At 47.7% G+C, this 115,343-nt stretch carries 79 protein-coding genes and 3 tRNA genes (1 of these 82 running past the window's edge); 54 read left to right on the forward strand and 28 right to left on the reverse strand.

All coding sequences use genetic code 11. The annotated features are described in order from the left end of the window. Positions 1 to 246 precede the first annotated feature (246 nt). Positions 247 to 2,013, reverse strand: coding sequence for a S41 family peptidase (locus CSD97_RS04170; RefSeq protein ID WP_005830610.1), 1,767 nt, complete (start codon positions 2,011 to 2,013; stop codon positions 247 to 249). 108 nt (positions 2,014 to 2,121) lie between these two features. After that, positions 2,122 to 3,105 (reverse strand): adenosine kinase, encoded by a 984-nt coding sequence (locus tag CSD97_RS04175; protein WP_022402172.1) that lies wholly within the window; start codon positions 3,103 to 3,105, stop codon positions 2,122 to 2,124. 81 nt (positions 3,106 to 3,186) lie between these two features. Between CSD97_RS04175 and CSD97_RS04180 the strand changes: the two genes are divergently transcribed. The 3 genes from CSD97_RS04180 to CSD97_RS04190 all read left to right on the forward strand — a co-directional run bounded on the left by CSD97_RS04180 (position 3,187) and on the right by CSD97_RS04190 (position 4,147). Then, positions 3,187 to 3,260, forward strand: a tRNA-Asn gene (locus CSD97_RS04180). Between the two features lie 21 nt (positions 3,261 to 3,281). Further along, positions 3,282 to 3,355 (forward strand) — tRNA-Asn (locus tag CSD97_RS04185). Positions 3,356 to 3,541: 186 nt separating this feature from the next. Beyond that, positions 3,542 to 4,147: an outer membrane beta-barrel protein gene (locus tag CSD97_RS04190; protein ID WP_005830614.1), complete on the forward strand. Its 606-nt coding sequence runs from the start codon at positions 3,542 to 3,544 to the stop codon at positions 4,145 to 4,147. Position 4,148: 1 nt separating this feature from the next. Here the strand turns inward: CSD97_RS04190 and CSD97_RS04195 are convergent, their stop codons facing one another. The 4 genes from CSD97_RS04195 to CSD97_RS04210 form a co-directional block, all read right to left on the reverse strand. Continuing rightward, entirely contained in the window at positions 4,149 to 4,853 is a 705-nt protein-coding gene (locus CSD97_RS04195) for a phosphoribosyltransferase family protein (RefSeq protein ID WP_005830616.1), read from the reverse strand. 31 nt (positions 4,854 to 4,884) lie between these two features. Continuing rightward, on the reverse strand, positions 4,885 to 5,682 hold the full coding sequence (locus tag CSD97_RS04200; protein ID WP_016272410.1) for an inositol monophosphatase family protein: 798 nt from the start codon (positions 5,680 to 5,682) through the stop codon (positions 4,885 to 4,887). Between the two features lie 9 nt (positions 5,683 to 5,691). Beyond that, on the reverse strand, positions 5,692 to 6,159 hold the full coding sequence (locus CSD97_RS04205; protein WP_016272409.1) for a hypothetical protein: 468 nt from the start codon (positions 6,157 to 6,159) through the stop codon (positions 5,692 to 5,694). A 241-nt stretch (positions 6,160 to 6,400) separates the two neighbouring features. Beyond that, positions 6,401 to 7,003 (reverse strand): DsbA family protein, encoded by a 603-nt coding sequence (locus CSD97_RS04210; protein ID WP_016272408.1) that lies wholly within the window; start codon positions 7,001 to 7,003, stop codon positions 6,401 to 6,403. Positions 7,004 to 7,307: 304 nt separating this feature from the next. On the opposite strand from CSD97_RS04210, the gene CSD97_RS04215 reads away from it, so the two are divergent. The 3 genes from CSD97_RS04215 to CSD97_RS04225 all read left to right on the forward strand — a co-directional run bounded on the left by CSD97_RS04215 (position 7,308) and on the right by CSD97_RS04225 (position 11,199). Next, a complete protein-coding gene (locus tag CSD97_RS04215; RefSeq protein WP_080707087.1) occupies positions 7,308 to 8,420 on the forward strand; it encodes a CHAT domain-containing protein in 1,113 nt (370 codons plus the stop codon). Positions 8,421 to 8,430: 10 nt separating this feature from the next. After that, positions 8,431 to 10,500 carry a tetratricopeptide repeat protein gene (locus CSD97_RS04220; RefSeq protein ID WP_098032001.1) on the forward strand — a complete coding sequence of 690 codons (2,070 nt, stop codon included), beginning with the start codon at positions 8,431 to 8,433 and terminating at the stop codon, positions 10,498 to 10,500. 219 nt (positions 10,501 to 10,719) lie between these two features. Then, positions 10,720 to 11,199, forward strand: coding sequence for a DsbA family protein (locus tag CSD97_RS04225; protein ID WP_005830632.1), 480 nt, complete (start codon positions 10,720 to 10,722; stop codon positions 11,197 to 11,199). Positions 11,200 to 11,270: 71 nt separating this feature from the next. On the opposite strand, the gene CSD97_RS04230 is transcribed toward CSD97_RS04225, so the two are convergent. Continuing rightward, positions 11,271 to 11,762, reverse strand: coding sequence for a 3'-5' exonuclease (locus CSD97_RS04230; protein WP_005830635.1), 492 nt, complete (start codon positions 11,760 to 11,762; stop codon positions 11,271 to 11,273). A gap of 106 nt (positions 11,763 to 11,868) precedes the next feature. On the opposite strand from CSD97_RS04230, the gene CSD97_RS04235 reads away from it, so the two are divergent. From CSD97_RS04235 to topA, 4 genes are all read left to right on the forward strand, one after another. Continuing rightward, positions 11,869 to 12,408, forward strand: a complete 540-nt coding sequence (locus CSD97_RS04235) for an NUDIX domain-containing protein (RefSeq protein WP_016272398.1) — start codon at positions 11,869 to 11,871, stop codon at positions 12,406 to 12,408. 104 nt (positions 12,409 to 12,512) lie between these two features. Then, positions 12,513 to 15,557: a tetratricopeptide repeat protein gene (locus tag CSD97_RS04240; RefSeq protein ID WP_098032002.1), complete on the forward strand. Its 3,045-nt coding sequence runs from the start codon at positions 12,513 to 12,515 to the stop codon at positions 15,555 to 15,557. Between the two features lie 15 nt (positions 15,558 to 15,572). Next, positions 15,573 to 17,204, forward strand: a complete 1,632-nt coding sequence (locus tag CSD97_RS04245) for a TonB-dependent receptor (protein ID WP_005834439.1) — start codon at positions 15,573 to 15,575, stop codon at positions 17,202 to 17,204. A 145-nt stretch (positions 17,205 to 17,349) separates the two neighbouring features. Next, positions 17,350 to 19,752: a type I DNA topoisomerase gene (topA, locus tag CSD97_RS04250; protein WP_005834437.1), complete on the forward strand. Its 2,403-nt coding sequence runs from the start codon at positions 17,350 to 17,352 to the stop codon at positions 19,750 to 19,752. A gap of 141 nt (positions 19,753 to 19,893) precedes the next feature. Here the strand turns inward: topA and argS are convergent, their stop codons facing one another. Continuing rightward, positions 19,894 to 21,711 carry an arginine--tRNA ligase gene (gene argS, locus CSD97_RS04255; RefSeq protein WP_005834435.1) on the reverse strand — a complete coding sequence of 606 codons (1,818 nt, stop codon included), beginning with the start codon at positions 21,709 to 21,711 and terminating at the stop codon, positions 19,894 to 19,896. Positions 21,712 to 21,866: 155 nt separating this feature from the next. Beyond that, positions 21,867 to 22,133 (reverse strand): HU family DNA-binding protein, encoded by a 267-nt coding sequence (locus CSD97_RS04260; RefSeq protein ID WP_005830643.1) that lies wholly within the window; start codon positions 22,131 to 22,133, stop codon positions 21,867 to 21,869. A gap of 246 nt (positions 22,134 to 22,379) precedes the next feature. Between CSD97_RS04260 and CSD97_RS04265 the strand changes: the two genes are divergently transcribed. From CSD97_RS04265 to secDF, 5 genes are all read left to right on the forward strand, one after another. Continuing rightward, complete coding sequence (locus CSD97_RS04265; protein WP_005830648.1) at positions 22,380 to 23,063, forward strand: rhomboid family intramembrane serine protease; 684 nt, start codon at positions 22,380 to 22,382, stop codon at positions 23,061 to 23,063. Beyond that, positions 23,044 to 23,934, forward strand: a complete 891-nt coding sequence (locus tag CSD97_RS04270; protein ID WP_005834433.1) for a rhomboid family intramembrane serine protease — start codon at positions 23,044 to 23,046, stop codon at positions 23,932 to 23,934. The genes CSD97_RS04265 and CSD97_RS04270 overlap by 20 nt, the downstream gene beginning before the upstream one ends. Before the next feature lie 92 nt (positions 23,935 to 24,026). Further along, entirely contained in the window at positions 24,027 to 25,127 is a 1,101-nt protein-coding gene (locus tag CSD97_RS04275) for an endonuclease/exonuclease/phosphatase family protein (protein WP_005834432.1), read from the forward strand. Between the two features lie 35 nt (positions 25,128 to 25,162). Next, positions 25,163 to 27,247 (forward strand): M3 family metallopeptidase, encoded by a 2,085-nt coding sequence (locus CSD97_RS04280; protein ID WP_005834430.1) that lies wholly within the window; start codon positions 25,163 to 25,165, stop codon positions 27,245 to 27,247. Between the two features lie 83 nt (positions 27,248 to 27,330). After that, positions 27,331 to 30,327 carry a protein translocase subunit SecDF gene (secDF, locus tag CSD97_RS04285; RefSeq protein WP_005834428.1) on the forward strand — a complete coding sequence of 999 codons (2,997 nt, stop codon included), beginning with the start codon at positions 27,331 to 27,333 and terminating at the stop codon, positions 30,325 to 30,327. Between the two features lie 169 nt (positions 30,328 to 30,496). Here secDF and CSD97_RS04290 read toward each other — a convergent pair whose 3' ends face one another. Further along, the gene (locus CSD97_RS04290; RefSeq protein ID WP_005834426.1) at positions 30,497 to 34,576 is read right to left on the reverse strand and encodes a two-component regulator propeller domain-containing protein; all 4,080 of its coding nucleotides are present in this window, start codon (positions 34,574 to 34,576) and stop codon (positions 30,497 to 30,499) included. Between the two features lie 240 nt (positions 34,577 to 34,816). Between CSD97_RS04290 and CSD97_RS04295 the strand changes: the two genes are divergently transcribed. The 6 genes from CSD97_RS04295 to CSD97_RS04320 all read left to right on the forward strand — a co-directional run bounded on the left by CSD97_RS04295 (position 34,817) and on the right by CSD97_RS04320 (position 44,095). Next, positions 34,817 to 36,535 (forward strand): DUF5597 domain-containing protein, encoded by a 1,719-nt coding sequence (locus tag CSD97_RS04295; protein WP_005834422.1) that lies wholly within the window; start codon positions 34,817 to 34,819, stop codon positions 36,533 to 36,535. A gap of 18 nt (positions 36,536 to 36,553) precedes the next feature. After that, complete coding sequence (locus CSD97_RS04300; RefSeq protein WP_005834420.1) at positions 36,554 to 38,257, forward strand: sialate O-acetylesterase; 1,704 nt, start codon at positions 36,554 to 36,556, stop codon at positions 38,255 to 38,257. A gap of 26 nt (positions 38,258 to 38,283) precedes the next feature. Then, entirely contained in the window at positions 38,284 to 39,780 is a 1,497-nt protein-coding gene (locus CSD97_RS04305; RefSeq protein ID WP_005834418.1) for a glycoside-pentoside-hexuronide (GPH):cation symporter, read from the forward strand. 172 nt (positions 39,781 to 39,952) lie between these two features. Beyond that, on the forward strand, positions 39,953 to 41,077 hold the full coding sequence (locus CSD97_RS04310; protein ID WP_005834416.1) for an endo-1,4-beta-xylanase: 1,125 nt from the start codon (positions 39,953 to 39,955) through the stop codon (positions 41,075 to 41,077). Between the two features lie 13 nt (positions 41,078 to 41,090). Then, a complete protein-coding gene (locus CSD97_RS04315; protein WP_005834414.1) occupies positions 41,091 to 42,068 on the forward strand; it encodes a glycoside hydrolase family 43 protein in 978 nt (325 codons plus the stop codon). Positions 42,069 to 42,088: 20 nt separating this feature from the next. Then, positions 42,089 to 44,095 (forward strand): alpha-glucuronidase, encoded by a 2,007-nt coding sequence (locus tag CSD97_RS04320; RefSeq protein ID WP_005834412.1) that lies wholly within the window; start codon positions 42,089 to 42,091, stop codon positions 44,093 to 44,095. A 140-nt stretch (positions 44,096 to 44,235) separates the two neighbouring features. Here the strand turns inward: CSD97_RS04320 and CSD97_RS04325 are convergent, their stop codons facing one another. From CSD97_RS04325 to CSD97_RS04345, 5 genes are all read right to left on the reverse strand, one after another. Beyond that, positions 44,236 to 45,642, reverse strand: a complete 1,407-nt coding sequence (locus CSD97_RS04325; protein ID WP_085929913.1) for a family 43 glycosylhydrolase — start codon at positions 45,640 to 45,642, stop codon at positions 44,236 to 44,238. Positions 45,643 to 45,788: 146 nt separating this feature from the next. After that, positions 45,789 to 48,089, reverse strand: a complete 2,301-nt coding sequence (locus CSD97_RS04330; protein ID WP_005834409.1) for a glycoside hydrolase 43 family protein — start codon at positions 48,087 to 48,089, stop codon at positions 45,789 to 45,791. 14 nt (positions 48,090 to 48,103) lie between these two features. After that, a complete protein-coding gene (locus CSD97_RS04335) occupies positions 48,104 to 49,291 on the reverse strand; it encodes an alpha/beta hydrolase-fold protein (RefSeq protein WP_005834408.1) in 1,188 nt (395 codons plus the stop codon). A gap of 22 nt (positions 49,292 to 49,313) precedes the next feature. Then, positions 49,314 to 50,303, reverse strand: a complete 990-nt coding sequence (locus CSD97_RS04340; protein ID WP_005834407.1) for a glycoside hydrolase family 43 protein — start codon at positions 50,301 to 50,303, stop codon at positions 49,314 to 49,316. Positions 50,304 to 50,347: 44 nt separating this feature from the next. After that, a complete protein-coding gene (locus CSD97_RS04345) occupies positions 50,348 to 52,864 on the reverse strand; it encodes a glycosyl hydrolase family 8 (RefSeq protein WP_005834406.1) in 2,517 nt (838 codons plus the stop codon). Positions 52,865 to 53,166: 302 nt separating this feature from the next. On the opposite strand from CSD97_RS04345, the gene CSD97_RS04350 reads away from it, so the two are divergent. From CSD97_RS04350 to CSD97_RS18965, 6 genes are all read left to right on the forward strand, one after another. Further along, on the forward strand, positions 53,167 to 54,900 hold the full coding sequence (locus tag CSD97_RS04350) for a DUF6057 family protein (RefSeq protein ID WP_005834405.1): 1,734 nt from the start codon (positions 53,167 to 53,169) through the stop codon (positions 54,898 to 54,900). Between the two features lie 8 nt (positions 54,901 to 54,908). Continuing rightward, positions 54,909 to 56,384 carry a PD40 domain-containing protein gene (locus tag CSD97_RS04355; protein WP_005834404.1) on the forward strand — a complete coding sequence of 492 codons (1,476 nt, stop codon included), beginning with the start codon at positions 54,909 to 54,911 and terminating at the stop codon, positions 56,382 to 56,384. 325 nt (positions 56,385 to 56,709) lie between these two features. Then, on the forward strand, positions 56,710 to 57,147 hold the full coding sequence (locus tag CSD97_RS04360; RefSeq protein ID WP_005834402.1) for a hypothetical protein: 438 nt from the start codon (positions 56,710 to 56,712) through the stop codon (positions 57,145 to 57,147). A gap of 779 nt (positions 57,148 to 57,926) precedes the next feature. After that, positions 57,927 to 61,271: a TonB-dependent receptor gene (locus CSD97_RS04370; protein ID WP_005834400.1), complete on the forward strand. Its 3,345-nt coding sequence runs from the start codon at positions 57,927 to 57,929 to the stop codon at positions 61,269 to 61,271. 24 nt (positions 61,272 to 61,295) lie between these two features. Beyond that, positions 61,296 to 63,281 carry a RagB/SusD family nutrient uptake outer membrane protein gene (locus tag CSD97_RS04375; protein WP_005834399.1) on the forward strand — a complete coding sequence of 662 codons (1,986 nt, stop codon included), beginning with the start codon at positions 61,296 to 61,298 and terminating at the stop codon, positions 63,279 to 63,281. Positions 63,282 to 63,787: 506 nt separating this feature from the next. Further along, positions 63,788 to 63,997, forward strand: coding sequence for a hypothetical protein (locus CSD97_RS18965; protein WP_143272409.1), 210 nt, complete (start codon positions 63,788 to 63,790; stop codon positions 63,995 to 63,997). A 56-nt stretch (positions 63,998 to 64,053) separates the two neighbouring features. Here the strand turns inward: CSD97_RS18965 and CSD97_RS04380 are convergent. Further along, a tRNA-Arg gene (locus CSD97_RS04380) sits at positions 64,054 to 64,125 on the reverse strand. A 204-nt stretch (positions 64,126 to 64,329) separates the two neighbouring features. Here CSD97_RS04380 and CSD97_RS04385 point away from each other — a divergent pair. The 8 genes from CSD97_RS04385 to CSD97_RS04420 all read left to right on the forward strand — a co-directional run bounded on the left by CSD97_RS04385 (position 64,330) and on the right by CSD97_RS04420 (position 77,559). Further along, on the forward strand, positions 64,330 to 66,177 hold the full coding sequence (locus CSD97_RS04385; RefSeq protein ID WP_034522984.1) for a 2-oxoacid:acceptor oxidoreductase subunit alpha: 1,848 nt from the start codon (positions 64,330 to 64,332) through the stop codon (positions 66,175 to 66,177). A gap of 99 nt (positions 66,178 to 66,276) precedes the next feature. Then, on the forward strand, positions 66,277 to 67,281 hold the full coding sequence (locus tag CSD97_RS04390) for a 2-oxoacid:ferredoxin oxidoreductase subunit beta (protein WP_005834397.1): 1,005 nt from the start codon (positions 66,277 to 66,279) through the stop codon (positions 67,279 to 67,281). A gap of 641 nt (positions 67,282 to 67,922) precedes the next feature. Further along, positions 67,923 to 71,291: a SusC/RagA family TonB-linked outer membrane protein gene (locus CSD97_RS04395; RefSeq protein WP_005834396.1), complete on the forward strand. Its 3,369-nt coding sequence runs from the start codon at positions 67,923 to 67,925 to the stop codon at positions 71,289 to 71,291. A gap of 31 nt (positions 71,292 to 71,322) precedes the next feature. Beyond that, positions 71,323 to 73,005, forward strand: coding sequence for a SusD/RagB family nutrient-binding outer membrane lipoprotein (locus tag CSD97_RS04400; protein WP_005834395.1), 1,683 nt, complete (start codon positions 71,323 to 71,325; stop codon positions 73,003 to 73,005). Between the two features lie 301 nt (positions 73,006 to 73,306). Then, on the forward strand, positions 73,307 to 74,815 hold the full coding sequence (locus CSD97_RS04405) for an amino acid adenylation domain-containing protein (RefSeq protein ID WP_055288297.1): 1,509 nt from the start codon (positions 73,307 to 73,309) through the stop codon (positions 74,813 to 74,815). Between the two features lie 8 nt (positions 74,816 to 74,823). Continuing rightward, a complete protein-coding gene (locus tag CSD97_RS04410; RefSeq protein ID WP_005830717.1) occupies positions 74,824 to 75,066 on the forward strand; it encodes an acyl carrier protein in 243 nt (80 codons plus the stop codon). A gap of 3 nt (positions 75,067 to 75,069) precedes the next feature. Next, on the forward strand, positions 75,070 to 76,458 hold the full coding sequence (locus tag CSD97_RS04415) for an MBOAT family O-acyltransferase (RefSeq protein ID WP_005834393.1): 1,389 nt from the start codon (positions 75,070 to 75,072) through the stop codon (positions 76,456 to 76,458). A 12-nt stretch (positions 76,459 to 76,470) separates the two neighbouring features. Then, positions 76,471 to 77,559: a hypothetical protein gene (locus CSD97_RS04420; protein ID WP_005830721.1), complete on the forward strand. Its 1,089-nt coding sequence runs from the start codon at positions 76,471 to 76,473 to the stop codon at positions 77,557 to 77,559. Here CSD97_RS04420 and upp read toward each other — a convergent pair. Further along, positions 77,502 to 78,161, reverse strand: coding sequence for a uracil phosphoribosyltransferase (gene upp, locus CSD97_RS04425; protein ID WP_005830723.1), 660 nt, complete (start codon positions 78,159 to 78,161; stop codon positions 77,502 to 77,504). The genes CSD97_RS04420 and upp overlap by 58 nt on opposite strands. A gap of 292 nt (positions 78,162 to 78,453) precedes the next feature. On the opposite strand from upp, the gene pckA reads away from it, so the two are divergent. Next, the gene (pckA, locus tag CSD97_RS04430) at positions 78,454 to 80,061 is read left to right on the forward strand and encodes a phosphoenolpyruvate carboxykinase (ATP) (RefSeq protein ID WP_005830728.1); all 1,608 of its coding nucleotides are present in this window, start codon (positions 78,454 to 78,456) and stop codon (positions 80,059 to 80,061) included. A 137-nt stretch (positions 80,062 to 80,198) separates the two neighbouring features. Beyond that, a complete protein-coding gene (locus CSD97_RS04435) occupies positions 80,199 to 80,846 on the forward strand; it encodes a nitroreductase (protein ID WP_005830732.1) in 648 nt (215 codons plus the stop codon). A gap of 90 nt (positions 80,847 to 80,936) precedes the next feature. On the opposite strand, the gene typA is transcribed toward CSD97_RS04435, so the two are convergent. Further along, positions 80,937 to 82,736 carry a translational GTPase TypA gene (gene typA / locus CSD97_RS04440; protein WP_005830735.1) on the reverse strand — a complete coding sequence of 600 codons (1,800 nt, stop codon included), beginning with the start codon at positions 82,734 to 82,736 and terminating at the stop codon, positions 80,937 to 80,939. Between the two features lie 158 nt (positions 82,737 to 82,894). Between typA and rpsO the strand changes: the two genes are divergently transcribed. The 6 genes from rpsO to CSD97_RS04470 all read left to right on the forward strand — a co-directional run bounded on the left by rpsO (position 82,895) and on the right by CSD97_RS04470 (position 89,586). Beyond that, positions 82,895 to 83,164: a 30S ribosomal protein S15 gene (rpsO, locus tag CSD97_RS04445; RefSeq protein WP_005830737.1), complete on the forward strand. Its 270-nt coding sequence runs from the start codon at positions 82,895 to 82,897 to the stop codon at positions 83,162 to 83,164. A gap of 92 nt (positions 83,165 to 83,256) precedes the next feature. Next, positions 83,257 to 84,144, forward strand: a complete 888-nt coding sequence (locus CSD97_RS04450) for a helix-turn-helix domain-containing protein (RefSeq protein ID WP_005834392.1) — start codon at positions 83,257 to 83,259, stop codon at positions 84,142 to 84,144. Between the two features lie 13 nt (positions 84,145 to 84,157). After that, positions 84,158 to 84,646: a DUF4251 domain-containing protein gene (locus CSD97_RS04455; RefSeq protein WP_005834391.1), complete on the forward strand. Its 489-nt coding sequence runs from the start codon at positions 84,158 to 84,160 to the stop codon at positions 84,644 to 84,646. Between the two features lie 143 nt (positions 84,647 to 84,789). Then, positions 84,790 to 87,114: an outer membrane beta-barrel family protein gene (locus CSD97_RS04460; protein WP_098032033.1), complete on the forward strand. Its 2,325-nt coding sequence runs from the start codon at positions 84,790 to 84,792 to the stop codon at positions 87,112 to 87,114. Positions 87,115 to 87,290: 176 nt separating this feature from the next. Next, positions 87,291 to 87,866, forward strand: coding sequence for an XRE family transcriptional regulator (locus tag CSD97_RS04465; protein WP_005830747.1), 576 nt, complete (start codon positions 87,291 to 87,293; stop codon positions 87,864 to 87,866). Positions 87,867 to 87,939: 73 nt separating this feature from the next. Continuing rightward, positions 87,940 to 89,586 (forward strand): AMP-binding protein, encoded by a 1,647-nt coding sequence (locus tag CSD97_RS04470; protein WP_022400772.1) that lies wholly within the window; start codon positions 87,940 to 87,942, stop codon positions 89,584 to 89,586. 96 nt (positions 89,587 to 89,682) lie between these two features. Here the strand turns inward: CSD97_RS04470 and CSD97_RS04475 are convergent, their stop codons facing one another. Both CSD97_RS04475 and CSD97_RS04480 read right to left on the reverse strand, forming a co-directional pair. Further along, positions 89,683 to 90,174, reverse strand: a complete 492-nt coding sequence (locus CSD97_RS04475) for an S-ribosylhomocysteine lyase (protein WP_008662549.1) — start codon at positions 90,172 to 90,174, stop codon at positions 89,683 to 89,685. Positions 90,175 to 90,198: 24 nt separating this feature from the next. Continuing rightward, positions 90,199 to 90,903 (reverse strand): 5'-methylthioadenosine/adenosylhomocysteine nucleosidase, encoded by a 705-nt coding sequence (locus CSD97_RS04480; protein ID WP_005830756.1) that lies wholly within the window; start codon positions 90,901 to 90,903, stop codon positions 90,199 to 90,201. Positions 90,904 to 91,147: 244 nt separating this feature from the next. Between CSD97_RS04480 and CSD97_RS04485 the strand changes: the two genes are divergently transcribed. The 3 genes from CSD97_RS04485 to CSD97_RS04495 all read left to right on the forward strand — a co-directional run bounded on the left by CSD97_RS04485 (position 91,148) and on the right by CSD97_RS04495 (position 95,921). Then, positions 91,148 to 93,658: a YfhO family protein gene (locus CSD97_RS04485; RefSeq protein WP_098032003.1), complete on the forward strand. Its 2,511-nt coding sequence runs from the start codon at positions 91,148 to 91,150 to the stop codon at positions 93,656 to 93,658. A 695-nt stretch (positions 93,659 to 94,353) separates the two neighbouring features. Then, entirely contained in the window at positions 94,354 to 94,686 is a 333-nt protein-coding gene (rbfA, locus tag CSD97_RS04490; protein ID WP_005834378.1) for a 30S ribosome-binding factor RbfA, read from the forward strand. Further along, complete coding sequence (locus tag CSD97_RS04495; protein ID WP_005830763.1) at positions 94,686 to 95,921, forward strand: FtsX-like permease family protein; 1,236 nt, start codon at positions 94,686 to 94,688, stop codon at positions 95,919 to 95,921. Before rbfA ends, CSD97_RS04495 begins: the two co-directional genes overlap by 1 nt. Before the next feature lie 8 nt (positions 95,922 to 95,929). On the opposite strand, the gene CSD97_RS04500 is transcribed toward CSD97_RS04495, so the two are convergent. From CSD97_RS04500 to aroQ, 3 genes are all read right to left on the reverse strand, one after another. Continuing rightward, positions 95,930 to 96,559: a class I SAM-dependent methyltransferase gene (locus CSD97_RS04500; RefSeq protein WP_005830764.1), complete on the reverse strand. Its 630-nt coding sequence runs from the start codon at positions 96,557 to 96,559 to the stop codon at positions 95,930 to 95,932. Positions 96,560 to 96,677: 118 nt separating this feature from the next. Beyond that, a complete protein-coding gene (gene pyk / locus CSD97_RS04505; RefSeq protein WP_009037618.1) occupies positions 96,678 to 98,135 on the reverse strand; it encodes a pyruvate kinase in 1,458 nt (485 codons plus the stop codon). A gap of 20 nt (positions 98,136 to 98,155) precedes the next feature. Beyond that, on the reverse strand, positions 98,156 to 98,575 hold the full coding sequence (aroQ, locus tag CSD97_RS04510; RefSeq protein WP_005834372.1) for a type II 3-dehydroquinate dehydratase: 420 nt from the start codon (positions 98,573 to 98,575) through the stop codon (positions 98,156 to 98,158). A gap of 118 nt (positions 98,576 to 98,693) precedes the next feature. Here aroQ and xerD point away from each other — a divergent pair, with 118 nt between their 5' ends. The 4 genes from xerD (at position 98,694) to CSD97_RS04530 (ending at position 104,239) form a co-directional block, all read left to right on the forward strand. Next, positions 98,694 to 99,647, forward strand: coding sequence for a site-specific tyrosine recombinase XerD (gene xerD, locus CSD97_RS04515; protein WP_005830767.1), 954 nt, complete (start codon positions 98,694 to 98,696; stop codon positions 99,645 to 99,647). A 136-nt stretch (positions 99,648 to 99,783) separates the two neighbouring features. Next, positions 99,784 to 101,478, forward strand: coding sequence for a tetratricopeptide repeat protein (locus CSD97_RS04520; RefSeq protein ID WP_005834370.1), 1,695 nt, complete (start codon positions 99,784 to 99,786; stop codon positions 101,476 to 101,478). A 111-nt stretch (positions 101,479 to 101,589) separates the two neighbouring features. Then, positions 101,590 to 102,663 (forward strand): TlpA disulfide reductase family protein, encoded by a 1,074-nt coding sequence (locus CSD97_RS04525; RefSeq protein ID WP_098032004.1) that lies wholly within the window; start codon positions 101,590 to 101,592, stop codon positions 102,661 to 102,663. Between the two features lie 37 nt (positions 102,664 to 102,700). Continuing rightward, complete coding sequence (locus tag CSD97_RS04530) at positions 102,701 to 104,239, forward strand: YifB family Mg chelatase-like AAA ATPase (RefSeq protein ID WP_005834366.1); 1,539 nt, start codon at positions 102,701 to 102,703, stop codon at positions 104,237 to 104,239. 66 nt (positions 104,240 to 104,305) lie between these two features. Here CSD97_RS04530 and CSD97_RS04535 read toward each other — a convergent pair whose 3' ends face one another. Beyond that, positions 104,306 to 106,366 carry an acetate--CoA ligase gene (locus CSD97_RS04535; protein ID WP_005834364.1) on the reverse strand — a complete coding sequence of 687 codons (2,061 nt, stop codon included), beginning with the start codon at positions 106,364 to 106,366 and terminating at the stop codon, positions 104,306 to 104,308. A gap of 168 nt (positions 106,367 to 106,534) precedes the next feature. Between CSD97_RS04535 and CSD97_RS04540 the strand changes: the two genes are divergently transcribed. Beyond that, a complete protein-coding gene (locus CSD97_RS04540; protein ID WP_035447239.1) occupies positions 106,535 to 107,467 on the forward strand; it encodes an acyltransferase in 933 nt (310 codons plus the stop codon). On the opposite strand, the gene CSD97_RS04545 is transcribed toward CSD97_RS04540, so the two are convergent. From CSD97_RS04545 to CSD97_RS04555, 3 genes are all read right to left on the reverse strand, one after another. Next, positions 107,454 to 108,473 (reverse strand): sensor histidine kinase, encoded by a 1,020-nt coding sequence (locus CSD97_RS04545; protein WP_057098023.1) that lies wholly within the window; start codon positions 108,471 to 108,473, stop codon positions 107,454 to 107,456. The two genes, CSD97_RS04540 and CSD97_RS04545, sit on opposite strands and share 14 nt — an antisense overlap. A gap of 10 nt (positions 108,474 to 108,483) precedes the next feature. Further along, on the reverse strand, positions 108,484 to 109,242 hold the full coding sequence (locus CSD97_RS04550) for a LytTR family DNA-binding domain-containing protein (protein WP_022400779.1): 759 nt from the start codon (positions 109,240 to 109,242) through the stop codon (positions 108,484 to 108,486). Positions 109,243 to 109,307: 65 nt separating this feature from the next. Then, positions 109,308 to 110,216: a DUF6268 family outer membrane beta-barrel protein gene (locus CSD97_RS04555; protein ID WP_005834356.1), complete on the reverse strand. Its 909-nt coding sequence runs from the start codon at positions 110,214 to 110,216 to the stop codon at positions 109,308 to 109,310. Positions 110,217 to 110,462: 246 nt separating this feature from the next. Here CSD97_RS04555 and CSD97_RS04565 point away from each other — a divergent pair, with 246 nt between their 5' ends. Next, on the forward strand, positions 110,463 to 110,903 hold the full coding sequence (locus CSD97_RS04565; RefSeq protein WP_009037613.1) for a DUF6078 family protein: 441 nt from the start codon (positions 110,463 to 110,465) through the stop codon (positions 110,901 to 110,903). Positions 110,904 to 111,111: 208 nt separating this feature from the next. On the opposite strand, the gene CSD97_RS04570 is transcribed toward CSD97_RS04565, so the two are convergent. After that, on the reverse strand, positions 111,112 to 111,963 hold the full coding sequence (locus CSD97_RS04570; protein WP_057098022.1) for a PepSY-like domain-containing protein: 852 nt from the start codon (positions 111,961 to 111,963) through the stop codon (positions 111,112 to 111,114). 166 nt (positions 111,964 to 112,129) lie between these two features. Between CSD97_RS04570 and metG the strand changes: the two genes are divergently transcribed. Together metG and CSD97_RS04580 are read left to right on the forward strand one after the other, a co-directional pair. Then, positions 112,130 to 114,172, forward strand: coding sequence for a methionine--tRNA ligase (metG, locus tag CSD97_RS04575; protein ID WP_009037611.1), 2,043 nt, complete (start codon positions 112,130 to 112,132; stop codon positions 114,170 to 114,172). Positions 114,173 to 114,264: 92 nt separating this feature from the next. After that, positions 114,265 to 115,343, forward strand: the 5' portion of a protein-coding gene (locus CSD97_RS04580) for a lipopolysaccharide biosynthesis protein (protein WP_098032005.1). 367 nt of this gene lie beyond the right edge of the window; only the first 1,079 of its 1,446 coding nucleotides appear in the window; the start codon lies at positions 114,265 to 114,267; the stop codon falls past the right edge of the window.

Raw genomic sequence — 115,343 nt, forward strand, 5'->3', positions numbered from 1 at the left:
CATTTGTATTAGACTGCAAAGTTGCAAAATCAAGTCCGTTTCATTTCAAAAAACCGTGTAATTGACTATATTTCAATAATTTCAAAGAACTATTTATCCACTTTTACGGGACAGTAGTGTGCAAAAATATAAAACAAGTTAATACCCTACAAACAACTTAACCGGATAGTCGTGTATAAAAGGCTTATACAGAGACTATCCGGTATAAATTAAGGAGCAAATAAAAGAATCCTCTTAAGAGTGTCCTTATACTATTTCATCATAAACATGTTCATTTGCTCTCGTAGCGGTACTCAGAAAAACCGGGGCTGTCTCCTTTCTTTGTTGCAGAGACATTGACGTCACTGCCGGAGCACTCAACATTTCCTTATATTTTTCCGGAGCAGTGAGTATCTTTACAGCCTCTTTCAAATCATCATCATCTTTCAACTGCTGGATAATGCTTCCACGCTGGAAATAATAACGCTTGATGATTTCTACCGCAATCATGCTCTTGATGTCCTTGGAGAAATGGTCAAGGTCACGGTCCAGATTATGCGACAATTTTTTCTCCAGCGCTTCAAACTCTTTCGAAGCATCAGTCAGATAGCCCTCAAATTCGGCCATCTCCTTCAGGTTCTTCAGCATCTTCTCTGTCTGCTGGTCGTATTTGAAGTCCGCCTTTTTCACCATCGCCTTGAAGTCCGCATAATCGGCATCTGTAATTTCAAACTTCTCTGCTGAAGGGATGGTAGGATGTTTCAGGCAATAGTCCGTGGCATAATTGAAAATAAGATTGTCATTGACAAGATAGAACAGAATGTTGGGCAGCTTCTCCTGCTTCACCGCAATGTCCGGAGTCACGCCTCCACCATCCCGCACTTCACGTCCGGCAGCCGTATGGAACACGGTAGTAAGGCTGTCCGGAATACGTCCCACACTGCCGTCCTCATTCCGGTGCTTGTAGTCGATAGCCTGCACACAACGGCCGCTGGGAATATAATATTTGGAAGTCGTCAGCTTCATGGTACCACCGTATGGCAACGGACGGGTGGTCTGCACCAATCCCTTACCGAAAGTACGGTTACCGATAATGACCGCACGGTCAAGGTCCTGCAAAGAGCCCGCAAGGATTTCTGACGAAGAAGCCGTTCCGCCATTGACCAGAACAGCCAAAGGAATTTCCAGATCCAACGGTTCACGCAATGTCTTGTAGGTATTGCTGGCTTGCTTAATCTTACCCTTTGTCGTCACAAGTGTTTTTCCGCGAGGCAGAAAGAAGTTGGCTATCTCTATAGACTCATCCAGCAAGCCCCCCCCATTGTTCCGCAAGTCAATCACCAACGAAGTCATCCCCCGCTTCTTCAAGTCCAGAAAAGCCTGCTTGAACTCCTTGGAAGGATTCCCCGAGAAGGTGCTGAGATTGATATAACCTATATTATTATCCAGCACCGTATAATAAGGTATGAACGGCAATTGGATGGAACGGCGCACAATGTCGAAATCCAACGGTTTCTCTGTACCGGGACGTTGCACTTTCAGCTTGAAGCTGGTACCCACTTGTCCGCGAAGCATCTCGCTGACTTCCTGGTTGTTCTTTCCGGCAAGGTCTTTTCCGTCAATTTCCATCAAAATATCTCCGGCTTTCAGGCCTACATCGGCAGCAGGCATATTCTCGTATGGCTCAGATATCATGGAACGTTTCAGTTTCGGATTCCAAGTAATCACAGAACCTATACCACCATAGGAATTCTTCAGCATCTGCTCCAATTCGCTTTGGTCATCTTCCGGATAATACTCCGTGTAGGGATCCAGCGAGTAGAGCATGGCATCAATGCCTTCACGGATAGTCTTGTTCGGATCAATCGTATCCACGTAGAACATATCCAACTCTTTCACAATGGAATTGAATATATCCAGATTCTTTGCTATTTGGAAACTGCGGCTATCACCACTCTTAAACCCCCAAAAACAAACGGCTCCCGCTACAATCAGCAAGGTAACCATCCAGCGTATCTTTAAAATTCTTCTCATAATTATGATAATGTGCTAATATGCCAATGTGCCAATGTGCTAATAACCTGCAGCGTAATAGCGAAACAAATATTGCGTAGCCAATTAGCACATTGGCACATCAGCACATTAATTAATTAATAAAATTTCTTCCTTGATTTTTTCCCATTGTGCTGCCTGAAGCTCCGTACCCACCACTTGTATCACATCTTTGGAGAGAAGGGAGCCTATCTTGCCACATTTCTCCAGCGAGTAGCCACACGTCAGTCCATACAAGAAACCTGCCGCAAAATAGTCGCCAGCTCCTGTAGTGTCCACCACTTTCTCTACCGGAGCCGCTTGTACCTGCACCATCTCTGTACCTTTGCGAATCAGAGAACCACGGGCACCCACCTTTACAATGGCTATGCTACACATTTTGGCAATGATGTCCAATGCTTCCTCCGGTTCCTTACCCGTAAAGGCCTTTGCCTCTTCCTCATTGGCAAAAACAATATCCACATATTTGTTGACCAACAGAGAGAAAAATTCAAGGTCTCCTTCTACTATATTGTAGCTCGCCATGTCCAAACATACTTGTAAGCCGGCCTCTTTAGCCAGCTCAATGGCACGGAGAATCATATCATGGTCTTGCACCAGATACCCCTCTATAAATAGGTAAGCATATCCTTTGAACATATCCAGCGAAAGATCTTCCGCCTTCAATGTAGAAGCCGCCCCCAAATAAGTGCCGAAAGTACGCTCCCCATCAGGAGAAATGAAAGTAGAGGCTACACCGGACGGAAGGGTAGTGGAAAGCAATAAATTCGCCTCTGTCCCACGTTCCAGCAGGCTATCCCGGAAAAAGTTACCGTAAAAGTCATTGCTTACTTTTCCGATGAATCCCGTACCCGCACCAAGGCATGCCATTGCCCGAATTGCGTTTCCGGCAGAACCTCCGTTAGCCAAGTGCGTCTTCATCCGGCTGAAATACTCACTAATTTTCAAGAACTTATCTTCATCAATCAGCGTCATGCTTCCTTTCGGAAGCTGCATCTCCGTCAAAATATTATCATCTTCAATGATTGCCAGCGCATCGACCAAAGCATTGCCCAACCCAATTATTTTATCCATCTTCGATATTTTTTTTGCAAAGATATTGCATATTTCAAAATATCCTATTACTTTTGCAGCGCATTTGAGAAAAAACAACATTCTTCCTTAGCTCAGTCGGTTAGAGCATCTGACTGTTAATCAGAGGGTCCTTGGTTCAAGTCCAAGAGGAAGAGCGAAAAAAATTGAATGCATATTCTTCCTTAGCTCAGTCGGTTAGAGCATCTGACTGTTAATCAGAGGGTCCTTGGTTCAAGTCCAAGAGGAAGAGCAAAAAGGTTCGTCAATTAGGCGAACCTTTTTTGTTTTCCCACATTATCCCACACAAAAGACAAACATTTCTATTTCATATTCAAAGATTTAACATACATTTGCCAAATGTAAAGTAAGGAGTTTCATAAAAGCACCTGTCTTTATTTATTAGAAAAACATATTTTAATCCAAACACCAAACTACAATGAAAACTCTTTTATTCTTTTTAGTCATAGGATTCAGCCTATGTACCGCTGGTAAAGCACAAACCTCTCTTGTTTCTACGCGAGAAAAATTCCGCCACCATGAAATATCCGTCAGTTACGGCTTCCTCCCCATTACCGACGCCAATAGTATAGCCGAAGAGTTTATTGCTCCGACAGCAAGTTTTGGAATCTATACACGCGAGAAGACCAGCTATTACGGCGCTCTGAATATCAGTTATATTTATAGAATCAACCGTAAAATCAGCCTAGGCGTAACCGGAGGAATAACCGGTAATAGAGGGACGGCCAGTAGCCTTTATGAAGTTTTGGATGAGAATAAGAACGATGACCGGCGCTATCTGTATATCCTCCCCACCTTCCGGTGGCATTGGTTCACCCGCCCCCAATTCTCCCTATATTCCTCTGCAGGGCTCGGCGCCTATTTCCTCCGGAACAGCTTTGGAGGAGACACTTATCACAAAAAGGAATTTGCCTATCAGTTCAGTTTTCTGGGTATCGAATATGGAAATCAGTTTGCCTTCTTCACCGAATTCGGCGTAGGATATACGGGAACAATCGTGGCAGGCGGACGTTTCCGCTTCTGATTCACGAACCCGCCACTGCCAGCGTCAGGATACTAACATGTACGCCTCCCACATCTTTAAGCGCATCGGCACATGCAGTTGTAGTGGCTCCGGTGGTCAGTACATCATCCACAATAAGGATATGTTTCCCCACAAAGCGTTCCGGATAGCGGAGAAGGAAAATACCGTCTACATTTTCCCAACGCTCGTAAGCAGACTTTCGGGTCTGCGTTTCCGTATGTCTTCTGCGCAGCACGGAGGACACATCAATAGGAATACCCGTTACGGCAGAAACGCCGCGCGCTATACATTCACTCTGATTGTATCCGCGCAACTTTTGTTTGCGGGGATGTAGAGGAACGGGGATAATTACGTCTATACCACGGAAAAAACCGGTAGCCGCCAGCTCCGCTGCCATAAAACGCCCCATTATTTCTCCCAAATCTTTCCGGCCTCCATACTTCAGTTGATGCAGGATGTGGCGGAAATCACTTCCTTTGTGATAATAAAAGAAGGAAGTGCCGCGTTCCAGAGGTATCTTCCCCCAAAACATACGCTCCACGGAGTTGTCTTCGCGAAGATGATAGTTTGTCCGTGGCATATTCATATTACACCTGATGCAAATGCCCTCTTCTCCCTCTTGCAAAGAGCTCCCGCATACAGCACACTGACGCGGGAAGAAGAGATGGACAAAGGACAAGAACCAGGCTTTAAATGTGTTTTCCATAAAAAAGTGTAATAAGGCAATAAGAACCGTATCAGAATGGCAGCGCCTCCCGTACCAACCGCAAAAACAACGGATGCAGCGGCCCGTTGGTGGCTATGATATGATGCCCTTCTATAAAGTTCTCGTTTCCCAAAAAGTCTGTTACCTTACCGCCGGCTTCCAACACCATGAGTGCAGCCGCAGAGAAATCCCACTTACCGATAAAAGCTTCCAGCCAAGCGTCAAAACGTCCGGCAGCCACATAGCAGAGGGCAAGCGCCGCCGAACCATTCATGCGAATGCCTGCAACCTTACCGTAAAGTTCGTGTATCAAATGTTCGCCCGTACGGGCATACTGCTCGAAATTGTAGGGTAACTCTGTCACCACAAAAGCGTCTTTCGGTTCACTGACAAGCGAAACACGCAACCGTTCTCCGTTCACATAGGCTCCTCCTCCTTTCCAAGCATAAAAACACTCGTCTCGGCAGGGTTCATAAACCACACCCAGCAAAAGCGACTGCTTGTCACGCAAGGCAATACTTACACAATAGGGAGCATTGTCGTGAATATAGTTCGTTGTCCCATCCAAAGGATCCACTACCCAGCAATACGTTTCGTCACTATAGGCAGCAGACCCTTCTTCGGCAATGAATCCGGCTTCGGGAAGCAATTTCCTAAGGGCAGATACAACCTTTTTCTCGGAAGCCTTGTCCACATAAGATACATAATCGTGCGCATGTTTTTCCTGCACCACCTCCCGACGGAAACTTTTCCGCTCTTCCTTCAAAAAATGCCCGGCTTCACGGGCTACACAGCAGACAGCCTCTGTCAACGCCTTCAAATTTTCCATATTCTTATATTATTTACCATTCGCATCTTCCTGATAAATGAGCCTCCCCCGTTGGCTGACCGTCCACTCACCGTCTTCCAGACGTACGTTTTTCGTATCATCATCTTCCACATTCCAGGCATATCCACCGGCAGGCAGACCTCGACGGTCCAGAATTTCGTTCGAAACACCTTCCTCCGAGAAAAACAACTCCACTTGCGTAGAGTCCGGACTGAACACCAAGAACAAAGTCTTCCCGGCATCATCCACTGCATTCATGCGGACACCTTTCTCCCACAAACGGATGCAATCTTTCTGCACCTCGCTCCACGTATATCCGGCAGAAGCAATACAACCATGTTCGTCTTTATCACTACCAACCACGGCCTCTTTTTCCTTTCTCTCCGAAGTTTCCGCTTCCTTTTTACCGCCGTTTCCACAACCGGTCAACAAAGCTCCGGCACATATCAGGCACATAGATACAACCTTCATATTCATACGCTTGTTTTTATTAGTTTTCAATTGACAAAGTTAAAAACAAATCGGCAGTACTAAAAGTTTCTTCCCTTTTTATACGCACGGCTCTTTCGTTTAAAGGAGTTATCGGGAGTCAGAAGGAGTCATCAGCCGGCAAGTCGGCTTAGGAGTTAAAGCCGATAGTTCTGTGAATACATACACAAGAGTATCGGCTGTAACTCCTAGCGGAGCAAAGTGATAACTCCTCTAACTCTCTTGCTTGTCATGGCTTGAGATATACCACTGTTTTTCCACTACCATATTTGCGAATAATACCTTCTTCCAGAAATAGGTTCAAATCGGCCACCGCCTGATGTTTCGCCTTTCCGGTCAGCTGTTCATAATCAGTACGCGTAATGCAGCCATACTTATTCAAATGCTGCAACAGTTTTTTTCTCCGCTCCTCCAGTGTCAATTTGGAATGAGAGATATAGGGAGATGCTTTCCGTTCCAGCTCCATCGTCTGAAAGCGGTTGCGGAATTTACTGCCGATACGCAAGTTTACATTCTGAAAATGCACGGACGGAGAGCGAATATCCTTTTTATTCGCCACGGCCTTGTCGCACTTCAATGATAACGAAAAGAATCCCAATTCGCCCACTTCAACTATCCATCCGTCTGCCAGCCAGCTGTGCAACTCATCCGTTATAGCCTGCAACGTGCCATCGAGAATGGCAGGGCTGAAACCGGTAGCCTTGTGAACCAGTTCGCGGAATTTATCGGCAGGAATGGTTCCTTTGGGAAGAATACGGGCGTGAAGCAGCTTTTCTTCACCGTCCTCCGGAGAAGGATTGGGGGTCTGGTATAAATCGTAATAAGCACTCATATAATTTAGAATATCAGTTGGGCAATATTATTCATTCAATGCTGCAAGAACAAGTCCTGATGCACCGAGTTTAATTCGTTAGACAGTTGTTGCTGTTTCGTTAAACGTCCATCTTACGAAAGAACAACAATTGTCTAACGGAAAGAAGACATCTGTCTAACGAATTAAAAACAACGCCCAAAGGTATTAATAAAAAGGGAAGTAGGGATTAAAAAAGGGGAAAAATCGCTCTAATAATAGGTTCATTGGCGTAATAAAAGCTTTTATTCAGTTGGTTTTTAAACAGACTCTTAAATGAGCAAAGTTGAGAATAAAAAGTTGCCGTTCCAAACAAAGAAAGAATATTTATTTTGCTCCTGCTGGGCAACTCCATAACATCGCCATAGAACACCTTCCAAGCAGCGACTCTACTTTTATAGCGGAACAAATAAATTTCTATCGGTTGTCGTCTACGCGACAATTGGTTATGATAAAAGACAAAAGCCATATTAAAGAAGCTGTTCTCTATGGAGGTCTTAAATATGATGCTGATACAACAGCTTTAGTAGTCGAAAACAAAAAATATACTGATATTCCTCGAGACTTGAATATTCAACATACCTTCTATCCGGATTCCCTAAACCTGCGTGACGGAGCCAAATACCTTCCCGCCACTAAGATAGAAGCTGAACAAATTAAACAAGCACTAGAGAATACGAGACTTCAGCCAGCCTTATATATGGATTTACGAGGTACAGAAGAATCTTTTAAAGCTTTATCAGGTAAGAATATCAGTATGCTACATATCGCCACTCATGGTTTCTATTGGACAGAAACAGAAGCCAGACAGACAAAGGATCTTGATTTCTTGATGATGGGAGACAATAACCAATCACGCTACGTAGAAGACAAAGCATTGACTCGATCAGGACTGCTATTGTCAGGAGCAAATATTGCACTGAAAGGAAATCCTTTGCCGGAAGGATTAGAAGACGGCATACTCACCGCCAAAGAGCTTGCCGGTTTAGATTTACGAGGGTTAGACCTGGTAGTACTTTCTGCCTGCCAAACCGGACTGGGAGAAATAACCGGTGACGGAGTATTCGGCTTGCAACGCGGTTTCAAAAAAGCGGGAGCCAACACATTATTAATGAGTCTCTGGAAAGTGGACGATAATGCTACTCAACTCTTGATGACACAGTTTTACAAGAATCTGCTCGCAGGAAAGAGCAAATTTGAATCTTTGCGCGAGGCCCAGAAGTATGTACGTGACTACGAAGTTGAAATTGAAACAACTCCCGACAAGCGCTGGCAGTCAGAAGCCAGGCAAAAAGAAAAACAGAGCAAAAAGCCTATGCCCAAAGAGTTCAAGAAAATAAAAAAATATAAGGATCCCTTTTACTGGGCTGCATTCATTTTATTGGATGCAATTGATTAACTCTTAATTTATGAAAAACATGAAAAATTACTTATTGTGCATATTCCTTGCAGTATTTACCATCAGTATTTACGGGCAAAACCACAAGAATGCTGCGGACTATAGGACAGATGCAATAAATGGAAACGCGATTGCACAATTCTATCTCGGACAGAGCTACTTTAGGGGATGGGGTATAAAACCTGATACCATACAAGCCGTTTATTGGTGGCGAAAGTCGGCTGAGCAAGGAAATCCTGCTGCACAAAACAATATGGGTGCAGCCTATAGTAATGGCTGGGGGAATTTAACTCAAAATAAAGAAACGGCCATCTATTGGTATAAAAAAGCAGCTGAAAAAAATGGGGCTTTTCCACAAAAGAACCTTGGACGCATATATGAAGACAAAGAAAACTATGAAGAGGCTTTTATCTGGTATAAAAAAGCCGCCGAACACAATAATAGCCCGGAATCTTATTATGCACAAAGCCGCTTAGCCTATTTACTGAAAAACGGGTTAGGAGTCACAAAGAATTACCCCGCCGGAATGGCATGGACAAAACGAGCAGCTAAAAACGGGAATGCAAGCGGACAGATTTCGCTTGCAATCTCTTATGAATACGGCATAGACAACATCTTGAGAAAAGATGGGAATTCAGCGTTATATTGGTACAAAAAGGCTGCTCTCAACAAAGACATTGGAGAACTCCAGAAGTCTATAGCAGAAGCTGCCATAGAAAGATTGGAAGAAGCGGGATTCAACGGACAGAATACTCTCCTCAAAATGATACCGGACTATAAACCACTCTACACTGCACCTTCGGAAAGTGAACAGAAAAGCATGCATGAATCTGTTCGCAATAGCACGGTAGAGTGGGGAAAAACAATAGGAGGGGAGGCTTCTCTAGGACAAACCCAAAATGATGAAATAAATGGATTCAGGGTAGAATTCAAAGAAGATAATATTAAAATTGGCTTTACTAAAAACTCAGAATTCACTTTATTCATCTATATTCAAGAAGATGACATAATAGTTAAAAATGGCTCTGAAAATGGTGTAGAATACAACCGAAACACCGGAAAACCGTATATGCTGCTCCGCCCCTACAGTTATGAAATAGAAGCCAAAGAATATCCCGGACAAATATTTGAACGGACAAACTACACAAACGGGAATAAATATTGGGGAGAAACCTATAATGGACAACGCCACGGATACGGCATTCATATCTGGGAAAATGGGAATATGTGGTTCGGCCCTTGGAAGGATGGTGAAAGAAATGGATACGGCGCTTACTTTGATATTACGGCACACACCATTCAGTCAGGAAAATGGATTGGAAATGAATTGATAGCCGGTACTTCTTATATTTGTAAAGAAAAAGCAGAACCGGTTCTTCCAGCCAGAACCAGAACCGTTTCAAAACCATTTTCCTATAGCGGTACTGTTCGCTATATAAATTTACCGACCAGCTCATACATGTCATACATCACAGAAGCCATCAACAAATGGGGGAAATGCCGTACCGGAGCAATCACTATGTATGGAGCAGGAGTAGGAGTGTATGGGAATAGTGGATATGCCTACACCGGCAGTACTCCCAGCAAGCTTAAGAAACGTATAGAAGAAGCCAACAGCAGCAATGCTGAAATAACAGACATCAACATCACTGAAAATGGCAACTATGTAATTATCTTAGGCGGTTCAGGGTATTGGACTCTTGGTTATCCGGATGCATTCCTCAAAAAACTGGAACAATATCGTACAGGAGATTTAAGAGACGACAATATTCTTTCGGCCTGCTTCAATGATAAAGGAGAATGGGTCGTTATCACGGACAAGCATTACAGTTATTCAAATGAGACCATCAAAAACTTCATACTGAAAGCCGAAGAACTATACGGAGAGGTTTGCTATGCCTATATTACCAATTATGGGATGATAGCTTGCTGCAAAAACGGAGTATATTACAAAAACATTCCATCCAATTTGGCAGAGGCATTGAAGAAACTCACATTCAAGTCCAAAGTCATCAAGTTTACAGACAATGGATTGTACTTGATTACAGATGGAGAATCACAAAATTATTATTTTATGTAATCACTCATTTTTTTTAAATATAGGCAATAGGTTATAGCATAGGACTTTCCATGTCGTCAAATGGCTAAATACAACGTTAAAAAAAGTCGTTCAGTCCCGTTAAAGCACCATGCCGTTTTTAAGTGTTGTAACTTCGCACCGTGGTCACAAAGAAATAGGTCTCGCTAACTGACGAGTGAACGAAACCGCAAGTAACAACCATTAAAAACAAAAAACATTATGGCATTTCGTTATGTAGTAAAAAAGAGAATGGTAGGCATTGGTACCAAAACCGAGAAGTATGTAGCTGCTTCTTATTCCGTAGCAAATATTGATTTTGATAGATTATGCGACCAGGTGACCAGTCAAGGGATGGTGCCAAGAGGTATCGTAAAAGCCGTATTGGACGGTATGATTGACGCACTCTGCACCTATGCCAGCATCGGTGCAACCGTACGGCTGGGAGACTTCGGAAGCCTCCGACCGGGATTGAACGGCAAAAGCCAGGAGGATGCAAAGTCTGTAACGGCTGATGTCGTTTACCGCCAGAAACTGATTTTCGTGCCGGGACAACGTTTGAAGAACATGATGAAACAATCGGGCATCACACGATTGGTAACCGGCTCTGAAATCGTGCCGGACAATGAAGAAAATCCCGGAGGAAACGAAAGCGGAGGCGGCGGCAATGATGGTGACCAAGGTGAAAATCCATTAGGATAAACTGATAGAGTTTTATCAAGGAAACAAACAATTCCACAGAGGAGGCTTCATGACAAGTCTCCTCTGTTTATTTATATGACCTGTTTCGCTATCCATGCACAAGCCTCAGCATCAGCCAACGCATGATGATGATGTTCCAACTGATAGCCACAGCAAACAGCCACTGTATGCAACTGATAGTTAGGCAATCCCTTTATAGCACGACGTGATGCCTGCAAAGTACAATAAAACTCATAATCCGGATAATCCATGCAGTAAGTACGGAAAACAGCTTTCAAGCAGCTTTCATCAAAGGCCTTGTTGTGCGCTACCAATGGCAAGCCTTCAATGCGTGGAGCTATTTCCTGCCACACAACGGGAAAGATAGGAGCATCCTGGGTATCTGCCAACGTCAGACCATGCACGCGGGTATTCCAATAAGTGTAATACTCCGGTTCGGGACGGATGAGGCTATAATAATGGTCCACAATCTCTCCATCACGTACGATAACCACTCCTACACTACAAACGCTGGTACGCTGTTCGTTGGCCGTTTCAAAATCAATGGCAGCAAAATCTTTCATCCGATATGGTTTTATAGTCGCCAAAGATACGAAAAATTCACTCTGTTCCTTTCATTCTACACCTGGTTTCCATTATCTTTGTCCCCCGGACAAAGGCTAAAATATCATGGAACATCCACTTTCGCAATTCAAATATTGTCCGAAATGCGGTTCAGCCCATTTCGAAGTTCATAACGAGAAGTCGAAGCAGTGCGCCGACTGCGGTTTCGTCTACTACTTCAACCCCTCTTCCGCCACCGTCGCCTTGATACTGAACGAGCGCGACGAGCTACTGGTGTGCCGCCGCGCCAAAGAGCCTGCCAAAGGGACGCTGGACCTCCCCGGAGGCTTCATCGACATGACCGAGACCGGAGAGGAAGGCGTTGCCCGCGAAGTAAGAGAAGAAACCGGCATGAAGGTGGCAAAGGCCGAATATCTCTTCTCCCTGCCCAATATTTACATCTATTCCGGCTTCCCCGTACACACGCTGGATATGTTTTTCCGTTGTACGGTGGAGGACACCTTGCACTTCAAGGCGATGGACGACGCGGCAGACCTCTTCTTCCTCCCCTTGAAAGATATCCGTACGGAAGAGTTCGGGCTCGGCTCCATCCGCAAAGGAGTGGGTATCTTCCTGGAAGACATGCGGAAGAACAAAAGCGAATGATTATTCGTTCCTATTATGGTATATATCCTAAAAAAGCCAAACAAGTGTAACATTTCCGGGTTAAAACCCGTATTTTTGTAAAATACCTATTCTAACAAAAGAAGATGAAACATAAAATCTCCCGAATATTGTGCACAGCACTCTGTTGCGCACCTTTACTCGCCTCAGCACAAACAAGCGAGAAGAGTACTTCTCCCAAGCGACTCTACCAGGAAGGACAAACGCTGTTCCAGCAAAAGGCCTATGCTGCCGCCATCTCTCCGTTGCAAGCCTATGTACGCCAGATGAATGCAGACGGCAAGCCTCTGCCCGATACCGGCGAGCGGCAAGAAGCGGAATACATGCTGGTATGCGCCGCATACGAGCTCAGAGACCCCAAAAGCATAGACTTGCTCCGCGCCTTCCTGGACGAATATCCTGATACTCCCCATGCCAACCGCATCTATGCATTAATCGCCTCCTCCTATTTCTTCGAAGGCAATTATGACGATGCCCTCGCCATGTTCAACTCCGCCCGCCTCGACCTTCTGGGTACCGAGGAGCGTGACGACATGACCTACCGCCTTGCCACCTGCTATCTGAAGACGGGCAATGTAAAGGAAGCAGCCATCTGGTTCGAGACCCTGCGCAGCACCAGCAGGAAATATGCAGCGGACTGTGCTTACTACATCTCTTATATCCGATATACCCAAGGACGGTATGACGAAGCGCTCAGCGGTTTCCTGCCTCTGCAGGACAATGCCAAGTACAAGAACCTGGTCCCCTATTACATCGCCGAAATCTACTTGCTGAAGAAACAGTACGACAAGGTGGAAATTGTAGCGCAAAATGCTTTGTCGGCCCACCCCGACGGTCTGAGCTACACGCACACGGCGGAGCTGAACCGCATCCTCGGTACAGCCGAATACCATTTCGGGAAATATCACGAAGCCATAAAGTCCTTCGAGCAATACCTGGAGCACAATGCCGAATCTGCCACTCATAGAAGAGATGCCCTCTACATGCTGGGTATGTCCTATTATCAATGCGGCGTGTATTCCCAAGTTCCTGCCATCCTTGGCGAAGTGACTACCGAGAACGACGCTCTCTCCCAAAATGCCTACCTGCACATGGGACTGGCTTACCTGCAACTGGCCGACAAGACCAAGGCACGTATGGCCTTCGAGCAGGCTGCCGCTTCCAATGCCGACCCGAAAATCAAGGAACAAGCCGCCTATAACTACGCCTTATGCATTCACGAGACCTCCTATTCCGCTTTCGGCGAATCGGTGACCGTCTTTGAGAAATTCCTAAACGAATTTCCAAACTCTCCTTATGCCGAGAAAGTCAGCAACTACCTGGTGGAAGTGTACATGAATACACGCAGCTACGATGCCGCACTCAAATCCATCGACCGCATCTCCCATCCCAGCAAAGCCATTCTGGAAGCCAAGCAGAAGATTCTGTTCCAACTCGGGACCCAGTCTTTTGCCAACACGCAGTTCGAGCAAGCCATCGGTTACTTCAACCAAAGCGTCACGCTGGGACAATACAACCTCCAGACCAAGGCAGACGCCCTCTACTGGCTCGGCGAGTCTTATTACCGCCTGAACCGGATGAGAGAAGCCGCCCGCAATTTCAACGAATATCTGTCACTCACCCGGCAGAGGGATACGGAAATGTTTGCCCTTGCCTACTATAACCTGGGCTACATCGCTTTCCACCAGAAAGACTATTCGACGGCAGAGAACCGTTTCCGCAACTTTGTCCAACTGGAGAAAGGTGAAAACCCGACCGCATTGGCAGATGCCTACAACCGTATCGGTGACTGCAACCTGCACGTCCGCCGCTTCGACGAGGCCAAGCAATACTATACAAAAGCAGAAAGTCTGGGAACACCTGCCGGAGACTACTCTTACTATCAGCTGGCCCTTGTAGCCGGCCTGCAAAAAGACTATTCCGGAAAGGTTACTTTACTGGACCGCCTTGCCGTCAAATATCCCAATTCGCCTTATGCCATCAATGCCCTTTACGAAAAAGGGCGCTCCTACGTACAGAGCAACAACAGCCCCCAAGCTATCGCCGCCTTCCGCGAATTGCTCGGCAAGTATCCCGAGAGTCCCGTCAGCCGTAAAGCCGCCGCCGAAATCGGTCTGCTTTACTACCAGAACGACGACTATGACCGTGCCATAGAAGCCTACAAACATGTAGTCACCCAATATCCCGGAAGCGAGGAAGCCCGCCTTGCCATGCGCGACTTGAAGTCCATCTACGTAGATGCCAACCGCGTGGACGAGTTTGCCGCCCTTGCCGCCCAGATGCCGGGAGAAATCCGCTTCGAACCCAGTGAGCAAGACTCGCTGACTTACATCGCTGCCGAAAAAGTATATATGAAAGGCGAAGCCACACCTGCCAAAGAGAGCTTCACCCGTTATCTGCAAAGTTATCCGGGAGGCGCTTTCAGCCTGAATGCACACTACTACCTCTGCGTCATAGGCAAAGAGCAGAAAGATGAAGAGGCGGTATTGGAACATGCCGGAAAACTGCTGGAATACCCCGATAACCCATATTCTGAAGAGGCTTTGCTGATGCATGGAGAAATTCTGTTCAACCGCCAGCAATATGACCTGGCATTGGCCGACTACAAGAAATTGCAGGCCAAAGCCACCACGGCAGAGCGCCGCCAGCTTGGCGCTATCGGTGTACTGCGCTGTGGAGCACTGATGCATGATGATGCGGAAGTCATCAACGCCGCCACAGCCTTGCTTGCCGAAGCCAAGCTGTCTCCGGAGCTCCGGAACGAGGCGTTGTACTACCGTGCCAAGGCATACCTCAACCAGAAAGCCGACAAGAAGGCAATGGATGACCTTCAGCTGCTGGCCAAAGACACCCGTACCCTTTATGGAGCCGAAGCCAAATATCTGGTGGCATTACAATGGTACAATGCCGGTAATTATGCCTCTGCAGAAAAGGAAATCCTTAATTTCATCGACCAAAGCACACCGTATGCCTACTGGCTGGCACGCAGTTTCATCCTTCTGTCTGATGTATATGTAGCCATGGACAAGAAGCTCGATGCACGCCAATACCTATTGAGCCTGCAGCAGAACTACCAGGCCGACGACGATATAGCAAGCATGATTAACGAAAGACTGGAGAAATTGAAGTAAGAAATATAGCACATTATGAAAAAGATACAATATATCCTCGCAGGAACTATGCTTGTCTCCCTCTCTTTGGGAGCACAAGCCCAGACACAACCCCAAGACACCACCATGAACCGTACGGTAGTCGTGGAACAAGAATATAATCCGGACATCATGGATGCCTCCAAAGTGAACGTGCTTCCCAGGGTGGAACCTCCTACCGTCAGCAAAAAGGCGGTGGAATATGACGCCACCCTGATGCCGGCAACCCAAATCCCCGCAGGTATCATGCAAGCCTATACCGGAAAAGAGACGCAGGCGAAAGCGCTGCCCGGATATGTACGCTTGGGATACGGTAACTACGGTAACCTCGATGTACGCGCCAACTACCTCTTCTCTTTATCCCCCAAAGACCGCCTCAACCTGACATTCACAATGGATGGCATGGATGGCAAACTGGACTTGCCGGATAATGGCGGGAAGTGGAATTCATTCTACTACCGTACCCATGCTGCCATGGATTATGTACATGCCTTCAGCAAAGTCGATTTGAATATTGCCGGAAAGTTCAACCAAAGCAATTTCAACTTCCTGCCCGACTTCGTCAGCAACAAGCAGAAATTCGTTTCGGGTGATGTACATTTCGGGGTAAGTTCCACGAGCGACGATATGCCTCTCCAATTCCGTGCCGAAACCAGTTTGTTGGTCTACCAGCGCCAACACGACCTCATGGTGAGCAATATCAAAGAAAATATCGTGCGTACCAAAGCCGATGTCACCGGTTCCATCTCCGATGAGCAGACCATCGGCATGGCTTTTGCCATGGACAATACATTCTACAGCGACGGACGTTTCGAGAATCACACCGACGTAGACTTCAATCCATACTATCTCTTTCAGAATGACGACTGGAAAATACGTCTCGGCGCACACGTCGACCTGGCTTTCGGCTTCGGCAAGAAGTTCCGCGCCGCTCCCGACGTAGAAATACAATACATCTTCTCGGACAGCTACATCCTCTACGCACAAGGTAAGGGAGGACGGCTACAGAACGATTTCCGCCGTCTGGAAACCATTACGCCTTATGGCATTACAAACCAGCAGCTTGACAATACCTACGAACAGCTCAACGCAGCCATCGGCTTCAAGGCAAGTCCGGTCAGCGGATTGTGGTTCAACCTATACGGCGGGTATCAAGATTTGAAAAACGACCTGATTGACACTCCGACTGTCAAGTCCGACGGGATAAGCAATGTTTTCCTCACAGAAGACACCAAGAACCTCTATGCCGGAGCCGACCTGAGCTACAACTACAAGGATGTTTTCTATCTCGCCGCCAATGCCGTCTATCGCCATTGGACAACGGACTCAGACGGTTCTGATGTCGTAGTAAGTTTCAAACCGGCCGTAGAAGGCAATCTCAATCTCAAGGTACGCCCCATCTCCCCACTGCTTGTCGGCATCGGCTATCAGCACATCTCACGCCAAGGCGTGGAGGGCAACAAGGCAGACCCCGTCAGCAATCTCTATCTAAACGGCAGCTACGAACTCTTCAAAGGAATCTCCGTGTATGCGCGCGTGAACAACTTGCTGAACAAAGATTACCAGTACTACTGGGGATACCCTTCAGAAGGTCTCAGTTTCTTAGGTGGAGTAAGCTTCCTCTTTTAATAGAGGTAGCACAAGCCGAAGCTCTAATTTGAACAAAAAAGGTCATTTTTGCTAAATTCTCCTTATATTATAAGGTGGGAAGAATCTTTTTTTCCTACTTTTGCGGGCGAATTCAGTGGCGGGAGTCACTAAAAAACAGAAATTTATGCAGAAAAACCTTGTCATAGTCGAGTCTCCGGCGAAAGCAAAAACCATCGAGAAATTCCTTGGAAAAGATTTCAAAGTCCTTTCCAGCTACGGCCATATACGTGATTTGAAGAAAAAAGAATTCAGTATTGACGTAGACAAAGACTTCAAACCGCATTACGAGATACCGGCGGATAAAAAGAAACTCGTAACCCAGTTGAAAGAAGAAGCCGAGCAGGCAGAAACCGTATGGCTGGCTTCCGATGAGGACCGCGAAGGGGAAGCCATCGCATGGCACTTGTACGAAGTGCTGAAACTGAAACCGGAACACACCAGACGTATCGTCTTCCATGAAATCACCAAAGGTGCCATCCTGAAAGCGATAGAAAATCCCCGTGACATTGACATCAACCTGGTCGATGCCCAGCAAGCCCGACGTATCCTGGACCGTATCGTAGGTTTTGAACTTTCACCGGTATTGTGGAAGAAAGTGAAACCTGCCCTTTCTGCAGGCCGTGTACAGTCCGTAGCCGTCCGTCTCATTGTAGAGCGCGAACGCGAGATACATGCATTCCAAACCGAAGCATCCTACCGTGTTACCGCCGTATTCCTCGTTCCGGACACTGACGGCAAAACAGTGGAAATGAAAGCCGAACTGGCGCACCGGCTCAAGACAAAGGCAGAAGCCCGGAAATTGCTGGAGAGCTGTAAAGCAGCTACGTTTACCATCAGCGACATCACTACCCGTCCGCTGAAGAAAACTCCCGCCGCCCCGTTCACCACCTCTACCTTGCAGCAGGAGGCTGCCCGCAAACTGGGATTCACCGTGGCACAGACCATGATGGTGGCGCAACGTCTGTACGAATCCGGATTGATAACCTACATGCGTACCGACTCCGTCAACCTTTCCGAACTTGCCGTCAACGCCAGCCGTGAAACCATCTCCAACCTGATGGGCGAACGTTACGTACACAACCGCCACTTCGCCACCAAGACCAAAGGAGCGCAAGAAGCCCACGAAGCTATCCGCCCCACCTATATGGAGAATGCCAAGATAGAAGGTACCCCGCAGGAAAGAAAGCTGTACGACCTCATCTGGAAACGTACCATCGCCTCGCAGATGGCAGATGCCGAAGTGGAAAAGACAACCGTAACCATTGCTATCAGCAACGAGACGGAGACTTTCACTGCAACCGGCGAAGTGGTGAAATTCGACGGTTTCCTCCGTGTCTACCGCGAATCATACGATGATGACGTAGAAACCCAGGAAGATGAGGCACGCCTACTGCCCCCTCTGAAAAAAGGACAGAAGCTCGAACATGAAGGTATCACTGCTACCGAACGTTTCACCCAACACCCTCCCCGCTACACGGAAGCAAGCCTTGTGCGCAAATTGGAGGAACTGGGTATCGGACGTCCGTCTACCTATGCTCCTACCATTTCCACCATCCAGCAACGCGAATACGTGATAAAAGGAGAAAAAGCAGGTGAAGAACGCACCTACAATGTGCTTAACCTGCAGGGTAATGAAATAACGGACAACAACCATACAGAAATCACCGGAGCCGAAAAGTCAAAACTGATGCCGACAGACACCGGTATTGTGGTCAATGACTTCCTGATAGAGTACTTCCCGGACATCCTTGACTACAACTTCACAGCGAGCGTCGAAAAGCAATTCGACGAAATAGCCGAAGGTGACAAGCAATGGACCGCCATTCTGAAAACATTCTATAAGAAATTCCATCCTTCGGTGGAGAACACGCTTGCCGCGAAAACCGCCCACAAGGCAGGCGAACGGATTCTAGGAACAGACCCCGTCAGCGGAAAACAAGTGTCTGTAAAAATCGGACGTTTCGGCCCAGTAGCACAGATAGGTACTGCCGAAGATGAGGAAAAGCCCCGTTTCGCCCAGGTAAAAAAAGAAATGTCCATCGAGACCATTACGCTGGAAGAAGCGCTGGAGCTGTTCAAACTTCCCCGTACTCTCGGAGAGTACGAAGGCAAGAATGTAGTCGTAGGTGCGGGACGTTTCGGACCTTATATCCAGAACAACGGCTTGTATGCCTCATTACCCAAGACAATGGACCCGATGACTGTTACGCTGGAAGAAGCTATTGAACTTTTGCAAAAGAAACAAGAAGCAGAAGCCCAGAAACATATCAAGAAGTTTGAGGAAGAACCGGAACTGGAAATCCTGAATGGACGCTATGGCCCTTACATCGCTTATAAAGGCAGCAACTACAAGATTCCTAAAGACATCATCCCTCAAGACCTGAACCTTCAGGCTTGTCTGGAAATTGTGAAACTGCAAAGCGACAAGGATACGGGCAAGTCTAAGCGGACTGCAAAGGCGGTGAAAGCAACGAAAACGACTAAAACAACCGCCAAGGCAACTGCCAAAACAAGCAAGACAAAATAGGACTTAGTCTACACGTATAAAATGGGAGAAAGGAGACGATAATTTAAACTTCTATTATTTCTACCACAAGAATAAATATTGCACTATAAAAAAATAAGCCCGAAGAAGTATCCTCGGGCTTATTCTTTTATAGTACAATGTTTACATCCTATCCGGCACCTCAATTCCCAGCAATCCCATACCTAAGCGTACCACCTTGGCTACATTCTCGGACAATGCAAGGCGGAATACCTTCACTGCTTCGTTCTCCTCACGCAAAATGCTGAAGTCATGGTAGAACTGATTATATTCCTTCACAAGGTCATACGTATAGTTTGCAATGATGGACGGACTGTAGTCCTCACCTGCCTGCTTCACAATAGCGGCAAAGTCGGCAACCATCTGTATCAGTCCCTCTTCCTTCTCACTCAGTTCAATGCCGGCAGGCAACTGGGCAGGGATTTCGATACCGGCCTCTTTTGCCTTGCGGAGAACAGACTGGATACGTGCATAAGTATATTGGATGAACGGCCCCGTATTACCATTAAAGTCGATGGACTCTTTTGGATTGAATGTCATGTTCTTGCGGGCATCCACTTTCAGGATGAAGTACTTTAAGGCACCCAGACCAACGATACGGGCGATATTGTCTGCCTCTTCCTTTGTCAGACCATCCAGCTTACCCAGTTCATTGCTGGTTTCCTTGGCTGTATCAATCATCTCCGCCATCAAGTCGTCAGCATCAACTACTGTACCTTCGCGGCTCTTCATCTTGCCCTCGGGAAGTTCCACCATACCGTAAGAGAAGTGCACCAACCCTTTACCCCATTCGAAGCCCAGTTTGTCGAGCAGGATGGACAATACCTGGAAATGGTAATTCTGTTCGTTGCCTACCACATAAATCATCTTGTCGATGGGATAATCTGCAAAGCGGAGTTTGGCAGTACCTATATCCTGCGTCATGTAGACGGATGTACCGTCCGCACGCAACAGTAGCTTGTGGTCCAACCCCTCACCCGTGAGGTCTGCCCATACAGAGCCATCTTCTTTCCGGTAGAAGAAGCCTTTCTCCAGGCCCTCCATTACCTTCTCCTTACCTTCGAGGTACGTGTTTGATTCGTAATATATCTTATCAAAAGTTACACCCATCATACGGTAAGTCTCGTCAAAACCTGCATACACCCAGTCGTTCATCTTCTTCCAGAGCGCACGTACTTCCGGGTCATTGGCCTCCCACTTTACCAGCATTTCACGAGCCTCCTTCATCAAAGGAGATTCAGCTTCCGCCTTGGCTTTGGCTTCTTCCTCATTCATGCCTTCGCTTTGGAACTTGGCCATCAGTTCTTTCACTTCCGCTTTATAATGCTTGTCGAAGGAAACATAGTAATCGCCAATCAAGTGATCTCCCTTCTTGCCGGATGATTCGGGAGTTTCACCATTTCCGTACTTCTGCCATGCCAACATGGACTTGCAGATATGAATTCCACGGTCATTGACAATATTTGTCTTTACTACCTTATTACCGTTGGCAGCCACTATATTAGCCAGCGCATTTCCTAAAAGATTATTGCGTACATGGCCCAAATGAAGCGGTTTGTTGGTGTTGGGAGAAGAATACTCAATCATCACCAATGGAGAGTTGTCAGTAACAGCCACGATACCGTACTGCTTGTCCGCATGAATGCCATTCAACAATTCTATCCACGCAGAGGAGGCAATGGTCAGGTTCAGGAAGCCCTTGATGACATTAAATGCTGCAACCGAAGGCTCGTTTGCCTGCAAGTATTCACCGATTTCCTGGGCCGTCTGCTCCGGTCCTTTCTTGGACATACGGAGAAAAGGGAATACAACCAGCGTGAGGTGTCCCTCAAATTCTTTCTTGGTTTTCTGCAACTGCACTTGTGCGGCAGGAACATCCTGTCCGTAAAGCGCTTTCAGTCCGCCGATGACGGACGATACCAGTTTCTGTTCTATATTCATGATTCAAATGTATTTTCCTGCGTGCAAAGATAGCGTAAACCGAAATCAGTACAAAACAAGCAGGCTTGTTTTTATGGCCTCACAAGATATTCAACATACAAAGAGGGGACGCTCCTTGTAAAACGTCCCCTCTTTGTATGTTGAGTATACTGTTCTTATTCAGCTGTCAATTCCGTACCTGGTTTGAATTTAACAACTTTCTTTGCAGCAATCTCGATAGGCTTTTTAGTAGAGGGGTTGATACCCATACGCGCTCCTCTTTCCACCACACTGAAAGTTCCAAAACCAACCAATGATACTTTATCACCGGCCTTCATTGCCTTAGTGACTGATGCGATAAATGCATCCAATGCTTTCTTTGAATCAGTCTTTGACAAACCAGACTCCGCTGCCATAGCGCTAATAAGTTCCGCCTTATTCATAATGCTTAAAATTAATTAATATGTTACACAAAAGATATTTTTACTTTTCATCACAAACCTCCACAAAAATAGAGCAATATTTCTGAATATCAAATAAAAACATTAAAAAAATATTGGAAAACAACGAAAAAGAAGGAATAGAATCTGCTTTTTCTGTTATAGAACAGAATTTATTCGTATTTTTGCCGGAGAAAGCAAAAACAGGCAACTGTTTTTGAACTGTAAAATGAATTGAAACAACAGATTATGAATACTATACCTACTGTAACCAAGAACCTTTTAATCATTAATGTGCTGATGTTTCTGGGTACCATCGTCGCCCAAAGCTACGGCATCGACCTCGCCCAATATCTGGGATTGCATTTTTTCCTTGCCGAAGATTTCAATGCAGCACAATTGATAACATATATGTTCATGCACGCCGGATTCGCGCACATATTTTTCAACATGTTTGCTGTATGGATGTTCGGACGTATTTTAGAGCAGGTATGGGGGCCAAAACGATTTCTGTTCTACTATCTGGTGTGCGGTATAGGAGCCGGAATTATCCAGGAGGTGGTACAGTATATTCATTATGAGACAGTACTTTCCGCCTATGACAGCGTAAATACTGGCATGGCCATCATCCCGATGGAGGAATATCTCAATATGATGACTACCGTGGGAGCTTCGGGAGCAGTATACGCCATTCTGCTGGCATTCGGCATGTTGTTCCCCAACCAGCAAATGTTCATCTTCCCGTTACCGGTTCCCATCAAGGCCAAATATTTTGTTATCGGATATGCCTTGATTGAACTTTATGCCGGATTTGCAAACAGTGCAGGAGACAATGTGGCTCACTTCGCACATCTGGGTGGTATGGTATTCGGCTTTATCCTAATTATGTACTGGAGAAAAAAGAATAGAGGAAATGGCTACTATTATAACTGATTTGAAAGAAACCTTCCGTAGGGGGAACATTTATATCCAACTGATTTACATCAATGTAGCGGTATTCATACTTACTACGCTAACCGAAGTCATGTTCCAGTTGTTCAACCGGAGTATAGCAGGCGTATTCGAATGGTTGGAACTGCCGGCATCAGTCCTACGCTTCATCCTGCAACCATGGTCACTACTGACATATATGTTCATGCATGCAGGATTCATGCACATTCTTTTCAATATGCTGTGGCTTTACTGGTTCGGTGCACTGTTCCTGAGTTTCTTCTCTGCAAAGCATCTCCGGGGTGTATACATTCTGGGAGGAATTTGCGGCGGTCTGCTCTATATGGCCGCCTATAACATTTTCCCGTATTTCCGTCCCATGACAGACTATTCTTTCATGCTGGGCGCTTCTGCCTCTGTACTTGCCATTGTAGCCGCCACCGCCTATCGCGAGCCCAACTATCCGATACGGCTACTGCTGTTCGGAACCATCCGGCTGAAATACCTGGCACTCATCGTTATAGGCACCGATTTACTGTTCATCACCTCCAGCAATGCCGGTGGACACATCGCACATTTAGGAGGTGCGCTGGCAGGGGTATGGTTTGCCGCCAGCCTCAGCAAAGGTAGTGACCTGACCTCATGGATAAACAAATGTCTGGATACCTTAGTTTCCATCGTCAGCTTCAAACCTAGAAAGCCGAAAATGAAAGTACACTACGGTACTGGCAAACAAAAAGATTATGATTACAACGCACGGAAAAAAGCCCAATCCGACGAGATAGACCGCATTCTCGACAAATTAAAGAAATCGGGATACGAAAGCCTTACTACAGAGGAAAAGAAAAGCTTGTTCGACGCGAGTAAACGTTAAACCAATGGAAAATGGAAAACGGAAAATGAAAAATGAGAATATAACCGCCACTCTTATTTTCAGTTTTCACCTTTCAATTTTCAACTGTTATAATGAAGCATCTCGGTAATTTTGTCGCTCTCCTGATTTTAGCGGTCAATGCCTTATTTACGGGCCTATTACTGTTCACCGCCTATAGTCCGCACATCCAGCCGGTCACACATCCGGTGCAATCGTGCCTGGGGCTGACATTTCCCGTGTTCCTGATGATAAATGCCGGCTTCCTCATTTTTTGGCTGGTCATCCAGCGCTATAGGTCGGCTTTGCTGCCCCTAATAGGGATGTTGCTCTGCTATTCGCAGATACGCACCTATCTGCCCATCAACTTCCATACAGACCACTTACCGGAAACAAGTATCAAACTGCTCTCCTACAACATTATGGGATTTGACGGTGCCGCCAAACAAGATGGCAAAAACCCGATATTGACCTATTTGAAGGAAAGTGGCGCCGATATCCTCTGTCTGCAGGAATATTCCACAGTACAATCCTCAAAGCATCTTTCGCAAAAAGACGTAGAGCGGGAACTCAAGGCATATCCATACCACCGCATCAACACAGTGGGTAGCGGAAAGGGACATACCAACAAGATAGCATGTTACTCTAAATTTCCGATTCTCTCGTCACGCATATTGGATTATCCCAGCGAATACAACGGTTCGGTACTCTATGAAATCAAGATTGGGGAAGACACGGTTACCCTCATCAACAATCATCTGGAGTCCAACAAGCTGACCAAAGCCGATAAAGTCGTGTACGAAGACATGCTGAAATCTCCCGAAAAGGAAAAAGTGAAAAGCGGCGCACGCCTGCTCATACGCAAGCTGGCAGAAGCATCGGCCATCCGTGCCCCGCAAGCTGACACTATTGCACATGAAATAGCCGCTTCACCGCATCCTTACATTATTGTATGCGGCGATTTCAACGATACCCCCATCTCCTATACCCACCGCACCATCGCCCAGGATTTGGACGACGCATTCACCCAATCAGGACGGGGGCTGGGCATCTCCTACAACCAGAACAGATTCTATTTCCGGATAGACAACATACTGACAAGCAAGAACCTGAGAGCCTACAATTGTACAGTAGACCGTTCCATCAAAGAGTCAGACCACTATCCGATATGGTGCTATATCACTAAGAGATATTGAAAATTAATACTTAACCATTTAATACTTAGAAAACAATGTTCAAGAAATGTATTCTAATTTTAGCAGTAAGTTGTATGATGTACTCCTGTGCCACCCAGACGGAAAGCAATCCGTTCCTTACCGAGTTTCAAACACCCAATGGCGTGCCTCCATTCGATAAAATCAAGTTGGAGCACTATGAACCCGCATTCCAGAAAGGCATGGAAGAGCAAAATGCCAACATCCAAGCCATCATTGACAATACGGAAGCCCCTACTTTCGAAAATGTCATTGTTGCCCTTGACAACAGCTCTCCCACCCTGGACCGTGTAGGTGGTGTATTTTTCAACCTGACGGAGGCCGAAACTACCGATGAACTGACAGCCCTTTCCATGAAACTGGCTCCGACATTGGCCGAACACGAAGACAACATCTCCCTCAACCAGGAGCTTTTCAAGAAAGTGGATGCTGTCTACAGCCAGAAAGATGCTCTCGGCCTGACCCGCGAACAACAAAGGCTGCTGGAAAAAACCCATAAGAAATTTATCCGTTCCGGCGCCAATCTTCCGGCCGACAAACAAGCCCGTCTGCGTGAGATCAACAAGCAGCTTTCCACACTCGGAATCACGTTCAGCAACAACATCCTGAACGAAAACAACGACTTCAAGCTTTATGTAGGAAAAGAGGAAGACCTCGCCGGACTTCCCCAATGGTTCCGCGAAAGCGCCATGGCTGAAGCCCGTGCCACCGGACAGGAAGGCAAATGGCTGTTTACCCTCCATAATGCAAGCCGCCTGCCTTTCCTTCAATACTCTGCTAACCGGCCGCTACGCGAACAGATGTACAAGGCCTACATCAACCGCGGCAATAACAATGACAAGAACGACAACAAGAAAATCATTACCGACATCGTACGCCTGAGACTTGAAAAGGCGCAACTGCTGGGTTTCGACTGTTACTCCAACTTTGTATTGGACAATACAATGGCAAAGAATTCCACCGCCGTGATGGACTTCCTCAACAACTTGTGGAGTTATGCACTCCCCAAAGCAAAAGCCGAAGCAGCCGAACTGCAAAAGCTGATGGACAAGGAAGGCAAAGGAGAGAAACTGGAAGCATGGGATTGGTGGTACTACACCGAAAAACTCCGTAAGGAGAAATATAACCTCGAAGAAGAAGAGATTAAGCCCTACTTCAAACTGGAAAACGTACGTGAAGGCGCCTTTGCCGTTGCCAATAAGCTCTATGGCATCACGCTGACAAAGCTCGAAGGTATCCCCGTCTATCATCCCGATGTAGAAGTGTTTGAAGTGAAAGCCGCAGACGGCTCACAAGTAGGTATCTTCTATGTAGATTACTTCCCCCGTCCCGGCAAAAGCGGTGGTGCCTGGATGAGCAATTACCGCGAACAACAAGGCAGCATACGTCCATTGGTATGCAACGTATGCAGCTTCACCAAGCCCGTAGGCGACACTCCTTCCCTGCTGACTATCGACGAAGTGGAAACTTTGTTCCATGAATTCGGCCATGCCCTGCACGGATTATTGACCCAATGCCAGTATAAAGGTACTTCAGGCACCAATGTCGTACGCGACTTCGTGGAACTCCCCTCTCAAATCAACGAGCATTGGGCTACCGAACCCGAAGTATTGAAAATGTATGCCAAGCATTACAAGACCGGCGAGGTCATTCCCGACAGCCTGATTGAAAAGATACTGAACCAGAAAACGTTCAACCAGGGTTTCATGACTACCGAGTTGCTGGCCGCCGCCATCCTCGACATGAACCTGCATAACCTGACTGATACCGAAGGTCTTGATGTCGTTGCATACGAAAAAGAAGCGATGGACCAACTGGGGCTGATTCCGGAAATAGCTCCCCGCTACCGTACCACATACTTCAACCACATCATCGGCGGTTATGCTGCAGGCTACTACAGCTATCTCTGGGCCAATGTTCTGGACAACGATGCCTTCGAAGCTTTCAAGGAACACGGTATCTTCGACAAGCAGACAGCCGACCTCTTCCGCCAGAATGTTCTGGAAAAAGGAGACAGCGAAGACCCGATGACTCTCTATAAAAACTTCAGAGGAACTGAGCCTCAATTAGACCCGATGTTAAAAAATCGCGGTATGAAGTAAGATTTGTGAAAAAAAAGCTATATTTGCAGCCTTGTATGCAACAGAATTTAATTAAAAAGTAATCATAATAAACTAAAAGTAACATGCAAAACAAAGGATTTGTAAGGGTTTTTGCGATATTGCTCACACTGGTGTGTGTGTTCTATCTCTCCTTCTCTTTTGTAACTCGCCATTACACAAGTAAGGCCAAAGAGTTTGCAAAAGGCGATGTGAAAGTAGAGCAGGACTACCTCGATTCTCTGGCTAATGAGAAAGTGTATTTCGGCAATTGGACGCTGAAACAATGTCGTGAGATGGAAATCAGTTTAGGTTTGGACTTGAAGGGTGGTATGAACGTCATCCTTGAAGTTTCCGTACCCGATGTCATCAAAGTATTGGCTGACAACAAGACTGACGAAGCATTCAACCAAGCATTGGTCACTGCCGCCAAACAAGCTACCACAAGCCAGGATGACGTGATCACCCTATTCGTCAGAGAGTATCACAAGCTTGCTCCGGGTGCTCCTCTTTCACAACTGTTCGCAACCCAACAATTAAAAGACAAGGTAACTCAGAAATCTACCGACGCGGAAGTTGAGAAAGTATTGCGCGAAGAAGTAAAGGCAGCTGTTGACAACTCCTACAATGTACTTCGTACCCGTATCGACCGTTTCGGTGTAGTTCAGCCCAATATCCAGAGTCTGGAAGACAAAATGGGCCGTATCATGGTAGAACTTCCGGGTATCAAAGAACCTGAACGTGTAAGAAAATTATTACAAGGTTCCGCCAATCTGGAATTCTGGGAAACATACACAGCAAAAGACGTTACTCCCTATCTGCAAGCTGCCGACACCAAGTTGCGTGCCATCGTTGCAAGCGAAACTCCGGCAGAAGAGGCAGACAGCGCAGCTACCGAAGCTCCTGCCGTAGCCCAAGCTACCAGCACAGCCGACAGTCTTGCCGCTGCTTTAAAGGGTGAAAACAAGACACAAACCGCTGACCTTGCACAAATAAAGAAAGAACACCCGCTGTTCGCAATCTTGCAAGTCAACCCCAGCGGACAAGGTCCTGTTGTAGCCTATGCCAACTACAAGGATACAGCTGAAATCAACAGATACCTTTCCATGCCGGAAGTTCAAGCCGAAATGCCGAAAGACTTGCGTCTGAAATGGGGAGTATCTCCTTATGAATATGATCCGAAAGCTCAGACTTTCGAACTTTATGCCATCCGTTCTACAGAACGTAACGGCAAGGCGCCTCTGGAAGGTGATGTAGTGGTTAGCGCCAAAGACGAATACGACCATTACGGTAAACCTGCCGTAAGTATGTCCATGAACACTGACGGTGCACGCCGTTGGGCTCAGCTCACCAAGCAGAATATCGGCAAGAGCATCGCTATCGTGCTGGACGGTTACGTTTACTCCGCACCGAACGTAAACAATGAAATCACTGGTGGTAACTCACAGATTACCGGTCACTTTACTCCGGAACAAGCAAAAGACTTGGCAAACGTGTTAAGATCAGGTAAGATGCCAGCTCCTGCGCACATCGTACAAGAAGATATCGTAGGTCCTTCACTGGGACAAGCTTCCATCAATGCCGGTATCATGTCATTCATCGTAGCATTGATTCTGCTGATGGTTTACATGTGCTCTATGTACGGATTCATTCCGGGTATGGTTGCCAATGGTGCTTTGGTGCTGAACTTGTTCTTCACGTTGGGTATCCTTTCTTCTTTCCAGGCAGCATTGACGATGTCCGGTATTGCCGGTATGGTGTTGGCGCTGGGTATGGCTGTGGATGCCAACGTATTGATTTACGAGCGTACCAAAGAAGAACTCCGTGCAGGCAAGGGTGTGAAGAAAGCATTGGCTGACGGTTACTCCAACGCCTTCTCTGCTATCTTCGACTCCAACTTGACGTCTATCATCACCGGTATCATCCTGTTCAACTTCGGTACAGGTCCTATCCGCGGTTTTGCCACTACACTGATTATCGGTATCTTGATTTCGTTCTTTACTGCCGTGTTCATGACACGTCTGTTCTATGATTATTTCATGGGCAAAGACAAATTGCTGAACCTGACATTCTCTTCCAAGATTTCCAAGAACCTAATGGCGAACGTACACTTCGACTTCATGGGCAGAAACAAGCTGTGGTTGACCATCACCGGAGCTGCCGTAGTTGTATGCATCGCTTTCCTCGCTACCCGTGGACTGAGCCAGAGCATCGACTTCACCGGTGGACGTAACTTCAAGGTACAGTTTGAGAACAAAGTGGAACCGGAACAGATTCGTGAACTTATCTCCAGCAAGTTCGGCGATGCCAATGTCAGCGTTATCGCTATCGGTACAGACGGCAAGACTGTACGTATCAGCACGAACTACCGCATTGAAGAAGAAGGTAACAACATCGACTCTGAAATCGAAGCATATCTGTATGAGACTCTGAAGCCGGTATTGACTCAGAACATCACTTTGGAAACCTTCATCGACCGCGAAAACCATACGGGCGGAAGTATCATCAGTTCCCAGAAGGTAGGTCCGAGTATCGCAGACGATATCAAGGTTTCAGCCATCTGGTCCGTTGTACTTGCATTGATTGCCATCGGTATCTATATCCTGATCCGTTTCCGCAATATTGCATACAGTATCGGTTCAGTAGCCGCATTGGCTTGTGATACCATCATCATCCTGGGTGCCTACTCTATCTGTTGGGGCTGGATGCCGTTCTCTCTGGAAATCGACCAGACCTTTATCGGTGCCATCCTGACAGCTATCGGTTACTCTATCAATGACAAGGTGGTAATCTTCGACCGTGTACGTGAATTCTTCGGTCTCTATCCGAAGCGCGACAAGTTCCAATTGTTCAATGACTCACTGAATACAACTTTGGCACGTACTATCAATACTTCACTAAGTACCTTGATTGTGTTGCTGTGTATCTTCATCCTCGGCGGTGATTCCATCCGCAGCTTCGCATTCGCTATGATTCTGGGTGTTGTATTCGGAACATTGTCTTCTTTGTTCGTAGCATCTCCTATCGCATATCTGTTGATGAAAAACAAGAAGAGCAGTGAGCTTGGTGAAGCCTCAAAATAAAGAAGCTTTCCTTTATAATTACTTTAAGGGGTTGTCCATTTTTGGGCAACCCCTTAATGTTTATTACAATTTAAAAGCCCCATTTACTTACCTCTTACAAGTAGAATCCAAACATATATATGAATATAAATGAAGGAATGAAAAGAAAAAAGGGAGAAATAATTCTTATCTACTGAGGCTTGTTCATATATTCCTTGGGAGACATGCCATATTTTTCTCTGAAAGAGTTAGAAAAATGCGACAAATTAGTATATCCCACGGCATAAGCGACTTCTGATATTGTCATTTTCTTATTCTGATCCAACAAAGATGCTGCTTGCGACAAACGAATATTCTTTATAAAATCGCGTGTAGACAGATTAGTAAGTTCCTTCAATTTGCGGTGTACATGTACCCTACTAAGCCCTACCTCCGAAGCAAGCATTTCAACATTGAGTTCCGGATCATCCAAATGTTTGTTCACCACCTTCATAATCCTATCCATCAATATCTCATCATTCGATTTCATTGAAATTTTCTCTATTTTATCTTGTTGTTGCTGGGCTCCGCTAAACTTATTGCGCAACAATCTTCTATTCGTTATCAGATTGGCAATAGTACTCTTCAGATATTCCGTATTGAAAGGTTTCACAATATAGGCATCGGCACCTGTATCCATTCCTTCCAACGTATCCTCTACCCTTGATTTTGCAGTCAGCAATACAATAGGAATATGATTTATATTAGTATTCTGTTTCAGTTTATGGCACAATTCCAAACCATCCATTTCAGGCATCATTATATCACTGATTACCAAGTCGGGCATTTCTTTCAGAATGTAATCATATGCCTCCTTACCATTACAGCAAATTGCCACTTTATATTCATCAGACAGTTCCTGCTTCAGATAAGTCCTGATTTCCTCTTCATCTTCGACCACCAACACCCTTTGACGGGTTTTAGGCTTGCCGGCTTGCTTCTCGTCAACATCGTCCATATACTCTTCTTTAGAGTTCGGCACTTGGGGGCAAACGGCAAAAGATGCAGCCTCCACCATTTCATCGGCTCTTAAATGTCCGGAACCCAACGGCATGCGAATAATGAAACGACTGCCTGAAGCATCCTCTCTATTTTCAGCATGAATATTTCCATGATGCAACCGGACCAGCAAGCGGGACAAATGCAGACCGATGCCGGTTCCGAAATTCGACTTTGTCACATCATTGTCTATTTGATAGAAACGTTCAAAAATACGTTCTATTTTATCTTTATCAATGCCAATGCCACTGTCTGTAACCACAATTTCAAAAAAATTCTGCAATGCATCTTTGCAAGAGACATCTCTGCCTATAGAAAGACTGACTTGTATCTTCCCACCTTCCGGAGTATATTTAAAAGCGTTGGAAAGTACATTCATCAAAACTTTATCGAAATTATTCAAATCAATCCATGCTTTTAGCTGAGGCATATCATGTATAAAAGCAAAGTCTATATTCTTTTTATGTGCCATATATTCAAACGGCTGCATCACATCAATAATAAAGCCGATCATATCCGTTTCCTGAAATTTCATGAACATCTGTCCTTTGTCTAATTTCCTTATATCCATCAGCTGATTAATCAACCGAAGAATGCGTTGGGCATTACGGTATATCATCAGATATGTCTTATGTAATTCCCCCTTGTTTTCTCCTGCCAACAGTTTTTCCAATGGATTGATGATTAAAGTCATCGGAGTACGAATCTCATGGGATATATTTATAAAAAACTGCAATTTTGCTTCATTCAACTGCTCGTCATGTTCACGCTTCATTATTTCACGACGATACCGCACACGTGACATCACATTGTTTACAATTCCCCACACAAGCAATGCTGCCAGTCCAATATAAATGCAATACGCCCACCAGGTTTTATACCAAGGCGAAGCAATCAATATTTTGATAGTACGCACCTCTGAATAATTACCATGATTAAGAGCACGTACGCGGAAAGTATATTTACCGGGAAACAAATTATTATATGTAACACGATTCACTCCAGGTTCCGTTACAGCCCATTGGTTGCTAAGCTCATCTATTTTATACTGATAGGCTATCTGCTCAGGATTATTATATTGCAAAGTTGAGAAAGCAATACTGAATGTATTGTCACGATATGAAAGTTGAAAAATATTAGCATCCTGTACCGAAGAAAAAATAATAGGAGTTCCATCCGAAAGAGTATTTTTATGCACGGGATCGCTATACACATAAAAATCTGTAATATAAACCTTTAGTTCTTTTGCATCAGTATTTATCTTCCTAGGGGAAAAACTGGTTATGCCATTTATCCCACCAAAATAAATTTTGCCATCCTCGTCTTTATAGTATGCACCATGCGTAAACTCATTCCCCTGCAAGCCATCTCCGGAATAATAATTCACGAAAAAATCCTTTTTTACATCATATTTGCTGATGCCTTTATATGTACTGACCCAGATATTCCCGTCTTCATCTTCACAAATGCCACAAATCACATTATTAGGCAATCCGTTACAAATTGTGAATTGTCTCAGTTCGCCTGTTTTCTTCGAGAAACAATAAAGACCATTTGTAGTTCCTGCCCAAATGTTTCCAGCATGGTCCTCGGCAAATGCATATCCTATGCAATCGGTTATTAATGTATTCGTTTGTTTATAGTTCAAGAAGCTCTTCGTTTCCGGATTAAAGCAACTCACTCCTTTATAATGTCCTAACCAAACAAGTCCTTCACTGTCGCAAAAAATATAGTTTATCCAGTCGTTTACCAATTCGTCACATTTCAAGTCACCTTTTTCATCTTTGGAGGATTCATAATGCTCCAGTTTTCGAGACTGCAGGTTATACTGATAAAAACCGGAACCAAATACTCCAAAATACAGATTCTTTTTCTTATCTTCAGCAATGGAATACACAATAGGGTTGTTTATCTGTTGGAAATGCTCACATTTCCCTGTAGCTTTATCCAGTTTAGCCAGTCCTTGGCCATAAGAGCCTATCCACAAATTATAGTCCGTATCTTCATATATACACATAACAACATTAGGCACAGAATTCTCCGAATAGTCAGGATGATAATGACGTAAACGCCTGCCATCTATCCCCAATTCATAAAGGCCCTCATTATCAGCACTGATCCACAGATGCCGGTTACTATCCTGGAAAACAGACATTACACATCCTTGTCCGATAGGATTATAATAAATAGACTTGCTGCCATAATACTCGAATGGATTTTCTTGCTTTGGAACCAGAACAATTCCTTTCTGAAACAGGCCAATCCACAAATTGCCATCCCTGTCTTCCATGATGGAATGCACCTTCCCTTTCGAAAAATCCACCGATGCAGAATTTATCCGATAATCTTCCAATTGATCTTTCAAGGGATTATAGATTTTCACTCCTTGTCCATCAGTTCCTACCCAAAGCTGTCCGTCCACTATAGCCATGCAATATACAGATAGCTGCCCATCATATCCACTATAAGAAACAGATACCATCTCTCCCGTTTCATTATCATATCGTGATACTCCTTGTTTTTGTGTACCTACGAAAATATTCCCCAAATGATCTTCTATAATGGAAGTTACATTATTATCACTAAATGCAGGATACTTGAAAAACTGCAGTTGCTTTGATTTCGGCATATAACGGGCCAACCCATTTCCATCCGTTCCTATCCAAATTTCCGAACGGGAATCAATACAGAATTTAGATTGATAAGTACAATTTACCTGCTGAAACAGATTGTCAACAGATACAGCCTGACTCAGCAGACTGTCCAAACGAAACAACCCCTGCCCACTGGTGCTCAACCATATTTCACCGCTACGGACTTCTTGCAAATGCGTAACATGTGGAGCAACCCGCTTGCCTGCACGTATCATAGGAATTTCCCGGAAAGTATCCGTTTCCCGGTTGTACACCATCAAACCATTGATACAACCTATCAACAAGTTTTGACGGCTATCTTCAAAAAGAGTACGGACATAATCACTCGTCAAGGAAACGGAATCATTGGGTACATGCCGATAATTGGAAAAATTAAGCCCGTCAAAACGATCCAATCCATATTCTGTAGCCACCCATATAAATCCGCGGCTATCCTGGAAAAGCTGGTTTATCAAACTGCTGGACAGTCCGTTTTCTGTGGAATAAAAATTCCTTGTTTGAGCCATCAGAAGAGAACATGGAACAAACATTACAAGTGCCATGGAACAAGCACATATATACCGGACAAGTGTTTTCATATTAGTATTCGATATTATGGTTAGATTAAGCAAAGGTAAAAAACTTCTTCATTTTATTGAAACAAATGCATTCTTAAAGACACTCTAAGTCCAAAATGTACGATAAACACAAGTTTATGTAACATACACAAAAGCACATGTTACCTATATTATGTTTTGTGCAACATTCCTTAGCCTGTTTTAAAGGACAGAGCACTATCTTTGCATTCATAGAAATGTTCAAACTAATGCTGTGGATTGATGAAAAGAATCTTTTTACTTTTAATATTAAACCTATTGATAGCCGGATATGGCCGTGCCCAGAAAAGCCGTTTGCAGAGACAAGGGAATGCCACCCAACTTATCATTAATGATACTCCCTATCTTATTCTTGGCGGAGAACTGGGAAATTCATCGGCAGCAAGCACGCAAGACATTGAACGCATTTTTCCCAAACTGCAGAAAATGGGACTAAATACCGTTTTAGTCCCTGCATACTGGGATTTGCTGGAACCCGTAGAAGGACATTTCGATTTCACATTGACCGATAAAGTCTTGGAACAAGCACGCAAGTACAATCTAAAAGTTGTCTTTTTATGGTTCGGTACATGGAAAAATTCCATGAGTTGCTATGCGCCGCTTTGGTTCAAAGAAAATGACAAAAAATACCCTCGGGCGCATACCGGAAGCGGTAAGCCCCTTGAAATAGCCAGTGCTTTCTCCGATAAAGTGCTGCAAGCCGACCAACGCGCTTTTACCCAATGGCTACAACACATTGCTGCCGCCGACAGAGATGAAGGTACAGTCATCATGATACAAATAGAAAATGAAATCGGCATGCTGGAGGACGCGCGCGATTATTCACCGGAAGCCAACAGCGCTTTTTGCGCCCCGATACCTCAAGAACTGGCATCTTACCTGCAAAAGCACAAAAAAGACCTTCATCCCCGGTTGCTGAAAAAATGGGAAGCACAAGGCTGCAAGAGAGAAGGGAACTGGCAAGAGGTATTCGGCGCAGACATCTATACCGATGAAATCTTCATGGCCTGGAATTATGCCAAGTATGTAGGGAAACTGGCACAAAGCGCTCGCTCCATCTACAATGTGCCACTCTATGTCAATGCAGCCATGAACAGCAGAGGACGCAAACCCGGGGAATACCCTTCGGCCGGACCGTTAGCACATTTGATTGATATATGGCATTGCGGAGCACCCGATATTGATATTCTGGCCCCCGACTTATATGACAATGATTTCACGAACTGGGTATCTCAATATCATCTGCACAACAACCCTTTATTCATCCCTGAAATCCGGTTGACAGACAATAACGGGGTAAGGGCTTTCTATGTGTTCGGCGAACATGACGCAATAGGTTTCAGTCCTTTCTCCATCGAAGACAGTCCTGAGTCAGCAGACGCGCCATTGGTACAAAGCTATGGGAAATTAAAGGAATTGATGCCATTGCTTACCGGATATCAAGGCAAAGGAGTGATGAAAGGATTGCTTTTCGACCAAGAGAACAAGGAGCGCATCATTACAGAAGATGATTTGACCATAACCTGCCGCCACTATTTCACACTGCCGTGGGATGCTCGTGCCACAGGCGGCAATGTATGGCCGGAGGGAGGAGGAATCTTGCTAAGAATATCGAAAAACGAATATATAATAGCCGGTAGCGGAATCGTCATCGAGTTTGCTAAAAACACAGAAAAAGCAACTGCCGGAACACACAAGGTGTTAGGCGAAGACGGCTTCGTAAGAAAAGGAAATGAAAACAATAAAACCGGAAGTGGCAGGACGGCATGGCATGGCAAGCGTTGCGGTATCGGATTTGTAGACGAAGTGAAGGTGAATGCAGACGGAAGCCTCGGATATATCCGCCGGATGAACGGTGACCAGAGTCACCAGGGACGGCATGTCAGAATTCCGATAGGATATTTCAGCATTCTACACGTAGTACTATATGATTACAAATAAATATAAGAGGATTAAGATATGATGTTTAATGGTTATAATAAAGTTAGGTTAGGAATGGCAGTGTTACTTTGCCTTTGTGGCACCGTGATGGTGAGAGCAAAGGTAAAGTTGCCTGCCTTGATTTCAGACGGAATGGTATTGCAGCGCGAACAAACCATAAAAGTATGGGGAACGGCAGATGCAGGAGAAAGCATTCAAGTAAGATTTACCAAAGATACTTTTCCGACTTCCACAACAAATAAAAAACTAAAAGACATCTACACTGCCACAGCAAATGCCGACGGGCAGTGGAGTATAACCCTCCCCTCCATGAAAGCCGGTGGCCCTTACTCCATGCTGATAAACGACATTGAAATCAGAAACATACTGGTGGGCGACGTATGGCTCTGCTCAGGCCAGTCGAATATGGAATTGCCCATAAGCCGCGTAACAGATATGTTTGCCGATGAGATAGCCGGCTATAACAATGAAAAGATACGCCATATCATTATTCCAAAGGTCTATAATTTCCATGCGCCACAAGAAGATATGCCGCAAACAAGCTGGAAAGCACTGACACAAGACAATGTGATGGATTTCTCCGCCTTGGCCTATTTTTTCGCCAAAGCAATGTATGAAAAGACAAACATTCCGATAGGGATCATCAATGCCAGTTGGGGTGGCACCCCTATAGAAGCATGGGTCAGCGAGGAAGGCCTGAGACAATTCCCGTTATACATCAATGACAAACGGCAATATGAAGACGACAATTTCTGCACGCACATCAAGCAAGTGAAAAATGAGAAATTCCGTCATTGGAACGAATCTCTGTACCGTGGAGATGCAGGGTTGCATGAAGCGACGCCATGGTATAGTGAAAACTATGACGACCATACGTGGCAAGAGGTTGACATGTTCTCAGCCGACTGGGGAAACAATGGCCTGAATCCGATAGGTGGTTCCCACTGGTTCCGCCAGGATGTTACCATAACCGACATTGCGCCGGGAAGTGACGCCATCCTCCGCTTGGGATGCATCGTTGATGCAGACTCTGTATATGTAAATGGAATATTTATAGGCAATACAACTTACCAGTATCCACCACGTATTTACAGAATCCCGGCTGGTGTACTCAAAACCGGACAAAACAATATTACTGTACGCCTCATCAGCAATGGTGGCCAACCAAGTTTTGTCAAAGAAAAGCCCTATAAAATAATTTATCAGGCAACAGATAGGGAACAAACCAAAGAGCTCAATCTCAAACCGACATGGAAGTATCGTTTGGGAGCCCCGATGCCCGATGCTCCGGAGATGATGTTCTTTTGTTACAAACCGGTTTGTCTGTACAACGCCATGATTGCACCGCTCAAGAATTATGGCATATGCGGCGCATTGTGGTATCAAGGCGAGTCCAACGTTTCACGCCGCAACGAATACGCAGCATTATTGTCGGCCATGATTAGCGACTGGCGGCGCACCTTCAATTCGGAGCAGTTACCTTTCTACATTGTCGAGTTGGCAGATTTCCTTGCAAAGAATGACATCCAGGGACGTAAAGCCTGGGCAGAAATGCGACACGAACAAGCCAGGGCAGCCCAAATGAACACCAATACCTACCTCATCAAGAACAGCGATCTGGGAGAGTGGAACGACATACATCCACTGGACAAGAAGACGTTGGGGCAACGTGCAGCAGAAACTGCGCTAAAATACAATAAGGAGGTTAAGCTACAACAGTAATTGACTTACAACAGATTAATACCATAATGAACAACATGAACCAGAAAATTTCAATCTCGGAGAAAATAGGTTATAGCCTCGGAGATTGCTCTGCGAACTTAGTGTTCCAGATGATGATGATTTATCAAACCAAGTTCTATACTGACGTATTCGGCTTGGAGGGTGCCATTGCCGGCAGTGTCATGCTGATAGCCCGTATTGTCGACGCCTTTGTAGACCCGACCGTGGGAATCTTATCCGACAAGACGCAAACCCGTTGGGGTAAATACCGCCCTTGGATATTATGGACGGCTTTACCGTTCATGGTATTCTATGTATTGGCTTTCTATAATCCCGGCATTGAAGACAAAAGCCTAGTTGCAGTATATGCCACTATTTCGTACACACTACTAATGACTCTCTATTCATTCAACAATACCCCTTATGCCTCATTAGGCGGTGTCATGACGAGTGATATAAAAGAGCGCAACAGCATTACCAGCATTCGCTTTGTAGCCGCTACCATAGCACAATTTATTGTGCAAGGCTTAACGCTGCCCCTTGTAGGTAAATTTGCCGGCGCAAATGGTGACAAAGGGCACGGATGGCTTTGCACAATCTCTCTGTTTGCAGCAATCGGTTTTATATTCTTTATCATTACTTTTTTTTCTGCACGAGAACGTATAACCCCACCCGCCAGCCAAAAGACCGATACCCGGAAAGATATAAGAGATGTGTTCCACAGTATTCCCTGGCGAGCCATGTTCATCCTCACCCTATTCCTTTTCACCACCTTAGCCATGTGGGGAAGTGCCATGAACTACTACTTTGAGAACTATGTAGATGCCAATGCCCTATATACTTTCCTCGACAAATTGGGACTGGTAGCCGTAGAAGCAAATGCAAGTTTTAGCTACAATATACTAAATGCTTTCGGATTGATAGTCAATAGTCCGGAGAAAGCGTACGAAGTAGGCTTTGGAGTTTTCAACATGGTCGGTGCACTGGTACAATTCTTCGGAGTGATCCTATTATCCAGCTTCCTAGCCAACCGTTATGGAAAGAAGCGTGTGTTTATCTTCTGTCTGACACTGACAGCTATCTTTACCGCACTGTTCTATTTCCCCAATGAAACGGATATAGAAACCATGTTTGTCCTAAATTTCCTGAAAAGTCTTGCTTACGCCCCAACGGTACCCTTACTTTGGGCTATGATTGCCGATGTAGCAGACCATTCGGAATATGTAAATTACCGTCGTGCCACAGGATTCGTTTTTGCAGGGGTAGTTTTCGCATTAAAAGCCGGTCTTGGAATCGGTGGAGCTATTCTGGGATTCCTGCTTTCCGGTTTTGGCTATGTCAGCGGAGCAGGCACAGCACAAACAGAATCGGCCATCCACGGCATAATACTTTCTTCAAGTCTGATACCGGCTGCTACATTCTTCATAGGAGTCATTGCATTATACTTCTACCCCATCACGAAAGCCTACAATGAGGAAATGCAGGCTGAACTGACTGAACGGAGAAAACAAACGGATTATTAACTCAAGTTTCGCAAGCTCAACTTTCGCAGTTGACAAGGTGACAAGGAAGAGTGTCGGGTTTATTAAAGAAGATAGGATGCGTGAGAATCATTTTCAAGGGTTTTCCACTCGTCAACTGACACCTTGTTTACTAATAAGTTGAACAACATACGAAACTGAAATAAGAGAAAACATGAAACTGAAACAAACACTACTTCCCCTTGTCATTGCCGGACTCGTTACGGCTTGCATCGGCGGAAAACGCACCACGCCTTCGGAAGAATCTTCTTCACTGAAAGCAGCCTTCGGCAATAAATTTCTCATCGGTGCGGCGTTGAACCAACGGCAAGTCTCCGGCGAAGACACTGCTGCCATTGCCATTGCCAAACATCACTTCAACTCTATCGTCGCGGAGAACTGCATGAAATGCGAGGTCATCCATCCGGAGGAAAACCGGTATAACCTTACACCGGCAGACTCCTTGGTAGACTTCGGTGAAGAGAATGGCATGGCCGTCATTGGTCACTGCCTTATCTGGCACTCACAGTTAGCTCCCTGGTTCTGCGTCGATTCAGCAGGAAAGAATGTCTCACCTGAGGTTCTGAAGCAACGCATGAAGGAACATATATCTACCATTGTCGGCAGATACAAAGGCCGCATACACGGATGGGATGTGGTAAACGAAGCTATTATGGAAGACGGTTCATACCGCAAAACCAAATTCTATGAGATATTGGGCAAAGAGTATATCCCCTATGCTTTCCAATGCGCCCATGAAGCCGACCCTGAAGCAGAACTTTACTATAATGACTATGGCATGAATGTCCCGGGCCGCCGTGACTCAGTGGCCGCCCTTGTGCGCTCATTGAAAGAAAAGGGCATCCGCATCGATGCCGTCGGCATGCAGGGACATATGGGCATGGACTATCCCACGGTGGAAGACTTTGAGAAGAGCCTGCTCGCCTTTGCAGCCACCGGTGCCAAAGTAATGATTACAGAATGGGACATGAGCGCCCTTCCCACAGTCAGCCACACGGCAAACATCTCGGACACCGCAGCATACCGGAAAGCGTTGAATCCTTATCCGGAAACATTGCCCGACAGTGTCAGCCGCATTTGGAATGCACGCATGAAGTCCTTCTTCGACCTTTTCCTGAAACATGCAGATGTAATCACACGCGTCACTGCATGGGGAATATCTGACGGCGACTCATGGAAAAACGACTTTCCCATGCGCGGCCGCCGGGAATACCCGCTACTGTTCGACCGCAATTACCAGCCCAAACCATTCGTACGCGAACTGTTGCAAACACCCTAAAACATAATACACCATGAAGAAAGAAATGAGATATTTGGTTCCGGAAGACTATATGGCAGACCCGGCAGTGCATGTATTCAACGGCAGAGTCTATATTTATCCCAGCCATGACTGGGAGAGCGGCATACCGGAAAACGACAACGGCGACCACTTCAACATGAAGGACTATCACGTCTTCTCTACCGACGACGTGATGCACGGTGAAATCAAAGACCACGGAGTGGTGCTCGCCACCGAAGACATTCCTTGGGCAGGCCGCCAGTTATGGGACTGTGACGTAGCCTTGAAAGACGGCAAATACTACATGTACTTTCCATTGAAAGACCAAAATGACATCTTCCGTATCGGCGTTGCCGTCAGTGGCTCGCCCGAAGGGCCTTTCATACCCCAGGCAGACCCGATAAGAGGCAGCTACAGCATCGACCCCGCCATACTGGATGACGGAAACGGCTGCTACTACATGTACTTTGGCGGACTGTGGGGCGGCCAACTGCAACGCTACCGCGACAACAAGGCGCTGGAAAGCGCCGCCTTCCCCCCGGACAACGAACCGTCCATACCGGGACGCGTGGCAAAACTGAGCGACGACATGCTGCAATTTGCCGAAGAGCCGAAGCCGGTAGTCATTCTGGATGAAAACGGCAAGCCCCTGACAGCCGGCGACAATGAACGACGCTTCTTCGAGGCCAGCTGGATGCACAAGTACAACGGAAAATACTACTTCTCCTACTCCACCGGCGACACGCACCGCTTATGCTATGCCATCGGTGACAATCCTTACGGACCTTTTGTCTATCAAGGAGTCATCCTCACCCCGGTTGTGGGATGGACAACGCACCATGCCATCACGGAATACAAGGGGAAATGGTATCTTTTCCACCACGACTGCGTACCTTCCAACGGAAAAACATGGCTTCGCAGCCTCAAGGTCTGCGAACTGGAATATGACTCCGAAGGAAAAATCATCACCATAGAAGGAAATCCTGAATAAACAACAGTAGACAAAATATCATGAAATACAGATTCTTCTCTCTTATCTGCATCGTTTTCTTCTTTACAAACCAAATGGCTGCCGAAGATGGCAGCCTTTTGTGGTTAAGACAGAGTCAAGGGGCAAATGCCTCCGTCGAGGTATCGGCCCAATGCACATCCGCAACCTTGAATCTGGCCGCCGAAGAGTTGCGGCAGTCCTGGAAAGGAAATCCGGTCGCTCTGCTGATAGAGAAAGACAAGCAACTTGCCCCGGACGGTTTCCGCATACAATGCACGGAGAAGAAGCTCGTCTTGAGCTCCCCCTCTGCAACCGGCCTGCTATATGGAGCCTTTCACCTGCTCCGCCTGCAAGAAAGCGGACTGCCCATCCGTCCCTCCACGGAGAATCCGGCCTACAGCCTTCGCATCCTCAACCATTGGGACAACATGGACCGAACCGTAGAGCGAGGCTATGCCGGACAGTCGCTCTGGGATTGGGAAGAACTGCCCGGCACATCCTCCGGCAGATATGAAGCGTATGCCCGTGCCAATGCCTCCATCGGTATCAACGGTACTGTATTGAACAATGTAAATGCTTCTCCCCAAATTCTTTCTACGGCATATCTGGAAAAGGTAAAGACGTTGGCAGACACCTTCCGCCCTTATGGAATACGGGTATATCTTTCCGTCAACTTTGCCAGCCCGATTATACTCGGCAAGTTGCATACAGCCGACCCACTTGACAAACAAGTCATTCGCTGGTGGAAAGACAAAACTCGCGAAATCTACCGACTTATACCGGATTTCGGAGGTTTCCTTGTGAAGGCAAACAGTGAAGGACAACCCGGTCCATGCGACTTCGGACGCACCCATGCCGAAGGCGCCAATATGCTGGCCGATGCCCTCAAACCTTACAAAGGTATCGTCATGTGGCGCGCCTTCGTCTATAATCCATCGGATACCGACCGCGCAAAACAAGCATACACCGAGTTTAAACCATTGGACGGCAAATTCCGTTCAAACGTCATCTTGCAAGTAAAGAACGGTCCAATAGACTTTCAGCCACGTGAGCCTTACAACCCACTCTTCGGAGCCATGCACGAGACTCCACTCATGGCAGAATTTCAAATTACCCAAGAATACTTAGGACATTCCAACCACCTTGCCTATCTGGCACCCATGTGGAAAGAGTTCTTCCGCTTTGTGGCACCTTCTTCATTAAGAGCCGTTGCAGGTGTTGCCAATATAGGTACAGACAAAAACTGGTGCGGACATCCCTTTGCACAAGCCAACTGGTATGCTTTCGGACGCCTGGCCTGGAACCCGGCAATCTCTTCCGAAGAAATAGCAGACGAATGGTTAAGGCAGACTTTCAGCAATGAGAAAAATTTTGTTGGGCCGGCAAGCCAGATGATGCTCGAAAGTCGTGAAGCGGTTGTTAACTACATGATGCCATTAGGACTACACCATATTTTTGCCTGGGGACATCACTACGGTCCCGAACCTTGGTGCAACATTCCCGACGCACGACCCGACTGGATGCCGTCCTATTATCATAATGCCGATAGTATAGGAATTGGATTCAACCGCAGTCACACCGGCAGTAATGCCACTGCACAATATCCTGACTCACTCTGCAGGCTCTACGACGACTTGACCACGTGCCCCGAAAAGTATCTTCTCTGGTTCCACCACGTGCCTTGGACGTTCCGGATGAAAAGCGGAAATTCCCTATGGGAGGAACTTTGCCGCCACTACGACAACGGCGTACGGCAAGTAAGGGAGTTCCAGAAAATATGGGATAAAATAGAGGAATACGTTGACGGCGAACGATTCAAAGATATACAATCACGCTTGAAGACACAAGTACGCGATGCTGTCTGGTGGAAAGATGCTTGCCTGCTCTATTTTCAGGAATACTCCCAGTTACCCATTCCTCCGTCGATGGAACGTCCTATACACGAATTGGAGGATTTGAAAAGAGTCAAACTGATTATCAGCAACTATGAATGTCCTACAAAGGAATTGTTGAATAAAAACAGATGAAAGCCTATTTTCCGGAAAAGATATTCTGCAGGCGCGAATAGCACGGAATCTCCCGAATTTGTTTTTACTATAAATCCAAGTTCCGTGTAATTCGCACCTGAGAAAAACTGCATTAAACCTACAGAGAGAGAAGCGAACTATCAATGAGCTTTAAAATTCCATTTGGAATTATCGCTATCTTTATCAAACTTGGCAAGAGTAGGCGTACTGTCACCAATAGATATCAGTGCCAGCTTCTCCGTCGAACCGGGAATCTCCTTCGGCATAATCCGGTACGTACCATCCGTCAATTGATCAATCCGCCACAACTGCTCGGGTGCACCGGTAAATGCAGGAACCGTTACAACTTCCGCTTCAGCGGTTGCCGCCAACGCACGCTCCGTCCCTTCTATCACAATTTTATAATAAGGCGCTCCCAAATAACCTCCCGCATCGCGAACAGCCGTAATTGTCCACCGCTGATGCGGACGGAACATATAGTCACCTGCCCTCACTCCGATGTTTCCTGTCGGCCAGGTGTCTATAACATCCGCCAAAGTTTGCGAAGCCATCGGTTCTATAGGTCCGGTATGTTCAAACCAGCGCATGCCTCCCGGCATTCTTACAAAATCCACAGCCAGTTCCAAGGCATATCCTCTTCTTTCTGATTCTATTTCATAAGTACCTTCTTTGAAATTGTCACCGGCAACGGGCCAACCATTCTTCCATAACAACGGACGAATACCCAGTACGCTTATTCCACTTCGGTCCAAGTCCGCTTCATAATGGCATGACATTTTCTGTATTCCGTCACCAAGGTCAAAAAGCCCGAAATGTCCCGGTCCCACCACTCTTCCTCCGGCAGCGACCACCATGCGGCCGCCTCCTTCAAGCATACTTCTCCCTACATTGTCCATGTAAGGACCGGTCACCTTGCGCGAACGGCCCACCACAATGTTGTAAGTGGAATTCAGTCCGTCACAACAAGTCCCGTGCGTACCCAAAAGGTAATACCACCCATCACGATAAATCAAATCCGTAGCTTCGCAGTCAATGGCAATATCCACCGGCTGATTTCCTTCCATACGTTTTCCCGTCTTCGGGTCAAGTTCCACAAGACGGATAAAGCCAAAATAAGTGCCATAAGACATCCACAGCCGTCCATCGGTAGGATCCAGCAGAAGCCCGGGGTCTATGGCATCATTGTCTTCGATACCATCCGACGAAGCAACTGCCACCGGCTCCGAATATCCGAAATCAGGAGACTGTGGGTCAAGGGTTTTGTTCCACATCGTATAAATCACGCCATTGTGTCCGCCACCCAATCCGCCACCGGTGGCACCATAAGCCACCAGATAACGGTCACCAATCCTTACCACATCGGGAGCAGCTCCTCCCCCGGGTCTCACCGCGCCACTGTTCCAAGTCCATCCGTCTTCGGAAATCAGCCCACCTCCTCCCGTACCGAATGTATAATACTTTCCTTCACACTCCACAATGGTCGAAGGATCATGAATAAACGGCTTTCCAACTTGTGCAACAACTGTATCCACAAAAAATGCCGACATAAAGGCTACAGCCCCTATCCATTTGTTTCTTACTATCATAATGATTTCAATATTTAAATACTCGTTTCGGAATTGAATAGACAGCACCTGGAAGTGCATACTCTGTAGTGCCACTGCATATTCCGGACAGAGCCATGAACTGCCCCTTATTTACAACTGACAGAAATATTTCTTACGGGTTGTCCTTTTTCATCCAAAAAACGAACGCAAAAATCACTCATCCCAGGACCGTTGATTACCGCTCCCCGGACGATATTCTTTCCCTTTTTCAATGTCAACCGGGGTGATACACAATCATCCTTCACCATGCGCCTGTCTCCGGAAAGTACTATGGCTTCCTCTCCATTCAGCCACCACATGGATGCAGAATTGGAGCCTACCGCCATCCTTACATTATTAATGTCTTCCGCACAATTGACCACTGCCACAGCCCAAAACAGAACGCCATATACATTCTTATCCAGTCCATGGGCAAAGCGGAATAGTTTAACATTGAAGTTCTTGCTGTCCAAAGCATGCCATGTCAGTTTCTGATTGCCCACCCTGACCTTCGCTCCCGCTTCGGGAAGAACCGTAAACTGATTCGGAAAGTATTCCGTTGTAAATGCTTTCCTTATATAGCTGTCTGTAAAAACCGCATTACTACGATTCGGCTTGGCAATCGGCTCCAACAGCAGCCAGCGTCTTATAAATCCTTCGGCATCAGGCTGCGCCCCTCCCGCCCGAATCGGCGAAAAATAGGCACTGATGCCACTGTATACCACATCCCGACAGGTATCCGCAGGCTGCATGCTGTCTTCTATCCTGAAATAGTCAAAATCTGCATAACCACCTATTTCTTTCGCAGCATAGTTGAACAAGGCGAAACGATAACCCATGAAATGCGGCAAGGTATATTCCATCTTCAACGGGCTACCTAACGGCTTCCACTCCTTTCCGTTCAGGCTATAGTAGAAATAGCCGATATCCTTCCGGTCTCTAAAGTCACATTCAGCCTTGAAATAAACCCTATTCCTGCTTAACGGAATTTTCTCTACCTCCACCGGTTCTTCCAGTTCTCCATTCACCATCACAATACACTTCTCTCCGTTCACTATCTTCACACCCACCTGCCCGTACTTGTGCTGGAAGAGCGAAAGCCCGGCGAAGTCTCCATCCTTCATGCCCGATGCGTCCATGCAGACAGAACCGGAACAAACCGGTCCGATGGTACGCTGCGTCAATGTCCCTTTTGCCTGCATAAAAGAAGATTCCAAACGACCGGTGGTCAATCGCAAATAACCCTTACGTGCCGATACAGACCAGAGGGCATTGTCCGGATTATGGTTCCACTGCCACACAAGCGGCAGGTCGGCCTCGCCTGCCTTGCGCACGAACTCGTCGGAGCAGACAATTCCCGGAATCAGTCCCTTGCCTGCCGGAAGCTCCAACTTGTCGGGAGCCACGCCATTCACCCCCAATACCGGCCAGCCGTCTTCCCACTGCACCGGCACCAGATAGGGAATGCGCCCCACTGCACCGCAATCCTGAAACAGATAGGCAAACCACCGTCCGTCCGGCGTATCCACCAGTCCGCCTTGGGCAATACCACGGTCCTGAAAGACAACGCGCCCTTCGTAAGGTCCCGTTATCTTATCGGCACGGTGCACCACCACTGTACGCATACCGTTCCTTGGCCAAGTGATGTTGAACAGATAATACCTGCCATCTACCTTGAACAGTTGCGAGCCTTCTGCCCCCAACATAATATCACCGCCTGCCGGAGCACTGGCATTCTCCAACAGCACCCGTTCCGTACCGGTTTTCAAGCCGGACAAATCTGCCTCCAGTTCCGCAATAAACAACTTGCCATTGCCATAAATCAGATAATTCCGGCCATCTTCATCAAAGAAGAAAGTATGGTCATGACAAGACGGTGCGAACTCCACACGCTTCCACGGTCCTTTCTCAATATCGCGTGTCATGAAAAAATAAGTCTTACCGGTGGTTTGTGCAAAAGTGGAAACATAATACATCCCTTTGTGATAGCGGATACAGCTTGCCCACGAGCCACGTCCGTAGGTATTCTGCCCGTCATCCAGGTTCATGGCAGGAACATCGTCGGTCAACCTATCATACGCATAGCTCACCAGTTCCCAGTTCACCAAATCCTTTGATTTCATAATAGGTACCCCCGGCACCATGTGCATCGTGGTACTGCTCATATAATAGGTATCATCCACCCGCACCATCGACATATCCGGTACATCGGCATAAATCAGCGGATTGACGGCAGTCTGTTGTGCCGGCAATCCTAAGGCATAGCCGACCAAGTTGCATAAAAGTAAAAAAAATCTCCGTATGTTCATTTCTCTGTTTGAATATTTGCCCCAAATCAGCACAGCGACCGGATATATTGATACGACACTCTGCATCATGCCAGTCCCGGACTGTTTCGGGAGATTCATTGTATAACACAAAATTACTTCTGCTTCCCTCTAAACAGATGCGGGATGAATTCATTCAGGCACCGGCGCCAAGTCAGCCATTCGTGTGCCGTTCCTTGCGATTCGTAGAAGTCCACACGGATATTCATGTCACGGAGGCTCTCGACCAATTGTTTGGTGCCCATGTTCTCTTCCGTGCCGCAACCCAAGAAGAGATAATGCACCTTTTTGTTGAAACTGTCTGCATCGGCAAACACACCATTGAAAGCATCCTTTACATCCAGTCCGAAGATGGCTCCACTGAAGCCGCCTATGTATGAAAACTTGTCAAGGTTGGTCAGCGTGATGTCAAAAGTCTGCTTTCCTCCCCATGACAGTCCGGCCATAGCACGGTGTTCCCGGTCTGTATAAGTACGGAAAGTTTCGTCTATCATGGGAATAAGGTCATTTATCATCAGCGTAGCAAACGCAGAGCCATACAGATTACGTTCCGCATCCACATCCTTTCCAGGACGAGGACGGAAACCTACTTCAATATCCCCACTTTCCATCACCACAATCATAGGCACACACTTTCCTTCCGCTATCTGATTATCAAGTATGTTATACATAAAGCCTTGAGTGATCCAGCCCGTCTCGTCCTCTCCCATACCATGCTGCAGATAAAGTACCGGATAGCGTTTCTTGGTGTTCTTTTCATATTCGGCCGGGGTGTAGACTACGCAACGACGGAAACGCTGCTGGCTTTCGGCATAGTAAGTGCAGGTACGCACTTGCCCATGAGGCACATTCTGCACACGATAATAATCACCCTCTTTTCCTTCGGGCACTTCAATGCCGCTTGCCATACGGCTGCATCCGAAGAAAGTGCAACTCATCGGGTCTATGACCGAGAAACCGTCCACAAGCAAGAAGTAATAGTGGAAACCTACCACTAACGGATCGGTCTTTACTGTCCACCAGCCGTTTTCATCCTTGTTCATTTCATATTTTTTACCGCATATATCTATCTGCAAGCGTTTTACGTCCGGCGAATAGAGACGGAAATAAGCCCGGTTCTCCTTGTCTAAGCGTGGGAAATCACAACCGTGCATATTGGAAGAGGCAGCGACCGTATTTTTCAGCACCTCTTCTGCGGTCAAGTCTGGGTCTTGGGCAAAAGCTACCACATTCAGCAGCAGCAAACCAGACAATATCAATCCTAAAGAAAGAGAATTTTTCATAACAGTTCTATTATTTATGTCATTAATTACCTTTGGTTTGTTCTACATACTGCATAGTCCCGTCTTCATTGTAATGCAACTCGTCCACGCAGACTGAACGACGGCCTATCGCACCTGCACGGCCGTCCAATGTGAGTGCGGCATTGTGGTAGAAGAGGTACCACTTCCCTTTGAATTCCACGATGGCCGGATGGATGGTGAAACTGTTCTCCGCCATGCCGGTCAGTTCGCCCCGGTACGTCCAAGGCCCTTCCATACCGGAAGCCGTGGCATAAGCGATATTTTCCCGTCCCTCTCCCATCGAGGCATAAGTGAGATAATAGATGCCATTCCGTACATGCAGCCACGGACCTTCCACGTATTCGGGCAAATCCACCACTGCGATGTCGCCATCCAGCTCCGTCATATTCGGTTTCAGCCTTGCCAGAAAGCAAGTGCCGTTTCCCCAGCACAGCCATGCCTGGCCATCCTCCTCAACCAACACGGTGGGGTCTATATCATTCCACCACCCCCGGGCACCGTTGGAAGTCATGTCGTCCGTCACCAACGGTCGGCCGATAGCATCCGTGAACGGCCCTGTGGGACTATCGCTTACCGCCACTCCAATGGCTTTGCCCACACAAGGTTCGCCTGCCTGCACCGTGGTATAATAATAGAACTTTCCATCTCTTTCTATCACCTGAGAAGCCCACGCTTCTCCCACCGCCCATTTAAAGTCGGCAGGGCTCAATACAGCACCATGCTCTGTCCAGTTCTTCATATCAGTCGTCGAGTAACACAGCCATTCGGTAATATTGAACTCCCTGCCTCCCGAAGCCGTATCTTGTCCGGCATAATACTCATCGTGTCCGACATACAGATACAACCTATCGCCATGTACCAATGCGGCAGGGTCGGCCGTAAAGTTGTTTCTTACCAGAGGATTTCCCTCATAAACAAATGTTTTCTGATTCTCTTTCGGGCTACAAGCCGCCAGCAAGCATAAAATGCCAATCGATAAAATGTGCTTCATGTTCTATTCTTATTTTAAGGTTCTACACAAACAATTATTCATCTTCATTCAGGAAAGATGATTCTGTAATTTCCGCTCAGATGCATAAAGGCGAACAGCCTGAGCAATCCGTCGTAATAGGCATCGAAATAGCCGTCTTCGTAAGGAACATGCTCCGCATTCCAAAGCCGATGAATGAACTCGCGGCTCTTGTTGTGCGTACAAGTCAGCGATACAGCCGCCGCCGTAGCCACCAGCCCCAGTGAATGGCGCAACTGCTTATGCGCTCCGGCTCCCAAAATTTCCTTCACCGGCGTGCCGTCCACATTATACTGGTCAACGAAAGTATCTATGCCCTGACCATAAAGAAAATTCTGTATCCTGTTTCCATACTCCCGCTGCCACTCGGCATCTTCGCACGCCCAGGAATAATCCAGAGCGATGTTCATGGGGACACGCCAGGAATCAAAGCGGAAAGCATCACCGATAATCCGGTCGCTACCAAGCAAAGTCCCGTCATAATTATTGTAATCCGGATTAAGCCCGGTCTCGGGGTGGATGCTTCGATGCAGATACTCCCTGCTCCGGCGTGCACACTCTCTCCAGAAACCCGCTCTGCCATCGTCCGCCCATCTTGCCCATACTTCATAGAATGCAGGCAGATGGTAAGAAGGATCGGTAAACCGTTCTCCCCAAGGGTCAGGAGTAAATGTGATCAGTTTCTGCTCCAGGTTGATGAAAGGAGCCACACGGTCCATCCCGGCTTTCTGCATGGAACAATCCAGAATATTCTTGGCCTCAGCCAAGTAATCGATACCCGTATCGTTGCCCCAGCGATTGGAAGCGAAGATAAGGGAAGTGACGTAATAAAGTTCCCCATCCGAAGCCGGTCCCTGCGCATTACGTATGCCGTCCGTCCGGCAACTCCAGGCAAAGTAACCTTTCAGAGGACCGTCCTGATGCTGCATGTACTTTTTCCCCCAACGCCACAAGCGGTCGAAGATGTCTTTCCTATCAAACTGCACAGCAATCATCATCCCGTAGGACATGCCTTCGGTACGCACATCATGATTTTTGATGTCACTGATGTAGGCCATGGAATCACCGACCTCAAAATATACCTTATCAGGTCCATAAAATACGCCGTCGAACACTTCTTTCAGTTTGGCATCAATGTCATCCTGCTTATAGCCCACTTCTGCAAACAGATTACGGTATTCACGGGTTTTGAAAGCACCTTCCTCCCACGGCAGGGCATCAAAGCCTATCCAGTCCACTTCCACCTGCGAGCCTTTCAGAAGCGATACGTGCAAATCGTTCACGCCCGTAGGAGCCGATACAACCGGCACACGGCTCTCTACCCACTCCTTACTGCGAGGAATGGAAACAGTCGCCACCGGCTTGCCATTCTTCCCGGTGCGTACTTGCAATACGCCACCGGACAAAGAGCGGGTACGCACCACCAGTTCCTGCACTTTTTCATTCCCAAAGTCCACCTTATTATATTGCAACCAGGCATTCTTCTTACCGAAGATTGTCTTCCAGCCCTTGAACGGCTCCGCCTCATCCAGAAAAGCGATGGAAATTCCCGCAGGACTGATGCTGCTATAACGGTCTATCCGGATGCGTGTGCGTGCATCCGTAATTCCTACTCCCCGCAGAGTGGGAATCACCTTGCGGATGGTACCGTCGGCATTAAAAAAGAGCGAGTCTACACAGACGGAACGATTCTTATCAAAATGCGGCGAATAATCGTTATGATGGTAAAAGAGATACCATTGCCCCCGATATTCCACGATGGAATGATGATTCGTCCAGCAATCCACCGGCGATTCATCCATGATGATTCCCTTGAATTCAAAAGGCCCCATCGGGCTGTCTCCCATGCCATAGGCCAGCGTTTCCGTCTTGTCCCTCACCCATGGAAAGGTAAAATAGTATTTCCCTTCCCGTTCAAAGACAAAAGGCCCTTCCTTGAATCCGTCGGGCAATCCCGGCACCGGCACCGGTTCCGAAGCAAGTTCCACCATATTATCTTTCAGCTTTGCCATCATCATGCCGCGGCCTGCCCAGTAGATATAACTTTGTCCGTCCTTGTCCGTCAGCACACAAGGGTCAATGCCGTCCACTCCTTCTATGGGACGCATCTGCGGCATAAAGGGGCCGCTTGGCTTGTCCGATACGGCCACTCCTACAGCAAATCCCTTTTCCACGCCCCGAGGGGTAGCAGGAAAATAGAAATAATACTTGCCATCCTTGCAGACACAGTCCGGTGCCCACATGGAATAGGCGTCCGGTCTGGCCCAAGGAATGCGTTCCTGGCTGACAATGACCCCATGGTCTTCCCAATGCGCCAAGTCATCGGAAGAGAACACATGGTAATCGGCCATACAGAACCATTCTTTCAGCCGTTCTATAGGGCTGGGAATGTCGTGAGAAGGGTACAAATATATCTTTCCATCAAAGACCCTCGCTGTGGGATCGGCCGAAAACTGATCGCGGATTATGGGATTCTGTGCTTGCGCCCTGCCTGCCATGAGGCAAAGAAAGATTGCAACGGATAACAAGAGTTTGTTTTTCATAAGCAAATTGTCAGTTAGTAATCTATTATCTCATCAGATTTTCATGGTAGAATATCTCTGCTACAAATGTAGCAAATACACTTCTTATAATTATTATGCATATGTATCACGTTTTATCGCCATCATTACATTTTCAGGCTTGGCCTCCTTTTTGTCCCATCCCGGCCGTCATCAAGGCACGCCCAGTGTTACAAATACTTTTATCCATGTTACATCGGCCCGTATGCCCCCAATAATCGGCCTGAGATTTTCCCACATTATCGTTTATTCTATCTACTTTTGTCATCAAAACCCTATATACCATGAACAGACCGGCACCTCACAGCAGAAGAATCCCATACATCGTTGCAGGGACTGCCCTATTTGCATTACTTGCTTTTCTATTGAGCCAGACGGGCTACTACAGCTTCTGTTATCTGGAACAATGGGACACCTTCATCTATAATTCCGCCTACCTTAGCGGTTCTTTGGCTCTGCCCGGCGGATGCGTACAACTCCTTTCAAGCTTCCTGACCCAATTCTTCTGCCGACCCCTGACCGGAATATTGATAACAGCACTGCTACTGACGTGGATTGCACTGCTGACAGCCGACATCCTGCACCGCTGGACAAAAAGCAAACTCACATTACCACTCGCCCTTTTCCCCGTTGCAGCATTGTTCTTCCTGCACTACAACGTAAACTACCAATACACCGGAACCATAGCCTTCCTGTGGATGCTGCTTTTCCTCCGCCTGCGGTTCTTCTTCCACAAGTTCACCGGACGGTTTGCCTATTCTCTTGCAAGCACCTTCCTGCTCTTCGCAACGGCAGGACCGGTCGCCTTTCTGTACAGCTGCCTCATACTGATCATAGAATTGTTCTGTCACAAGAAGAGGGCACTCTGGTTCATATCCCTTCCGCTAATGGTGTACCTGACCGCTGAAACTTGCTTACGGATGGGACTTTCCGGCGAATTGGAACACGTCCTGCTGCCCGACGGCTACTTCACGCTAAGACTCCAAGCAGGCTCCATCATCTATCTGCCTTGGGGGCTGACACTGGCCGTTTTCATCACAAGCGGTCTATGCAAATCATTCAGATTCAAAAGAAGATGGATGCAAGGAACCCTTATCGCTGCCCAACTCGCATGTGCAGTCGCTTTCACTTTTGTCGGCATCCCCCAATACATCGACAGGAACAATGAAGTCTTTAAAGAACTGAACCACTACGCACGCCACTGCCAATGGGACAAGATAACAGACAAATGCGAAAACATGCCCATGAACAACCTGCTTTTCCAGAATTATCACAACGTCGCACTGGCAGAACAAGGCCTGTTGGCCGACCAACTGTTCATGCAACCCTGCATAGACATACAGACCATTTACGTGCCCGGAAACAAAACGCCCTACCTGTCCGCACTGCTCAGCGACATCTATTTCTCAATGGGGCACATCGCCTTTTCACAACGATATGCCTTCGAGGCCAACGAAGGCATGGGCAATTTCTCTCCACGCATGCTGCAACGGCTGGTCCAGACCAGCCTTATCTACGGGCATTATGGCACTGCAAAGAAGTATCTTGATATACTTGAAAGTACACTCTTCTATAAAGACTGGGCCACAGCCCACAGACGTTTTCTATGGAACGACCCGGCTGTAGAGACCGATTCCATCTTAGGCAGCAAGCGAAAATGCCTCTTCCCCGACAACCGTTTCTCGGGCATCAAAGGGCTGGACGACGATTTAAAGCAAATCGTCCTCAAGAACCCCATGCACAAGACCACCATCCAGTACTTAGGCTCACTATATCTGCTGTCCAAGGATATTCCACGGTTCAAGGCCACCCTCGAAACATTCTATGGCACACCGGCGCTGCCGTCCGTGCTGCCCGTCTGCTTTCAGGAGGGAGTGGTTGTCTTTGCCGCCGGAGACCGGGAAACATTGGAGCGATACAACATACAGGCAGCTACCGTGGAGCGCTTCGAGGAATTCAGCCGACAACCCTCCAAAGACTCCCACAACTTATGGTATTTCCTGAAATATAGAAAATGAAAACAGAAATGAAAACGAGAATCCTGACATATCTGCCAACCCTAATCAGCTGCCTGCTGCTGGCAGCCTGCTCACAAAACGTACATATCGACCGCCATACCAGTTGCCGGCCTCCCATATCGCCCGATTATACCGAAGTCACGCTTCCCCCGAACATGGCTCCCCCATGCTTCTCCCTGCCGGACAGCTGCCATGCCTCCCGTCTCCGGGCCATATACCGGGCAGGCGATGAAGAAACTACCGTCACAACCCGCAACGGGCAGATAGCCATCAGTCCCTCCAAATGGAAAAGGCTCGTAGACGCCGCATCTACCATCACCGTCCGCCTGCAGGCCCAAAGAGGAGACAAATGGGAAGAATACGCCCCTTTCCACCTCTACATCGCCAAAGAGAAGATAGACCCCTACATCGCCTACCGGCTGATAGAACCGGGCTACGAGACCTGGAACGAGATGGGCATCTACCAACGTTGTCTGGAAAACTATGAGGAAACAGCCATCCTCACCAACAAGATGACCGGCTACGGCTGCATGAACTGCCATTCCTTCTGCGGGCAGAACCCGGAGAAAATGCTGTTCCACCTCCGTTCCGACTACGGAGGGACCTACATCATAGAGGAAGGACAGATAAAGAAACTGAATACGAAAACACCGCAGACCATTTCGGCATTGGTCTACCCGTCGTGGCATCCCTCCGGCAATTTTGTGGCATTCTCGGTGAACGATACCAAGCAGATGTTCCATACCACCGACCCGAACCGCGTGGAAGTCATGGATTATGCCTCCGATGTCGTGATTTACGACGTGAAACGGAAGCAGATTGTCAGCTCCCCACTTCTGTCCTCGGCCACTGCCTTTGAGACATTCCCCACTTTCTCGCCCGATGGAAGAACGCTCTATTTCTGTTCCGCGGACAGCGTGAGCATACCCGGAAAATACGACCAAGTGAAGTACAGCCTGTGTTCCATCGGCTTTGATGCAGACACCCGTTCGTTCGGCAGCAAGGCAGACACGCTTTACAATGCACGCCGGGCAGGAAAAAGCGTCTCTTTCCCCCGCGTATCGCCCGACGGCAAATTCCTCATGTTCACCCTCTCCGCATACGGCAACTTTTCCATCTGGCACAAGGATGCGGACCTATACCTCGCCCACCTGCACACCAACCAAATCCGCCCCTTGTCGGCACTGAACAGCAACGACGTGGAGAGTTACCATTCATGGAGCAGCAACAGCCACTGGGTGGTGTTCAGCAGCCGACGCACAGACGGACTGTATACCCGCCCCTTCATTGCCTATATAGACGAAGAAGGGAAAGCACACAAGCCCCTCTTGCTGCCGCAAAAGGAGAAAGACCATTACACCTTCCTGATGAAATCCTATAATATCCCCGAGTTCATCTCCGGAAAGGTCAACACCTCCGCATACGACATCAGCCGGACAGCCCGGAAAGAGAAGGGAACGGATATCACCTACTCTCTTCAATAGAGGCATCTCCATTTTCTCTGTCTCCGGCGTCTTATGTTCAGCTTTATATTACTGATGCCATGTAACATACAAGACAGTTTCTGCAACATTCATATCTATAGATGTAACATCAAGCAAACAAAAAACAACGCAAATATCACAACCATTGACATTTAATTCGTAATTTTGTTTTCGATGTAAGACAGAAGTTACATGAAGCGTCAACTCATCAAACCAAGGTTGCATCTCCAATACATTATAGATTTGTTTAACCCTAATAAATAAGTTACGATGAATTAATTTGACTTTTGCTAATTATTTTCACAACAATCAATAACTGAATCATATGAAAAGAAACAATTTGCCGTCTGTTTGCGTATTCCTTCTGATGATGATGGGAACGGTCATATTCAATTCTGCTTGTAACAATAAGGATGATAATCTTGTTGTTGGCGATCGCGTTCCTCCCCCCAGAACGATAACTATAGTCGGTAACTATCTGATGGAGGCAAACTCCATTGCGGGAGTGGTACATAAAGATAGAAGCCTCGGACTGACCTACATAGAAGACGAAGAGAAGAGCCGTTTCTATATACGTACAACCTCCAAGGATGCAGAAGAAGCCCTACTCAAGATAGCAATCGAGGGTTTAAAGGTCAAATTCAGTGGTAAAGTATATGAAATGAACAAGGAATTCGCCAAGGATAACAAATTGCCCAATGATGTAAAGCTATACTCCCTCGTTTCTCCCGACTATTCTATCACAATACTTGACGAACAGTAAAATCTCCATTGAACATAATGCAACGAAGGGGACTATGTAATCATAAAAAAATAAGTTGGTACATAAATGATAATTTAGCTTTCACCACGGAGGACACAGAGTCTCACAGAGTTTTCTCCTTTTACAAGCTAATGACAGATACTACCGATTTTGATTCCCTCAAAAAACTCTGTGAGACTCTGTGTCCTCTGTGGTGAAATAAACTCGTCACAGCTTTCACCTTTTTCAGAACCGCTCTATTCATCGGGGTTCCCGGTGAAACTTCTTTTCATTTCGAGGGTTGACGGTGAAGGACATTCCGCTGTCTCCGGCATGTCGTCAGACACTTGTGTTCAGCTTGTCAGGCACTGGTGTCTGTCGCGATAGACACCAGTGCCTGACAAGCTGAACACAAGTGTCTGACAGATTGGATGCCAGTGTCTGTCAACTTGAAGTATCGCGTTGTCAACTTCAATAGGGTCAAGTGAAGATTCAACACCCACCAAATACCACATTGCCGGTGCTATGTAACGTACGAAACAGTTTTTGTAACATTTTCATCTATAGATGTTACGTCGAGTAAACAAGAGGTAGCGTGAATTTCACACTTATTAATATCTAATTGATAATTTTGCTTTCGATATGAAACGAGAATAATATAAAGTATTAACCTGTTAAATCAAAGCAATTATGAAGACATAGAAAAAAAGTTCATTCCTTCCGTATAAATTGTAAAAACAGCATTTATACCTTAATTAACCACTATAGTAAAATTTATTTTTTCTATTACCTATTTTTATATGAAAAACATTAATCTTAAAAGAAGTATCGGGTTATTATCATTCCTACTGATGATTCCTGTTTGGGTATGTGCCCAGAACATTACAGTGAAAGGTACCGTAAAAGATACCAGCGGCGAAAGCATGCCGGGTGTAAACGTCCTGCAAGTAGGTACGACGAACGGCATCATCACAGACATCAACGGTCAATATCAGATGAGCGTTCCCTCCAATGCCAAATTGACCTTCTCCTTTATCGGCTATGTCACTCAGACTGTCCAAGTAGCCGGCAAGACCACATTGGACATCATATTGAAAGAAGACGCACAAGCTTTGGACGAAGTAATAGTTGTGGGCTACGGTACGATGAAGAAGAGCGACATTGCCGGTTCGGTAGCTTCTGTAAACGCAGAAGACATGTTGCGCCGCACTCCTACCAACATTGCACAAGGCTTGCAAGGTGCAGCCCCGGGTGTCATAGTAACCATGCAGGACGGTGCTCCCGATGCCAATGCCGCCGTCCGTATCCGTGGTGTTGCCACCATCAACGGCAAGGCAGACCCGCTCTATGTAGTAGACGGCATACAGGTGGGTACCAATGCCAACTTCATCAATCCTTCCGACATCGAATCCATCGAAGTGCTGAAGGATGCCTCCGCAACTGCCATCTATGGTTCGGCAGGTGCCAACGGTGTAGTCATGATTACTACTAAACACGGGACAAAAGGACATTCTTCCATCAACATCACTGCCGACTTCGGTCTCCAGACACTGCCCAACAAGCTGGACGTTTGTAATGTAGACCAATATGCCGCCAACCTGCGCCAAGCACGTGCCAACGACGGCACAAGCCTTTGGAACGAAGTGTGGAGCGAGCAATATGACGGCAAACGCAAGCAGATTGACTGGCAAGACGTGATGACCCGTGCATCCTGGAAGCAGAACTACAGCATCTCTACTTCCGGCGGTACGGAGAAGACACAGTACAATGCTTCTATCGGTTTCCTGCGCAACGACGGTATGGTAGTCAACACGCAATACCAACGCATCACGGCTCGCGCCAACGTGAAGACCAAAGTCAACAATTACCTGGAATTCGGCGCTGACGTAAGCTATATCCATACCGATGCCCACGGCTCGAACAACTCTATCGGTAACTTCGGTAACCTTTCCTCTTTGCGTGACTTCGCTTTCATGTGCCCGACAATGGACTTCGTGACTCGTGGCGATGCCACGTATGACGGTGTACCCGTCGGTTCGTACATTTCTCCGAACGTGGTCAACCCCGACGGCACGTATGGTGAAGTGCTCGGCGGTAAAGATACCAACGATGGTTTCTGGGGAACAACAATAGGTAATATGTATGCCAAGCAGATGGAGCTGAACAAGCGCAACCGTACCAACCGTGCCTTGGCAAGTGCCTACCTGACAGTCACTCCGCTGAAGGGTCTGAGCTGGAAGACGCTGGTTTCATACGACTACACCGGCAACTCCGACAACAACTTCAGCGGCGGCATCAAACGTGTAAACTACTACAACGGAACAGCCATCGACGTGACCAAAGGAACAAACGCCTACGTCAATCCGAGCAACGACAACGATTATAGCTTTGGCCTGGGCAACAATGACGGACAGACACTCTCCATCCAGAATACGCTGACTTATAGCTGGAAGAACGACGTGCACGACCTGACCGTAATGTTGGGTAACGAGGTTTCACGCTATTACGGCCAGTGGACTTCCGCCTCTTCAAGAGGATTCTGGAGTCCGGACAACCGTAACGTAGGCCTGACCACCAAGCCCGAGACACTGAGCGGAAGCGGCGCCCTGAATCTGGAAAGCCGTGGCATCTCCTACTTCGGCCGCGCAAGCTACAGCTTGCTGAACCGCTACATCCTGACCGCCACGCTCCGTCGCGACGGTTCTTCCAACTTCGGTGCCGGCAACCGTTGGGGTACCTTCCCTTCCGCAGCTTTGGCATGGCGCGTGTCAGAAGAAGCTTTCATGCAGAATCAGGACGTGGTTTCCAACCTGAAGCTCCGTCTTGGCTGGGGACAAACCGGTAATTCCGGTGGCGCCACCGACCTTTCTGTGGCAGGTCTGTCACTTGAAAATGTAAAATACTCCTTCTACGGCAACGGACAAGGCATGGGCATGTGGAACGGCATGACATTCGCCACCGGTTACTTCGCCGGATTGGTAGACACCAACCTGAAATGGGAAACCAACGAGCAGATGAACATCGGTATCGATGCCAGCTTCCTGCAGGGCGACTTGAACCTGACAATGGACTACTTCATCCGCAAGTCCAAGGATTTGCTGCTCTACCGCCAGATACGTCCTTCTACCGGTTTCTCACAAGTCTACACCAACTACGGCGAAATCGAGAACAAAGGTTTTGAATTCAGCCTCGCCTACAACAAGCGCCTGAACAAAGACTGGAGCATCAATGCCACTCTGACCGGTTCTACCTTGAAGAACAAAATCAAGAAGATGGGAGAACCTGCTTACAACACCAACTCCGACTCCTCCGGTAAAGGTACCGAGGACGGTTCCAATACCGGTGCCGTAGGTGCCGCTGCCGGTTATCACTGGGGCAACCACTCCATCTGCAAGGAAGGCTATGCGGTAGGTTCATTCTACGGCTTCCGTGTAGAAGGCGTTTTCCAATCCGACGCAGAAGTCGAAGCAATGAACAAAGCAGCCACCCTTGCAGCAGGAAAAGATTGGGAAAAAGAGAAAGTCTACTACCAGACGGACGGAACCAAAGCGGGCGACTTCAAGTACAAGGACTTGAACGGTGACGGAATCATCAACGAGGACGATATGGATATTCTCGGCGACGGTTTCCCGACCCTGAACTACGGTCTGAACCTCGGCGCCAGCTACAAGAACTGGGACTTCTCCGTATATCTCTACGGCGTATTGGGACAAGACATCTTCTCTTATTCCGCCATGCGTCTGTCCAACATGTTCTCTTCCGATGACGGCTGTGCGCCCAACATCCTGAAGGAAGCTGCCGCCCAGGCATGGTCTCCCGAGAATCCCAACGGTACACTTTCCCGCTTGTCTTTCCTCGACCCCAACTACAACATGCGTGCCTCTGACATGTGGGTGAAGAACGGCGACTTCTTGCGTATCTCCAACATCCAGATAGGCTACACCCTGCCGAAGAACTTGGTAAAGAAGGCTTCTATCCAGAACGCCCGCGTTTACCTCTCCATCCAGAACTTGGCAACCCTTTCCGGTTACAACAAGTATGGTGACCCCGAGTGCGGTCAAGGCAGTGTGCTCTATACAGGTTTGGATACCGGCCGTTACCCGATGCCGCGTACCTATACACTTGGCGTGAATGTGCAATTTTAATAAACATCAAACATTACATTGATTATGAAAAACAAATTATTATACAGTTTGATTGCAGGAGCTGTGGTGATGACCGGTCTCAGTTCTTGCGACAACGAGGAGTTCCTCAACGTGACACATTACTCCATCTTGGAAATGAGTACCATGTACGAAAGCGACGCCAATGCCAAAGCAGCTCTGAACGGATGCTACGACCTGATGCTGCCGAGCAACACCGCCGGGCACAACGGAGACCCCTTCAAGCCCTATCTGTTCACCGGTTCACACCCGACAATGGACTCTCAGGCTACGGGATGGGACAAAGCGTTCATGACCCAGTCATGGAATGCACAAACCACCGAGTTGTCCGCCGGATGGAACCAGGCATACGCCGCCATCACACGAAGCAACGACTTCCTGTCGGGACTGGGAACTGCCGACAAGGTGTCTGACGACGTAAAAAGATCGTTGGAAGGCGAAGCACGTGCCCTCCGCGCTTACCAGTACTTCTGGTTAGCCACCACATTCGGCCGTGTACCGATGCTTTCTACCGGAGAGAACTATACAAATACACCGACGAAAGCCCGTGCAGAAACCTACGCGGAAATGTGGGACTTCATCATTGAAGACTTGAAGGCTGCCGCCGAACTGCTCGACTGGGAACCCATGGACGGACAGTACGGACGTTGTACGAAAGGTATGGCGCTGGCTTATCTGGGCGATGCCTACATGTGGAAAGCTTATCGTTGCCCCGAAACAGCCAATGAATGTTACGGACTGGCAAAGACAGCCCTCAAAGAAATTCTGGACAGTGGCACGTATGAGCTGAATCCTTCATTCACCACGCTATGGGATGCCGATGAAGTATGGGGCAAAGAGGCCATCTGGCAGGCCGTGCTCAACGAAGGCGACCAGTGGGGCGGCTGGGACGGAGCCAAGTGGTCCGAGGCCCATGGTTGGGTAGGCTTCTACTTCGGTGCTCCCGCCAACGGTGCATGGGGAACCTATGCCGTGTCCTGGGAACTCTATGACGCATACGAAAACGGCGACAAACGCCGTGACGGTTCTTTGGTGACAGCCACCATACCTGAATCCAAATTGAAGGAAATCGGCAAAGAACATTGGAAACAATCGTTCAAGCCTGAAGCCTGGCTGGCAAGCCCGGACAATGCCAAATATATAGGAAAAGGATATGCAAAAACAAAGATAGAGAAAGATGAGAACGGTAAAGACGTAGAAACCCTGGACTGCGACATCAAGTATGACCCCGACTGCCCGATAGGATTCAATCCTTTCGCACAAGAAGTGGTATGGGTCAACACCTTCCACCGCGAACCGGCAGAACCGGCACCGACCGTTTACTCTACCAAGCACTGGCGCAACGGACGCGGAACACACTGGTCCGGAGACCAATGGCTTCCCGACCACATTTATATGAAGCGCCTCCCCAACGTGATGCTGGACTATGCGGAATGTTGTTTCAGAACCGGAGAGGAAGCTGAAGGATGGAAACAAATCAACATCCTGCGCAACCGCGCATTCGGCAACATGGAAGTCGGTAAGAGCAGTGAACTCACCGCCAAATTCAACAGTTACTTCAGAAATCTGGCAAGTGTGTACGGAGACAATGGCTATGGCAAGTATGTGGCTACCGAAGGATACCCCATTCCTTTCAACGAGACACCCGTGACAGTAGTAGACGCACAGAACTACTACGCACAGCTGAAAACCGAGAAAGGATTTACTTCCGACTTGTGGAAAGTGGCAGTCAACGAGGAACGCCGTAAAGAGTTCAACGCAGAATGGTGCCTGCGTGGAGACATGCAGAAGTCAGGCTATCTGGAAGACCACATCGAGCATAACTACCCGAAAGGCTTCGGCTACTTGAAGGGTTTCGAAGCCATATTCGAGTTCCGGACTTACCGCGACTTCGACTTCAACATCAACAAGATGGATATGCCCATCCCGGCAGACGAGCTGATCAAGAATCCGGCCTGCGACCAGAACGAAGCTTACCTGGGAGGACATTAATCTCCAGGAAACACCCCGGACAAATACAAATTCATACTTGTATATATAGGGATTAGTTTTTTACAGAGCCATATCAAGAAGGGAACTTCTTGGTATGGCTCTTTTTGTCGTTGTGTCTATGCTGTCAGTATGGCTTCGGAAGAAGTGACTACTGTATCAGCATACAAATGAAAGAACCGTCTACTGATTACGTTTATAAAGAAAAAAAGTGTCTAGTGAAATCAGGAAAAGACAGGAAAAGACAAACTTCAACGTGAATCCTTTCAGTTTCAACGTAGAAAACCGCTTGTCTCGACACATAGAACAGTTCGTTTCACCACATAGAACAGTTTGTTTCAACCTTTGAAACGAATGGTTTTATCGAAAGAAACTTTTGGTTTTAACCTTTGAAACACTTTGTTCCATTGGGGTAAACACTTTGTTTCATTAGGGTGAACACTTTGTTTCATACCGTATGAACAAATTGTTCTATAGCATGTGAACAAATTGTTCATCACTGTGAACTAATGGATTATCCCTATTTAGAGCATGAATGCACTGTGCACCGTGGATGGCCTTATACCCGATTTAGGGGCTTGCAGATACTTTATCTGCAAGGTATCTGCAAGGGGTATCTGCAAGCCCACAACACATTGGTTTGCAGCGAAGCAAGCACCAAATCCTTGCAGATGGCAGATAAAATGAGAAAAAAAACTCTGTGTAGTGGTGCGGGCTGAATTCAGCAGGCAGCAAAAAGCCCGTCCTCTTAATTAATGGGGACGGGCTTGAAAAGTAGCTCCGAGGGGAATCGAACCCCTATCTAAAATTTAGGAAATTCTTGTTCTATCCGTTGAACTACAGAGCCTCAACTGATAATCAGCGGAATATGTAGAATATCAGTAGAACTTCTACGCTATTCCTGCACGATGCAGGCTGATTGCGGATGCAAAGATAATGTATTCTGCCGATTTTCCGAAAAAAGTTTTGTTAATCCGATTAACTTTCCGAAATTTGCCGTCCATGTAAACGGAATAGTAATCCTCAAATAATCTATAGTAATTCGTAAGTTATGGCAAACGACATGATGGTCAAAGAACTGGAGCAAGTGGTAGTCCGCTTCTCCGGAGACTCCGGTGATGGTATGCAACTCGCCGGCAACATCTTTTCAACAGTTTCGGCTACCGTGGGCAATGACATCAGTACATTCCCCGACTATCCGGCAGACATCCGCGCCCCGCAAGGCTCACTTACCGGCGTTTCCGGTTTCCAGGTACATATCGGTGCTGAGAAAGTCTATACCCCGGGTGACAAATGCGACGTATTGGTAGCAATGAACGCCGCCGCACTGAAAACCCAATATAAGTTTGCTAAATCCACTGCTTGTATCATCATCGATACAGATGCTTTCCAGAAGTCAGACTTGGAAAAGGCCGCTTTCAAGACCGATAATCCGATAGAGGAAATGGGTATTAAGCAGGATGTCATCGCCGCCCCCATCTCGAAGATGGTGAAAGACTGCCTTGCCGACACCGGAATGGACAACAAGTCCATGCTGAAATGCCGCAATATGTTTGCAGTAGGCCTGGTATGCTGGCTGTTCAACCGCGATCTGAAAATAGCCGAAGATTTCATCCGCGAGAAATTCGCCAAAAAGCCCGAAATAGCCGAAGCAAATATCAAGGTCATTCATGCAGGATATGACTACGGACACAACACCCATGCTTCCGTAGCCCACACATATAAGATTGAAAGCAAGACTACCGTTCCCGGCAGATACATGGATATCACGGGCAACAAGGCAACCGCCTACGGCTTTATTGCCGCTGCCGAGAAAGCAGGCTTGAAGCTGTTCCTCGGTTCCTATCCCATCACTCCTGCAACCGACGTGCTGCACGAACTCTCAAAGCACAAATCACTGGGCGTGATGACCGTGCAGTGCGAAGACGAAATCTCCGGTTGCGCCACTTCCATCGGTGCTGCTTTTGCCGGCGCACTGGCCGTGACCTCCACTTCCGGTCCCGGTGTCTGCCTGAAATCGGAAGCCATGAACCTAGCAGTCATTACCGAACTTCCGTTGGTAGTGCTCGACGTGCAACGCGGCGGCCCTTCCACCGGTCTGCCCACCAAGTCGGAACAGACAGACTTGTTGCAGGCATTGTTCGGCCGCAACGGTGAAAGTCCGATGCCCGTCATCGCCGCCACTTCACCCACGGGCTGCTTCGACGCAGCCTACATGGCAAGCAAGATAGCACTGGAACACATGACTCCGGTCGTATTGCTGACCGACGGCTTCGTTGCCAACGGCTCCGGTGCATGGAAACTACCCAAGTTGGCAGATTATCCTGCTATCAATCCTCCGTATGTCACTCCCGAAATGAAGGACAACTATACGCCGTACAAGCGCAATCCCGAAACGGGTGTCCGCTACTGGGCCATTCCCGGACAAGAGGGCTATATGCACATCCTCGGCGGTCTGGAGAAGGACAGCAATACCGGTGCCATCTCCACCGACCCGGAAAACCACAACCTGATGTGCCGTCTGCGTGCCGAGAAGGTTGCCAAAATCCCCGTACCCGATGTAGAAGTGCAAGGTTGCGCAGACGATGCCGACCTGCTGATTGTCGGTTTCGGCGGTACATACGGCCACTTGTATTCGGCCATGGAAGAGATGAACAAGGCAGGCAAGAAGGTGGCCCTCGCCCACTTCACTTATCTGAACCCGCTCCCCAAGAACACGGAAGCTGTCCTGAAGAAGTACAAGAAGGTGGTAGTTGCCGAACAGAACCTCGGACAATTCGCAAGTTATCTGCGCATGAAGATAGACAACTTCACCCCGTACCAATTCAACGAAGTGAAAGGACAGCCGTTCGTCGTTGCCGAGCTGGTGGCAGCGTTCAATAAAATAATTGATAATTGACAGTTGACAATTGATAATTACCATGCGGAACACGCGGATTATCAATCATCAGCCACCAATTATCAACTATCAATTATCAACCATCAATTAAAAAAGATTATGTGCGAATATACAGCAAAAGACTATAAAAAAGGACAACCCCGTTGGTGTCCGGGTTGTGGTGACCACTTCTTTCTGGCTTCACTGCACAAAGCAATGGCAGAAATCGGCAAAGCTCCTTGGGAGAATGCCGTCATCTCAGGTATCGGCTGCTCCAGCCGTCTGCCCTACTACATGAATACGTATGCAATGCAGACCATCCACGGACGTGCTGCTGCCATCTCTACGGGTGCCAAGGTTGCCAATCCCAACCTGACGGTATGGCAAATCTCCGGCGACGGTGACGGTCTGGCCATCGGCGGTAACCACTTCATCCACGCCGTACGCCGTAACATCGACCTGAACATGATTCTGCTGAACAACCGCATCTACGGTCTGACCAAAGGTCAATATTCTCCGACCTCTCCACGTGGTTTCGTCAGCAAGTCGTCTCCCTATGGTACGGTAGAAGATCCATTCCACCCGGCAGAGCTTTGCTTCGGTGCCCGCGGCCGTTTCTTTGCCCGCGCGGTAGCTACCGATGCTCCGGGGACAGTGGAAATATTGAAGGCAGCCATGGCTCACAAAGGGGCTTCCGTTTGCGAGATTCTGCAAAACTGCGTTATCTTCAATAACGGTACGCATGACTCCGTAGCCAAAAAGGAAGACCGCGCCAAGAATGCCATCTACTTGAAACACGGCGAACCGATGCTCTTCGGCGAGAACAACGAATACGGACTGATGCAGGAAGGCTTTGGTCTAAAAGTCGTGAAACTCGGTGAGAACGGCATTACAGAGAAGGATATCCTCATCCACGATGCCCACTGCATGGACAACACCCTGCAACTGAAGCTTGCCCTGATGGAAGGTCCCGACTTCCCGATTGCACTCGGTGTTATCCGCGATGTGGAAGCTCCTACTTACGACGATGCTGTTCATGAACAAATCGAAGAGGTGTCTGCCAAGAAGAAGTATCACAACTTCGAGGAGTTATTGATGACGAATGATACGTGGGAAGTAAAATAAACCACTAAGATTTATTAATATCATGTTTGCACGAAACAAATAAGGTGCAAACATGATATTAATTTCCTAAAAGTAAGAGTACCTCCCTATCCTTTCTCTCCCAAACATAGATACTTATTACGCCAAACATGCAGTTCTTCCATCAAGAATAACTATATTTGCCACAGTAACCATAGTAGTCACATTTTGAAAGTGATTCTCTGATTTATACTGGCTTAATATCAATCTCACAAACCGCAGGCTGATAGCTCTTTCGTTCGAGTAATCCTTCCCGGATAAAGGTCAAAAACACTCCCACCCTGAAAAAAAATGCAACCACTGCAACTGCACCAGATTTTATTGTAGTGATAGAGCATACCTCCGATGAACAAGGCTACCAATAAGGGTCGACAACAAGACTTCAAGGGAAGAGAGGGAAATTGTGGAATACCTACTGTGGATTTTTTCCACATCTCCACACCACAAACACCCGAACTTCCCTTTTTCCCGATAGGAAATAAGCAATTGATTATCAACATTATTCATCCTTAAAAGGATAGTCTGCCTTTCGTTTGGCATACCTCTTGCTAAAATATCCGCCGAAAGGACGTAACATTTATAATAAGATAAATCAATTATTTTTCAGTAGTATGAAAATCAGGATGAGAAAACGGTGTGACATTCCACATTCAGCGTCGCACTTCCAAAAAAGTTTGATTATTGCAAGTTGGTTATTAGCATTTCTTTTCACCGGAACAGCCTTCGCACAAGAAAACCGAACCATTAAAGGCATTGTGAGAGATGTAACAGGAGAACCGCTTATCGGTGCCAGCGTCATACAGAAAGGTACCAACAACGGCGTCATTACCGATGTGGACGGCAACTTCACACTGACCGTTCCTGCAGATGCAACACTCTCTATCGCTTACATGGGCTATGCCACCCGGGAGATAAACCTGGCAAAACGAAAAAAGCAAGGCGACCTGAAGATTACACTCAGCGAAGATACCCAGCAACTGAAAGAAGTCGTAGTAACGGCAATGGGTATCAAAAAAGATACGAAACGTGTCGGTTATGCCATCAGTACCATCAGTGCAGACGAATTGGTAAAGGCAGGAGCACCCAACTTTGCCTCTGCCATGTACGGTAAAGCACCGGGAGTCCGCATCACACAGACACAAGGCGGTTCTGCCGGAGCTGTCTCCATCAACGTACGCGGACTGACTTCCATCACTGGAAATAACCAGCCACTCATCATTCTGGACGGTGTACCCATCCGCAACGGCGGCACGGGTAAAAGCACGGACTTCGCCGAATTTGGCAACGACGGACAAATCCGTTCCAATGGTCTGGTAGACATCAACCCAGAGGACATCGAGAGCCTCAGTATTCTGAAAGGAGCTTCCGCCACAGCTCTCTACGGCTCGGAGGCTGCAAACGGTGCGGTAGTCATCACTAGCAAGCGCGCCAAAAGCGGCAAGCTGACGGTGGACTTCAATGCCCAAGTCATGGCAAACTTACCGGCTTATCTGCCAAAAGTACAGACCGTATACGGGCCGGGAACCTACAACACCGCATACAGCGATTATGAGAAACAGACGGGAGGCTTCTATCAGAGAACCCTAAACGGACAAAGCTACAAAAGCCTCCGTTCCACCACCTTGTCCTTCGGCCCAAAATACGACGGCAGCGAGGTACTTTACTGGGACGGGAAGATGCGCCCCTACCAGGCACTGACCGACAACCCGTGGAAAGAGTTGTTTCGCACCGGCTGGACCCAGACCTACAATCTCGCCATCTCACAAGGGACGGAAACCACCAGCAACCGCTTCTCCTACACATTCATGGACGAGATTCCCAATGCCCTGACCGGAAGCTTCACCAAACACAACTTCAAGCTGACCGGTTCGTATCAACTGGCGAAACCGCTGAAACTGGAATACTCCCTTAACTACATCGTACAGAATGTAGAAGACCGCCCGCAAACCTCGCTCAACCTATACAGCGGTTTCGGCAACATGTTCTCCACCTTCCTGGACATTCCCTATCTGAAACAAAGTTACGTCACCAGTCTGGGATACCGTAATACCTTTGTCGGAGGAAACGCCACGCTGACTCCCGAGGAATCATGGGCCTACGACCCCAGTTACGCCACCGGAGTGAACAACATGCTGTGGAATATGTACCATCACCATAGCGACGAGACAGAGAACCGGCTCATCGGTATGATTCGCCCCACCTGGCAGATAACCAACTGGCTGAGTCTGCGTGCCCAGGTTTCAACTGATATCACAGATGTGAAGCAAACACTGAAATATGAAAGCGAACAACCCAATTCCCTATACGACCCCAACGGCAGCTTCCAGTCCATCAACCGCCGTTACGACATTGTTTATGGAGATGTTATGTTGAACTTCAACTATAATATCAACCGCTTCGACATTGCCGCCACCGTAGGCTGGACCGGACGCTACGAAAATATGAACAATATCAGGGTCTCCACCAATGGCGGGCTTGTCACGGAAAACTGGTTCGACCTCAATGCCAGCCGCTACACGCCAAGCAGTACCCTGCAACGTATGGAACTACTGAAAACCGGCTATATGGGTACACTAAGCCTGGGATGGGACAACTATCTATTCCTTGAACTGACCGGACGCCAGGAACGCTCGTCTACCCTAAAAGACCAGAGCTTTTTCTATCCTTCCGCTAATCTGAGTTTCCTCTTCACCCAAGCCTTCCACATGCCGTCATGGTGGAACTATGGAAAACTGCGCCTCTCATACGGTATCGTAGGAAATGCTCCTGAAACCTATACCGCCAATATCGTCTACGAGCAAGGTTCGGACAACGGATTCACCTGGAACACCATTCCCTCTTCATGGGGGAATGCAGATATCCGTCCGGAAAAGAAGTACGAATACGAGATAGGTCTGGAAAGCAAGTTCTTAAACAACCGGTTGGGTATAGATGTATCTTACTACAACAACCGTGTAAAGGACCAGATACTCTCCACACCGCAACCTTCCACATCAGGCGTAAAGAATGTGTTGATGAATGTGGGCGAGGTAGCCAACCACGGCTGGGATATATCAATCAGTGCCACTCCCATACTGACCAGAGATTTCCGCTGGGACCTGACAGCCAACTATGGTGTATATAAGAACAAAGTAGTGAAACTGGCCGATGGAGTGCCCTATCTGGAAATACTCAACTCCGGAGGCAGTGGAATAAAAATACAAGCTGTGGAAGGCCAGCCAATGGGTGACATCTATGCGCAGGTTCCCCAGGTGAACGAAAACGGTGAGTACCTCGTTTCCGATAAAGGGCTTTACCTCAACCAAACCGAATTGCAGAAAGTCGGCAACATCAATCCGGCAGGCGTAGGAGGTCTATTCAACTCTTTCTCCTACAAGAATGTATTCCTCGATTTCAGTATCGACTTCCGCATCGGAGGAGATGTCATCAACGAAATGAACCAATATGCCACCGCAGTGGGTCTGACACCCGAATCCCTAAAGTACCGCGATACGGAACACGGCGGACTGTCCTATTACTATCCGGGCGACAACAATTCCAGCGGAATTCCGGTACAAGTAGACCCTTCCACGGGTGCCGGCCCCAACGGAGAGATAATCTACCACGACGGCATCATCCTTCCGGGTGTAGTGGCCTCCACTGGCGAAAGAAACACACGTATCATTCCGGCAGGCTATTACTACAACACCACCTATAATTGGGGAACGGAGGCCGAACAGCTGACATACCGCCATTCGGTATTCGACAATTCTTATGTCAAACTGCGTGAATTGACCATCGGCTACCAGTTTCCCGAAAAGATGATCTCCAAACTGGGACTGGGCCGGCTGAGTGTGTCGGTCTTCGGACGTAATCTCTTCTACTTCTACAAAGCACTGAAAAACTACGATGCGGAGTCGTCCGTCGGAACATCCTGGGCCAACCAGGCTACCGTGGGAAGTTCTACCACAGCTACCCGCAGTTTCGGTGTTTCACTTCGTGCAAGTTTCTGACAAAACAACCATCCAAAAAACAACAAAGAGTATGAAAAAGACAAAGATATTATCTCTTGTTTCATTGGGAGCATTCCTCTTGACAACATCAGGCTGTACGGATTATGACTTCGACAGCAAATACGAAGACCCCTCCAAAGTAACCCAAGTCACCATCAGTAATCTGATGGTAGGAGTCTTCCAAAAAGTAAAGGACTATGATGTTTACGAATACAACCGGTTCTTCGGATTCGATTCACAGTTTACGGGCAAGTATGCACAAACCTTCGGCTACTCCAACACTACGGATATGTATACCCCCGGCTATATACCCGCTATTGACGGACAGTGGGACAATGTGTATTCGGCACTGGCCCAGTTCCGCAAGCTGGAATCTCTCTACGAGGAAGAAAGCGCGGCAGAACAAGCCCAGGACGAGGCATTCTATCTTGCCGCCAAAGTACAGTTGTACGATTTCTTTGCCGCCACAGTGGACGTTTTCGGGGATATGCCTTTCTCGGAAGCTTGTACGCTGCCGCTTACCAACGATGTAGGTAAATCGTATGCTCATTATGACAAGGCCGAGGATATTTATAAAACCATTCTTGATGAGCTCAAAGAAATTGCTCCGCGGTTCCGCTCCATCCCCACACCGAGGAACTTCAATACACAAGACTTTATCAACAACGGGGACATGGACAAATGGGAACGCTATGCAAACTCCTTGCGACTGCGCCTTGCCATGCGCGTAGCCGCGCAAGGAGACTTGCAGGCGGAAGGCCGTACCGCCATCAAGGAAATCCTGGAAAATCCGTCAGCCTATCCGTTGATAGAGGAACAAGAAAACAACATTCTCATTGTCAACCAGAAGTCTGGGCAACTGAACTTCACCGCAGGCCACGGACTGGGTGACTGGGTAACCAACCGACTTGCTTCGGGCGCCATCATCGACCGCATGCTGGGCCATGGCAACTATGATATGACCAGCAATGACCCACTGAGCGGCGTTTATGTGAAAGGAGAAGACGACCCGCGCATCCTGCTCAACTTCAATCCCGTGAAGATTACCAACCAGAACACCGGTCAATTGGACGAGCACCGTTATCTGGGTACAGACCTTACCGTGGCGGATGAGCTGACGGAATATTACAACTCGCAGGCACAAGACGAAGTCAATACCAGCAACACCGGTTTCTCACAAATCACGCAGAAAGGTTTCTTTTGGGAAAACGACAAATTCGACATGCTGATAATGGCCTCACCCGAAATCCATTTCCTGAAAGCGGAAGCCTATGAAATGGGGTATGGAGTGGCAAAGAATGAAGCGAAAGCGGAAGAAGAGTTCAAAAAGGCTGTCAGCCAGTCCATCACGCTTTACTACTATTACGATTCGGTAAGTACGGGTGAAAACGCACGCCGGTATGATGCCCCTACCGCCGAAGAAACCGCCTCTTTCGCCGCTGCCAAATGGAACAGCACGAAATATACAGACAAGCTGGATGCCATCATTACCCAAAAGTGGCTGCATTTCGGTTTCCTAGCCAGTCGTGAGGCATGGAGTGATATCCGACGTACCGGCTATCCGTCCGGCCTAGCCTTCCCCGAAGTGGCCGGTACCATCACAAATGTGCCGAACCGCTGGAGATACCCGAATACGGAAGTCAACTACAATCCCTACTATAAAGAGGTGTCAGCCGAAGACACTTACTACCACAAACTGTTCTGGGCAAAATAAGGACTTTGTTCGCAAACCCATTTTGCCCGAAGAGTATATCATACTCACCACAGAATAACACGGATTAACACAGATTGCCTTAGGAGTTCTGATAATAAAGAGCTTTTAGCAGTGTTAATCCGTGCTATCCTGTGGTGAGTATGTATTTGCCCCCTCTGTTTCTTTTATTCCGAACAGTATCCCTCCTTTTTTAGAAATCTTAAGGATTTCCCGGTAGGGAGATTGCGGGAAACCACTGTCTTTAATGAACGACGGACAAACATCGCTTCCGCAAAAACTGAACTATAACATAACGGACTAAATGAAAAAGTATCCAAATGACTTGATTGGCGACATCATGAAAGCCTTCGGCAAATATGCCGACCGACTGGCATTCGTCATCGAAGACACGGCCTGCACTTATGGAGAGCTGGCAACTTGCGTACAGAAAATATCCTCCCTATTCAAGGACAGAGAAGACAAAATTATCGGCATCGTCGCAGAAAACAGACTGGAAACATACGCATCCATACTATCTGCACTGATTTGCGGAAAGACATACGTCATCCTCCATCCTTCCTACCCCAAACATAGGAACGACAGAATTGCCGACTCGGCAGGCATTCGCCTCGTGCTGCATACCGAGAATATCCATGTCTTGAACCTCGACACCCGGAATCTGGAACTGATATGTACCTCCGAAATAGAGCAGGCAGAGAACTCCGCCACGTTCCATGCCGCAGAAGACATCCTCCATACGGCAGAAGAGGAAAATGCCTACATCATCTTTACCTCCGGAAGCACGGGCGAACCCAAAGGAGTACCCATCTCCCGCCGTAACCTGAATGCTTTCTATACCGCCTACCACCGCCTCGGCTGGCAACTGGACGAGAACGACCGGATGCTGCAGATGTTCGAACTCACTTTTGACGTTTCCATCGTATCCTTTCTATATCCGCTGACGCTGGGTGCTTGCATATACACCGTTTCTCCGGAAGGCGTGAAATACATCAACGTAATTGAAACTCTGGAAAAATACGACCTGACCTTCGCTGCCGTGGCCCCTTCACTGCTCCAGCTGCTACGTCCCTATTTTCCGGAGATACACCTCCCCGCACTTAGATATCTAGTGGTTACTGCCGAGGCTTCTGACGCGGAGCTGTTGGATGCTTTCAGAAAATGTGTCCCCAATGCCTCTTTCATAAACCTATACGGACCGACAGAGGGAACCATCTACTGCACTGCCTACCGGATACCCGTCACCTCCTGCAAGCATCACAACGGCATGACCGCTATCGGAAGGCCTTTCGAAGGCATCGATGCCCTAATTATGGATAACGACGGTCGCCCGCTGCCTACCGGAGAAACCGGCGAACTATGGATTAGCGGCAATCAAGTGATGGGTGGATACTGGAATGCTCCCGAAAAAAACGGGGAATGCCTCGTAGAGACCGCCAATGGAAAAGTATACTACAAGACGGGAGACCTCTGCCGGATGGATGCCGACGGTGACATCATCTATTGCGGACGAAAAGACTCACAGATAAAGATACAAGGATTTCGCATCGAGCTGAGCGAGATTGAACATGTGGCAAAAAACTTTTTCAACGGTGAATGCCGTGTAGTCGTCATTCCCAAATACGACAACGGCAATCAGTGCGAACTACATCTCGTCGTAGAGAAGAAACAGCTCGACAAACAGCAGATGGAGGAATATCTGTATAGCAGGCTTCCCTACTACATGATTCCCAAGCATATGCATTGCCTGGAACAGTTTCCGCTGAACACCAGTAGCAAAACAGACAGAAAGAAAATACAAGAACTAATTTAAACTTGACAATGGATACACAGACTATTTTGAATGAAATGAGCCTCATCTTTCGGGAGGTACTGAAAAGAGAGAACATTGTACTTGACAATGAGACCACCGCCCAGGATGTGGAAGGATGGGATTCACTGACCAACATGCAACTGATAAACAAGATAGAGAAGAAATTCAATGTACGCTTCACCTTCAGAGATATTGTAAAACTCAAAAACGTGGGAGACATCTGCCATGCCATTTTAACCAAAACCAACTAGGAAATGTCATTCATATCCCTGAACTTCGTCGTACTGTTTGCGTGTACTTTCATTCTATACCATACGCTTCCTTCACGATTCAGAAAAGCGACCTTACTGACAGCCAGCTGCCTCTTCATAGGCTTCTACCACCTCACTTTTCTGATAACGGCCCTCATCCTCACGCTTACCACCTTCTACCTTGGCAAATGGATAGGACAGACCAAGCGGGAAAGCAGCATGAAGGGAATTTATTTTTCAGGTGTGTGTTTTCTGGTCGTGAGCTGGTTGGCATTCCGGTATGCCGACCGGCTTACAGACTGCCACATCCTTTTTCCGCTGGGAATCTCTTTCTATACTTTCCAGGCCATTTCGTACCTGACAGAAATCTATTGGCAAGAAGAAGAACCGGAAAAGAGCCTGCCCGACTTCATGATATACATGCTCTTCTTCATGAAGTTCCTTTCCGGTCCCATAGAAAGAGCAAGTGACATGCTCCCCCAACTGAAGTCCTGCAAAGCTACGGACTATACATCCATGGTCTACGGAATGAGACTGATTGTCGTGGGACTAATAAAGAAACTGATACTGGCCGACTCCATCGCCCCATACATAGACGGTGTCTTCGGGTCGGTATACACAGCCTCGGGCGTGCAATTACTGATGGCATGCCTCCTATATCCGATAGAGCTGTATGCCGACTTCTCCGGATATACCGACATCGCATTGGGAGGAGCGCGCATGCTGGGATTCAAGCTCAGCCCAAACTTCAACCGGCCGTTCATTGCACAGACCACTGCCGACTTCTGGCGCCGATGGCACATGTCGCTTTCATTCTGGGTACGCGACTATCTGTACCTCCCGTTGTCCTCGAGCCTGCGTGGATGGGGACAATGGGGCGTATTTCTAAGTCTGGCGCTGACCTTCACGGGACTGGGTATCTGGCATGGTGCCGGATGGAACTTCGCTGTCTACGGACTAATTCAAGGTGTCATCATCTTCTACGAGATGAAGACCACGACATTTCACCGCAGACTGAAAGCCCAATTGGGAAGCCGCTTATATGCCACACTATCCGTCGTAAGGACCTACCTACTTTTTGCCGTATCTCTGATATTCTTCCGGGCAAGTTCTATGGCCGAAGCGTTCCACTACATCAGCCACCTCTCCTTCGGCGTACATTACAGTTGGAAGGAAATGAACATCGGAATGCCGGACCACAACAGCATTGTGGCAGGAAGCGCACTCGTACTGATATTGGTTTACGAATATTTCATGTCCAAGCATGATTTGCTAGAAGCCCTCGGACGACAGCCGGCAGCCGTAAGATGGAGTATCTATTATCTGCTCGCCATAATACTTTTCACACTGGGACAGTTCAACTCGGACAGCTTCATATATTTACAATTTTGACAATAAAGACACATGATGAAGAAAAACAGCGAACGGAACGCAGCCATACGTTTCATGAAAAAGCTCTTTATCCTTTTTATCCCTTTTATAGCCCTACTGGCAGTCTATTTCCTGGACGACCCTTTCATGGTCCTGAAGAACTATGAACGATACGACCAAACCCCGGTTGTACTAAACGAAGGGCACGTGGGGTGGCAGATGTATCTGAACAACCGGGATACCATCCCCATCGACTCCTATATCATGGGAAACTCCTGCACTATGGCTTATCAATGCCATGAATGGGAGAAATACCTCCACGGCGGAAGAGCCGTACGGCTATTCGGAAATGCCGAAAGCCTTGCCGCCGTCTGCCTGAAGCTGAAGGCACTGGACAAGGCAGGTGCAACAATCAAGAACCTACTGCTGATTATCGACAAGGAATCATTGCACAACGACCGTTGCCTCACCGGACATTCCAACATTCTGCCGCCCGCCATATCGGGAATAAGCAGCTTCAAGTTTCAGAAGGAATTCTGCCAAGCCTTCTTCTACCCGAACTTTCTCTTCCCCTATCTGGACTACAAGCTGTTCCATACCTATCGCCCTTACATGAAAGGGGTTATAAACCCCTATGGCTCCACCCGAAACCCGGTAACCAATGACGTGTTAAATCCCAGAGAGAAAATGATAAAGGAAGAGGGAGATAAGTACTGGGAAAACCGGAAAGGAGAATTCACCAAAGAGAAAATGAAGAATTATAGAGACGGGAAATACCGGGAAGCCCCCCAAGTGCTCAGGGAAAAGCAAATCAATCTGTTGCAGGAAATAAAGTGGATTTGCCGGAAACATGATACCGATGTAAAAATCATTATCAGTCCCGACTACCTGCAAGTCAACATAAACCCTGCCGACGTAAAGACACTGAAGCGCTTCTTCGGAAAACGGAATGTATTTGATTTCACCGGTATCAACGAATACACGGAAGACATCCACAATTATTATGAACCGGGTCATTATAGGCCCGCACTTGGGAAAAGGCTGATGGAAAAGATATATGAACCTTATATCTTGTCACCGAACGCCAAATCTCCGGCATCTCCCAGCCCGGGAACGATATAGGAATGCTCGTTCATCTCCGGGTCGATTGCTGCACACCACAAGGTCACTTCATCTCCAGGGAACAGCTTTTCCAGATGCTCTACGCCCTGCTGGCTGGCTATGACACAAGCTATCTGCAACTTGGCCGGCATCCCCTTGGTGACGAAGGCCTTCCAGGCCAATTCCATACTTTCTCCCGTGGCAAGCATCGGGTCTACAATCAATAATGTCTTCTTGGACAAATCCGGAGTAGCGATGTATTCGATGTGTACATCCACCGTACGGCATTCCTTATCCTTATAATAACGGTAAGCGGAAACAAAAGCGTTCCCGGCATGGTCGAACATATTCAAGAATCCAGTATGCAAAGGCAATCCGGCACGGAAAACAGTGGCAATCACCACCTCGTCATCGGGTGTGCTGACCGACGCCACCCCCAAGGGAGTCTGTACCTGCTTGACAGAATACGTCAGTTCCTTACTCATTTCATACGCCATTATCTCTCCAATGCGTTCAATATTACGGCGGAAACGCATACGGTCGCCCTGGACTGCTACATCACGAATTTCTGCCACGTATTGGTTCAAGACAGAATTTGTCTCGGCAAAGTTGATAACCTTCATAATTATAGAATGTTTTGATGTGCAAAGTAAACGAATTTCACCCAATTTGCAACATTCAGTTAGCAGATATTGTTATGGTTTTATAAAAGATTTCCTATTAGAGAAAAATTTCTCTAATAGAGCTTTTCTTTAAAAAGAAAGTATTACTTTTGTAGGCGAAAAACAAGGGACCTGCTGAAAAGCAGGAAAAAAAGAGCTTTTCTACACCCGTTTTTCCTTGTAAATCAAAGGTAAAAGAGATTAAGGAAAGAGATTATAAACCAAATACCAACATTTTAAATCATTAAAAGAAATGGCAAATTTAGATTTAAGCAAGTACGGTATCCAAGACGTGAAGGAAATTATCCACAACCCGTCTTACGATGTACTGTTCGCAGAAGAAACCAAACCAGGTTTGGAAGGTTTTGAAAAAGGTCAGGTAACTGAACTGGGTGCTGTAAATGTAATGACAGGTATCTATACCGGTCGTTCTCCTAAAGATAAATTCTTCGTAATGAATGAAGCCAGCAAGGATTCTGTATGGTGGACTTCTGAAGAATACAAAAACGACAACAAACCTTGCTCTGAAGAAGCTTGGGCTGACCTAAAGGCTAAGGCTGTAAAGGAATTGAGCGGCAAGCGTCTGTTCGTTGTTGATACTTTCTGTGGCGCCAACCCCGCTACTCGTATGAAAGTACGTTTCATCATGGAAGTGGCATGGCAGGCTCACTTCGTAACTAACATGTTCATCCGCCCGACTGCTGAAGAACTGGCTAACTACGGAGAACCCGATTTCGTATCATTCAACGCTTCTAAGGCAAAAGTTGACAACTACAAGGAACTGGGTCTGAACTCTGAAACAGCTACTGTATTCAACTTGAAGACCAACGAACAGGTTATCTTGAACACTTGGTACGGCGGTGAAATGAAGAAGGGTATGTTCTCTATCATGAACTACAAGAACCCGTTGCGTGGTATCGCTTCTATGCACTGCTCTGCCAACACTAACATGGAAGGTACTGACTCTGCTATCTTCTTCGGTCTGTCCGGTACTGGTAAGACTACCTTGTCAACTGACCCGAAACGTCTGTTGATCGGTGACGATGAACACGGATGGGATGACGAAGGTGTATTCAACTACGAAGGTGGTTGCTACGCTAAGGTTATTAACTTGGATAAAGAAAGCGAACCCGATATCTACGCTGCCATCAAGCGTGACGCTCTGTTGGAGAATGTTACAGTAGCTGCTGACGGTAAGATTGACTTCGCTGACAAGAGCGTAACAGAAAACACTCGTGTTTCTTATCCTATCTACCACATCAATAACATTGTTAAACCGGTTTCTAAGGGTCCTCACGCTCACCAGGTAATCTTCTTGTCTGCTGACGCATTCGGTGTATTACCTCCGGTATCTATCTTGAACCCTGAACAAGCTCAGTACTACTTCTTGTCTGGCTTTACTGCTAAGTTGGCTGGTACAGAACGTGGTATCACTGAACCGACTCCGACATTCTCTGCTTGCTTCGGTGCTGCTTTCCTGAGCCTGCATCCTACTAAATATGCAGAAGAATTGGTTAAGAAGATGAACAAGGTTGGTGCTAAGGCATACTTGGTTAACACTGGTTGGAACGGTAGCGGCAAACGTATCTCTATCAAAGATACTCGTGGTATCATCGACGCTATCCTCGACGGTTCTATCGACAAGGCTCCGACGAAGGTTATTCCTTTCTTCGACTTCGTGGTTCCTACTGAATTGCCTAATGTAGATCCGAAGATTCTTGATCCTCGCGATACTTACGAATGCGCTTGCCAATGGGAAGAAAAAGCAAAAGACCTGGCTGGCCGCTTCATCAAGAACTTCGCTAAGTTCACTGGCAACGAAGCTGGTAAGGCTTTGGTTGCTGCTGGTCCGAAGCTCTAATCTGACAATAAAGTTAGAAACATATGGAAAAGGTATCTCCTCCGGGAGATGCCTTTTTTCTTTTTTAATATCTCTATCTCATTGATAATCCGAAAGTTTTAGTAGTTTTGCAGAAACCATTATTCAAATAAAGCAATATGAAAAGTATCAGATTGATGTTGGCAGGCGCAAGTTTGTTGCTGCTCTGCAGTTGCGGTGCCCAGGTCCAGAAAGAGACCCAAGTTGCCAATGCAAATGAAAGCAAAGAGAATACGGTGATTGAAACCATCATGTCACGCCGCAGCATCCGCCAGTACAAACCGCAAGCCGTGAATCGCGACACCATGCAGATTATCCTGGATTGCGGTATCAATGCACCCAACGGACAGAACAAGCAATCGTGGGAAGTGCGTGTAGTGGATAACCCGGATTTCATCAACGGAATTACGGAAATCTACAAGAAGGAAAATCCCAAAGCCGCCGAAGACCCGAAATTCAAGAACATGTTCCGCAACGCTTCTACAGTAGTATTTATTGCCAATGACCCGTCTTATGACCTTTCACAGATTGACTGTGGACTGTTGGGTGAGAATATGATTCTATCAGCCTGGTCCATGGGAATCGGTTCTTGCTGCTTGGGCGGTCCCACGCGCTTCATGACCTCTACTCCGGCTGCTGCCGAATACCTGAAGAAACTGGATATTCCGGAAGGCTATCAGCTACTTTACTGTATCGCTTTCGGCTATCCGGACGAAACGCCCGCTGCCAAACCCCGTAATGCGGCAAAGGTAAAATTCATCGATTGACTTTCGTTTGAATGACGACAATAAAAAGGAGTGCCTCACCTTTCGGCAGGGCACTCCTTTCATATATAACAACTAAAACTCTTCTGTTTATCAGTTCTTGTTTGCGCGTTTACGCTCAAGCTCATCGAGGATAACCTTACGCATACGCATTGATTTAGGAGTAACTTCCACATATTCATCCTCCTTGATGTACTCCAGTGCCTCCTCAAGAGAGAACTGTACGGGAGGAATCAGACGTGCCTTGTCATCCGAACCACTGGCACGCATATTGGTAAGCTTCTTGGACTTCGTTACATTAATCACCAAGTCGTTGTCATGGGAATGCTCGCCCACTACTTGGCCTGCATAAACCTCTTCCTGCGGGAAAATGAAGAATTTGCCGCGGTCCTGCAACTTGTCAATGGCATAGGCAAAAGCCGTACCGGACTCCATGGCAATCATAGAACCGTTGGTACGCCGTTCAATCTCACCCTTATACGGTTGATATTCCTTAAAACGGTGTGCCATGATAGCCTCGCCGGCAGAAGCGGTCAACACATTGGTACGCAGACCGATGATACCGCGCGACGGCATGTCGAACTCAAGATTTACACGTTCGCCGGCACTTTCCATCTTCACCATTTCACCTTTACGACGGGTCACCATATCAATCATCTTGCTGGCATATTCTTCGGGAACATTGATGGTAAGCTCTTCAATAGGTTCGCATTTCACGCCGTCAATCTCCTTGAAGATTACCTGCGGTTGCCCTACCTGCAACTCATACCCTTCACGACGCATGGTCTCAATCAGTACGGAAAGATGAAGCACGCCACGGCCGGAAACAATCCACTTGCCGTCTTCCTCGCTCTTGCGCACGCGAAGTGCAAGATTCTTATCCAACTCCTTCATCAAACGGTCGTGGATGTGGCGGGAAGTAACAAACTTACCTTCCTTACCGAAGAACGGAGAGTCATTAATGGTGAAGAGCATACTCATCGTAGGTTCATCAATGGCAATAGGCGGCAACGCTTCCGGATTTTCGTAATCGCAGACCGTATCTCCGATTTCGAATCCTTCGATACCTACCAACGCACAGATGTCACCGGAAGACACTTCCTGCACCTTTACACGGCCCATACCTTCGAATGTATGCAATTCCTTGATTTTTGATTTCACGATACTCCCGTCACGCTTTGCCAAAGACACATTCATGCCTTCTTTCAATATGCCACGGTGTACGCGGCCCACAGCAATACGCCCGGTATACGAAGAATAATCCAGCGAAGTAACCAGCATTTGCGGTGTACCCTCCAACTGTTCGGGGGCAGGAATATTCTCCAAGATACAGTCCAGAAGCGGATAAATGTTATCAGTCGGCTGCTGCCAGTCGGTACTCATCCAATTATTCTTGGCAGAACCGTAGATAACGGGGAAATCCAGCTGGTCCTCGGTTGCATTCAGGCTGAACATCAAGTCGAACACCATCTCGTACACTTCTTCGGGACGGCAATTTGGCTTATCCACCTTATTCACAACAACGATAGGTTTCAGACCAATCTGCAGAGCTTTCTGCAATACAAACCGTGTCTGCGGCATAGGACCTTCGAAAGCATCCACAAGCAGAATGCATCCATCCGCCATATTCAATACACGTTCCACTTCACCTCCGAAGTCACTGTGTCCCGGAGTATCAATAATGTTAATCTTGGTGTCTTTGTAGTTGATAGAAACGTTCTTTGAGAGAATCGTTATACCTCGTTCACGCTCCAGGTCATTGTTATCCAACATTAATTCACCTGTGCTCTGGTTGCTGCGGAAAAGGTTTCCGGCCAAAAGCATCTTGTCAACGAGCGTCGTTTTCCCATGGTCCACATGGGCAATAATTGCAATGTTTCTAATCTTTTGCATATAATACCTATTATTTTCAAGCGACAAAGTTAGTGATTTTGGATTAGATATGCAGTATAGATATGATTTTTTTGCTGAATATCATTGTGATATAAAAGTTTATCCCTATCTTTGCAGCCCCGAAAGGGAATATTTATAATAACTTTTAATTAAACATTATGTATTTAGACGCTGCTAAAAAGCAAGAAATCTTCGGCAAATACGGAAAGTCTAACACTGATACTGGCTCAGCTGAGGCTCAGATAGCTTTGTTTTCCTACCGTATTGCTCGTCTGACTGAGCACCTTAAGCTCAACAGAAAGGATTATAGTACAGAAAGAGCTTTGACTATGTTGGTAGGTAAACGCCGTGCGTTGCTGACTTATCTGAAGGACCGCGACATCACCAGATATCGTGCTATCGTCAAAGAACTCGGCTTGCGTAAGTAATCTACTTGCGGCAAAACCATTAAAAAAGGAAGTTTTCCAAAAGGAAACTTCCTTTTTTGTTTATAATCCGATTTATACCTAATTTTGTATCCATGAAAAGAAAAGTATCAGCAGCAAATCTTTCGATAGCAATCACTTTTCTATTGATACTGCTATCATTCGGCTTCGGTTATCGCAGCTATTCGCAGGCAGAACAACGTGTGGTCTCTGACCTGAATCAAGCGCTGCAACGCACAGTATTGCAGCACAAGGGATTATGGTTGAATGCAGATACCATCCAAACCTATGCCAAGTTGCAAGAAGTGATGGGCACTCCCGTTTCCGTAAGCGGTTTCCACAGAGCCTTTACCGAAGCATTGTCCATCACCGGATTGAAAGATGTTTCTACCCTTTCGCTACATATACTGAAAAAGAATGCTCCCGCCACCGTATTCAATGAGATTCCTGCCGGATGTCTTGCCAGCGACACATTAGTATGGCTCTCCACCACAGCCGATGCATCTGGGCTGACACTTTCTTTCCGGGGATATGCCCGCTGCTCAGCTGCCATGCTGTTCAGCTTATCCAAGCAGACAATTCCGGCAACATTGCTATTGGCCGCCCTGCTGTGGGGAGGATTCACCTTTTTCTATTTCCACCGGCACACAAAGACTAATGCCAGTAACGGGCAGCAACAAGAAAACTTCATTACCTTCGGCAACCTTTCGCTTTCCCTCCAGGAAGCCTGCTTCTATAACGAACAGCAGGAAAAGCTAAAACTCACCCCCATGCAGTACACACTGATGGAGATGTTCTACCTTTCTTCCTCACACCTACTTTTCAAATCCGACATCTGCCAATCGCTATGGCCGGGAAAAGACAATGCAGACGAAACGCTTTACACATTGATACGGCGTCTGAAGCCCATTGTCGAGGACAACAGCAACCTCAGAATAACAACAGATCGTGGCCGCGCCTACGGACTGGAAATAAAAACCTAAACATTATAGAATCATGAAGACTAACAAACTTATCCTATTAGGGCTAATCTGCCTAACTGTCGCAATGCCGACAACCGCCCAAAACCGTAACGAAAAGAAAGCGCGCACTGAACGTGCTGTAAAAGAAGCTATTGCTGCTAAACAATACAAAATCAACGTAGATCGGATGCAACCGATGAGAGGCGGTAGCCGTAACCTGACCACCAACTATACACTGGAAATTAGAAACGACTCCGTTTTCTCTTACCTGCCTTACTTTGGAGTGGCCTACAATGCTCCGTATGGAGGAGGCAAGAGCCTGAATTTCAATGCATCCATCACCGGATACACAACCAGAGCACTCAAAAAAGGCAAAATCCAAATAGACTTCAAGACCCGTAGTGATGAAGACAATTATGAGTACCGCCTCACCATCTTTCCCGATGGTTCTACCAGTATCCATGTGCAACCCATGAACAAACAGTCCATCTCGTTCACCGGAGAGATGGATACAGAAAAGTAATCATCTTCCCCCTTTAAAAGGACAAAAGAAGGCATTGTCAGTCTATTGTCAGGCAAATGTCAGACAACTATCCGCTTTTTGTTTCTTCCATCCCGGCAGAAAGCGGATACCTTCGTGTCCCGAAATCAAACAACAACCGGAACATGAAACAGATAATATGTATTCTTGCCCTGCTCCTAATGAGCGTCACGACAACAAAAGCACAAACCAGCCCGGCAACACCCTCCATCCGAGGTAAAATTCTCACAGAGGAAAAGCAACCGATAGAGTTTGCCAACATCGCCCTCCTTTCCGAAGATTCCACCTTCATACAAGGAACGTGCAGCCGAAGCGACGGTAGTTTTGAACTTCTCCCTCCCGCTCCCGGAAACTATCTACTACAAGTTTCTTCCATCGGTTACAAAACCCTTTGCCAGCCTTGCCCCACCGGGAGTACCCACAACTGGATATTGCAAACCGATGCCGTGCTACTTGCGGAAACCGTCATCACCGCCGCCCGCCCCGTTTTCCGACTAAAGGGCGGAAAGTTGGAGACAAGCGTACGGCAAACCCTGCTAGCATCCTTGAATGATGCCAACGACGTATTGAAACATATCCCCGGACTGCGCTCCTCTGATGAGGGGTATACCGTTTTTGGCAAAGGGACACCGGTCATCTATATAGACAACCGCCTTCTGCAAGACAACTCCGAGCTGCAACGCCTCTCTGCCGCCGATATTGAAAAAGTGGAGCTTATCACCAACCCGGGTGCAGAGTACGATGCTACCGTTAAAGCCGTTGTACGCATACGCACCGTACGTAACAAAAGAGACAGTTTTGGCGGTAATTTCCGTGCAGGAATCACCCAACGGAGACGCAGCAGCCATTACGGACAAGTCAATCTGAATTATCAGAAGAAAGGACTGTCCCTGCTGGGCATGCTGTACACCAATTATGAAAACAGAAAACGCCACCAGGAGGTTCGCTACCAGATACCGTCCGAAATACAATGGGATGTAAATAACCGGGTTCACTTGTATAATAAGGGACTGCTTGCCGGAGGAAAAGCAAGCGCCAGTTACGACTTCACCCCCCAACACAGCCTCGGTGCCTCCTATGAGTTTCATCGTACCCCCGATTATCACAGCAGTGACCATTCGGCATATACCGTCCGGGCAAATGAAGAACTGGCCGATCACACCATACATTCCTCCCAAAACCTGCAGCAAACTAGCCGGCACCAGCTGAATGCCTACTATCAGGGCAGCATAAAGCAACTCCACATAAACTTCACCACCGACCTGGTGTACGGCAAAAGCTATGATCACCAGGAGGCTCAAGAAGAAAGCCAGACCGAAGGCAATCGCGACATCAGCTCTTTCAACCACGCCGACAACCGCCTTTATGCCGCCAAGTTGATTCTGACCCATCCCCTTTGGAAAGGTGAACTGAAGACCGGTGCCGATTACACCTTCATCCGGCGAAATGACAATTTCCTGAACCGGCAGCACATACTTCCCGATACAGACAGTCAAATCGACGAAAGCAAGTCTGCCGTCTTTGCCGAATACTCACTGACATTAGGAAAAATCAGCCTTCTTGCAGGACTGCGCTTCGAGCATGCCGTCTCCGACTATTGGGAGCAGGAAAAGTACGTGTCCGGTCAAAGTCGTACTTACAATGACTGGTGCCCCAACCTATCGGTAGACTTTCCTCTCGGCAAAGCCCAAGCCAATCTCAGCTATACAGCCAAAAGCAACCGCCCCAGCTTCTTCCAGCTACGTAGCACACTGAGTTATAACAACCGTTTCATCTACGAAGGCGGAAACCCACTGCTCACCCCCGAAACCAACCACGACCTGCAGTTCACGGCCCTTTACAAGTGGGTACAATTCGGACTTAACTACCAATACCGCCGCAATGCCATTGCCTTCATGACCAAAGAATACGAGGACAATCCGGATGTTGTCATCTTCACTACCGGAAATTTCAAACGGATGCAGTATCTCACCGCCTCTGCCCATCTGTCACCCACCGTCGGCATCTGGAAACCGGAGCTCGGCATCTACTTCGCCCAACCGTTCTTCAAAGTCACCAATCAAGGCAGTAGCAAGAATATGAACCGCGGCAGCATTTACCTCTTTCTGCAAAACAGTCTCCAGCTTCCGGACGAGTGGATTCTCTCCCTTGATGCCGACTACCAGAGCGAAGGCAACTTCGGCGCCATGCTGCAACGTTCCTATTGGGGCATAAACGCCGGCATCCGCAAAACATTCTTCAACAAAAGGCTGACGCTCGGACTGCAAGCCAATGACCTGTGGAATTCCCGGTATGGCTCCTTCATGCTGTTCGGTCCCCGGCTGACCTATACGAAAAAGGCAAACCCGGACTCTCGCAGCTTCTCCCTGAACCTAAGCTATCGTTTCAATGCAGCAGGCAAAGCGTACAAAGGAAAGCACGTATCGGAACAAGACTTGAAGCGGCTATAAACAGAACTTTGGGGAAGAAAGAGAAACAGAACAGAAGAATATTATACAAATAAGCCGACCACCGGAGATATTTCAGCAATATTTTCCCTCAGAATGTTGCATCAAGTAAAAGTTTCTCTTATTTTTGCGGTTTAACAGCTATAAATTATAACCTTTAGACAGAAAATACTATCATTATGGATACCAGCAAAATCGTAGGAGAAAAAATAAAATCACTCCGTGAAAGCCAATCCATCAGTATGGAAGAACTGGCACAGCGTTCGGGACTTGCTATCGAACAGATTGAACGTATAGAAAACAACATCGACCTCCCGTCACTGGCTCCCCTCATCAAGATAGCTCGTGTGCTGGGTGTACGTTTGGGAACTTTTCTTGACGACCAGGATGAGAACGGTCCCGTGGTCTGCCGTAAGGACGAGTCGCAGAACAGTATCAGTTTCTCCAACAATGCCATCCACAGCCGCAAGCATATGGAGTATCATTCACTCTCCAAATCCAAAGCCGACCGCCATATGGAGCCGTTTATCATTGATGTGGCCGCTACGGACGACAGTGACTTTGTACTCTCCTCACACGAAGGCGAAGAATTCATCATGGTGATGGAAGGGACCATGGAAATCAGTTACGGCAAAAATACCTACCTGCTCGAAGAAGGTGACAGCATCTATTACGATTCCATCGTTCCGCACCACGTACACGCCTATGAAGGGCAGGCAGCCAAGATACTTGCAGTAGTTTATACACCTATTTAAATTAATGGAAAGGTGAAAATGGAAAATGATAAATACTTTCTATTTTCACCTTTCCACTTTCAACTTCCACATCATGTTATACGAACGCACCCTCGGCCAATGGTTGGAACATTGGGCCGAAACAACACCAGACAAAGAATATATCGTTTACTCTGACCGCAACCTGCGCTTCACCTGGAGCCAGTTCAACCGCCGGGTGGACGACATGGCCAAAGGACTTATCGCCATCGGCGTGGAACGGGGAACACACGTAGGTATCTGGGCAGCTAACGTACCCGACTGGCTGACTCTATTATACGCTTGCGCCAAGATAGGTGCCGTCTACGTAACGGTAAACACCAACTACAAACAGTCCGAGCTGGAATATCTCTGCCAGAACTCCGACATGCATACCCTCTGCATCGTCAATGGCGAAAAGGACAGTGACTTTGTGCAGATGACCTATACCATGCTTCCGGAACTGAAGACTTGCCAACGCGGACACTTGAAAAGCGAACGTTTCCCTTATATGAAAAACGTCATCTACGTGGGGCAGGAGAAGCACCGGGGCATGTACAACACGGCCGAAATACTTCTCTTGGGCGACAATATAGAAGACAGTCGCCTGAATGAGCTCAAAAGTCAGGTCACTTGCCACGATGTAGTGAACATGCAATACACCTCCGGCACTACGGGATTCCCGAAAGGCGTCATGCTTACCCACTACAACATTGCCAACAACGGTTTCCTTACCGGTGAGCACATGAAGTTTACCGCCGATGACAAGCTCTGCGTCTGCGTACCATTGTTCCACTGCTTTGGCGTGGTACTTGCCACCATGAACTGCCTGACACACGGCTGTACAGAAGTAATGGTGGAACGCTTCAACCCACTGGTAGTGCTCGCCTCTATCCACAAGGAGCGCTGCACGGCACTTTACGGCGTACCCACCATGTTCATTGCCGAACTGAACCATCCGATGTTCGACATGTTCGACATGTCCAGCCTCCGTACGGGTATCATGGCAGGTTCCCTCTGCCCGGTAGAGCTGATGAAGCAGGTGGAAGAGAAAATGTACATGAAGGTAACCAGCGTTTACGGGCTGACCGAAGCTGCTCCCGGAATGACCGCCACCCGGATAGACGACCCGTTCGACGTACGTTGCAATACCGTAGGACACGACTTTGAACATACGGAAGTAAAGGTTATCGACCCCGAAACCGGAGAAGAGTGTCCCGTAGGCGTACAAGGCGAAATGTGCAACCGCGGATACAACACCATGAAGGGTTACTACAAAAATCCGGAAGCCACGGCCGAAGTCATTGACGAGAACGGTTTCCTGCACTCGGGAGACCTTGGAGTGAAGGACAAGGACGGCAATTACCGCATCACAGGACGCATCAAGGACATGATTATCCGCGGTGGTGAGAATATCTATCCCCGCGAGATAGAAGAGTTCCTCTATCAACTGGAAGGCGTAAAAGACGTGCAGGTAGCCGGTATTCCCTCTAAGAAGTACGGTGAAGCCGTAGGCGCTTTCATCATCCTGCACGAAGGAGTGGATATGCACGAATCGGATGTACGAGACTTCTGCATCGGCAAAATATCCCGCTACAAGATACCCAAGTATATCTTCTTCATCAAAGAATTCCCCATGACGGGAAGTGGCAAGATACAGAAATTCAAGCTGAAAGACCTGGGATTACAGCTTTGCAAGGAGCAGGGGATTGAGATTGTGTGATAATAAAGGATAAGGGATTAAGGGTTAGGGATTATTGGGGTCGCATAGACTTTAATATAGGTATAAACCCATCCCTAATCCTTAATCCCTAACCCCTTATTTTTCTTCTTTTTCCGGATATTTCATATTCTCCTCTTTCATCTGTTCCAATACCTCATGCAGGTATTTGGCAGACTCCCATTTAGCCATCGGAAGGTCGTGGAGCAGGTAGTTGCCGCAATCTTGCGGAGCGGCACCGGGGACTTCACCTTCATATTCGGCAACAAAGCGGAAGGTGTCCTGCATCAGCGCCAGTATGTCCTGCGGCTTCAAGTCACCTTTCATCAGCAGATAATTACCGGTGAGGCAGCCCATGGGGCCCCAATAGATAATCTTGTCCTGCCACTGCGGGTCATTACGCAGGTAGGTGGCGGCAAGATGTTCGATAGTATGCAGAGCACCTTGTCCCAAGGCAGGCTCACGGTTGGGCTCTTTCATACGGATGTCGAAAGTAGTGACTGTTTCTCCGTTCACTTCATCCTGGCGGGATACGTAAATACCGCGCAACAAGCGGATGTGGTCAATTGTAAAACTGGGAATCTTCTTCATGAGTTATGAGTTATAAGTTATGAGTTATAAATTGCTGGGAAGGGTGGAGAGGAAGGTCCATATCGTGAGGAACGAACGCTCTGCCATGGTTCCCCAGAAATCGGCATACTGCGAAGCATGGTCCTCTACTCCGGGTGTGTCGCTGATGATGCGGAAGCTGAGAAAAGGAACATTGTACAGATAGCAAGTCTGCGCAATGGCGGCAGACTCCATATCAACGGCAAGACCGTCGGGGAAACGTTGCTTGATGGTATCCAGCTCCGTACGGTTGGTGATGAACTGGTCGCCGGTACAGACAAGTCCGCTGTGGATGCGGCTTTCCATTCCGGCTTCGTTCAGCGACAAGGCATGTTTCAACAGAGAGGAACATCCCTCGTAAGAGGCGGGAAAACCTTGCACTTGTCCGTACTCGTTACCGTCGCCGCACCAGACGTCGTGATACACCAGACGTTGGCTTGCCACTACATCCGTCACCTTCAGGCAAGCATCAATGCCGCCCGCCACACCGGTGCTGACGATGCAGTCCGGAGAAAAGCGCCGTATCAGTTCCGAAGCTCCTACCGCTGCACTCACCTTACCGATGCCGCATTGCGTCAAGATTACATGGTTACCGCCCAATGTACCTTCCACATAGCGGAAACTACCATCGCCCGACGTATTCTTATCCTGCAAGCGCTCCACCAACCGGCGGTGTTCGCTGTCCATTGCACTGATTATCCCTATTGTCATATCTATAATAATTTAAGCTTGCATATTACCATTAAAGCACTTTAATCTTTTTTTGGAAAGGCAAAGGTACAACATTCTGCCGATAACGTGACAATAACAATCTGCATTTATGTATCTTTGCCACAAAAGCGAAGATAGGCTGCACCTCAACAAAACTTTTTCACGCAAGCATGAAAGTTCTGTATTCGGTTTGCACTATCTTTGCCCCACAATTGATTAATTGATAACTCATAACTTATAACTCATGAAGAAGCTTCTTCCCGACCTTATTGCCATCTTGGCATTCGTCCTCCTTTCCTTCGCCTACTTCTTCCCGGCGGATATAGAAAACCGTATTCTCTTTCAGCACGACACGGCTGCAGGAGCAGGGGCAGGACAAGAAGTCAAGGAGTATTACGAACAGACGGGCGAACGCAGCCGTTGGACAAACTCGCTGTTCGGCGGTATGCCCATGTATCAGATAGCCCCTTCGTATGACTCCACCAAGTCACTGCAGTGGGTACAGAAAGCCTACCAACTCTTCCTGCCCGACTATGTGTGCCTCACATTCATGCTGATGCTCGGCTTCTACATCCTGCTGCGCGTCTTCGGCATACCGGTCTGGCTGGCCGGACTGGGCGGTATCATGTGGGCATTCTCGTCCTATTTCTTTATCCTGATATCCGCCGGACACATCTGGAAGTTCATCACCCTTGCCTACGTGCCGCCCACCATAGCGGGCATCGTGCTCGCCTATCGCGGGAAACTGCTGTGGGGAGGTATCCTCACCGCCTTATTCGTGGCCCTGCAAATCACCTCGAACCACGTGCAGATGTCCTATTACTTCTTCTTCGTCATCCTTTTCTTTGTGGGAGCCTACTTCGAGAAAGCATGGCGTACCAAGACATTGCCCCAGTTCTTCAAGGCAAGTGCCGTACTGATTGTGGCAGCCCTCGTCGGCATAGCCGCCAACGTATCCAACCTCTATCACACCTATGCCTACAGCAAAGAAACCATGCGCGGCAAAAGCGAACTGGTGCAGACCGGCGACGCTGCCAAGCAGACCAGTAGCGGGCTGGACCGCGACTACATCACCCAGTGGAGCTACGGCATCGACGAAACACTGACTCTGCTGGTGCCCAACTTCAAAGGCGGAGCATCTGCCGCCCTCAGCCAGAGTGAAACCGCCATGAGCAAGGCAAACCCGATGTACAGCAGTCTGTACGGCTCACTGACACAATATTTCGGTACCCAGCCCATGACGTCGGGTCCCGTCTACGTAGGAGCCTTCGTCTTGTTTCTGTTCGTACTGGGATGCTTCATCGTAAAAGGACCGTTGAAGTGGGCATTGATAGGAGCCACCTTCTTCTCCATCGTCTTGTCCTGGGGCAAGAACTTCATGCCGCTGACGGATTTCTTCATCGATTACGTCCCGTTGTACAACAAGTTCCGCGCCGTGTCCTCCATCCTTGTCATAGCAGAGTTCACGATACCTTTGCTGGCTATCTTTGCCCTGAAACGCCTGCTCGAAGAGCCGGAAATCTTAAAACAAGAAAAGAAGCCCCTCGGCATCAGCCTGCTGCTCACTGCAGGCGTCGCCCTGCTGCTTGCCGTTGCCCCGGGCAGCATCGGCTCCGGCTACGTGCCCGCCCAAGAGGCACAGATGCTGCAGAATGCCGTCAACCAGCAGATGATACCCGCCAACGAACTCTCCGGCATCCTTGCCAACTTGGGAGAGATGCGTGCCGAACTCGTCAGCAGCGACGCCCTGCGTAGCTTCATCATCATAGGCATCGGATGCAGCCTGCTCTGGCTCTATGCAAGCGGCAAGCTGCGCAGCTCGCTGACCATTGCAGGTATCACCATACTCTGCCTGGCAGATATGTGGGGGGTCAACAAGCGCTATCTGAATGATGCCCAGTTCGTGCCCCACTCCATCCGTACGGAAACCTTCACCAAGACGAATACAGACGAGCTGATACTGCAAGATACCAGTTTGGACTATCGTGTATTGAACTTTGCCACCAGCACCTTCGATGACAACAACACCTCCTACTGGCACAAAAGCGTCGGCGGTTATCACCCGGCCAAGCTGCGCCGCTACCAGGAAATGATAGAGCATCACATCTCTCCCGAAATGCAGGCGGCCTACAAGGCCATTGCCACCGCCGGAGGTGAGATGGACAGCGTGGATGCCAATAAGTTCCGCGTACTGAACATGCTGAACACCAAATACTTCATCTTCCCTGCAGGACAGCAAAGACAAACCGTTCCCATCCTCAACCCGCACGCCTACGGCAATGCATGGTTTGTAAACAAGGTGCAGTATGTGAACAACGCCAACGAAGAGATTGACGCCCTGGACAGCATCATACCTACGGAGACAGCCGTAGTGGATGCCCGCTTCAAGGATGTGCTGAAAGGTGCCACGGAAAGTTATAAAGACAGCCTCTCCAGCATCCGCCTGACAAGTTACACACCTAACCGCCTGACGTACGAAACGAACAATGCCCAAGACGGTATTGCCGTATTCTCCGAAATCTATTATCCGGACGGCTGGCACGTAACCATCGACGGACAGCCTGTCGAACTGGCACGCGCCGACTATATCCTGCGCACAATGTATGTTCCTGCCGGACAGCACACCATCGAAATGCGCTTTGACCCCACCAGCCTGCACGTGACGGAAGGCATCGCCTACGGAGCACTGGCACTGCTGGTGATAGGTATCATCGTGGCAGTGCTGATAGCTAAAAGGAAGTATGTAAAGGCATAAGAACAAATATCATATCATTCCCCCACAAGCACTCGACGCATTCCGCTATTCATACCCTGATACGGAATGCGTCGAGTGCTTATGTCCATTCCGTTATCCCCTCATGTTTGTTCTGTCATTCCCTTATGTCTGTTCTGTCAACCCCTATATATTGATGAAAAACCACGGCTGTGAAGCATATTCTTCACAGCTGTGGCACGTCTTCTTCACGACTGTGGAAAAGGTGTACCACAGCCGTGCGCACATGATAAACCCAAAGGCTTCTCAAGACAAACCACCGTGCAAAACACAACAGAAGCCTATGTAACACACAACGGAAGCCTATGCAAGAGACAAGAAAGCCCGGTCAGATGCGCAAAAAAACCGTTTCTACCCTCCCGGGTAAAAACGGTTCAAGTCAATAATACATGAAAAAACGCTATTTAGAGAGAGTCTCTTCTATAACGGAATGGTTCTCTTCCTTCTTCACTCATCATCAGCAGTTCTCCGAACTGACATCAAAGTTAGGGAAGCATAACAAGAACAACAAATAGAATCTACGAAAAGGCATATCTCATCGACAGAACGGAAAAGAATGAACCCTACAATAGGGAAAAGAATGAAAAAAAAGCTATAAACAGTCGGCAGAACAATATATTTCAGTAACTTTGCTAACGTGAAAACAAGCTGCACCCCAGCATAAAAAAATGAACAGTATGGAAACTACCAGACAAAATAAAATAGCCCGTCTCCTGCAGAAGGAACTGAGTGATATCTTCTTGTTGCAAACCAAGTCCATGCCCGGCATACTGATTTCCGTCAGTGCCGTACGCATCAGCCCCGACATGAGCGTGGCACGCGCTTATCTCAGTATATTCCCCTCGGAGAAAAGCGAAGAAATAGTCAAGAACATCAACGGAAACATGAAATCCATACGCTTTGAACTGGGTACCCGCGTACGCCACCAACTACGCATTATCCCCGAACTGAAGTTCTTCGTAGACGACTCACTGGACTATCTGGAACGAATTGATGAACTGTTGAAATAATGTCCCTTCCCTTCTTTATAGCCCGCCGCTACCTCTTCTCCAAGAAGAAACACAATGCCATTAATATCATCTCCGGTATTTCGGTGTGTGGAGTGGCATTGGCTACGTTGGCGTTGGTATGCACCTTGTCCGTGTTCAACGGTTTTCAGGACATGGTGGCAGGCTTTTTCACAGCCTTCGACCCGGAACTGAAAATCACCGTCCGCGAAGGTAAGGTTTTCGACCCGCACGAAGCGTGCATCCGGCAAGTACACGCCCTGTCCGAGATTGACGTGTGGACGGAAACACTGGAAGAGAATGCCATGGTGCAGTACAAGGACCGCCAGGCAATGGCCGTCATCAAGGGAGTGGAGGACAATTTCGAACAGCTTACATCCATCGACAGCTTGCTCTATGGGACGGGAAAGTTCCTACTGAGCGACTCGGTGGTGGACTATGGTTTTCTGGGTGTGGAACTTATATCCGAGTTGGGCACCGGCATTCAGTTCGTGGACCCGTTGCAGGTCTATGCCCCCAAACGGAACGTACGGGTAAACATAGCCAACCCCACTGCGGCTTTCAACCGGGAGTATCTCTTCTCGCCCGGCGCCATCTTTGCCGTCAACCAGCAAAAATACGATTCACGCTACATACTGACGTCACTCGACTTTGCCCGCCGTCTGTTCAATTATGACACGGAAGTCTCTGCCATCGAGATGAAACTGAAACCCGGTTCCAACATCGGCTCCGTACAAAAGAAAATAGCAGGCATTCTCGGCGACCGGTTCATTGTACAGAACCGCTACGAGCAGCAGGCCGATGTTTTCCGCATCATGGAAATAGAGAAACTTATCTCTTATCTCTTCCTCACCTTCATTCTGGGTATCGCATGCTTCAATGTCATCGGTTCGCTGTCCATGCTGATACTGGACAAACGGGAGGACGTGGAGACACTGCGCAACCTGGGTGCCGATGACCGGCTCATAGCGCGCATCTTCTTGTTCGAAGGCAGGATGATTTCTGTATTCGGCGCCCTCTCCGGCATCGTTTTAGGATTGTTGCTGTGCTTTCTGCAGCAACGTTTCGGGTTGATTTCATTGGGGGGAGGCAATGGAAGTTTTGTAGTGGACGCTTATCCGGTAAGTGTACATGCCACGGATATTATTCTGGTATTCTTAACGGTCATCACTGTAGGCTTCTTGTCCGTATGGTATCCGGTGAGATACCTCAGCAAGCGGCTGCTGAGAAAAAGATAAAAAAACAGTTACTTCTTACGGATAATCGTCAATCCGTCACGCAGGGGAAGAATGACTTTCTCCACGCGCGCATCCCGCGCCACCAAATCATTGAAGGCTTTGATACTGATTGTTTGCAGGTCTGTGCGATGGGGTTGTTCTTCCAGCACATGGCCATCCCACAAGGTATTGTCGGCAATGATATATCCACCGCCGGAAAGGCGGGCGAGCACCATTTCATAATACTCTATGTATTTACGCTTATCTCCGTCAATAAAGGCAAGGTCGAAAGTGAGGTCCAGTTGCGGTACCCGCTCCAAGGCATCGCCAATGTAGAACCTGATTTTATCCGCGTAATCGGAATTCTCCAGCCACGGACGGGTGAAGTCCTCCTGCTCGTCGTTGATTTCAAACGTATGCAGCATCCCGCCCTCCGGCAGTCCTTCTGCTATGCAAAGTGCGGAATATCCGCTATAAGTCCCTATCTCCAGCACCTGCCGGGGACGAATCATCCGTACAAACATCTTGAGCATACGCCCCTGCAAATGTCCGGAAGCCATGCGGGGATATAGCAACTTGACATGCGTGTCGCGATAGAGCGCTTTCAGATAATCGCCCTCATCATCAATGTGCTGCAAAATGTATTCGTCAATCGTCACTTTGTTAATGGATTATAGGTTAGGGATAAGGGATTAGGGGTTAGGGGTTAGTTCTGCGCACAATTATTAATTAATCATTAACCGCTAATCCCTAACCCCTTATCCTTAATCCCTTATCCTACAAATATCTGTTACTGTTGGGCAACACACTATCTTCAGCATGTTTCAGGGCATCTTCCACCACGTTGATTTCGAGGAAAGAAGTGCGCGTACCGGCTTTACCGCTACTCAGGTAGCCCACCATGTCCGTAGGACATAAACGGCCTTCCTTCAACAAGCGACGCAAGGCTGCAAAGTAATATTCCTGCCCGTTGGCAAGTTCGGGCATATAGATAGCTTCCACACCGTAGGAAAGGGCAAGGTGCCGCATGGTCTTTTCCTTGTAGCAGATGGCCAATACCGGATATTTGCCACGGAAAGCGGCAAGGTTACGGGCAGTACGGCCGCTGTAACTGTCGGTGATGATTGCACGGATTTTCAGTTTGGTGGTAGCCTTTACCGCTTGTTTGGCCAGGAACGCAGTCACGTCGTTGCTGTTCTCGTCCAGCGGAATACGGATATCGTTGTCAGACAGCTTGTCTTTCTCCGCTTGGGCGGCAATCTTGGTCATCGTCTTCACCGCTTCTACCGGATACTTTCCATAGGCGGTTTCACCGCTCAACATCAAGGCATCCGTACGATAATAGATGGCATTGGCAATGTCCGTTACCTCCGCACGGGTGGGACGCGGATTGGAAATCATGGTATGAAGCATCTGTGTGGCAACAATCACCGGCTTCTTGGCAAGAATACACTTGCGGATGAGCACACGCTGGATGCCCGGAATACGTTCCTGCGGAACTTCAATACCGAGGTCACCGCGAGCTATCATCACACCGTCGGCTACTTCCAGGATTTCATCGATATTATCAACGCCTTCCTGGTTCTCAATCTTAGCAACAATACGGATATCGCTGTTATGAGCGTCAAGAATTGCCTTGATGTCGAGTATATCCTGCTTATTGCGCACAAAGGAGTGGGCAATGAAGTCTATGTTCTTCTCAATGGCATAAAGGATATTGGTGCGGTCCTTCTCCGTCAGAGAAGGCAGATTGATGCGGACGCCGGGAACGTTGACGCTCTTGCGGCTGCCCAGAGTAGCCTCATTCTGTACTTCGCAGAGCAGGTAGTCGGGGGTCTTCTCTACAACAACCAACTCCAAGTCACCGTCATCAATAAGGATATGGCCGTCCACATTCAAGTCTTTGACGAAATGGGGATAGGATACCGAGATACATTCACGGGTAGTCTCCTGCTCCGGGTTGCCTACCACCTTCACGCGGTCGCCCGCCTTGAAAGGAATGGGCTCAGCCAGAACCGTCGTGCGGACCTCCGGTCCTTTCGTATCCATCAGGATAGCGATGCGGTTGGAAACCGAACGCACATTGTTAATCAACTTCTCGGCACCTTCACGGCCAAGATGTGCAGTATTCATACGTACAACATTCATACCTGCATCGAACAACTGCTTTATAAAATCAACATCACAGCGCTGGTCAGAAATCGTTGCGACAATCTTCGTTTGCTTCAATAACATAATCTATATACCTATTTTATTTAATAATCTTTTAATGCCTCCATGGCCAGACGGTAGGAGTTCAGCCCGAAACCGAGAATGACACCCTTGCAAGCGCAGGAAATCATGGACACATGACGAAAAGCCTCGCGGGCATGTACATTAGAGATATGCACCTCAATCACCGGAGAAGTGACCGAACGGATAGCATCTTGCAGAGCGATGGACGTATGGGTGTAAGCACCCGCATTCAAAATGATGCCGTCCACATCAAAACCTACCTGCTGAATCTTGTCTATCAGCTCTCCCTCAATGTTGGACTGGAAATAGTCAATCTGTACATCCGCATATTTCTTACGGAGTTCGGCAAGGTAGTCTTCAAAAGTAACGCTACCGTAAATGGAAGGTTCACGTTTGCCCAAGAGATTTATATTGGGGCCGTTAATAATCTGTATCCTCATAACACAATTTTTTATACCTTTGCGGTGCAAAGATAGTGCAAACCGAAAGCAGATGCAAATTTATTTGCAATTTGCTGAAATGCAGCCTATTTTCGCGAAGCAAAGGTAGAAAAAAGAAATGAAATCAGAAGAAAAATCCACGAATAAGGAGAAACAAACGCTGATAATCAGAAAGTACCACCAGTATCTGAAACTGGAAAAAGCACTCTCACCCAATACAGTGGATGCTTACCAAACAGACTTACAGAAGCTGCTGCACTTTCTGGAAGGAGAGGGTATCGCTATCCTTGACACTACCCTGGATGACTTGCAGCATTTTGCCTCCGGACTGCACGACATCGGCATCCATCCCCGCTCGCAGGCACGCATCTTGTCGGGCATCAAGTCATTCTTCCATTTCCTCGTCATGGCCGACTACCTGGAGGGAGACCCCAGCGAACTGTTGGAGGGACCCAAAATCGGATTCAAGCTTCCAGAAGTACTGACAGTGGAAGAGATAGACCGCATCATCTCCGCCATTGACCTAGGCACAAACGAGGGGCAACGCAACCGGGCCATCCTCGAGACTCTATACAGTTGCGGCCTACGGGTATCGGAACTGTGCAACCTGAAAATCTCCGACTTGTATTTCGACGAAGGCTTCATCAAGGTAGAAGGTAAGGGCAGCAAACAGCGCCTTGTACCCATATCGTCCCGTGCCATCAAGGAGATAAGGAACTGGTTCGTGGACCGCAATGGAGGCTGGAAAATCAAGAAGGACTTCGAGGACTATGTATTCCTGGCACGCTGGGGCAAAAATATCTCGCGCATCATGGTATTCCATCTCATCAAGGAACTGGCGAAGAAGGCCGGCATCACCAAAAACATCAGTCCGCACACCTTCCGCCATTCCTTTGCCACCCACCTGCTTGAAGGAGGCGCCAACCTGCGCGCCATACAAAGTATGCTGGGTCACGAATCTATCGCTACAACAGAAATTTACACACATATTGACCGGCACAGATTGCGCAGTGAAATCATAGAACATCATCCCCGCAATATAAAGTACCGCAAAGAGCGGGAAATTCATTAAATTATGATAAAATTGCTGCGCGAGTTAACAAACTGTAATAGGATTTAATATCTTTGCGTTGTTGTGTCCATGCCCAAACAGTACACTAAAATGGAATAGACAAATTTCAATTACAAACAATTAATTTATACCTAAAATGACTAAGAAATTGTATCTGCCGTTTTTAATGGCAATGGTTGTTGCATTAATGACATCGTGCAGCAAAAAGATGGGTGAATTGTCATCAGATTATTTCACCGTAACTCCTCAAGTTCTGGAAGCTGTGGGTGGTAAAGTTCCCGCTACAATCAACGGAAAATTCCCCGAAAAGTACTTCAACAAGAAGGCTGTGGTAGAAGTGACCCCTGTGCTGAAATGGAATGGCGGCGAAGCTAAAGGCCAGTCGGCTGTGTTCCAGGGCGAAAAAGTAGAAGGTAACGACCAGACTATCTCTTACAAGATGGGCGGCAGCTACACTATGAAGACATCTTTCGACTATGTACCGGAAATGGCCAAATCCGAACTGTATCTGGAATTCAAGGCTACAGTAGGCAAAAAGACTGTCACTATCCCTGCTGTAAAAGTAGCTGATGGTGTAATCTCCACTTCTGAGATGCTGGAACAAACATTGGGCAGCGCTAACCCCGCCAATGGTGACGACGCTTTCCAACGTATCATCAAAGAAAAGCATGACGCCAACATCATGTTCTTGATTCAACAAGCCAACGTACGCGCCAGCGAATTGAAGACTGCCAAAGAATTCGGCAAAGAAGTGAAAAACATAGACGAAGCTGAAAACAAGAAAATCAGCAACATCGAAATCTCCGCATACGCTTCTCCCGATGGTGGTGTAGGCTTGAATACTACACTGGCTGAGAACCGCCAGGACAACACGGCTAAAATCATCAACAGAGATTTGAAGAAAGCAAAAATCGATGCAGCAGTAGACACCAAGTATACGGCTCAGGACTGGGAAGGCTTCCAGGAACTGGTATCCAAATCAAACATCCAAGATAAAGAATTGATTCTTCGCGTTCTTTCCATGTATCAGGATCCTGAACAAAGAGAACAAGAAATCAAGAACATCTCTTCTGTTTATAAAACTTTGGCTGACGAAATCCTGCCGCAACTGCGTCGTTCACGCCTGACTTTGAACTACGAAATCATCGGTAAGTCTGACGAAGAAATCGCAAACCTCGCCGACAGCGATGCCAAGCAGCTGAACATCGAAGAATTACTGTATGCCACCACCTTGACTAAAGATGCTGCCAAGCAAGAAGCCATCTTCACAAAAGCTACTCAAATCTACCCGAACGATTTCCGTGCTTACAACAACTTAGGTAAACTGGCTTATCAGGCTGGTGATCTTGACAAGGCTGAAAGCTACTTCAAGAAAGCTCTCTCCATCAAGGATGCTCCTGAAGCAAACATGAATCTCGGTCTGATTGCCTTGACCAAGGGCGACAGAACAGCAGCAGAAAGCTATCTGAGCAAGGCTTCCGGTTCTAAGGAACTGAACGAGGCATTGGGTAATCTGTATGTTGCTCAAGGACAGTACGACAAGGCTGTCAGCTCATTTGGCGACACTAAGACTAACAGCGCTGCTTTGGCACAAATCCTGGCTAAGGACTACAACAAGGCTAAGAACACACTGGCTGCTATCGAAAGACCAGACGCTTATACTGACTACCTGATGGCTGTACTTGGCGCAAGAACCAACAATACATCTATGGTAACCAGCAGTCTGAAGAATGCCATTGCAAAAGAACCGGCTTTGGCAAAGAAGGCTGCTTCTGACCTGGAATTCGCCAAATACTTCACTAACACTGACTTTATGAATATCATCAAATAATAAAGGTTAGATTGAAAAGAACGTGCCCGGCATAGAAATATGTCGGGCATTTCTTTTTATTCACACCAAAAAGAAGTATTTTCGCGACGAAGTATCAGAAAAAGAACCGGAATGAAGAAAATCTATCTTGCATACCTTCTGCTTATTATATTGTCTGCCTGCGGCAGCAAAAATACAAATTCAGTCTACCTAAATGGTGAAATCAAAGGGCTGGGGAATGATACCCTTTATATATATGGTACGGACAAGTTCTATAACCGTATGGACACTCTGCTTGTCAAGGATGACAAGTTCTCTGCAACCCTCACCACCGACACACTTGCCTCTACATGGTTGCAATTCAGTGACGGTACAGAATATCCGCTTTACCTGGACAAAGGAGACAACATAAAGATAAAAGGTTCTGCCGCCGAACTTACTTCACTGGAAATCATGGGGAATGTTCCCAATGAAGAACTGACCGCCTTTCAGAAAGAGTTGAAAGGTTTGAGTACTCCCTCGGAGAAAGCATTGGAAGAAAAAGCAGAAGCCTTCATCAACAGCCATCCTTCTTCACTGGTAAGTATCTATCTGCTGGAGAAATATTTCGTGCAAAAACCGCAACCGGACTTCTCCTTAATCAAAGAAATGACAGAACACATGACCGGAGGCCTGAAAGACCGCCCATATGTGGACGAACTGCTTGACCTTATCCAAGAAGAAGAGAAGGTATCCGTCGGGAAAACCATCCCTTACGTCAACCTGCCCAATGCCAAAGGCACACAAATCAGCCGTACTAGCTTTAAGGACAAATATCTGTTGATACATTTTTGGGCATCTTGGGACCCGCAAAGCATGGAAGCCAACGCTGCCCTGCGCCGGATTTACAAGAAAGAAGAAAAGAACAAGCTATTCGCACTCTGGGGCATTTCCTTGGATATCGACAGAAAGGAATGGGAAGAAGCAATCAAAAGAGATACCCTGAAGTGGGAACAGAGTTGTGATTTCTCCGGATGGAACACAGCGCCCATCAAACAGCTCGCCATACAAGCATTGCCTGCCAATCTGTTCCTTAGCCCTTCCGGAAAAATTGAAGGGAAGAATATGAGTGAGGAAGACATCAAAAAGAAACTGGAGGAGATAGAGCAAAAGGAAAAAGAGAAGAAAGAGAGTGAAAAGAAACTCAAAAAACAAAACCGACGGTAGCCTATCCTGCCATCACTAACCCCTAATCACTAAAAACGTGCTCATAAAAGTTTTTGGAGCGGCTGTTCAAGGTATTGACGCAACCCTCATCACCATTGAAGTCAACAGTTCCAGAGGCTGTATGTTCTATTTAGTCGGTTTGCCGGACTCTGCGGTCAAAGAAAGCCATCAACGTATCATATCTGCTTTGCAGGTCAACGGCTACCGGATGCCGACCAGCAATATTGTCATCAACATGGCTCCAGCTGACATCCGCAAGGAAGGTGCAGCTTACGATTTACCTTTAGCCATCGGCATACTTGCCGCCAGCGAAGTTATCCAGTCCGATAAGCTGGAACGCTATCTGCTGATGGGTGAACTAAGCCTTGACGGCAGCCTGCAACCTATCAAAGGAGCACTCCCCATTGCCATCAAGGCCAGAGAACTGGGGTTTGAGGGTATGATTGTACCGCAACAGAATGCCCACGAAGCGGCAGTAGTAAACAATCTGAAAGTGTACGGAGCGGGAAACATCAAGGAAGTTATAGAATTCTTTAATGGCACGCAGGAATTAACCCCTACGTTAGTCAACACCCGCGAGGAATTCTATTCCCAGCAGAGCAACTTTGATTTCGACTTTGCAGAAGTAAAAGGGCAGGAAAATGTGAAACGAGCCTTAGAGGTAGCTGCTTCGGGCAGCCACAATATACTTCTCATCGGTTCGCCGGGCAGCGGTAAGTCCATGCTTGCCAAACGTCTGCCGTCTATACTTCCTCCCCTCTCTTTGGGAGAGAGTCTGGAAACGACCAAGATTCATTCTGTTGCCGGAAAGTTGGGCAAAGACGGTGGGCTCATCTCGAAACGCCCGTTCCGCGACCCTCACCACACCATTTCTACGGTAGCGATGACCGGTGGAGGAAGTTTCCCCCAACCCGGTGAAATCAGTCTGGCACATAACGGCATTTTATATCTTGATGAACTGCCAGAATACAGCCGCAACGTATTGGAGGTTCTTCGCCAACCGCTGGAAGATAGGAAGATTACCGTGTCACGCATCCGATGCAATGTAGAGTACCCGGCAAGTTTTATGCTGGTAGCCTCTATGAATCCGTGTCCATGCGGGTATTACACGCATCCCACCAAGGCTTGTGTATGCAGTCCTGGACAAGTACAAAAGTACCTGAACCGCATATCCGGACCTTTGCTCGACCGTATCGACCTGCAAATTGAAGTCACCCCACTCCCCTTTGAAGAGATGGCAGATTCCCGCCCCGGCGAATCGAGCGCCACCATACGCGAGCGTGTGATACGTGCCCGACAAATTCAAGAAGCAAGGTATGCAGACATTCCCGGCATATATTGTAATGCCCAGATGAACAGTAAACTGCTTGCTCGCCACGCCCGTCCGGATGACAAAGGACTTGCCATGCTCAAAACTGCCATGAACCGACTGAACCTTTCGGCCCGCGCCTACGACCGTATATTGAAAGTATCACGCACCATCGCCGACCTGGAAGGCTGCGAATTGATACAGCCGGCACACTTGGCGGAAGCTATCGGATATAGAAATCTGGATAGGGAGGGCTGGGCAGGATGAAAAAGGGATTAGCGGTGAGCGATTAACAGTCAGCCCCTTTAATCCCTAATCCCTAATCTCTAACCCTTATTTTTCTATCCGAATGCGCGCATCCACCGCTATCACCTGCTTTTCAGTCGCCAACAATGGATTGATATCCATCTCCTTGATTTCCGTTGCAAAGCGCAGCAAGGTGGAAAGCCGTACAATAATTTCGGCAAATTTATCTTCATTCACTCCCTTCTGCCCACGCGTACCTTTGATAATCTTATAGGCACGCAACGAGTGAATCATGGAGTAAGCCTCCTCGTAGGACAACGGTGCAAGACCGGAAGATATATCCTTCAGCACCTCCACAAAAATACCGCCCAGGCCGCAGAGTACCACATGTCCGAACTTCTCTTCATATTTGGCACCGATAAACAATTCCGTCCCTTTCAACATCGGCTGCACCATGATAGCACTAGCTTCGGGAATCTGCATCATACGGTCGAATTCCAATGCCAAATGCTGTTCACTCTTGATATTGAGCACAACACCGCCCACATCCGACTTATGCACCGGCCCCACCACCTTTGCCACCACCGGGAACCCCGTGCGACGCGCAAAGGCAAGCACTTCTTCCTTGTTGTCCGAAACAAACTCCTCCACAATAGGAATACCTGCAGAGCGGAGCAATGCCTGCACATAGTGCGGGGCGATATAACCGTCCGCAGGAATGGAATCTATAATCCGGCGGATACGGGGAACATCCACTCCAAAGAGCTCGATTTCATTATTGGCAGGCCGCGGGGCATTCATTATCCGCGAAAGTGCCGTGCCGAGAGTCACCTCATCGGCAAAGTTCACATGGCCCTTTGCCAGGAAAGCGGCAACCTCGGCTCCCGCCGTATTGATGGAAGGAAGAATCGGAAAAATCGGCTTCTTGCAATGCAGCATCTTCTCGTGCAGCACATCATACATTTCAAACATGGTCACCAGCCCCGGAGTGCCGAAAATAGCCATTACAGCATCAATATTGTCAAACTTCTCCTCACAATACTCCAGACAGAGGCGCAGATGTTCCGGCGTACCCGTAGCCAGAATATCAATGGGATTCCCCACAGCCGCACCGGGGAAAAGCTTACCCTTAAGTTCCTCCGCCACCGGTCCTTCCAGTTTCGGAACATTCAGTCCACCCTTACTCAATGCATCGGTCAGCATCACTCCCGGACCGCCGGCATGGGTAATGATGGCGAAGTTTTTCCCTTTCAGTTCCGGCAGTGTGAAGATACAACCTACGGTCGTCAACTCCTCGCGCGAATAGCAACGCACAATACCCGCCTTACGGAACAAGGCCTCTACCGCCGAATCGCTACTGGCAATGGCCCCCGTATGCGAACTCGCCGCCCGGCTGCCGCTTTCGCTACTGCCCGCCTTGATGGCCGCAATCTTGCAGCCCTTCTTGATGAGCGAGGATGCATGAAACAGCAGACGGTCGGGGTCACCGATACTCTCTATATAAAGAAGTTTTATTCTGGAATCCGCTTCCGGATTGAAGTGTTCGTCCATGTATTGCAACACATCCTCCACGCCGATTTGCTTGGCATTGCCCACAGACCATACAGAGTTGAACTGCAATCCCTTGGTCACGGCGCTCTCCAATATGAACACCGCTGTGGCACCGGAGCTGGAAATCAGGTCCACCCCTTGCGGATGCAGTTGCGGGATGGGCTGGCTGAATACACTGTGATGCCACGAGTTCATAAAACCGATACAGTTGGGGCCTATCAGAGAGGCTCCATACCGGTTCACCGTTTCCAGTATGCGATCTTCCAGCACAGCACCCTCATGGGTCTCCTCACCAAAACCGGCAGAAAGGATAATGAACGCCTTCACCTGCTTCTCCGCAGCAAGCATCTCCACCGCATCGGGACAAAGCGCGGCAGGTATGGCAAGGATGGCAAGGTCCGTATCGGGAATGTCCTTCACATCCGCAAAGGCAGCAACACCCTGCACTTCAGTCTCTTTCGGATTCACGGCACGAAGCTCACCGGTATATCCGCCGCTAAGCAGATTTTTCAGGATAGCCCCTCCGGGTTTGTGTACATTGTTGGATGCCCCCACTACCACAATACTGGCCGGGTGAAGTAATTGGCTTGTTATCATAGTCTGTTTTACATTAAGTTAATGATTCATGCACAAATATACATTTTCCATACATAAAAGCAATCGGTAAAAGAGAAAATAAGCTTAATCCCTTTGCAAAATATAAATAAGTTTACGGAAGTATATATATTTGTGCCATCAATAACAATACGCAGAAAACTACCCTATATGGAAAGCCGTGTCAAAGAGATAGATTATCTGAAATGCATCTTCATCACCCTGATGATTATCTTCCACCTTGTATATATAGGCGACAAGTATCCGTATGCGAAACAAATCGTCTATACGTTCCACATGTCCGCTTTCCTGATTATTTCGGGCTATCTGGCCAATAACCGGAAGGATGCCCGAAGCTTTCTCCGCAAGTTTCTATGGATTTTCATTCCGTATGCCTGCATGGAGGCGGCCTATACGGTGATGTCGCATTTCCTGCCCGTACGCGAAAGTGTAGATGCCATTACTCCTACCGTATTGCTCGACAAGATATTCCTCCATCCGATGGGGCCTTACTGGTATCTGCATACACTGATTCTGTGCAGCCTCATCTATTATATCACATTCCGCTATGTAAGGCTGTCGGTTGTCTCCCGGCTGGTTGTGACCGGTGTCTGCCTGTTTGCCCTTTCCCATTGGGGAGGATTGATGAACTTCTCCAATGCCCTCTATTTCCTTATCGGCATGACAGTGAGCCAAAGCGGGCTTCGTTTTACACAAGTCTTTCGTGCCACAACCTTCGCCATTGTTCCATTCGTAATACTATGCTGTTTTCCCGCCAATCTGGATAGGGGTACTCTGGCAGGAGTCGCCATCACCTGGCTTTCCATCAGCCTGCTGTTGGCAGCCTACGGCTATCTGCCGGTACAAGCCAAACGGCTTTCCTTCTTTATAGGGCGCAATACGCTGGTCATACTCCTTTTCTCACCCATTTTCACCATTCTGTCCAAGGCGTTTCTGCCCGTGTTCGCCTTCGACCCTACGGGGATGCTGTTCCTTGTCACTGCCACCGCCTTCACTCTTAGCGGCTGCATGGGTATGGCGTGGGCTATGGACAAGATGCACGTTTCCAGATTCTTCTTCGGGAAGAGGACTATATTGTGCTGAGACGGTTCACGTCTTCGCCCACAAAGGGAAGTTTCACCACAAACTCCTTTTCGTCCTTAAGAATCTCCACCAGCGTGCCGTATAGGGCATACTGCCGCTGCAGGTTCTTCAATCCCGCTCCATTACTGGCCACATAGTTGCGCAACTGAAGATTGTTGCGTACCGTAATCCTTTCGTTTCCTATGGATATATGGACTATCAGCGGCGACTTCTTTGTACTGATATTATGCTTCAAGGCATTCTCCACAAGCATCTGTATGCTGGCAGGAATGACGAGACAATGATGATTCCGCAAATCATCTTCTATCTCCACATGCAGCGCATCGCCAAAGCGGATATGCTCCAGGTATAAATACGACTCTACGAACGACAGTTCTTCCTGCACGGTCACCGTAGCTCTGCCATGCGTAGTGAGCAGATAACGGTACACCGTAGACAGCTTCTTGGCAAACCGGTTCGTCTTTTCGGTATCCTGATAAGCAAGGGAGGCAAGGACATTCAGACTATTGAATAAGAAATGGGGATTAATCTGGTTTTTCAGCACCTCGAACTGATACAGCGCCTTCTCCTTCTCGATGACAGCCATCTGCTTCTCCATCTCCGAACGTTGCAGGCTATAGAAGAATATCTCTATCTGCAGAACGATAATCCAGTTCCACGGCACTACCGGCAGGGAGCTTCTCAAGATATGCCAGAAATTTCCATGCCCGCCCATCAGCAGGAAGTTCAAGATGTACGTCAACAGAACAGCCAGTGCAGTGGTCAACACGATATCCACCAGAATCCTCACCGCATTGTTGCGCTGTTTCAGTCTTTTATATATCAAGTTGATAACCCCAAAGTCGATGAACCCCAGCCCTATGCACAAAGGAAGATTCAGAAAGAACTGCACCATGATATTCGCATACCACGGCTTACCGCTGATGACGTTATAAACGCACCCTATGACAAGCAACGAGACGGAAACCGTCAGTATAAAAAGGAATATGTATCTCTTATGCCTCATAACTTATAACTCATACCACTCCGTCCACCCATTTCAAGAAATCGGCCACGCGACTGCGGCTCACCAATACCTCGTGCGGGCACTCCGGCTCGAAGTAAAGCTTCAAGCGACTGCCGAAGTACCTGGAACTCTTCCGGATGGACCTAATGTTGGATATGCAGCTCCTTGAAACCCTAAAGAAAACATCCCTATCCAGCATTCCCTCCAACTGGTCCAGCGAGTAGCTGATGATATACCGTTTCCCGGAGAAGAGGTGCAGATAAGTCAGCTTGTCCTCACTATAAAAGAAAGCGACATCCGGAGTTTCTACGTAGCGGAAGGTATCGCCCACCTGCACCAGAAAACGGTTCTTCTTGTTGGCTGCCAAGTAGCCGAGTTCCAGTTGCCGATATTCGGGAGCCGCAGAACGGAGGGCACTGTTGTGCTCGAACTTGCACAAGGCTGCTTCTAGGTCGCTTTCTTCAATGGGTTTCAGCAGATAGTCGATGCTGTTTACCTTGAAAGCTTTGATGGCATATTCGTCGTAGGCGGTGGTGAAGATAACGGGCAAATCGACGGGACACTGCTCGAATATCTCAAAGCTCAACCCGTCGGACAAGCGGATATCTACAATCATCAAGTCCAGGCTGCCCTGACGCAAGAGCAGTACAGCCTGCTCCACGCTCTCTGCCCAGCCCGCCAACTGCCAGGAAGGGCGCAGCCGTTGCATCATACGCTTCAGCTCTTCGTAGGCGAAGCGCTCATCTTCTACTAATAAATACTTTACCATAAAACGTGTCTGTTATTGCGACAAAGATACTATTTTACCTCTTGTCTTTACTAAAATGGCATTTGTCATTTCAGCGTATACCTGAATCCCACCGTCAGGCGCAGAGTCGGTCTGAAGCAAGGCTCGTCCTCATCGTTCTTGAAGTTATTGAGAAAACCTTTCAAACTACGGTCCGACATACTTATTCCGCGTATCCAGTTACCGCCCACTCCCAGATAAACAGCCGTCTTCCTACTCAACTGGTACGAAGGACTGATGTATGACCTCAGCATGACGGTAGAATAGATTTTCGATTTCCCGTCGACTTCCATCACGGCAGACATGCCGTCCATATCGAGGGCGGTCAGTTCCAGCTTCAGCTTCTTGTTCAGCCAGGTGGCGACGGACACTTTCATGCCGCTGGACATATCCACTTTCAGCTCATACCTGCCGGCATTCCTCCAACTGAAGTACATCATGGGCAGTATCATCGGGATACCGTAAGAGTTCGTCAACCCCGCACCGATGCCCAAGTCGAGGTTCTTCCGCAGTTTATAGACAAAGATGATTGCTCCATTAGCCAGTAGGGTCTTCATGGAAACCCCGTCCAACGGGGCATAGACACCGCCGCCCACAGAGGCTATGATACTCCACTTGTCGGACAGGGGACGGATGTGGGAGATATTCAGACTGGCATTCAGCAGATTGTCCGGATTCAACTCCCGCGCCTGCCCCTTATTATGGAATACGCCATAGGCAGCATTGACGGTTGCCGACCACGCCACCAGCCTGCCCTTGTCGTCATGCCTGACGGAAAGCGGCAGGTTATACCTTCCCGATACCATCATCAAGCTGCCCGAACCATACTCGTTGCCGAGGTCATCCTTCAACGAACTTTCGGGCAGATAGTCGTAACTGATATAGCCTTGCCCCCGGCAGCAGAACGGCCACGCCGCAAGCCACAACACCAATAGAATCACAGAGTTTGTCTTCATGGGAATATGCAAATGTTTTCTGCAAATATAGGCCTGCGGCAAGTAAGCGGGAAGCATTTACGGACGGGATGCGGAATGGGGAGGACGAAATGCGGAAACCGGAAGGCGGAATGATTCCATGTTTTACGTTACGCATTTCACGTTACGTAAAATACATAATATTTTCGGGATAAAACAAATATCAGGTGAAGCACCCATCAATCTCCAAACTAATTGTACCTTTGCGGAACTTTAAACAAAAAAATGATGAAAGAAGAAACTTTCGATTATTCCAAAGTTCCCCATAACTTCGGCTTATGCGCTACTGACACATGCCCTTATACTGACACCTGCCTGCGCCGGATTGCATATACGTATGCACCCTCAAACAACATCTTCCTATATGTACTGAATCCGAAAGCAATAGAGTCCACAGCGGGAAAATGCAAATATTATTGCTCGAATAAGAAAGTGCGCTATGCCAAAGGCTTTATCCATACGGCAGAAGCCATCTCTGTCGGCCAGTCCGGCACGTTCCGCTACCGGCTCATCGGCTTATGGGGTATCCGAAGATATTATCAGAAGCGGAAAGGGGAAACTTTGCTCTCACCAACCGAGCAGCAACAAGTCATTGCAATTGCCCGTAACTTAGGACTCCAACGGACGGAGTACTTCGACGCTTATGTAGAAGAGTACGACTTCACATGACAGCTCCGGTCACCTCACATGATAACTCCGGTTACCCCAAACGGTAACTTCATTTACACTACGAGGTAAAAGGCTTTACACTATGGTGTAACGACCGTTACAATATGGAGTAACGGCCGTTACACCCTATGGTAAACGGCTTTACATTAGAAGGTAAACAAGCGGTAAATACAATACGCTGATTTAAAGGGAAGTATTCAGTATAAGATTATGGCAGTATTTCACCTTCCGCTGTCACCTTTACGTAGATTTCCCTTTCCCCTTGCTCCATCTCTACCAAAAAGTAACTGCCATCGGGAGTCTCAATAAAGTCGGCATCATCAATGACATAACCGGGATGGGCAGCCGTAACGGCGTTCTTCACTACATCCTCCAGATGTCTCTTGCTGATGTCCCAGGTAGTATAGGCCCATGCACCCTCAGCGGTGAACATCACATCCTTGCTGATACTTCCGTGCACGATTTCGACTTCCGTCATACCGTTCTTTTCTTTTTCAATATCCACAATGCGGGCATTGGGATATTTCTCTGCTATAAAATCTTTGATGGCAGCGGAAATATCAGAAGGGAGATAATCTTCGGGAGAACCGCCGTTGTGCGCATCGGCCACTTCCTTCACCAGAATGCCGTCCTCCGAATAATAGAGGTCCATTTCCTGATTACCTTTCTCCACTTCGATGATGTAGACAACAGCCATTTCCTTACGTTCCAGCTTGTCTACATCTTCCACCTTCCATACATTATAATAGGTACTACTCTCGTAAGAGCTTCTCACCGGAGCGGGAAGGTCTGCATAACGGAGGTCGGTTTCGGTCATCTGCCATACACCGTCTTTGGTGAACCAGGCCTCCTTTTCGAAATTGTCCTCATGGAAATCAGCCACATAATATGCACCTTTTGTTTCCCATTCTATACGCTGGGCATTGGGATGCTCCTTGGCCAACGCATTACTCAGTTCCGCGGGCACGGAGATTCCGTCGTTGTCGTCATCATCACAGCTTTGCAAGGCAAAGGCAAACACGCCTAACGCCAATAATAAGAAGTACTTTTCCAGTTTCATAGTCATTTCGTTTTTTTACATTATCAATACCAAGTTTGTTCATTTTGTATGGCAAAGATGAAGCCTAAATCTGGAAAGAATCTGGAAGAATACTCATATTTTGCAGAAAACAGCTATCTTTGTGCCACTAAAAGCGTTCATAACAAAAGAGATACATAATAACACAATGGAAAAGAAATTCAAACGTACCACCGTGACATCGGCATTGCCGTATGCCAACGGCCCGGTTCATATCGGACACCTGGCAGGCGTTTATGTTCCTGCCGACATCTACGTCCGCTACCTGCGACTGAAAAAGGAAGATGTAATCTTCATCGGCGGTTCCGACGAACACGGAGTGCCCATCACCATCCGCGCCAAGAAGGAAGGCATCACCCCGCAAGACGTGGTAGACCGCTATCATACGCTTATAAAGAAGTCTTTCGAAGAGTTCGGTGTTTCCTTCGACGTGTACAGCCGTACTACTTCAAAGACGCATCACGACACGGCTTCCGACTTCTTCCGCAAGCTGTACGATAAGGGAGAATTCATCGAAAAGACCAGCATGCAGTATTACGACGAAGAAGCCAAGACCTTCCTTGCCGACCGCTACATCACCGGCGAATGCCCCCACTGCCATGCCGAAGGCGCTTACGGCGACCAATGCGAGAAGTGCGGCACCAGCCTCAGCCCCACGGACCTGATTAATCCGAAGAGTGCCATCAGCGGCAGCCAGCCCGTGATGCGTGAGACGAAGCACTGGTATCTGCCGCTGGACAAACACGAGGAATGGCTTCGCCAATGGATTCTGGAAGACCATAAGGAGTGGCGTCCCAATGTTTATGGCCAATGCAAGAGCTGGCTCGACATGGGCTTGCAGCCGCGTGCCGTGAGCCGCGACCTGGATTGGGGTATTCCCGTTCCCGTAGAGGGCGCCGAGGGCAAAGTGCTCTATGTATGGTTCGACGCCCCTATCGGCTACATCAGCAACACCAAAGAGTTGCTGCCCGACACATGGGAGAAATGGTGGAAAGACCCCGAAACGCGTCTGGTACACTTCATCGGAAAAGACAATATCGTGTTCCACTGCATCGTGTTCCCCGCCATGCTGAAGGCAGAGGGTAGCTACATCCTGCCGGACAACGTGCCGAGCAACGAGTTCCTGAACCTGGAGGGCGACAAGATTTCCACTTCACGCAACTGGGCGGTATGGCTGCACGAGTATCTCGTTGACTTCCCCGGCAAGCAGGATGTGCTGCGCTACGTGCTGACCGCCAACGCACCGGAGACAAAAGACAACGACTTCACCTGGAAGGACTTCCAGGCACGTAATAACAACGAGCTGGTTGCCGTTTATGGCAACTTCGTGAACCGCGCCCTGCAACTCACCAAGAAGTACTTCGACAGCGTAGTGCCCGCCGCAGGCGAACTGAACGACTACGACCGCGAGACGCTGAAAGAATTTGCCGACGTCAAGGCAGAAGTGGAGAAGTTGCTGGACGTATTCAAATTCCGCGACGCACAGAAGGAAGCGATGAACCTTGCCCGCATCGGAAACAAATACCTGGCAGACACCGAGCCGTGGAAGCTTGCCAAGACAGACATGGAGCGCGTAGCCACCATTCTCCACATCTCGTTGCAGTTGGTCGCCAACCTTGCCATTGCTTTCGAACCGTTCCTGCCCTTCAGCAGCGAGAAGCTTCGCAAGATGCTGAACATGGACAGCTTTGACTGGGCAGAGCTGGGACACACCGACCTGTTGCCTGCCGGACATCAGCTGGGCACCCCCGAACTGCTGTTCGAAAAGATAGAAGACGACGTCATCCAGGCACAAGTAGACAAGCTGCTTGCCACCAAGAAGGCAAACGAAGCCGCCACCTACAAGGCAAACCCCATCAAGCCGACCATCGCCTTCGAAGACTTTGAAAAGCTGGATATCCGCGTAGGTACAGTGCTTGAATGCGAGGCAGTGCCCAAGATGAAGAAGCTGCTGAAGTTCAAGATTGCCGACGGGCTGGAAAACCGCACCATCGTCAGCGGCATTGCCCAGCACTACAAACCGGAAGAACTGGTAGGCAAGCAAGTGCTGTTCATCGCCAACCTCGCTCCACGCCAATTCAAGAACGGGCTGGTAAGTGAGGGAATGATTCTCTCTGCCGAGAATTATGACGGCTCGCTGGCGGTGACTTCACTGCTGAAAGAGGTGAAGCCGGGCAGCGAGGTGAAATAAAACAGTAACAAGGTAACGAGTTAACAAGGCTACAAGGAGGAAGGAAAAGCCTCGTGGCCTTGTTAACTCGTTGCCTTATCAACCAATAAACTATGTCCGATACATCACTCAAAGAAAAAACAGCCAAAGGCCTCTTCTGGGGAGGATTCAGCAACGGCATACAGCAGTTGTTAAATCTGGGATTCGGAATAGTCCTTGCCCGTCTGCTGGATGCTTCGGATTATGGTATGGTAGGGATGCTTACCATCTTCTCCGCCATTGCCGCCGCCTTGCAGGAGGGTGGGTTCATTTCGGCACTGACCAACCGGAAGGAGACTTTGCACAAGGATTACAACGCCGTGTTCTGGTTCAGCCTGATGTGCAGCACTACTATATATATATTACTCTTCTTTGCCGCACCGCTGATTGCCGACTTCTACGATACGCCCGAGCTGATACCGCTGTCCCGTCTCTCCTTCTTGGGATTCGTCATTTCCAGCATGAGCATTGCACCGAGGGCATATCTATTCAAGAACCTCAGAATCAAGGACACTACCGTCATTTCTATTTCAAGTCTGATAGTCTCCGGCATTGTGGGCATCACATTGGCGGCAAACGGATTCGCCTATTGGGGGATTGCATTGCAAAGCATCTCTTTCATTACCGTAATGACGATTCTTAACTTCTACTTCTCGCATTGGAGACCCCGCTTCCGGTTCGACTTTACACCCATTAAGGAGATGATAGGGTTCAGCAGTAAGATAATCATTACGAATATCTTCACCATAATCAATAACAATTTGTTTTCCGTCTTGTTGGGTAAGTTCTATTCGGAACGGGAAGTGGGTAACTTTACGCAGGCAAACAAGTGGAACGGCATGGGACATACCACGATTACGGGCATGATAAACGGCATTGCACAACCCGTCTTTACCCGGGTTGCCGACGACAAGGCACGGCAACTTGCCGTATTCAGAAAGCTGCTACGCTTCACCGCCTTTATCTCTTTCCCCGCCATGCTGGGATTGAGCTTGGTATCGAAAGAACTGATTATAATCACTATCACGGAGAAGTGGCTGCCCAGTGCCGATATCTTGCAACTGTTATGTATTTGGGGAGCATTTATTCCCGTCATCAATCTGTTCTCCAACCTGCTCATCAGCCGGGGGCATTCTTCTATCTATATGTGGAG

It is taken from the genome of Bacteroides sp. AR29, from assembly GCF_900217715.1.
GTDB lineage: Bacteria > Bacteroidota > Bacteroidia > Bacteroidales > Bacteroidaceae > Bacteroides > Bacteroides uniformis.

Excerpts from the sequence above, each read along its gene's own strand:
- CSD97_RS04305 (WP_005834418.1), top strand. The coding sequence starts at position 38,284 with ATGAACAACATGAACCAGAAAATTTCAATCTCGGAGAAAATAGGTTAT.
- CSD97_RS04320 (WP_005834412.1), top strand. The coding sequence starts at position 42,089 with ATGAAATACAGATTCTTCTCTCTTATCTGCATCGTTTTCTTCTTTACA.
- CSD97_RS04225 (WP_005830632.1), top strand. The coding sequence starts at position 10,720 with ATGGCATTTCGTTATGTAGTAAAAAAGAGAATGGTAGGCATTGGTACC.
- CSD97_RS04210 (WP_016272408.1), bottom strand. The coding sequence starts at position 7,003 with ATGAGTGCTTATTACGATTTATACCAGACCCCCAATCCTTCTCCGGAG.
- pckA (WP_005830728.1), top strand. The coding sequence starts at position 78,454 with ATGGCAAATTTAGATTTAAGCAAGTACGGTATCCAAGACGTGAAGGAA.
- CSD97_RS04205 (WP_016272409.1), bottom strand. The coding sequence starts at position 6,159 with ATGAATATGAAGGTTGTATCTATGTGCCTGATATGTGCCGGAGCTTTG.
- CSD97_RS04330 (WP_005834409.1), bottom strand. The coding sequence starts at position 48,089 with ATGAATCTCCCGAAACAGTCCGGGACTGGCATGATGCAGAGTGTCGTA.
- typA (WP_005830735.1), bottom strand. The coding sequence starts at position 82,736 with ATGCAAAAGATTAGAAACATTGCAATTATTGCCCATGTGGACCATGGG.
- CSD97_RS04200 (WP_016272410.1), bottom strand. The coding sequence starts at position 5,682 with ATGGAAAATTTGAAGGCGTTGACAGAGGCTGTCTGCTGTGTAGCCCGT.
- secDF (WP_005834428.1), top strand. The coding sequence starts at position 27,331 with ATGCAAAACAAAGGATTTGTAAGGGTTTTTGCGATATTGCTCACACTG.
- rbfA (WP_005834378.1), top strand. The coding sequence starts at position 94,354 with ATGGAAACTACCAGACAAAATAAAATAGCCCGTCTCCTGCAGAAGGAA.
- CSD97_RS04400 (WP_005834395.1), top strand. The coding sequence starts at position 71,323 with ATGAAAAAGACAAAGATATTATCTCTTGTTTCATTGGGAGCATTCCTC.
- CSD97_RS04265 (WP_005830648.1), top strand. The coding sequence starts at position 22,380 with ATGAATACTATACCTACTGTAACCAAGAACCTTTTAATCATTAATGTG.
- pyk (WP_009037618.1), bottom strand. The coding sequence starts at position 98,135 with ATGTTATTGAAGCAAACGAAGATTGTCGCAACGATTTCTGACCAGCGC.
- xerD (WP_005830767.1), top strand. The coding sequence starts at position 98,694 with ATGAAATCAGAAGAAAAATCCACGAATAAGGAGAAACAAACGCTGATA.
- CSD97_RS04350 (WP_005834405.1), top strand. The coding sequence starts at position 53,167 with ATGAACAGACCGGCACCTCACAGCAGAAGAATCCCATACATCGTTGCA.
- CSD97_RS04520 (WP_005834370.1), top strand. The coding sequence starts at position 99,784 with ATGACTAAGAAATTGTATCTGCCGTTTTTAATGGCAATGGTTGTTGCA.
- CSD97_RS04375 (WP_005834399.1), top strand. The coding sequence starts at position 61,296 with ATGAAAAACAAATTATTATACAGTTTGATTGCAGGAGCTGTGGTGATG.
- CSD97_RS04220 (WP_098032001.1), top strand. The coding sequence starts at position 8,431 with ATGAAAAACATGAAAAATTACTTATTGTGCATATTCCTTGCAGTATTT.
- rpsO (WP_005830737.1), top strand. The coding sequence starts at position 82,895 with ATGTATTTAGACGCTGCTAAAAAGCAAGAAATCTTCGGCAAATACGGA.
- CSD97_RS04460 (WP_098032033.1), top strand. The coding sequence starts at position 84,790 with ATGAAACAGATAATATGTATTCTTGCCCTGCTCCTAATGAGCGTCACG.
- CSD97_RS04315 (WP_005834414.1), top strand. The coding sequence starts at position 41,091 with ATGAAGAAAGAAATGAGATATTTGGTTCCGGAAGACTATATGGCAGAC.
- CSD97_RS04535 (WP_005834364.1), bottom strand. The coding sequence starts at position 106,366 with ATGATAACAAGCCAATTACTTCACCCGGCCAGTATTGTGGTAGTGGGG.
- CSD97_RS04420 (WP_005830721.1), top strand. The coding sequence starts at position 76,471 with ATGATGAAGAAAAACAGCGAACGGAACGCAGCCATACGTTTCATGAAA.
- CSD97_RS04395 (WP_005834396.1), top strand. The coding sequence starts at position 67,923 with ATGAGAAAACGGTGTGACATTCCACATTCAGCGTCGCACTTCCAAAAA.
- CSD97_RS04450 (WP_005834392.1), top strand. The coding sequence starts at position 83,257 with ATGAAAAGAAAAGTATCAGCAGCAAATCTTTCGATAGCAATCACTTTT.
- CSD97_RS04170 (WP_005830610.1), bottom strand. The coding sequence starts at position 2,013 with ATGAGAAGAATTTTAAAGATACGCTGGATGGTTACCTTGCTGATTGTA.
- CSD97_RS04475 (WP_008662549.1), bottom strand. The coding sequence starts at position 90,174 with ATGAAGAAGATTCCCAGTTTTACAATTGACCACATCCGCTTGTTGCGC.
- CSD97_RS04300 (WP_005834420.1), top strand. The coding sequence starts at position 36,554 with ATGATGTTTAATGGTTATAATAAAGTTAGGTTAGGAATGGCAGTGTTA.
- CSD97_RS04240 (WP_098032002.1), top strand. The coding sequence starts at position 12,513 with ATGAAACATAAAATCTCCCGAATATTGTGCACAGCACTCTGTTGCGCA.
- CSD97_RS04270 (WP_005834433.1), top strand. The coding sequence starts at position 23,044 with ATGGCTACTATTATAACTGATTTGAAAGAAACCTTCCGTAGGGGGAAC.
- CSD97_RS04465 (WP_005830747.1), top strand. The coding sequence starts at position 87,291 with ATGGATACCAGCAAAATCGTAGGAGAAAAAATAAAATCACTCCGTGAA.
- CSD97_RS04495 (WP_005830763.1), top strand. The coding sequence starts at position 94,686 with ATGTCCCTTCCCTTCTTTATAGCCCGCCGCTACCTCTTCTCCAAGAAG.
- CSD97_RS04195 (WP_005830616.1), bottom strand. The coding sequence starts at position 4,853 with ATGGAAAACACATTTAAAGCCTGGTTCTTGTCCTTTGTCCATCTCTTC.
- CSD97_RS04385 (WP_034522984.1), top strand. The coding sequence starts at position 64,330 with ATGGCAAACGACATGATGGTCAAAGAACTGGAGCAAGTGGTAGTCCGC.
- CSD97_RS04335 (WP_005834408.1), bottom strand. The coding sequence starts at position 49,291 with ATGAAAAATTCTCTTTCTTTAGGATTGATATTGTCTGGTTTGCTGCTG.
- CSD97_RS04435 (WP_005830732.1), top strand. The coding sequence starts at position 80,199 with ATGAAAAGTATCAGATTGATGTTGGCAGGCGCAAGTTTGTTGCTGCTC.
- CSD97_RS04455 (WP_005834391.1), top strand. The coding sequence starts at position 84,158 with ATGAAGACTAACAAACTTATCCTATTAGGGCTAATCTGCCTAACTGTC.
- CSD97_RS04360 (WP_005834402.1), top strand. The coding sequence starts at position 56,710 with ATGAAAAGAAACAATTTGCCGTCTGTTTGCGTATTCCTTCTGATGATG.
- CSD97_RS04340 (WP_005834407.1), bottom strand. The coding sequence starts at position 50,303 with ATGAAGCACATTTTATCGATTGGCATTTTATGCTTGCTGGCGGCTTGT.
- CSD97_RS04565 (WP_009037613.1), top strand. The coding sequence starts at position 110,463 with ATGAAAGAAGAAACTTTCGATTATTCCAAAGTTCCCCATAACTTCGGC.
- aroQ (WP_005834372.1), bottom strand. The coding sequence starts at position 98,575 with ATGAGGATACAGATTATTAACGGCCCCAATATAAATCTCTTGGGCAAA.
- CSD97_RS04405 (WP_055288297.1), top strand. The coding sequence starts at position 73,307 with ATGAAAAAGTATCCAAATGACTTGATTGGCGACATCATGAAAGCCTTC.
- CSD97_RS04470 (WP_022400772.1), top strand. The coding sequence starts at position 87,940 with ATGTTATACGAACGCACCCTCGGCCAATGGTTGGAACATTGGGCCGAA.
- CSD97_RS04480 (WP_005830756.1), bottom strand. The coding sequence starts at position 90,903 with ATGACAATAGGGATAATCAGTGCAATGGACAGCGAACACCGCCGGTTG.
- CSD97_RS04295 (WP_005834422.1), top strand. The coding sequence starts at position 34,817 with ATGAAAAGAATCTTTTTACTTTTAATATTAAACCTATTGATAGCCGGA.
- CSD97_RS04260 (WP_005830643.1), bottom strand. The coding sequence starts at position 22,133 with ATGAATAAGGCGGAACTTATTAGCGCTATGGCAGCGGAGTCTGGTTTG.
- CSD97_RS04540 (WP_035447239.1), top strand. The coding sequence starts at position 106,535 with ATGGAAAGCCGTGTCAAAGAGATAGATTATCTGAAATGCATCTTCATC.
- CSD97_RS04415 (WP_005834393.1), top strand. The coding sequence starts at position 75,070 with ATGTCATTCATATCCCTGAACTTCGTCGTACTGTTTGCGTGTACTTTC.
- CSD97_RS04550 (WP_022400779.1), bottom strand. The coding sequence starts at position 109,242 with ATGGTAAAGTATTTATTAGTAGAAGATGAGCGCTTCGCCTACGAAGAG.
- CSD97_RS04370 (WP_005834400.1), top strand. The coding sequence starts at position 57,927 with ATGAAAAACATTAATCTTAAAAGAAGTATCGGGTTATTATCATTCCTA.
- CSD97_RS04410 (WP_005830717.1), top strand. The coding sequence starts at position 74,824 with ATGGATACACAGACTATTTTGAATGAAATGAGCCTCATCTTTCGGGAG.
- CSD97_RS04275 (WP_005834432.1), top strand. The coding sequence starts at position 24,027 with ATGAAGCATCTCGGTAATTTTGTCGCTCTCCTGATTTTAGCGGTCAAT.
- argS (WP_005834435.1), bottom strand. The coding sequence starts at position 21,711 with ATGAATATAGAACAGAAACTGGTATCGTCCGTCATCGGCGGACTGAAA.
- CSD97_RS04555 (WP_005834356.1), bottom strand. The coding sequence starts at position 110,216 with ATGAAGACAAACTCTGTGATTCTATTGGTGTTGTGGCTTGCGGCGTGG.
- CSD97_RS04390 (WP_005834397.1), top strand. The coding sequence starts at position 66,277 with ATGTGCGAATATACAGCAAAAGACTATAAAAAAGGACAACCCCGTTGG.
- topA (WP_005834437.1), top strand. The coding sequence starts at position 17,350 with ATGCAGAAAAACCTTGTCATAGTCGAGTCTCCGGCGAAAGCAAAAACC.
- CSD97_RS18965 (WP_143272409.1), top strand. The coding sequence starts at position 63,788 with ATGGATTATCCCTATTTAGAGCATGAATGCACTGTGCACCGTGGATGG.
- CSD97_RS04570 (WP_057098022.1), bottom strand. The coding sequence starts at position 111,963 with ATGAAACTGGAAAAGTACTTCTTATTATTGGCGTTAGGCGTGTTTGCC.
- metG (WP_009037611.1), top strand. The coding sequence starts at position 112,130 with ATGGAAAAGAAATTCAAACGTACCACCGTGACATCGGCATTGCCGTAT.
- CSD97_RS04230 (WP_005830635.1), bottom strand. The coding sequence starts at position 11,762 with ATGAAAGATTTTGCTGCCATTGATTTTGAAACGGCCAACGAACAGCGT.
- CSD97_RS04175 (WP_022402172.1), bottom strand. The coding sequence starts at position 3,105 with ATGGATAAAATAATTGGGTTGGGCAATGCTTTGGTCGATGCGCTGGCA.
- CSD97_RS04190 (WP_005830614.1), top strand. The coding sequence starts at position 3,542 with ATGAAAACTCTTTTATTCTTTTTAGTCATAGGATTCAGCCTATGTACC.
- CSD97_RS04325 (WP_085929913.1), bottom strand. The coding sequence starts at position 45,642 with ATGTCGGCATTTTTTGTGGATACAGTTGTTGCACAAGTTGGAAAGCCG.
- CSD97_RS04525 (WP_098032004.1), top strand. The coding sequence starts at position 101,590 with ATGAAGAAAATCTATCTTGCATACCTTCTGCTTATTATATTGTCTGCC.
- CSD97_RS04310 (WP_005834416.1), top strand. The coding sequence starts at position 39,953 with ATGAAACTGAAACAAACACTACTTCCCCTTGTCATTGCCGGACTCGTT.
- CSD97_RS04355 (WP_005834404.1), top strand. The coding sequence starts at position 54,909 with ATGAAAACGAGAATCCTGACATATCTGCCAACCCTAATCAGCTGCCTG.
- CSD97_RS04245 (WP_005834439.1), top strand. The coding sequence starts at position 15,573 with ATGAAAAAGATACAATATATCCTCGCAGGAACTATGCTTGTCTCCCTC.
- CSD97_RS04545 (WP_057098023.1), bottom strand. The coding sequence starts at position 108,473 with ATGAGGCATAAGAGATACATATTCCTTTTTATACTGACGGTTTCCGTC.
- CSD97_RS04235 (WP_016272398.1), top strand. The coding sequence starts at position 11,869 with ATGGAACATCCACTTTCGCAATTCAAATATTGTCCGAAATGCGGTTCA.
- CSD97_RS04345 (WP_005834406.1), bottom strand. The coding sequence starts at position 52,864 with ATGAAAAACAAACTCTTGTTATCCGTTGCAATCTTTCTTTGCCTCATG.
- CSD97_RS04290 (WP_005834426.1), bottom strand. The coding sequence starts at position 34,576 with ATGAAAACACTTGTCCGGTATATATGTGCTTGTTCCATGGCACTTGTA.
- upp (WP_005830723.1), bottom strand. The coding sequence starts at position 78,161 with ATGAAGGTTATCAACTTTGCCGAGACAAATTCTGTCTTGAACCAATAC.
- CSD97_RS04485 (WP_098032003.1), top strand. The coding sequence starts at position 91,148 with ATGAAGAAGCTTCTTCCCGACCTTATTGCCATCTTGGCATTCGTCCTC.
- CSD97_RS04280 (WP_005834430.1), top strand. The coding sequence starts at position 25,163 with ATGTTCAAGAAATGTATTCTAATTTTAGCAGTAAGTTGTATGATGTAC.